The organism is Citrobacter sp. Marseille-Q5395, assembly GCF_947057495.1.
Lineage (GTDB): Bacteria > Pseudomonadota > Gammaproteobacteria > Enterobacterales > Enterobacteriaceae > Citrobacter > Citrobacter murliniae.
In genome coordinates, this window is record NZ_CAMSEL010000002.1 from 115,094 (window position 1) to 229,987 (window position 114,894).

The window sequence follows — 114,894 nt, forward strand, 5'->3', positions numbered from 1 at the left end:
AGCTGCGACTTCGTCATCTGCAAAGCAGATGACAATCCGCCTGCGGCAAAGTTAAGGGATATCTCATGCGTACAGAATATTGCGGACAGCTACGCCTGTCCCACGAGGGGCAGCAGGTGACTCTGTGTGGTTGGGTCAACCGTCGTCGTGATCTTGGTAGCCTGATCTTTATCGATATGCGCGACCGCGAAGGTATCGTGCAGGTGTTTTTCGATCCGGACCGTGCGGACGCGTTAAAGCTGGCCTCCGAACTGCGTAATGAGTTCTGCATTCAGGTTACGGGCACTGTACGTGCGCGTGATGCGAAAAACGTCAACGCCGATATGGCGACCGGCGAAATTGAAGTTCTGGCGTCCGATCTGACCATCATTAACCGTTCAGATTCACTGCCGCTCGACTCTAACCATGTAAATACTGAAGAAGCGCGTCTGAAGTATCGCTATCTGGATCTGCGTCGCCCGGAAATGGCGCAGCGTCTGAAGACCCGCGCTAAAATTACCAGCCTGGTTCGTCGCTTTATGGATGACCATGGCTTCCTCGACATCGAAACCCCGATGTTGACCAAAGCTACACCGGAAGGCGCGCGCGACTATCTGGTGCCTTCACGTGTGCATAAAGGTAAATTCTACGCGCTGCCGCAGTCTCCTCAGTTGTTTAAACAGCTGCTGATGATGTCCGGCTTCGACCGTTACTACCAGATCGTCAAATGCTTCCGTGACGAAGATTTACGTGCTGACCGTCAGCCTGAATTTACCCAGATCGATGTTGAGACTTCCTTCATGACTGCACCACAGGTGCGTGAAGTGATGGAAGCTCTGGTGCGTAATTTGTGGCTGGAAGTAAAAGGTGTGGACCTGGGCGATTTCCCGATCATGACCTTTGCCGAAGCTGAGCGTCGTTACGGTTCCGATAAGCCGGATCTGCGTAACCCGATGGAACTGGTCGACGTTGCTGACCTGCTGAAATCTGTCGAATTTGCTGTGTTCTCTGGCCCGGCTAACGATCCGAAAGGCCGCGTAGCTGCCCTGCGCGTACCTGGCGGTGCCGCTCTGAGTCGTAAGCAGATCGACGACTACGGTAACTTCATTAAGATCTACGGCGCTAAAGGTCTGGCTTACATCAAAGTCACCGAGCGTGCGAAAGGTCTGGAAGGGATCAACAGTCCGGTGGCTAAGTTCCTGAATGCTTCAATCGTAGAAGCGATTCTGGAACGTACCGGCGCACAAGACGGCGATATGATTTTCTTCGGTGCCGACAACAAGAAAGTGGTTGCTGATGCCCTCGGCGCACTGCGTCTGAAACTGGGTAAAGACCTGAACCTGACAGATGAATCCAAATGGGCGCCGCTGTGGGTCATCGATTTCCCAATGTTCGAAGACGACGGCGAAGGCGGTCTGACCGCGATGCACCATCCGTTTACCGCACCGAAAGATATGACTGCCGCAGAGCTGAAAGCTGCGCCGGAAGATGCGGTTGCCAACGCTTACGATATGGTTATCAACGGTTATGAAGTGGGTGGCGGTTCTGTACGTATCCACAACGGTGACATGCAGCAGACTGTATTCGGTATTCTGGGTATTAATGAGCAAGAACAGCGCGAGAAGTTCGGCTTCCTGCTGGATGCGCTGAAATACGGTACTCCGCCGCATGCGGGTCTGGCATTTGGTCTGGATCGTCTGACCATGCTGTTGACCGGTACCGACAACATTCGTGACGTTATTGCCTTCCCGAAAACGACGGCTGCCGCGTGTCTGATGACCGAAGCGCCAAGTTTTGCCAACGAAGCTGCGCTGGCGGAACTGAGCATCCAGGTTGTGAAGAAGGCAGAGAATAACTGATATGAAGTACAAACAGCCTGTCTCGGTGTTAGTCGTGATTTATGCAAAGGACACCGGGAGAGTGCTGATGTTACAGCGACGCGACGATCCTGATTTCTGGCAGTCGGTCACCGGCAGCCTTGAAGAAGGTGAAACCGCGTCGCAAGCCGCCATGCGCGAAGTAAAGGAAGAGGTCACCATTGATGTTGCCTGCGAGCAACTGACCTTAATTGACTGCCAGCGCACGGTGGAGTTCGAGATTTTTAGTCATTTACGTCATCGCTACGCACCGGGAATCGAACGAAATACGGAATCCTGGTTTTGCCTGGCACTTCCCTCTGAACGAGAGATCGTGTTCACCGAACATCTGACCTATCGTTGGGTTGATGCAGCAGAGGCTGCACAGTTAACCAAGTCGTGGAGTAACCGGCAGGCGATTGAAGAATTTGTAATTAACGTCGCCTGAGAAGGCACGCTTTTTGGAGATATTATTTATGGCAGGTCATAGTAAATGGGCCAACACCAGACATCGTAAAGCAGCGCAGGATGCTAAGCGTGGCAAAATCTTCACCAAGATCATTCGTGAGTTGGTGACGGCGGCCAAACTTGGCGGCGGCGATCCGGATGCGAACCCGCGTCTGCGCGCAGCGGTTGATAAAGCACTGGCTAACAACATGACGCGTGACACCCTGAACCGTGCAATCGCGCGTGGCGTCGGCGGTGATGATGATGCGAACATGGAAACCATCATCTATGAAGGTTATGGTCCTGGCGGCACTGCGGTCATGATTGAATGCCTGTCTGATAACCGTAACCGTACCGTTGCGGAAGTGCGCCATGCGTTCACCAAAACCGGTGGCAACCTTGGCACCGACGGTTCCGTTGCTTACCTGTTCAGCAAAAAAGGCGTGATTTCCTTCGAGCAGGGTGACGAAGACACCATCATGGAAGCGGCGTTGGAAGCGGGTGCTGAAGACGTTGTAACCTTCGACGACGGTGCAATTGACGTTTACACCGCGTGGGAAGAGATGGGTAAAGTGCGTGATGCACTGGAAGCTGCAGGTCTGAAAGCAGACAGCGCTGAAGTGACGATGATCCCGTCAACCAAAGCGGATATGGATGCAGAAACTGCGCCGAAACTGATGCGTCTGATCGATATGCTGGAAGACTGCGACGACGTTCAGGAAGTTTATCATAACGGTGAGATCTCTGATGAGGTTGCCGCTACGTTAGAATGATGTGGTTAAGCCATAAACTAACAGGAGATGCGTGATGTCTATTATTCTCGGCATTGACCCGGGATCGCGCATCACCGGTTATGGCGTAATCCGTCAGGTTGGCAGACAGCTAACCTATCTCGGTAGTGGGTGTATTCGCACTAAAGTTGACGATCTGCCGTCGCGCCTGAAGCTGATTTATGCGGGCGTTTCGGAAATCATCACCCAGTTTAAGCCAGATTATTTCGCCATAGAGCAGGTCTTTATGGCGAAAAACGCTGACTCGGCGCTCAAGCTCGGGCAAGCGCGCGGAGTAGCGATTGTTGCTGCTGTAAACCAGGACCTTCCGGTGTTTGAATATGCTGCGCGGCAGGTGAAACAAACCGTCGTAGGGATAGGCAGCGCGGAGAAAAGTCAGGTACAGCACATGGTGCGCACGTTACTTAAACTCCCGGCAAACCCCCAGGCAGATGCTGCGGATGCGCTGGCTATTGCCATCACCCACTGCCACGTCAGCCAGAACGCCATGCAAATGAGCGATACCCGGCTGAATTTAGCGCGTGGTCGATTACGTTAGTGATAAATGAGGCTGGATATCTATCCAGCCTTTTTTTATGATAGCGCATTACCTTTTAGCCCTTAACGCAGGAGCGTCACGTGATTGGCAGACTCAGAGGCATCATTCTCGAAAAACAACCCCCGCTGGTACTGTTAGAAGTAGGCGGTGTAGGCTATGAAGTCCACATGCCGATGACCTGCTTCTATGAGCTGCCGGAGTCAGGAAAAGAAGCCATTGTTTTCACGCATTTTGTCGTACGTGAAGACGCACAGTTGCTGTACGGCTTTAATAACAAACAGGAACGTACACTGTTTAAAGAGTTAATAAAAACCAACGGCGTTGGACCCAAGCTGGCACTGGCTATTCTCTCGGGTATGTCTGCGCAGCAGTTCGTTAATGCCGTTGAACGTGAAGAGCTAGGCGCGCTGGTCAAACTACCGGGTATTGGTAAGAAAACCGCTGAACGCCTGATTGTCGAGATGAAGGACCGCTTTAAGGGGCTGCATGGCGATCTCTTCACGCCGGCAGCCGATCTGGTGCTGACGTCACCTGCCGGTCCGGAAACGGATGACGCTGAGCAGGAAGCGGTTGCTGCGCTCGTGGCGTTAGGCTATAAACCACAGGAAGCCAGTCGCATGGTGAGCAAAATTGCCCGCCCTGATGCCAGCAGTGAAACCCTGATTCGTGAAGCGCTCCGCGCTGCATTGTGAGGTAAAGGATGATTGAAGCAGATCGCCTGATTTCGGCTGCCAGCACCACGCCTGAAGACCTGGTGGATCGCGCGATCCGCCCCAAATTGCTGGAGGAGTATATCGGCCAGCCTCAGGTTCGCTCGCAAATGGAAATCTTTATCCAGGCAGCGAAACTGCGCGGCGATGCCCTCGATCACCTGCTGATCTTTGGGCCTCCCGGTCTCGGAAAAACGACACTTGCCAATATCGTTGCCAATGAAATGGGGGTAAACCTGCGTACCACTTCCGGCCCGGTACTGGAAAAAGCAGGCGATTTGGCAGCAATGCTCACCAACCTTGAACCTCACGATGTCCTGTTTATCGATGAAATTCATCGCTTATCGCCCGTTGTGGAAGAGGTTCTGTATCCGGCGATGGAAGATTATCAGCTGGATATCATGATTGGCGAAGGGCCGGCTGCGCGCTCTATTAAGATTGATTTGCCACCGTTTACGTTGATCGGCGCGACAACCCGTGCCGGGTCGTTAACGTCCCCATTGCGCGATCGTTTTGGTATTGTGCAGCGACTGGAGTTCTATCAGGTTGCGGACCTTCAGCACATTGTCGGACGTAGCGCACGTTACATGGGGCTGGAAATGAGTGACGAAGGGGCGCTGGAAGTGGCTCGTCGTGCACGTGGCACCCCGCGTATAGCCAACCGCTTGCTACGTCGCGTACGAGATTTTGCCGAAGTGAAGCATGACGGAACAATCTCAGCGGATATTGCTGCCCAGGCGCTGGATATGCTCAATGTTGACGCCGAAGGGTTCGACTACATGGACCGCAAACTGTTGCTGGCAGTGATCGATAAATTCTTTGGTGGACCTGTGGGGCTGGATAACCTGGCCGCTGCGATTGGGGAAGAACGCGAAACCATTGAGGACGTGCTGGAACCGTATTTGATTCAACAAGGGTTTCTGCAACGTACGCCGCGGGGACGCATGGCGACGGTTCGCGCGTGGAACCATTTCGGTATTACACCGCCTGCAATGCCCTGAGTCAGCGTAATGCGTTTATCCGACCTACAATTCTGTAGGCCGGATAAGATACATCAGCATCACTATTCGCTAATACAGCGCACTCAGCTAGCCTGCTTCTTCATCATACTGAAGATAAACAGCAGCGCAGCGCACAGCACTACTGAAGGACCTGCTGGCGTATCATAGAAGGCTGAGAACGTTAACCCGCCTGTAACCGCTATTATTCCCACGCCAACAGCAACGCCTGCCATCTGCTCTGGCGTACGAGCGAAACGACGTGCGGTTGCTGCCGGGATTATCAGCAGTGAGGTAATAATCAGAGCCCCAACGAACTTCATCGCGACACCAATAGTTAACGCTGTCACCAGCATCAGCAGCAATTTAACGCGCTGCAGCTTCACGCCATCGACAAATGCGAGGTCCGGGCTGATGGTCATCGACAGTAAGTTGCGCCACTGCCAAAAAAGTATTGCCAGAACAATCACAACGCCAATGGCAATGGAGATCAAATCCTCCGGCGTAACAGCCAGCAAATCACCGAACAGATAAGCCATCAGATCCACGCGAATATTGGACATCAGGCTAACGACAACCAGACCCAGTGACAACGCACTGTGCGCCATAATGCCGAGTAAAGTATCGATCGCGAGGTGAGGGCGTTTCTCCAGCCACACCAGGCCAGCGGCCAGCATTAGCGTGACAGCAATGACGGCATAGAAAGGATTAACATCCAGCAGCAGGCCAAAGGCGACACCCAGCAGTGAGGCATGCGCCAGTGTATCGCCAAAATAGGACATACGACGCCAGACAACAAACGAGCCGAGCGGGCCGGCAGCGCAGGCCAGCATGATCCCGGCTAACCAACCGGGCAATAACAATTCAATCATGAGTGACCATTTCCCCGACGTAATACGATACGACCCTGTAAATCGTGGCGATGATTATGGTTGTGGCGGTATATTCCGAGTTGTTCGGCGCCGCGCTGCCCGAACATAGAGATGAATTCCGGATGCATAGAAACCACTTCCGGCGTGCCGGAGCAGCAAATGTGATGGTTCAGACACAGTACTTCATCTGTTTTTGCCATCACCAGATGCAGGTCATGAGAAACCATCAGTACGGCACAGTCCAGTTCACGTCGCAGTTGATCAATAAGGTCGTACAAAGCGACCTGACCATTCACATCGACTCCTTGAGTCGGCTCATCAAGCACCAGTAACTGGGGTTTGTTTAGCAATGCGCGGGCCAGCAGAACACGCTGTGTTTCTCCGCCAGACAGCTTTTGCATCGGCGCATTCATCAGGTGTCCGGCCTGAACGCGTTTGAGAGCAGGAAGAATATCTGCTTTTTGCGTGTCTGGACGTAAGCGTAGAAAACGGCTTACCGTTAGTGGCAGCGTGGTGTCGAGGTATAGTTTTTGTGGCACATAGCCAATTCGCAACTGTCCGTTGCGCGTGATAACTCCTTCATCAGCCGCTACCAGCCCCAGGACAACGCGCACCAGCGTAGACTTCCCGGCGCCATTCGGGCCGAGGAGCGTTAAAATTTTACCGGGTCGAAGCTCAAGCGATACGTCAGAAAGGACGCGGCGTTGACCATAAGAGACCGAGACATTTTCCAGTGAAACCAAAGTCGTCATATCAATTTTAGTCTTGCAGAAGTTATAGAATGTTATAATATCACATTTCTCACATTCATTACGATGATTGGTCGCATTATGTTACATAAAAATACGCTTCTTTTCGCAGCATTATCCGCTGCTCTTTGGGGTAGTGCAACACAGGCTGCAAATGCCGCTGTGGTGGCCTCTCTCAAGCCACTAGGTTTCATCGCTTCAGCGATTGCTGATGGGGTAACAGACACCCAGGTTCTCCTGCCTGATGGCGCATCCGAACATGATTATTCATTACGTCCATCAGACGTAAAACGCTTACAGGGCGCGGACTTAGTTGTCTGGATTGGCCCAGAAATGGAAGCGTTTATGGAAAAATCCGTCAAGAATATTCCTAATGGAAAACAGGTAACGATTGCGCAGCTCTCCGACGTGAAACCGTTGCTCATGAAAGGGGCTGACGATGACGATGACGATCATGGGCACGGTGATGCACATGGTGAAAAAAGTGACGAACATCACCATCATGGTGATTACAACATGCATCTTTGGCTCTCCCCAGAGATAGCGCGGGCTTCAGCGGTTGCAATCCATGAAAAATTAGTGGAACTTATGCCGCAAAGTCGAGCCAAACTTGACGCCAACCTGAAGGATTTTGAGGCACAATTAGCCGCAACCGATAAGCAGGTAGGTAACGAGCTCGCGCCGCTCAAGGGTAAAGGTTATTTCGTTTTTCATGATGCTTACGGCTACTACGAAAAACACTACGGACTAACACCGCTTGGTCACTTTACCGTGAACCCTGAGATTCAGCCTGGTGCGCAGCGTTTACATGAAATAAGAACACAGTTGGTTGAGCAAAAAGCAACCTGCGTTTTTGCTGAGCCACAGTTCAGGCCAGCGGTCGTTGAAGCCGTTGCGAGAGGGACGTCCGTTCGAATGGGAACGTTGGATCCCCTCGGAACAAATATCAAACTGGGTAAAACAAGCTATTCAGCGTTTCTGAACCAATTAGCCAACCAGTATGCGAGCTGCCTGAAAGGAGATTAATGAGGAAGTGAATACGTGCAACAGATAGCCCGCTCTGTCGCTCTGGCATTTAATAATCTGCCCCGACCCCATCGCGTTATGCTGGGGTCGCTTACCGTTCTTACACTGGCCGTCGCCGTCTGGCGGCCTTATGTTTACCACCCCGAATCTGCACCAATTGTTAAAACCATCGAGCTGGAAAAAAGCGAGATCCGTTCTCTGTTGCCCGAGGCCAGCGAACCTATCGATCAGGCCGCTCAGGAAGATGAAGCAATTCCACAGGATGAGCTGGATGATAAAACCTCTGGCGAGGTTGGCGTTCATGAATATGTTGTTTCTACCGGTGATACGCTGAGCAGCATTCTGAATCAGTATGGCATTGATATGGGTGATATCAGCCAGCTTGCCGCTGCGGATAAAGAGTTGCGAAACCTGAAAATTGGTCAGCAGCTTTCCTGGACACTGAGTTCGGAAGGTGATTTACAGCGCTTGACCTGGGAAGTTTCTCGTCGTGAAACCCGCACTTACGATCGCACCGCGACGGGTTTCAAAATGAGCAGCGAAATGCAGCAGGGCGACTGGGTTAACAGCCGTATCAAAGGAACCGTGGGCGGGAGTTTTGTCGCCAGCGCAAGAGATGCCGGATTGACCAGTTCTGAAATCAGTGCGGTGATCAAGGCCATGCAGTGGCAGATGGACTTCCGTAAACTGAAAAAAGGCGATGAGTTCTCTGTTCTGATGTCTCGCGAAATGCTGGACGGGAAGCGTGAACAAAGTCAGTTGCTGGGCGTACGCTTACGCTCTGAAGGCAAAGATTATTACGCGATCCGCGCTGAAGACGGTAAATTCTATGACCGTAATGGTACGGGGCTTGCGAAAGGTTTTATGCGCTTCCCTACGGCGAAGCAATTCCGTATCTCATCGAACTTTAACCCGCGCCGCCTGAATCCTGTAACCGGACGCGTTGCACCGCATAAAGGTGTCGATTTTGCGATGCCGCAGGGGACGCCGGTACTGTCGGTGGGTGATGGTGAAGTGGTTGTCGCGAAACGCAGTGGTGCTGCTGGTTACTATGTAGCTATCCGTCATGGCCGTACCTATACCACCCGCTATATGCACCTGCGTAAGCTGTTGGTTAAGCCGGGGCAGAAAGTGAAACGTGGCGACCGTATTGCGCTTTCAGGCAACACCGGACGTTCAACCGGTCCACATCTGCACTACGAAGTATGGGTTAACCAGCAGGCCGTGAATCCGCTGACGGCAAAACTGCCGCGTACGGAAGGGTTGACCGGCTCGGATCGTACCGATTACCTGGCACAGGTGAAAGAGGTTCTGCCTCAACTGCGCTTCGATTAATAAACATACTGATGGAGCCGGTACGCAATGCGTGCCGGCTTTTTTTATTTTGTACGGGACACACTGCGCCGCTACACTATCAGCAGATTTACTTTTCGCGGCACCAGATACTGGAAGAGCATGGAAACGAAAAAAAAGAATATTGAGTACATTCCGGAGTTTCATAAATCATTTCGTCATCCGCGCTACTGGGGCGCCTGGCTGGGAGTGGCGGCGATAGCCGGGATTGCATTAACACCTGCGTCGTTTCGCGATCCTCTTTTGGCGAAGCTGGGGCGTCTTGTTGGTCGTCTGGGGAAAAGCTCCCGCCGCAGAGCGTTAATCAATTTATCTCTCTGCTTTCCTGAACGTAGTGAAGCCGAGCGCGAAGCCATTGTCGATGAGATGTTTGCGACCGCACCTCAGGCGATGGTCATGATGGCAGAGCTGGCGCTGCGTGGTCCGGAGAAAATTCAACATCGGGTAGACTGGCAAGGTCTGGATATCATTGATGAGATGCGCCAGAACAACGAGAAGGTGATTTTTCTCGTTCCTCACGGTTGGGGCGTGGACATCCCGGCGATGCTGATGGCGTCTCAGGGGCAGAAAATGGCCGCGATGTTCCACAACCAGGGAAACCCGGTATTTGATTATGTCTGGAACACAGTACGCCGTCGTTTCGGCGGTCGTTTACATGCGCGTAATGATGGTATCAAACCCTTTATTCAGTCGGTTCGTCAGGGATACTGGGGATACTATTTACCGGATCAGGATCATGGTCCCGAGCATAGCGAGTTTGTGGATTTCTTTGCCACCTATAAAGCAACATTGCCGGCGATTGGCCGCCTGATGAAGGTATGTCATGCTCGCGTAGTGCCGCTTTTCCCGGTGTATGACGGCAAAACGCACCGTCTGACGATTCAGGTACGTCCGCCCATGGACGACATTCTGACGGCGGATGACAACACCATTGCCAGACGGATGAATGAAGAGGTGGAGATTTTTGTCGCTCCGCACCTCGAACAGTATACCTGGATTTTAAAGTTGCTTAAGACCCGTAAACCTGGCGAAATTGAGCCGTACAAACGCAAAGATCTCTACCCTAAAAAGTAAAAAAAAGCCTCTCGTTAGAGAGGCTTTTTTACATACAACCGCGTCACTATTCTACAGTCAGAATACGCGTGGTGTTAGTGGAGCCTATGGTGCTCATGACATCGCCCTGCGTCACAATAACCAGGTCACCGGAGACCAGATAGCCTTTGTCGCGCAGCAGGTTAACTGCCTCACTGGCCGCAACTACGCCGTCAGTTTCGCTGTCAAAATGAACCGGCGTGACGCCACGGTACAGAGATGTCAGGTTCAGCGTACGCTCATGACGGGACATGGCGAAAATTGGCAGACCGGAACTGATACGCGAAGTCATCAGCGCAGTACGTCCTGATTCCGTCATGGCGATGATAGCGGTCACCCCTTTCAGGTGGTTAGCGGCATACATTGCGGACATGGCAATCGCTTCTTCAACGTTATCAAACTGTACGTCGAGGCGGTGTTTAGAGACATTAATACTTGGGATTTTTTCAGCACCCAGACATACGCGCGCCATTGCCGCGACGGTTTCAGCCGGGTACTGGCCTGCGGCTGTTTCTGCCGAAAGCATCACGGCGTCGGTGCCATCCAGCACGGCGTTAGCTACGTCCATGACTTCCGCACGGGTTGGCATCGGGTTGGTGATCATCGACTCCATCATCTGCGTAGCGGTAATGACCGCACGGTTCAACTGACGAGCACGACGAATCAACGCTTTCTGAATACCCACCAGTTCCGGGTCGCCAATCTCAACGCCCAGATCACCACGAGCAACCATGACCACGTCAGACGCAAGGATGATGTCATCCATCGCATTCTGGTCACAGACAGCTTCTGCACGTTCTACTTTTGCGACAATCTTCGCATCACAACCTGCATCGCGCGCCAGACGGCGGGCATAGTTAAGATCTTCGCCACAGCGTGGGAAGGAGACCGCCAGATAGTCGACGCTTATCTGTGCGGCAGTAATAATGTCGGCCTTGTCTTTGTCGGTCAGCGCTTCAGCAGAGAGGCCACCACCCAGTTTGTTGATGCCTTTGTTGTTGGAGAGCGGGCCGCCGACGGTGACTTCGGTAAAGACTTTCATGCCCTGAACTTCCAGTACTTTTAGCTGTACGCGACCATCGTCCAGCAGCAGGATATCGCCTGGCACGACGTCGGCTGGCAGTCCTTTATAATCAATACCAACTTTTTCCTTGTCGCCTTCACCTTTACCCAGGTTGGCGTCTAACAGGAACTTGTCGCCAACATTGAGAAATACTTTACCTTCTTTAAAGGTGGATACGCGGATTTTAGGCCCCTGCAGGTCACCCAAAATGGCTACATGGCGTCCCAGTTTTGCGGCTATTTCACGGACCTTATCCGCACGCATTTTGTGATCTTCTGGAGAGCCGTGTGAAAAGTTCATACGTACGACGTTCGCACCCGCAGCGATAATTTTTTCAAGGTTGTTATCGCGGTCAGTTGCCGGGCCTAACGTGGTAACGATTTTGGTTCTGCGAAGCCTTCTGGACATGTAATACTCCGTTGACTGAAACAACTAGGTGTTGCGTGAACATTGATCCGGCCGTTCTCAAAAATTAACGGTAAAAATGAACGACCCGGATGATAAAAGGGTAGAACATTGTTATTGCTTTTAGCGGTCATTACCCTTGATGAGTAATTCTTTATCAAAACGCGATTCCTTGAGCGCTTCCTTGACACGCTTCAAGTTATCTCTAAATTTTGTCCCTCGGCGCAAAGTAAATCCTGTAGCCAGCACATCTATCACGGTCAGTTGAGCAAGTCGAGAGACCATGGGCATATAAATGTCAGTATCTTCCGGTACGTCGAGGGTAATAGCTAACGTAGCTTCTCGCGCCAGAGGCGTTCCGGGAGAAGTCAGTGCGATTACCATAGCATCGTTTTCCCGTGCCAGCTGAGCAAGCTCCACCAGGCTCTTTGTTCTTCCGGTATGGGAAATGAGCACAATGACATCATCATCGCTACAATTCATACAACTCATGCGTTGCAGAACTATGTCGTCTGAATAAATAACTGGAACGTTAAAACGGAAGAATTTATTCATGGCGTCGTGCGCCACGGCTGCAGATGAACCCAGCCCAAAAAAGGCAATTTTTTTCGCCTGGGTTAATAGATCGACTGCACGATTTACCGCCGAGCTATCCAGCGACTGACGAACATGATCCAGACTAGCCATCGCCGATTCGAAGATTTTCCCCGTGTAGGATTCTACGCTGTCATCCTCGTCCACATTGCGATTAACATAAGGGGTACCATTTGCCAGACTTTGCGCCAGATGCAGTTTAAAATCAGGAAAACCACGCGTGTCCATACTGCGACAGAATCGATTGACGGTCGGTTCGCTGACATTGGCTTCCAGGGCCAGCGTGGCAATGCTTGAATGAATTGCCTGGTCGGGTGAAGTAAGAATAACGTCGGCGACTTTACGTTCTGACTTGCTCAGATGTTCCAGTTTTAACTGGATTTTTTCCAGCATATTCATGATGTAGGTGGACTCATGGGTCATGGGCAAAAACGATTTCAACGATACAGGAAATCGAGAGATAATTTTGGTAGATAGTACCCCTGCTAAGGAAGGAACGGGGCAAAATGGACAGAAAAGTTGTTGTTTTTTTTCATTACATGATCGGAGTCGGGTTTTCCTGGTTCTTTATGGCTACGAAAAAAAGCGACTTTTTTATCCATTTTGCTGCGGTAAACGCCAACAAAGCCGTTGTTTACGGTAACAGCACGGCTGGATAAGCGTTTACGGTTCACTGAATCACGTAAAAGCAGTACAGTGCACTGTAATAAAATTACAACCAGTGTCTGGCAAAAGCACCAGGCACTTAACTGAGGAGAATGACATGGCGGTAACGCAAACAGCCCAGGCATGTGACCTGGTCATTTTCGGTGCGAAGGGCGATCTTGCGCGACGGAAATTGCTGCCTTCCCTGTATCAACTGGAAAAGGCCGGTCAGATTAGCCCGGATACCCGCATTATTGGGGTAGGACGTGCCGACTGGGACAAAGCAGCCTATACCAAGGTTGTACGCGAAGCGCTCGAAACCTTCATGAAAGAAAAGATTGATGAAGGTTTGTGGGACACCCTCAGTGGTCGCCTGGAGTTTTGTAATCTGGACGTTAATGATACCGCGGCATTTAACCGTCTGGGCGAGATGCTGGATCAGAAAGCACGTACCACTATTAACTATTTTGCTATGCCGCCAAGCACCTTTGGCGCAATCTGCAAAGGTTTGGGCGAAGCAAAACTGAACGCTAAACCTGCTCGTGTGGTAATGGAAAAACCGTTGGGGACGTCGCTGGCGACCTCCCGCGAAATCAACGACCAGGTGGGCGAGTATTTCGAAGAGTGCCAGGTTTACCGTATCGACCACTATCTCGGCAAAGAGACGGTACTGAACCTGTTGGCCCTGCGTTTTGCCAACTCCCTGTTTGTGAACAACTGGGATAACCGCACTATCGATCACGTAGAAATTACCGTGGCGGAAGAGGTGGGTATTGAAGGTCGTTGGGGTTATTTTGACCAGGCCGGTCAAATGCGCGATATGATCCAGAACCACCTGTTGCAGATCCTGTGCATGATCGCGATGTCGCCGCCGTCCGACCTGAGCGCTGACAGCATCCGTGACGAAAAAGTGAAGGTACTGAAATCACTGCGCCGTATCGATCGCTCGAACGTACGTGAAAAAACGGTTCGTGGCCAGTACACCACCGGATTTGCTCAGGGTAAAAAAGTTCCGGGGTATCTGGAAGAAGAAGGCGCGAACAAGAGCAGCAATACGGAAACCTTTGTTGCTATCCGCGTGGATATCGACAACTGGCGCTGGGCGGGTGTTCCATTCTACCTGCGTACCGGTAAGCGCCTGCCGACGAAATGCTCTGAAGTTGTTGTCTACTTCAAAACGCCTGAGCTGAATCTGTTTAAAGAATCCTGGCAGGATCTGCCGCAGAACAAACTGACAATCCGTTTGCAGCCTGATGAGGGTGTCGATATTCAGGTGCTTAACAAAGTACCGGGCCTGGACCACAAGCATAATCTGCAGATCACCAAGCTGGATCTGAGTTACTCCGAAACCTTCAATCAAACGCATCTGGCCGATGCTTACGAACGTTTGCTGCTGGAAACCATGCGTGGTATTCAGGCGCTGTTTGTACGCCGTGATGAGGTAGAAGAAGCGTGGAAGTGGGTCGACTCCATCACCGAAGCCTGGGCGATGGATAACGACGCGCCGAAGCCATACCAGGCGGGGACCTGGGGACCGGTTGCCTCCGTGGCGATGATCACTCGTGACGGTCGTTCCTGGAATGAATTCGAATAAAATATCACCTAATCATTAGGTGTTATTTTACCGGTAACATGATCTAACACAGATTGTAGAATAATTTTTGCACTTTTAAGCCTCGCGTGGATTCACCCGCGAGGCTTTTTTTATTACACTGCCTGAAACGATTTTGCCCCTGAGCTACGGCTAGTAAGCGATTCAGCATAATTTAACTATCTTGAAACGCATTGTTAATCCGACCGCTCTGACAGATAAATTTTAGGAGCCTCTATGAATCCGAATTTGTTACGCGTAACACAACGTATCATCGAACGTTCTCGTGAGACACGTTCCGCCTACCTCTCGCGCATCGAACAGGCTAAAACGACAACTGTTCACCGTTCACAGTTGGCATGCGGAAATCTGGCGCACGGTTTTGCTGCCTGCCAGCCTGATGACAAAGCATCGCTGAAAAGCATGTTGCATAACAATATCGCGATCATTACCTCCTATAACGACATGCTTTCCGCGCATCAGCCGTATGAACATTATCCGGCTATCATTCGCAAAGCACTGCATGAAGCCAATGCGGTAGGGCAGGTTGCCGGTGGTGTGCCTGCTATGTGTGATGGCGTGACCCAGGGGCAGGATGGGATGGAGCTTTCACTGCTAAGCCGCGAAGTGATTGCGATGTCTGCGGCGGTGGGTTTATCTCATAATATGTTCGACGGCGCATTGTTCCTCGGCGTGTGCGATAAAATTGTCCCGGGCCTGGCGATGGCGGCGTTGTCCTTTGGTCATCTGCCTTCTGTCTTTATCCCATCAGGTCCGATGGCGAGCGGTTTGGCGAACAAAGAAAAAGTGCGTATTCGTCAGCTGTATGCAGAAGGAAAAGTGGACCGTATGGCTCTGCTTGAATCCGAGGCTGCGTCTTATCACGCACCAGGAACCTGTACGTTCTACGGCACCGCTAATACCAACCAGATGGTCGTTGAGTTTATGGGGATGCAACTGCCAGGCTCCTCTTTCGTACATCCGGATGCTCCGTTACGTGAAGCACTGACAGCTGCTGCTGCTCGTCAGGTAACGCGCCTTACCGGAAATGGCAACGAATGGATGCCGATCGGCAAAATGATCGATGAAAAAGTGGTGGTCAACGGGATCGTAGCGCTGCTGGCGACAGGGGGGTCTACCAACCATACGATGCATCTGGTAGCGATGGCGCGCGCGGCCGGAATTTTGATCAACTGGGATGACTTCTCCGATCTGTCCGATATCGTGCCGCTGATGGCACGCTTGTACCCGAATGGTCCGGCGGATATCAACCACTTCCAGGCTGCAGGTGGTGTACCGGTATTAATGCGTGAACTGCTTAATGCAGGTCTGCTGCACGAAGATGTTAACACCGTAGCCGGGTTTGGTTTATCTCGCTACACCCTTGAACCATGGCTTAACAACGGTGAGCTGGACTGGCGTGAAGGTGCCACGAAGTCTCTCGACAGCAATGTGATCGCGACTTTCGATAAGCCGTTCTCGCATCACGGCGGTACTAAAGTGCTGAGTGGTAACCTGGGACGTGCGGTGATGAAGACATCAGCCGTGCCGGTAGAGAACCAGGTCATAGAGGCTCCGGCTATTGTCTTTGAAAGTCAGCATGATGTGTTACCTGCTTTTGATGCTGGTCTGTTGGACCGCGATTGCGTGGTGGTTGTGCGCCATCAGGGACCAAAAGCGAATGGAATGCCAGAATTACATAAACTCATGCCGCCACTTGGTGTATTATTGGACCGTTGTTTCAAAATCGCGTTAGTTACCGATGGACGACTTTCAGGTGCTTCAGGTAAAGTGCCTTCAGCAATCCATGTAACCCCGGAAGCCTATGATGGCGGGCTGCTGGCTAAAGTGCGTGATGGCGACATCATTCGTGTGAATGGACAGACAGGTGAATTGACGCTGCTGGTGGATGAAGAGGAACTTGCCTCTCGTCAGCCTCATATTCCTGACCTCAGCGCTTCGCGTGTGGGAACAGGCCGTGAGATGTTCAGCGCGTTGCGCGAAAAGCTGTCCGGTGCGGAGCAGGGCGCAACCTGTATCACTTTTTAAACGACAAATTTTGTAATCAGGCGAGAGAAAACTCTGATGAAAAACTGGAAGACAAGTGCAGAAGCAATCCTGACCACTGGCCCGGTAGTACCGGTTATCGTGGTAAATAAACTGGAACACGCGGTGCCGATGGCGAAAGCGTTGGTTGCAGGGGGCGTGCGCGTTCTGGAAGTGACCTTACGTACCGCATGTGCGATGGATGCCATTCGCGCGATAGCTAAAGAAGTCCCGGACGCGATTGTCGGCGCAGGTACCGTTCTGAATCCACAGCAACTGGCGGAAGTAACGGAAGCGGGCGCGCAGTTTGCGATTAGCCCTGGTCTGACCGAGCCCCTGTTGAAAGCCGCAACTGAAGGAACTATTCCGTTGATCCCAGGTATCAGCACCGTTTCTGAACTGATGCTGGGTATGGACTATGGTTTGAAAGAGTTTAAATTCTTCCCGGCAGAAGCTAACGGCGGTACTAAAGCGTTGCAGGCGATTGCAGGTCCGTTCTCCCAGGTACGTTTCTGCCCGACCGGTGGTATCTCCCCGGCGAATTACCGTGACTACCTGGCGCTGAAAAGCGTACTGTGCATCGGTGGATCCTGGCTGGTTCCGGCAGACGCGCTGGAAGCGGGTGATTACGATCGCATCACTAAACTGGCTCGCGAAGCCGTAGAAGGCGCGAAGCAGTAAGATCTGTTGTGCCGGGCAGTGCTGCACTGACCCGGCCTGCGAATACTTTAAAATGGGCCATCGGGCCCGTTTTTTTTTATCCTGCTACATTCACCTGCGCGGCGGCGTTTTTCGCGCGTTCAACCGCCTCGTCAACGTTGTCTGCCGTCGCCAGTACGACGCCTAAGCGACGGGTTCCGTCGATTTCAGGTTTACCGAACAGACGGAGTTGCAACCCTGCACCAACGGCACTGTCAACGTTATCAAATGTGACATTCTGACTGGTAAGCTGTGGCAGGATAACGGCTGATGCAGATGGCCCATACTGGCGGATTGCGCCAACCGGAAGCCTGAGGAATGCGCGAACGTGCAGGGCAAACTCGGATAGATCCTGTGAAATCAATGTCACCATACCCGTATCATGTGGGCGAGGGGATACCTCGCTGAAAATCACCTCGTCACCGCACACAAACAGCTCTACGCCAAACAATCCGTAACCGCCCAACGCCAGTACCACTTTGCGAGCGATTTCCTGTGCACGTTCCAGCGCCAGTTCGCTCATTTTCTGGGGCTGCCAGGATTCACGATAGTCGCCATCTTCCTGACGATGGCCTACCGGCGCACAAAAGTGCACACCATCGACGGCGCTTACGGTCAACAGGGTGATTTCAAAGTCGAAATTAACCACACCTTCCACGATAACGCGTCCTGCGCCCGCTCGGCCACCCTGCTGGGCATAATCCCAGGCTCTGGCAAGCTGATCGGCTGAACGGATAAAACTCTGTCCTTTTCCGGAGGAACTCATCACCGGCTTCACGATGCAGGGGAATCCAATTTCGGCCACGGCTTCGCGAAAGCGAGTTTCGCTGTCAGCAAAGCGGAAAGATGAGGTCGGTAAGGACAGTTCTTCCGCGGCGAGGCGACGGATACCTTCACGATTCATGGTCAGTTGGGTCGCGCGCGCGCAAGGCACGACGTTCAGACCTTCCTGCTCCAGCGCTACCAGCGTACTCGTGGCAATGGCTTCAATCTCAGGAACGATATAGTGTGGTTTTTCGTGCGCGACAACCTGACGCAAAGCGTCACCATCCAGCATATTGATTACGTATGAGCGATGGGCAACGTGCATAGCTGGTGCGTCAGGGTAACGATCCACGGCAATGACTTCTACACCCAGGCGTTGGCATTCAATCGCGACTTCTTTACCCAGTTCACCTGATCCTAATAACATCACTCGCGTTGCTGCCGGACGCAGCGCTGTGCCTAATAACGTCATAAATTAATCCCCTGTTTTATCTGGGCGCAGTATATACGAAAACGTTTGCGTCTGTCTTTATTACCAGGTTGATTTCAAGGGTGAAAAAGAATATACTGTACATAAATACAGGTAATTTATGAGGCTGCAAAAATGGCGGTTGAAGTTAAATACGTAGTCATTCGGGAAGGTGAGGAAAAAATGTCGTTTACCAGCAAAAAGGAAGCCGATGCCTATGACAAAATGCTTGATACAGCAGATCTGCTCGATACGTGGCTGGAGCAGTCACCGGTCGCGCTGGAAGATGAGCAGCGTGAAGCGCTTTCCCTGTGGCTGGCTGAGCAAAAAGATGTGCTGAGCGCGATCCTGAAAAACGGCAAACTGCCATCCCCACAGGTGGTCGATAACGATGCTTCTGCTGAGGATGATACACAGGCTGCCTGATCCGACTTGCGCTCCTGAGGTTTTGTACCATGCTTTTCCCTGAATCATTGTGCTGTACCCAACTGATTTCACGTTGCATTAATAGCGACTGAAAGACGAAGGGGATAAAGGAGAAAAGAATGAATAAAACAAGAGCGTTGTTGAGCCTGCTGCTGTTATCTGCCAGCGTGTCAGTTTTTGCGGTTAATACGGAGAGTAAATCAGTCAATTTTCCAAACTGTGAAGGTTTGAAAGCTGACGGTATCGCGGCAAGTGTGAAACGCGACTACCTGCAAAACCGTATTGTACGTTGGGCCGACGATCAAAAAAGACTCGGGCAACTTGATCCTGTTGCCTGGGTGAACCCGCAGGATATTGTTGGTAAAGACGGACAATGGACGGTACCTCTTACCGTTCGTGGGAAAAGCAGCGATATTCAATATCAGGTTAAGCTTGATTGTAAAGCCGGCACGGCGGAGTACCTGCAACGTCAGTAGCTGAATTTGCACATCTTTTGATGACCTGAACACTTCCTGACATCCCCTCGGGTACGCTTTGATGATTATTCGTCTGTACTTGAGGGGCAAAATGGCTAACTGGCTGAATCAACTTCAATCTCTTCTTGGGCAAAAAGGATCATCCGGTTCATCTTCTGGTGAACAAGGACTGAGCAAACTGCTGGTTCCCGGTGCATTAGGCGGTCTGGCAGGATTACTGGTCGCCAACAAATCCTCACGCAAATTACTCACTAAATACGGTACCAGCGCACTGTTGGTTGGTGGCGGTGCGATCGCCGGTAGCGTTTTATGGAATAAATACAAAGATAAAGTCCGCGCAGCGCACCAGGATGAACCTCAGTTTGGCACGCAGAGTACACCGCTGGATGAACGTACTGAACGTCTGATCCTGGCGCTGGTATTTGCGGCTAAAAGCGATGGTCATATTGATGCTAAAGAGCGAGCCGCTATCGAACAACAGCTGCGTGACGCGGGAGTGGAAGAGCAAGGGCGTGTTCTGATTGAGCGGGCCATTGAACAACCGCTTGATCCTCAACGCCTCGCTCAAGGGATCCGCAACGAAGAAGAGGCGCTGGAAATTTACTTCCTGAGCTGTGCAGCTATTGATATCGACCACTTTATGGAGCGCAGTTATCTGAATGCGCTGGGTGATGCACTGAAGATCCCACAGGATGTTCGTGAGGGTATCGAGCAGGATCTCAAACAGCAAAAACAGGCGTTGCCGGGTTAAATAGTTACGCTTGAGGAGCACGTTTCGCTTGCATCATTGCTGACTTTTGCCACCCTTATAGGATGTTTAAGCAGAAGAACAATGACATGCTACCAAAAGCTCCTCGTATTCCACATGCCATGACGCAGCATGGCGATACTCGTGTTGATAATTATTACTGGTTGCGAGATGACACCCGCTCGCAGCCAGAAGTGCTGGACTATCTGCAACAAGAAAATGCATATGGCCGCCAGGTTATGGCTTCCCAGCAGGCATTGCAGGATCGTGTGCTGAAAGAAATTATCGACCGTATTCCCCCTCAGGATGTTTCCGCTCCTTATGTGAAAAATGGTTATCGCTACCGGCATATTTATGAACCGGGATGTGAATATGCCATTTATCAGCGTCAGTCTGCTCTCAATGAAGAGTGGGATGAATGGGATACCTTGCTGGATGGTAACCAGCGTGCAGCCCACAGCGAATTCTATACGCTGGGAGGACTCGCAATATCACCCGATAATACCGTTATGGCTCTGGCGGAGGATTACCTGTCTCGTCGGCAATATGGCATTCGTTTTCGCAATCTACAAACCGGGAACTGGTATCCGGAAGTACTGGATAATGTTGAGCCGGAATTGGTCTGGGCGAACGATTCTCAGACCTTTTATTATGTTCGCAAACATGAAACAACATTATTACCGTATCAGGTATGGCGGCATACCGTTGGATCACCATCCATTCATGATCAACTGGTGTATGAAGAAGCTGACGATATGTTTTATGTCAGTCTGCACAAAACCACCTCGCAGCATTATGTTGTTATCCATGTCGCCAGCGCGACAACCAGCGAAGTGTTGTTGCTTGATGCGGAGCTGGCCGATGCCGAGCCGCTGGTATTTTTGCCACGGCGTAAAGACCATGAGTACAGTCTTGATCACTATCAGCACGCGTTTTATCTGCGATCTAACCGTCAGGGGAAAAACTTTGGTTTGTATCGCACCCGCGTGCGTGATGAACAGGCCTGGGAAGTGCTGATCCCGCCGCGTGATAGCGTCATGCTGGAAGGATTTACGCTGTTTACCGACTGGCTGGTGGTGGAGGAGCGTCAGCGCGGTTTAACCAGTTTACGACAAATCAACCGCAAAACGCGTGAAGTGGTCGGGATTGCTTTCGACGATCCGGCTTACGTAACGTGGCTGGCGTACAATCCCGAGCCGGAGACATCGCGCCTGCGTTATGGCTATTCATCCATGACGACGCCGGACACCCTGTTTGAACTGGATATGGACACCGGAGAGCGACGTGTACTCAAACAGACGGATGTCCCCGGATTCGACGCGGCCGATTACCGCAGTGAGCATGTGTGGATCACCGCGCGCGATGGTACGGAGGTTCCTGTCTCGTTGGTTTACCATCAAAAGCATTTTCGCAAAGGGAAAAATCCCTTACTGGTTTATGGTTATGGCTCTTATGGCGCTAGCATGGATGCAGATTTCAGCAGCAGTCGCCTGAGTCTGCTGGATCGGGGGTTTGTTTATGCCATCGCCCATGTGCGGGGCGGCGGTGAACTGGGACAGCAGTGGTACGAAGATGGTAAGTTTCTGCAAAAGAAAAATACCTTTAATGATTATCTCGATGTTTGCGAGGCACTATTAAAACTGGGTTACGGTGCAGCTTCACTGTGTTACGGCATGGGGGGAAGCGCTGGTGGGATGCTAATGGGGGTTGCAATTAACGAACGCCCGCAGCTGTTTCATGGTGTTATTGCGCAGGTGCCGTTCGTCGATGTCTTGACCACGATGCTGGATGAGTCAATTCCACTGACCACCGGGGAATTTGAAGAGTGGGGTAATCCGCAGGACGCGGAGTACTATGCCTACATGAAAAGCTACAGCCCGTACGATAATGTCACCGCGCAAGCCTATCCGCATCTGTTGGTCACCACCGGGCTACATGATTCTCAGGTGCAATACTGGGAGCCGGCAAAGTGGGTAGCGAAACTGCGGGAGCTGAAAACGGATGACCACCTGCTGCTACTGTGTACGGATATGGACTCCGGGCACGGGGGCAAATCTGGTCGCTTTAAATCGTATGAAGGCGTGGCCCTTGAGTTCGCTTTTTTGATAGGACTGGCGCAAGGGACACTACCCGGGCAGGCAACAACTCAGGCGTTATCGAGATAGTGCTTAAGCGTTAGTCGTAGTTCCGGGCTCATACTGTCAAGGTTATTAAACAGCCAGCGCAAATAGCCCGGATCGCGTTCAGCCACTTCTGATACCGCTTTGCCGCGGTATTTGCCAAAGGTAAATGTGGTCAACAGTGCCGGGCGACCGGTGATGTCGGCCATTTGCTCTGCCGACCAACCCGACGTGTTTATGATGTCGATCAGCAATGCCGCAGTGATGTAGCAATCGTAAAGGGCACGGTGATGATGCAGACCGGAAGGCGTCTGTACATTCAGTTTGCGGGATTTATAGAGTGCCATATTGCTGTATTTAATTCCCGGCCACAGACGGCGGGAAAGCTTCATGGTGCAAATCCACTCTCCGGGCATGTCTGGCAATACACGACGGTCAAAACTCGCATTGTGCGCTACGTACCACTCGCTGCCGTAATAATGCGGGATGACGTCTTCAATCCAGGGTTTATCCGCCACCATGGATTCGGTAATACGGTGAATTGCCATCGCCTGAGGACTAATGGGACGGTCAGGGCGCACCAGGTGGCTCATTGGATTGACAATCTGTCCGTCTACTACATCGACAGAAGCAATCTCAACAATGCCTCCCTGCAGGCCACAGGTTTCTGTATCTATTATGCGCAACATGCCAAGCTCCTGACCAAAACGACTAGCGTAATGGAATGATATCACCTTGCCAACCCTGAGAGGTGCGTTGACCGGTTAAGAGCAGTGAACCGCGGTCGGCGCGCACAATCAAACGACCGCGCTCATCCCATAAAGCGCTGCTGCCGCGCGCATTGGCCATCAGCACTGCAATGGCGAATTTATGCGAAAAACTCTGCAGTCGCGAGGTGGAGGAGAGAAGCTCAGGTTCGCTGATACACTGGCTGGTGGTGAACAGCGAAAACTCAGGGTCAATATCAATGCCTTCCGGCTGAGTATCGACAACGCTTATGGTGTTTCGCTGTCTGGCAATACAGGCTCCATGGCTCTGATGAAATGTTAACGGTGACGCCAGCCCGGGTGAAAAAAGGGCAATACCCTTCACAAACTGGTTGTTATGTTCAACCGGTAACCCCGTAATTATGGTCATGCGATAACTCGCAGCGGCATGGGCCAGGGGTTGCAGGAGAGCCTCATCAGGAGGTGCCGGAAGAAAATCATCCCCATCTACGCATCCCAACAGCGAAAGGGAGGGGAAAACCAGCAATTCACACTGACATTTGGCAGCTGCTCTGATGAATTGCAGGTGATGCGCGACATGTTCTGTTAGCGTTGTCTGTAGAGGTTCGTACTGTGCTGCGGCAATTTTCCAGTGTGACATAATGACTTCCTTTTCATAGTGTCTACAATCATCCTTAAATTATAGATTAAGAATGTGCTTATACTTTAGCAGCCACCATGTAAGGAATTGTAACGTAATATAAGGTTTATTTAACTTTCGGCTCGTAAGGTAAACGTGAGAGGGAAACCGATGCCAAACGGTGTGCGATCAGCCGCTCGCGAAACCAGTCGCGTAGATGTTCAGGTTGCTCGCGCTCGACGACTTCTGCAACGACAGGCATGTTATAGCGCTCTTTAAATGCGACACCTGCCGCGGCCAAATCAACATTGACCTTATCCATCTCATCTTGTTCAAGTTTAGCCAGGTTGATGTTCATGGGCTTCTCCTTATATCTATCCATTGGCGCGCAAAAGTTACTAAGAGAGTGCATTAATGGCAAGCCAGAAATGATGATTCTCGACTCGATCATTGTAGAAGGTTATTCTCTACAAATTAGACATAACAAAAAGGAATAGTTGATATGCTTTCTACTGCATCTTTACTTCGCTATGCCCTCATCGCACTGACTTCCGCTCTGGCAACTCCCGCAGCGCTGGCTCATGCGCATTTGACAACGCAAAGTCCTGAGGCGGATGCGCAGATCATAGCCTCTCCCCAGGCGTTGACTCTTAATTTTTCTGAAGGCGTTGAGCCTGCGTTCAGTGGCGCAACGCTTACAGGCCCAAAACAGACACAGATCAAAACCGGCAAGCCGACGCGCAATGAACAAGATAAGACGCAACTGATCATTCCGCTCGCTCAGTCACTGGATGCCGGGAAATATACGGTTGACTGGCATGTTGTATCAGTGGATGGTCACAAGACGAAAGGGCAATATACCTTTAGCGTGAAATAAACCATGCTGGCACTTACCTGGGTCGCTCTGCGTTTTATCCATTTCACCACTTTAATGCTGGTATTTGGCTGTGCGCTTTACAGTGCATGGCTGGCTCCTGTCTCAGTCCGTCGCTTGATGATGCGCCGCTTTTTGCGTTTGCAACGGCATGCCGCGACATGGAGTTTTATTAGCGCAACACTGATGTTGGCGATCCAGGGTGGATTAATGGGATCGGGCTGGCAGGATGTTATCTCTGTAGAAATATGGGGAGCGGTTCTGCAAACGCAGTTTGGTGGCGTGTGGTTATGGCAGATTATTCTCGCGCTGGTCACGCTGGTGGTAACTATCATTGTGCCGCACAGCATGTCACGGTTGTTGCTGATTATGGCAATTGCCCAGTTTATCCTATTGGCTGGTGTCGGACATGCAACCCTACATGACGGCGTCGTGCGGGCTATACAGCAGCTTAATCATGCGTTACATCTGATATGCGCTGCAGCCTGGTTTGGCGGCCTGCTGCCAGTTATTTACTGTATGAGGATGGCTAAGGGCCGTTGGCGACAGCAGGCTATTAGCACTATGATGCGATTTTCCCGCTACGGGCATCTTTTTGTTATCGGCGTATTGCTTACCGGCATGGCGAATGTGTTGTTTATTGTCGGTTTGTCAGTCCCCTGGCACGCAGCGTATGGGCAATTGCTTTTGTTAAAATGTGCCCTGGTCGCGCTAATGGTGGCGATTGCACTCGTGAATCGGTATGTTCTCGTACCACGCATGCAGCAAGATAACCGCTGTATGACTCTCTACTTTATCTGGATGACGAAGCTTGAATGGGGAATAGGGGCTGTCGTGCTGGCGATTGTCAGCCTGTTTGCAACTCTTGAACCTTTCTGATGGACTGGCAAACGTATGAAAAAAATAGTTATCTCTTTATTACTCCTGACAAGTTCAGGAGCTGCACTGGCTGCACCACAGGTCATTACCGTCAGCCGTTTTGAGGTTGGTAAAGATAAGTGGGCGTTTAATCGTGAAGAGGTGATGTTGACCTGTCGGCCTGGCAACGCACTGTATGTCATTAATCCCAGCACGTTGGTGCAATACCCACTGAATGATATTGCCAGAGAGCAGGTTGAAAACGGTAAAACGACGGCAAAACCGATCGACATTATTCAGATTGATGATCCGGCGAAACCAGGCGAAAAAATGAGCCTTGCGCCGTTTATCGAACGTGCAGAAAAGCTCTGTTAGTTGTCAGATATACCTCTCTGATTTCCAATAAAAAACCGCAAGGATCTCTCAGGAGAACTTGCGGTTTTTGCGTTGTTGCGGGTGACAATCGTCCTTTTTTTCAGGCCACTTTAGTCACGGACTGGAAAACCTGAGTCACGGACTGGAAAACCTGGCGCTGTCATCTATTCTTAAATGGCAGGGTAACTTAGCCTGCATTAATGCCAACTTTTAGCGCACGGCTCTCTCCCAAGAGCCATTTCCCTGGACCGAATACAGGAATCGTATTCGGTCTCTTTTTATGAGCTTATTTTCGTTGGGTTTTCTCGGTGCTTTCACGAAACCCCACGAAAATTACTCGAAATTTCCATATCCTGTCTAAACCATAACATATTCTGCACCGCGTGCGTCCAGGTATTTTTTGGTCATTGTTAAATTTTTATGCCCCAGCAGTCTCTGTGCGAAATCCTCTCCACGCTCCCTTTCACACAGTCTGCTCGCCAAGCTCCTGATCTCATGGAAAGGAGGAGGGTTGGGGCCAAACTTTAACTCTGTAGAATCCCTGATATCGCTGAATCTGAACAACGATACGTCCTCTCTTCTTTGCCCGGTGACAAGTGCCAGACCACATGCATTTGCAGCCCATTCGGAATGGGCGGTTGCGGCATCCCTTATTATCTCGAACTGCTCAAGCAAAAGACGCTCACGCTTCACTTTGGGCGTCGGCGTTCTTGTCGGCTCTGCCGGATTCCTTTCAATGTAGTTATTGACCACGATGGCCTGAGAAATAGCGTCTTTCCTGTCGATCTTTTGGGACGAAGATTCGTTTTGCTCGGATCCACACAGATGGCATCAGGCTGAACCTTATATTCTTTACCGTGAAGTTCCGGAGTGTGATGAATGGCCAGCTTGATGTCGCATGCCTGACGCGCTAACGGGGATTGCTGATTGCCTCGGTTAATCAGTCGCATTACATCTCCTCAAGGGGAGGGCGAACCATTCCAGCTCAGTTAGCCCACATATTACCGGTTTCATATCTGCCAGGAGGATGCTGAACTGATCGTGCAGTTCGTCACCCTGAGACTTTTCGCCGTTACAAGAACTCGCTCAACTTCCCCAAACCGTTCTGCTGCATCCGGTTCGTCCGGAGTAGGCAGGGAGTTGATCTCGGCTTCTACCTTGTTATGTGCATCCACCAGGCAATAGCGCTTAACTGCTTTGTTCTTCAATTCGGTGAACAAGGCTGAACCCAGCGTAACCTTCGCGCTTTCGATATCAGTTCGGAGTGCTTTGGCGCTGCCAACATCCTGCACAGTATCGATACGTACGCGGAAATTATCTGCCAGAGAGTCGATGTTTACTGATTTACAAAGGCGGCATGCCGGAAAAAAGCGCCCGCTCTGATGAATGGAGACGTCGCCGCAAGGACGGTTTTTCGATAGCAATTGTTGAACGAAATCAGATTGCGGCGATCCAGTCAGATAATCAGTATTTCCGCGACAATCCCTATTGATGGCGTTGAATGAATCTTATCAGGGCCTCGTTGAACCTCTCCGGTTCTTCAAGTTGCGGCGTGTGGCCGCTTTTCTCAAAAATTTCGATCTCAATGTCTCTGAAATAGCCTTGATACTCTTTCCACGATTCGATAGGTGGATTGATATAGTCGTGACGACCAAGGGCCAAGAAAACGGGCGCGCTGATCGCTGCTGCAACACATTTCATATCGAAGTCGGGAAATACCTTTCCCCAGAGCAAGTCAAATCCGACATCGTGCGTGATAACATCACGCCAGAGTGGAGCCGCGTCAAAAAATGGGTCTAACCAAGACCGGGGACCGGTTCGGAGGAGAAGATATTTGAATTGCTCCTGCGGGTGCTTTTTTGCATCCGATGAAAGCAGGGATATTTCTTTATCGTATATTTCCTGACGGAGCTTAGACGCTTCTGTCTTGAATCTTTGTTCCGATTTATCATTGAGATCGGCGCTCAAATTGGGTGGAGTGCTAATGAGTATTACATGTGATACCCGGCTAGGATACAGACGTGCGTATTCCAGTGCCATGAATCCGTTTCCAGAGTGCCCGATGATCGTCATTCTATCAACGCCAAGGGCAACACGAGACAATTCAATATCACTAACGACCTTATCTAAGGAGAAATCATCCTCTTGAACGGGTTTGCTTGCCGGAGCATAGGCTCGATGATCGATAAAGTATAGGCAAAAACGCTTTGCCAGGTCAGTCGAGAAAGTGCGGGAATAATACAGGTTGCTACCAACAATGATTGCCGCAGCCCCTGAGCCAATGACCTTATATCCAAGCTGAAATTTATCTGACTGAATTGTTCCGACCGTCACTTCCAACTCCTGGCTTGTTGTTCGTGAAGCTTTATTCGGTCTCTTTTTATCAGACTTTGATTTCAAACACTTAAGGTTCTATGCCCGAAATCTGTCCGAATTCTGATCTTTGCTGTTCATTCGTTATACCACACGTTTTTTAACAATCACAATTCATTTGCGCAGAAAATTAGATCAGCAAATAGTGCTCGGATGAGGAATAAGGGGTACAGGGACAGCTGTGCCATGGCAGGTATGAAGCATAATTTTTAATATCACGCTAACCGTGAAGCTCTCCCCGGTTTTAGCGCACAGGAGCTCGAAAACAGCCGAATTTCCATGTTCTTTCGAAACCGCAACATATGTATACAGAAAGAAGCTGCAGCAAGAAAAGATCATGTAAGGTGAAGATATAGTAGAATCTTTCTTTGTCTTGTTTAAAAAATGAATGGTTATGAATACTTATATCTATCTTGGTGCGGCTATTCTGGCTGAAGTGACCGGGACAACGTTAATGAAGTTTACCGATGGGTTCACTCGGCTATGGCCTTCTGTTGGTACAATTGTGTGTTACTGTGCTTCATTCTGGCTGCTTTCCCAGACGCTGGCGCATATACCTACAGGAATTGCATATGCTATCTGGTCTGGTGTGGGTATTGTGCTGATCAGTCTTCTTGCCTGGGTTATACATGGGCAACGACTAGATTTGCCCGCTATTATCGGAATGGCACTAATTTGTGCAGGTGTTCTCATTATTAATTTGTTATCGCGAAGCGCAGTACATTAAATAAATAGCCCAATGGGATAGGCTCTAAATCACCGTATGAACGGGGGGGGGGGGGGGGAAATTCCACCTCTCACTTGATACGCTTAGCAGGCTGCCGAAGCCTGAACAACTTCGGTGACGTCTGCGTATTGAGAAAACTGACTATCAGTATGTATTTTCACAGTCGCAGGTGCAAAATGCACCTGCGATTTTTTACATTCTGCCGTTTCCATTAAGGGTCCCAGACCAAGGGCCCAAAGCATTATATGAGGGGTTTATTGTTCTCGATATCTTCAATATATAAAAGTGAATTATCAAAAGAATAATAACAACGTTTATTATCATTGACATCGGTTACCCAGCGAAAAACACCAGCACTGGCAAGTGTGATGCAGTACTCCCGAAATGTTGACTTCCCGGAGATATGAATCCGTGCCGCTTCTTTTATAAGTTCGACGTTCTTAATCGTACTGATTTTTAATAAGCTTCTGTATCCTCTTATTAACAAAACGTCGTCATTATGCGTGACGATCCTGATGTTATCTGTAGCCAGATAGTAGATATAATGCGCAATGTTGTGTCGCTTCAATTCAGAATAAAACCAGTAAAAATTTAACTCCTTTCTCACTTGCTCGAACATCTGTTGGAGAATGGCAACCTGATCCATCAGGAAAGTAACCTCTTGTTAGTTGTGAGGGCGCGTAGTGTGCATGATTAGCTTAGTCTATTCAATCTGATCAGACCAGTTCCCGTTTGTAAGCCCATTCAACCTGCAGACTCCTGCTTGATGAATGTTATCATCATGATGATGACATTGCGTATATATCTCGGTCATTGCGAAACGGAGCTGGGGAGTAAAAAAGTATCTTCTCGAACGTATAGTGTAAGTTGATTGTAAATATGTTTTTTAATCTCTCATTAATTAATGATGTGGAGGTTTTTAAACAAAATAATAACCGTCTCGTTAATTTGTTCAGATTTCTTTTACTATACTCTAACTACGTCGATTATTCTGGAGAATAAATACGATTTTCCCTGGCTGGAGAAGATAACCCAAATACCCGGATGGTGGCGGACATTTAGAGCCAGATAATCTGGACATTGTCAGAGATTTTTCTGAACAAATTCGTACAGGTTAACTGCATAAAGGCGTTGAAAGGGAAGGCTCATGTGAGTATCGCGCATGGTTTTCCTACATGTGTAGATAATTTTCTGCGCAGGAGGTCAAATGGGGCTGCCTGGTAATATCTACCAGAGAGTGGAAGGTACACGCTGGCGTCATGTCTGGGTCGTCGGGGATATCCACGGCTGTTTCTCCATGCTGGTGGATAAATTGCGCCAGTGCCGTTTTGACCCGTGGCAGGATCTGTTGGTGTCTGTCGGGGATGTTATTGACCGTGGGCCAGACAGCCTCCGCTGCCTGAAATTACTGCGTAAAACCTGGGTTGTGGCGGTCAGAGGCAATCACGAGCAGATGGCACTGGATGCGCTGGCGACGGGCGAGCAGCTGCTGTGGTTGCTGAATGGGGGATCCTGGTTTACCCGTGCGCCACAACCGAGCGCGCGAATCGCACTTGAATTCTGTCAACAATTACCCTGGATTCTGGAACTTCACTGTCAGACCGGTATACATGTTATTGCCCATGCTGATTACCCTGACGAGAATTATCAGTGGCAGAAAGATGTTGATTTACAAGGTGTTATTTGGGGTCGCGAAAGGTTGATGAGCAAACGCGGGGGGATACGTGGGGCGGATCATTTTTGGTTTGGCCATACGCCGCTACGCCATCGGCTGGATATCGATAACCTGCACTATATTGATACCGGCGCGGTGTTTGGCGGTGAGCTTACGCTGGTGCAGTTACAATAATCAAAAATCGCTGTATTCCTGCGCCGGGCGCCAGAAACTGTCGATATAGCCATCCGCAGGTAGACATCCTCCGTTGCGAATACGCTGATCGTCCATCGAAATAAGGCACTGCTGTTCCGTATTGTAGACATCGACCACGATATCTTCACAACCGCCATCCAGGTAGCAAACAAAAAGAACCAGCGTGAACATTACATCCTCAAATTGTACTGCCGTACCGATAGTGTAGAAGAGGTTGAAGCGAGGGGGTAATTAAGAAAAGAAATAACCCGCCTGGCGACGGGTTCTTTTTGAATCAGGCAAAACGCATGATCCAGGCATCTGACTTACGATCGTAGTGCTGACGGAATAGAACAGAATGTTCCCCATTAAGGAGTGCCGGGATGCTGGTATCGGCGTCCCAGGCATCCAGTTGCATGCATAAATCCGGATCGGATTTGCACGGAATGGTTAACGTTCGGTCTCCCGGCGATTCGCCATGTAACTCGGCGTCGTCGATTTCAAAAGCGCCAATGCGCACACTGGTTTTCATCATCGTGCTCTCCGTTGATTTGCTGGTTGTGGTACGACCAGTTAGGTCGTCCATTTTTCAGCGTAGTCAACGTCAGCAAAAGCGCCAGTAAAAATGTGCGTTATCCTGTAAAGAGTTTGCCATCCCGGACAAGATCGCGCGGATAACTGTTCTTTAATCGCGAACCAATACGCTTCGCCAGACCAATTGGCTGCTGCTGGAATGTGACCAGCACGTCGTCGGTGGCCGGTGAGGTTTGCGGATAGACATCTCTGCCGCGATACCACTCTTCCGCTTCCTCAAGGGTCAGTTCGAACGCATTATTGTGATTCGGATTAGCAAGGGCGATCACTGCCTCATGCTGCCAGCGGTATCCTTTATTATGGGTTTCAGCCAGCTTGATCCCGAGGCGGGAAAAACGGACCCTACCGATCAGCGCTTCAATTTCTACGGGGAATAGCCAGAGCTCTTTATCACGTTGCCAGAGACGCAGATTATTATCCCATTGTATTGCACAGGCATTCGCCGCGGCGGTGATTTGCGCAGTTTCACGTCCTTTCAGCGGACTGAATGGAAAGTTTCCAACCTTGTATTTTGGGGCTGGCAGGGCGTGAATCGCGGCGGTTTTGCGCAAACGCGCGACAAAGAACCCTTCACAGTCGTAAATTTGCGGGAATACATGTAGAAATCCCTCCGGCGTGAGGGCGCGTTCGGCTCCAGGAAATAAGTCACCCAATGGAAGAAACTCGACGGCATCTGGATAAGTTTCTATCAGCCACTGCATGATGGATTCGTTTTCGTCACGGTTTAAAGTGCACGTTGAATAAACCAGCGTGCCACCGGGACGTAAGGCGTGAAATGCGCTGTCGAGCAGTTCGCGCTGCGTGGCGGCAATCTCAAGATTACTTTCAACGGACCAGTTTTTCAGCGCATCGGGATCTTTACGCACCACGCCTTCGCCGGAACACGGAGCATCCAGTAAAATCGCATCAAAAGTTTCCGGAAGAGCAGCGCCAAACACGCGCCCGTCAAAGTGGGTTAAGGCGACGTTACTGATCCCGCAGCGGCTGATATTGGCATGCAGCACTTTAACGCGACTGGCGGAAAACTCATTCGCCAGGATTGCGCCCTTGTTATTCATTTTTGCCGCTATTTGTGTGGTTTTAGAGCCAGGAGCTGCTGCGACATCCATCACACGATCCGGCATATTACCTTCGGCAAACAGCGCGGCAACCGGCAGCATTGAGCTGGCTTCCTGAATATAAAAAAGACCGCTTAAATGCTCAGCGGTGCTGCCCAGCGGCACTGACTCTTCATCACCACGTTCGATCCAGAAACCTTCCTCACACCAGGGAACTGGCGTGAGCGACCAGCCGTAAGGTGCAGTTAGGTCGAGAAAATCGGCAACGGAGATTTTTAGCGTATTCACGCGAATGCTGCGGCGTAACGGACGCTGGCAGGCGGCAAGAAAGTCATCGAAAGAGAGCGTGGAAGGCATTGCTTCACGCATTTGAGTCAGAAAGGCGTCTGGAAAATAAGCCACTTGGTCGCACCGGCAAAAAAACAGGTGCGCAGTTTAGCATATACCCTGAATATTTCGAGTTGCAGGACAACAACGCTTGCGCTGGCCGCTAAGGGTCGAGGCCACAGGCCAGTAACGCGGTAAGCGAGTGAAACCAACTCACCTGCAACTTGAAGTATGAAAGGTATAAACGCTCCGGCGCGCGTACGCCGGAGCAGGGGACATTAGCGCGGCAGGGCGGTACCCCATTCGCGCCATTCTTTCGGTTCGCTCTCCAGCAACAGGAAGTGTTTACCCTCCTGTGCTTTTGGAGCCAGTGGAGTGCCCGGTGGGGTAGCGAAGGCGATACCGCCGCGAATGAATTGGTTGAAGGTACCGGTTTTCACGACGCCGCCAGTCAGGCCGAAGTCGAGGTTGTAACCGGAGGCCAGCCAGAACACGGAATTATTACGCACCAGATGCTGATAGCGCTTGCTGATACGCATGGCGATCATTACGCGGTCAGAAAGTGAACCCAGCGTCAGTCCGGTGACGGTTCCCACTTCAATCCCTCTGAACAGGACTGGTGTACCGATATTCAGCGATCCAGCTTCTGATGCTTCCACCACGATGCTCAGGCCATCAAGGTAACGCGAATCAGTAATAGTGGCTTCTTGTAGTTCGAAATCGCGGCGTGGATTGCCTCGTCCTGGTTCAACATTAATGTAAGGTTGCAGGATTGTATCCAGGTGCTCCACGCCTGCGGCGGAGATTTGTGGAGTAATGACCGAGAAGCGGGTGCCGGCACGTGCAAAAGTCTGGACATACTCCGGGTATAGTACCGCTTTCGCCTGAACTTCGTTACGAGCAGTGATCAGTTCAAGAGTCTGGATCTGACCGATATCGATACCCAGGTAGCGAATCGGCATGCCCGCGGCGAGCTTACCGGCATCAAATGCGTGCAAGGTAATTTGCCCCCCCACAGCACGCGCAGCGGTTTCAGAGGCATACAGGATACGTTTGTCGCCTTTGCGCTGACTGGCGCTGGCTCCGCTCAGGTTATCGAAGCTAATCGCACCCTTGAGCGCGCGCGACAGAGGGGATGCCTGCACGGTCAAACCGCTGCCGTTGAGTTGAACTTTTGCGCCACCTTCAGCCCAGAACACGCTGTTGCTGGTCAACAGATTGCGATATTCAGGTTTGATATGCAGATCGATGTCAAACGCCTCGGCACGAGGACGTACACTAATAACTTCGCCCACCTCAAATTTACGGTATAACACCACTGAGCCAGCTTGCACATCCGGCAGCGTTTCGGCACGCAGGCTGAGCGTGGTGGTCGGTAGATCGCTCAGGCTGTTTTCGATGGCTTTTTCCAGATTGGCATACAGCGGATAGCTGCTTTTCATTTCACCTTTCGTACCCGGTAAAATGCGAATGCCTCCGCTAATCCATTCGCTGGCGCTGGCGCCGAGGAACTCCACGCCATCAATACCTACTTTGACATCCACCCGGCTATTGACCACAAATTTACTGTCACCCAGCACCAGGTCGCGATGTTGCGGTTCGATGGCGACGGTAAAAGAGACGCCTTTGCTGGATAGGGTTCGTTCAATAACTTGTCCGACTTGTACACCGTGCAGGATCAACGGTTGCCCGGCATCAATGCCATAGCTTTCCGGTGCCGTCAGGGTGAACGTCATCACGCCCGGGTCATGAAGCAAGGATTTCTCGCCGGGAACAACCACAAACTGGCTTCGAGGCTCGCCCTCACCGGGCACCAGTTCGAAGGTTTTACCCGTGAGCAGTGAACTGAGATTCACATCGCTCAACGACAATTTGGGGCTGTGTAATTCGATACGCGTGTTCTCCCGCAGCAGCGTGACGACGCTGGGGTCGACCGTCATCTCACCGGTGACTTTACCCCCTGGATTCAAATCCAGTTTAGTGAGTTCGCCTACCTCCAGCCCCTGATACATCAGTGCCGTTGAACCTGCTTTTAGACCATCGCCACTGGGGAGTTCGAGTTTCACTATCACGCCGCGTTGGCTGTGTGCCAGGTCCTGGTACAGACCGAAAGTATCGTCTGCGACGGCGGGTTGCGAATCCTCCGGTGAATCAAAGGCGATCGCGCCATTAACCAGTGCAGCCAGGCTTTCCAGTTTGACCTTCGCGCCGCTGAGGCTGACATCCGCATTTACACCGGAAACATTCCAGAAACGGCTGCCTTTTTTCACCAGATTGGTAAATCGGCGCTCAATCAGTACGTCGATAGTCACGCCCTGATTGTTGGGATTTATGGTGTAGTCATACACCCGGCCTACCGGTATTTTGCGGAAGTAAACTAATGAACCACTGTTGAGGGAGCCGAGGTCGGGCGCATGCAGATGAAGCATCAAATCGCCGTTGTTCAGGCGGTACTTTGGTTGCGTATCAAGCGCGACAAAATGATCCTCTGCTTCACCGGTTCCGGGCATCATTCCGATATAGTTACCGCCAACCAGTGCATCAAGGCCAGAGACGCCTGCCAGCGATGCTTTCGGCGTCACCAGCCAGAATTGTGTGTCTTTGCGCAGAGCATCTTTCATGCTGGATTTGATGCTAACCCGAACCTCAATCTTACGCAGATCTTTGCTGAGACTGATATCCTGCACTGTACCAACTTCGACACCCTGGTAACGAACGGGAGTACGGCCCGGTACAATGCCATCCGCAGACATAAAGTCGATGGTTACGGTGTTGCCGCGATCTTCATAGCTTCCCCAGATAAGCCACCCTGCGATCATCAATGCAATGATGGGCAGCAGCCAGAACGGAGAAATGCGGCGTTTTGTTTTAATCTGTGCTTCAGTCTGCGAAGCGGGCGTTTCCTGACTCATGTGCATCCCAAAGTAAGCGGCTGTCCAGCCATTCCACAGCAAGAATAGTCAATATTACCGCTGCGCCGAAATAAAACGCAGCCGGTCCCATAGTAAAAGCAAGTATCTGATCGCGGTTAATCAGCGACATAGTTAAGGCGATAACAAAGAGATCCAGCATTGACCAGCGGCCGATCCAGGTCACCATGCGCAGTAATAAGATGCGCGTGCGTAATCCTTGTTCACATTTAAAGTGGATGCTGAACAACAAAGTAAACATCACAATCACTTTGGTGAAAGGCACCAGGATACTGGCGATAAAGACGATTGCCGCGACGCCGACATTACTGTTGGCCAGAGACATGATCCCCGAGAGAATAGTGTCTTCCTGCCGGGATCCGTTAACGTATATGACCGATATAGGCAGCAGATTAGCAGGCAGGAGAAAGACAATCGAGGCTAACAGTGCAGCCCAGCACTTTTGGATGCTCTGATTCCTGCGCCAGCGCAGCGGAATATGGCAACGGGGGCAACGCCCGCGAGCATCGGGATAGCCTGTAAAGTGACAGCCAAGGCAGACGCGAAGCTTTTCATCAGGGCGACGGGCTGGTCTTTGCGGATAAAAACGTTCCCACAGTTGCTCAACATTGAGGTGCGATAGCGTCAGAATACTGAGGATCACCAACGCGATAAATGCAAAAAGCCCCACGCCGGGTTGCAGAAAAGCATAATCTTGCACTTTGATTGAAGCGACGCCAATACCTACCAGATAGATATCCAGCATGACCCACTCTTTAAGCCTTTCCAGCATCAGCAATACCGGGCGCAGGTTCATACCGAGAATATTACCAAACCACAGATATGCGATAGAGGAGACGAGTATTATCGGCGCGCCGGCTACGCAAAATAGCACGATGGATGCGGTTAGCGGATCGCCTTGCCGGGTCATTTGCCAGATACCCTGTACCACATTAGCGTCAATACGGATGCCCAATAAATAGATGTGTAACAGTGGTTCTCCCCAGGCAAAGGGCATCAGTAGCAACATTGTGACGGCCATCGCCGCCAGTCGCGTCAATGACCAGTCGCGTCCGTCACGGATTTTTGCCTGACAGCGAGGGCAGTATGCACTTTGGTGCGAACGCATTTTCGGCAAGCTAAATAGCGTGTCACATTCAGGGCACCGCTGATAATGTGCGCGGGGTAGCGCCTCACCGATGGACCTGATCGCTATTTTTTTCGATGGCTTGGTGCGCGGAGTATTTAAGGCCATGTATCGCAGATCAAAGTGTTAGAGTAATGTTATCTTAACTCATGACGGGAATGATCTTGAGCATTAACGCATTTAATGTTTATTTTAGTAGGCTGCAGTTTTGAGTAAGACAACTAAGTGATTACATAATGAACAAAATAGAGCTATACACGGATCTGAACCGTGATTTTCGCGCATTAATGGCAGGTGAAACCAGTTTTCTGGCAACGCTGGCGAATACCAGCGCTTTGTTGTACGAGCGTCTTGCAGAAGTGAACTGGGCTGGTTTTTACCTGCTCGAAAACGACACGCTGGTGCTTGGCCCTTTCCAGGGCAAGATCGCCTGCGTACGTATTCCGGTTGGTCGGGGGGTATGCGGCACCGCAGTGGCGCAGAACCAGGTTCAGCGCATTGAAGACGTTCATGCTTTTGATGGGCATATCGCTTGCGATGCGGCCAGCAACGCTGAAATTGTACTGCCGATAACGGTCGAAAATCAGATAATAGGCGTGCTGGATATTGATAGCACGGCTTTTGGCCGCTTTACTGAAGAAGATGAACAGGGGCTGCGTACGCTCGTGGCACAGCTTGAAACCGTGCTTGCAACGACGGATTACAAAAAATTCTTTGCTCCCGTCGCAGGATAATCAACGGATAACGTAGCAATTACTGATGGCGTCATTATAATGACGCCTGTTCATGCCTGCGCTTGTTGGCTACGTCCGTTGTAATCAGGAAATTTCATGGAAAATCAACCTAAGTTGAATAGTAGTAAAGAAGTCATCGCGTTTCTGGCCGAACGCTTCCCGCAGTGTTTTAGTGCGGAAGGCGAAGCGCGCCCGCTGAAAATTGGCATTTTTCAGGATCTGGTAGAGCGTGTTGAGGGTGAAATGAACCTCAGCAAGACTCAGCTTCGTTCTGCCTTACGTCTATATACTTCAAGCTGGCGCTATCTGTATGGCGTTAAGCTGGGCGCAACGCGTGTTGATCTCGACGGCAACCCATGTGGTGAGCTGGATGAGCAGCACGTTGAGCATGCGCGTAAACAGCTTGAAGAAGCAAAAGCTCGCGTTCAGGCGCAGCGTGCAGAGCAACAGGCGAAAAAACGCGAAGCGGCCGCTGCTGCGGGTGAAAAAGAGGACGCACCGCGTCGTGAGCGTAAGCCGCGTCCTGCTCCGCGTCGTAAAGATGCCGCTCCGCGTAATCCTCGCGCTGAAAAACCGGCTGCTCAGGCACCGCGTGCTCCTCGTGAAGAACAGCATACCCCAGTCTCTGATATTTCAGTGCTGAAGGTAGGGCAGTCTTTGAAGGTGAAAGCAGGAAATAATGCGATGGATGCCACCGTATTAGAAATCACCAAAGATGGCGTCCGTGTACAGCTGAATTCGGGTATGTCTTTGATTGTACGCGCAGAACACCTGGTGTTCTGAAACGGAGGCCTGGCCTGGCATGAACACTTTTTTTAGGCTTACCGCGTTAGCTGGTCTGCTTGCATTAGCAGGCCAGGCATTCGCTGTGGAAGACATCACGCGTGCCGATCAAATCCCCGTTTTAAAGGAAGAAACGCAGCATGCGACAGTGAGTGAACGTGTAACATCGCGCTTTACGCGTTCACATTATCGCCAGTTCGATCTGGATCAGGCGTTTTCGGCAAAAATTTTTGACCGCTATCTGAATTTGCTCGACTACAGCCATAACGTGCTGTTGGCGAGTGATATAGAGCAGTTTGCCAAAAAGAAAGCCGTCCTGGCTGATGAACTGCGTACGGGCAAGCTGGATGTGTTTTACGACCTCTATAATCTGGCGCAAAAACGTCGATTTGAACGCTATCAGTACGCATTAAGCGTGCTGGCGCGTCCAATGGATTTCACCGGTAACGACACCTTTAATCTTGATCGCAGCAAAGCGCCGTGGCCGAAAAGCGAAGCAGAGCTTAATGCTCTGTGGGACGGCAAAGTTAAATTCGACGAACTTAGCCTGAAACTGACCGGCAAGACCGATGCAGAAATTCGTGAAACGCTGACGCGTCGTTACAAATTTGCGATCCGCCGACTGGCGCAGACTAACAGTGAAGACGTGTTCTCACTGGCTATGACCGCTTTTGCGCGCGAAATCGATCCGCATACTAACTACTTGTCCCCGCGTAACACTGAACAGTTCAATACCGAAATGAGTTTGTCTCTGGAAGGTATTGGTGCCGTTCTGCAAATGGATGATGACTATACCGTCATTAATTCTATGGTTGCGGGTGGCCCGGCGGCCAAGAGCAAGGCGATTAGCGTAGGCGATCGCATTGTCGGCGTAGGTCAGTCGGGTAAAGGCATGGTTGATGTCATTGGCTGGCGTCTTGATGACGTTGTAGCGCTGATCAAAGGACCAAAAGGCAGCAAGGTTCGTCTTGAGATCCTGCCTGCCGGTAAAGGCACTAAGACGCGTACTGTAACGCTGACGCGTGAACGCATTCGTCTGGAAGATCGTGCTGTTAAAATGTCCGTGAAAACCGTTGGCAAAGAAAAAGTCGGCGTACTGGATATTCCAGGCTTCTATGTTGGTCTGACGGACGATGTCAAAGTTCAGCTGCAGAAGCTGGAAAAACAGAATGTCAGCAGTGTGATTATCGATCTGCGTACTAATGGTGGTGGGGCGCTTACTGAAGCCGTTTCGCTTTCCGGTCTGTTTATTCCTTCTGGTCCGGTTGTTCAGGTTCGTGATAATAACGGTAAGGTGCGCGAAGACAGCGATACCGACGGCGTTGTTTACTACAAAGGTCCGCTGGTGGTGTTGGTTGACCGCTTCAGTGCCTCGGCATCGGAGATTTTTGCTGCGGCAATGCAGGACTACGGTCGTGCGTTGATTGTCGGTGAACCGACCTTCGGGAAAGGCACGGTACAGCAGTACCGTTCTCTGAACCGTATCTACGATCAGATGTTACGTCCGGAATGGCCTGCGCTGGGTTCAGTTCAGTACACTATTCAGAAGTTCTACCGTGTAAACGGTGGCAGTACGCAGCGTAAGGGCGTTACGCCGGATATCATCATGCCGACAGGTAATGAAGAAACAGAAACCGGTGAGAAGTTTGAAGATAACGCTTTGCCTTGGGATAGCATCGATGCGGCGACCTATACGAAGTCGGATAATTTGACGCCGTTCGGTCCTGAATTGCTGAAAGAGCATAATGCACGTATTGCGAACGATCCTGAGTTCCAGTACATCATGAAAGATATTGCCCGTTTCAATGCAATGAAGGATAAGCGCAACATCGCTTCTCTTAATTACGCCCAGCGTGAGAAAGAGAATAACGAAGATGACGCGATGCGTCTGGCGCGCATAAACGATCGTTTTAAACGTGAAGGCAAGCCGCCGCTGAAGAAACTGGACGATCTGCCGAAGGATTACCAGGAGCCGGATCCGTACCTGGATGAAACGGTTAAAATCGCGCTCGATCTGGCGCATCTGGAAAAAGATAAACCAGCGGAACAGCCCGCAACAAGTCAGTAAAAACAAACAGGCACAAGAAATTGTGCCTGTTTTTTTTAACAAGCGCATGAAGTCGTCAGCCTGATACGATAAAATGTAAAGTTGTGTCTTTCTGGTGACTTAGCACGTATGCATGCTTGAAAATAGCTGTAAGACCCATACGATATGGGTAATCGCATAGTGCGTTTTGTTAAATTGAGGTTAAAAGAAAATTATGATGCGAATCGCGCTCTTCCTGCTGACGAACCTGGCTGTGATGGTCGTTTTCGGGCTGGTATTGAGCCTGACAGGGATCCAGTCAAGCAGCGTTCAAGGCTTGTTGATCATGGCACTGCTGTTTGGTTTTGGTGGTTCCTTCATTTCGCTGCTGATGTCCAAATGGATGGCGTTAAAGTCCGTTGGCGGGGAAGTGATTGAACAGCCCCGTAATGAAAGAGAACGCTGGCTGATGAATACTGTAGCCACACAGGCTCGTCAGGCTGGTATCGCTATGCCGCAGGTTGCTATCTACCATGCGCCAGATATTAACGCGTTTGCAACTGGTGCGCGCCGTGATGCGTCACTGGTGGCGGTCAGTACGGGCTTGCTGCAAAACATGAGCCCGGATGAAGCTGAAGCCGTTATTGCACATGAGATAAGCCACATTGCCAATGGCGATATGGTCACCATGACGCTGATTCAGGGCGTGGTGAACACCTTCGTAATCTTTATCTCGCGTATTCTCGCGCAGATTGCCGCTGGTTTTATGGGCGGAAACCGTGAAGAAGGTGAGGGCAGCAACGGCAACCCGTTAATTTATTTTGCGGTAGCGACGGTGCTGGAACTGGTGTTTGGTATTCTGGCGAGCATTATTACCATGTGGTTCTCGCGTCATCGTGAATTCCATGCGGATGCGGGTTCAGCAAAACTGGTTGGTCGTGAGAAAATGATTGCTGCACTGCAGCGTCTGAAAACCAGCTATGAGCCACAGGAAGCAACCAGCATGATGGCGTTCTGCATCAATGGTAAATCTAAATCGTTGAGTGAGTTGTTTATGACCCACCCTCCGTTGGATAAACGTATTGAAGCGTTGCGCAGTGGGGAATACCTGAAATAACCTGCGGAAGTATGAGAGAAAAGCGCGTCCCTGGACGCGCTTTTTTTTACCCCTGAACCCGAGGTTGCGTAATACGTAAACCACTCACAATCGCGGCTACCGTGGCCAGAATACCTGCCGTCATTAACGACATGTGCGTCCCGCTGTCACCAAACTGATTCAGCATCAACGCGACTAACGCCGCACCGCTGCTTTGTCCCAGCAAACGTGCCGTCCCCAACATACCGCTTGCGCCTCCGCTACGATCCCGGGGGGCCGACATGATGATAGTATGGTTATTTGGTGACTGGAAAAGGCCAAATCCGGCGCCACAAAGTATCATCGGCCAGATGATATTAAAATCAGACGGTGAAGGGGGTAGTAGCATCAGCGAGAAAAGGCCAACAGCCATTGTCGCCAGCCCCATTGCCCCCAATAGTCCGGCATGTACCCGTTCAATTAAATAGCCAGCAAGTGGGGCCATGACCATGGTGGCTAGCGGCCAGGGAGTCAATAGCAAACCTGTTTCCACTTCACTGCGACCCAACACGGTTTGCAGGTAAAAGGGGAGTGACACCATAGCTAACATCTGAGCGCAAAAAGAACAGATAGACGTGCCGATAGACAATGAGAAAAGTGGGATACGCAGCAAGTCGACCGGCAGCAGAGGGACTGGCAGTGATAGTTGACGGCGAATAAAGAAAAAACCGACCACGATCATCATCGCCAGTTCTATACCAATGAGCGTCAAAGACTGTCCCTGCGCAAATCCACTGAGTGCGGTAATCAGCAATCCGAAGGTCAGGGCATTCATCACCGCGCTCGGTAAGTCAAAACGTGGTGTTGACTGCCGGGCAGCATTGGCCGGTAAAAAACGCATTGCCAGTAGTAACGCAATAATCCCCAACGGCACGTTAATCAAAAATAACCATTTCCATGACGCAACGGACAGTATTGCCGCGGCAATTGTAGGACCGGCTGCTGAAGAGACCGCCACAATAAAGGAGTTAATGCCCATCCCCCGGCCAAGCTGGCGTTGGGGATAAATAAGTCTTATCAGCGCCGTATTAACGCTCATTAGCGCTGCCCCGCCAAAACCTTGAGCCACTCGCGCCAGCGTTAGCATTTGTAAGGAATCTGATAAGGCACAAAATAATGAAGCGAACAGAAAAATGACCAACCCACATTTATAAATACGTCGGTAGCCAAACATATCGCCCAAAAAAGAGAGTGACAGGAGTGAGACGACAATCGCAATTTGATAGGCGTTAACGACCCAAATTGAACTGGCTGCGGAGGCCTGAAGATCTGCGGCAATCGTCGGAAGAGCAACGTTAGCAATTGCACCATCCAGCACTGCCATAGAGATACCAATAATAATGGTTAAAATTGCGCCATATCGCTGGGGCAATGGCAGGCCATCGGCCTGGATTCTTTCCATAGGAAGTCAATGTTGTCGGATATGATGATGAGAATAATGATATTAGCATTGATATTCAGGCGTTATGTCGCAGATTTGTAACTAAGTAAGCAAAGATGGATTGCGAGGGCCATTGCGTGAAATTATAATAAAAACCGGTTCTGATTTTTATAAAACACTCGTAATGAGGTGATAAATGGCTATCGCAGATCTGGATAAACAACCCGATTCTGTATCTTCCGTGCTGAAGGTTTTTGGCATCCTGCAGGCGCTGGGTGAAGAGCGCGAAATTGGTATTACCGAACTGTCGCAACGCGTCATGATGTCGAAAAGCACCGTTTATCGCTTTTTGCAGACCATGAAAACGCTGGGGTATGTGGCACAAGAAGGGGAGTCTGAGAAATATTCGCTGACCCTGAAATTGTTTGAGTTGGGCGCTCGCGCGTTGCAAAACGTTGATTTGATTAGAAGCGCTGACATTCAGATGCGCGAACTTTCGCGTCTGACAAAAGAGACTGTGCATCTGGGGGCTCTGGACGAAGACAGCATTGTCTACATTCATAAAATCGACTCGATGTACAATTTACGCATGTATTCTCGCGTAGGTCGTCGTAACCCATTGTACAGTACGGCTATTGGTAAAGTACTGCTGGCCTGGCGTGACCGTGAGGAAGTGAAGCAGATCCTCGATGGTATTGAGTACAAACGCAGCACTGAGCGCACAATAACCAATACTGATGAGCTGCTATTGCTGTTAGATAAAGTGCGTGAGCAGGGCTACGGCGAAGATAACGAAGAGCAGGAAGAAGGTCTGCGTTGCATCGGCGTACCAGTGTTTGACCGTTTCGGTGTCGTGATTGCGGGACTGAGTATTTCATTCCCGACCTTGCGTTTCTCCGAAGAGCGCTTACATGAGTATGTCGCGATGTTGCACACAGCAGCGCGTAAAATTTCAGAACAAATGGGTTATAACGACTACCCATTCTGATCTGGCTAGTTTTCGACATGTTAAAAAGCCCCAGATATTTTTCCGGGGCTTTTTTAATAGTCAATATAAGTTGAAGATGTAATAAATAACTTACCGGCTATATTGCTCTTATATTAACCGTTATCGACAACCATTGTGCTTTTGCGTAACACGGGGCAATCAGACAGGCCGATGATACCGCTGTTGCTGTGAACGTACTGTGCGGTACTGGTGCCACGTGCGGTCAGATACTGGCATTGCAGACCGAGACCTGCCGCGTTCTCCTTGCTTCCTATCAAAACTCCGTAGCCACTGAGTAATAAACCAATCCAAACCAGAGCCAACAATACAATAGCGCGAATAATCAGACGCATTACAACCTCTTATCTTTTCTCGTTATTATAAGATTAGCTTGTACACTGGATGAAACAAGTGAATCATTCCTAAAAATAGTTAATGCCGCTACAGTTAACGCTGGGTTTAGGTAACGCGTGATAATTTAGCAGCATAAAATCTGGATTCGGAGAGTGGAGTTGGAGTGAGAAAAATTCGATGGGTGGTTCTGATTGTTGTCGTGCTGGTGGGCATACTGATGTGGGCGCAGGTGTTCAACATCATGTGCGATCAGGACGTACAATTTTTCAGCGGCATTTGCGCCATCAATAAATTTATTCCCTGGTAAGCGCATTTTTGCAACAGTTGATTACCTTCTTGTGCGGCAGTGGTAAACTACGCTGTCTACATTGAGGTGGTGAAATGAACGAAGTTTTGAACTCTGGCGTGTTGAATTTTGCGTCTTTAGTTGTATCGGTGGTGGTTCTGGTAATCGGGCTTGTGCTGTGGTTTTTCATCAATCGTGCAAGTTCACGTACTAATGAGCAGATTGAGTTGCTCGAAGCATTGTTGGAGCAGCAAAAACGACAGAACGCTTTGCTTCGTCGTCTTTGTGAAGCTAACGAGCCCGAGAAGGCAGCAGAGCCTGCGGTGCAAAAACAGGATGAAGATGACGACATCATCCGCCTGGTAGCAGAACGGTAGTAACCAGAAAGACAGGGTGAGAGTCTGCTGACATTGTTCTCAGATGCTTCATCCTGTCGACAACAATATCAAGATCATTTTCCGCTGTCTCGGTTGTGCAATACACGTGTGATCATGCACACAACGTCACTTCTCCAGACCCCCTGACCAATTAATTCCTTATTCCTGAAATGGCTTAAATATAATTATCCATACGTTAATAATATGATTATTGCATTTTTGTGATAGCGATCGTTTTTATTATCAGCGAAACGTTTCTCTAACTTTTTTGTGCATTGTCATCATTCTTTCATTATTTTTCTGCAAAATCAGAATGCGGATCCCATTTTTACCGTTGTGATAATTTATGCATTACTAAGCATAAAAAATGATATTCAGCACACGACGCATCAGAGAATCTGGAACAACCGAACCTATTGAGCTATGGTAGAAATGTCCCGGCAATGGCGCAAGCCAGTTGGGGCAGGGCGAGGGCGGTATGGATATATCCTTACTCGATTTGGCGCATAACTGTGCAGTCGCTGTTTGATGAACTTCTGGATTTGTGCGACCGATCGAGACACGTTTAAAAATGGCTTGCCATTATTATCGTTGTATGTGATAACACGTTTTGGGTTAAACGAGGTACAGTTCTGTTTATGTGTGGCATTTTCAGTAAAGAAGTCCTGAGTAAACACGTTGACGTTGAATACCGCTTCTCTGCCGAACCTTATATTAGTGCCTCAAGCAGTAATGTCTCAGTTTTATCTATGTTATGCCTGCGGGCGAAGAAAATACTCTAAGGAATTTTGCAAATGGCAAAGATTAAAGGTCAAGTTAAGTGGTTCAACGAGTCTAAAGGTTTTGGTTTCATTACTCCTGCTGACGGCAGCAAAGACGTGTTCGTACACTTCTCTGCAATCCAGGGTAACGGCTTCAAAACTCTGGCTGAAGGCCAGAACGTTGAGTTCGAAATTCAGGACGGCCAGAAAGGTCCGGCTGCTGTTAACGTAACAGCTATCTGATCGATACCACTGATTTGAAGCGCCCAGGCGCATCAACCTCAGATATAAAGCCTCGCATATGCGGGGCTTTTTAATTCAAATTACGTCAAAACATTTCTGAATGCCCTCCCATTAGCGCTTTGTTGCAAAGGCACGATGTTCGTAGCATTGTTTTTCCCGCTTTCTCTCGTCAATTCCCGTTAAATCAGTCACCTGAAAAACTATCTTGCTGGAGGTCGGGTGAAAAAGAGAAACGACGGCGATACACGCAATTTTACTCCCGTACGTTTTGCCCTGCTCTGCGTGGCAATATTGTTGAGTCTGGGGTTGTTACTTGGTCGGGTGGCATGGCTGCAAATTGTTACGCCAACGAGTCTGGTAAAACAGGAAGATATGCGTTCTTTACGTGAGGTGACAACGGCCTCGCCACGCGGAATGATTACTGACAGAGAAGGGCGTCCGCTGGCAGTAAGCGTACCGGTTAATGCTGTCTGGGCCGATCCTAAGATCATTATTAGCAAGGGTGGCGTTGGATATAGCGAACGCTGGCAAGCGCTGGCAAAGACGCTGCATCTGTCGCTTAGTACACTGGCTGCACGGGTTAACAGCAATCCTGCCGGACGTTTTATCTACCTGGCTCGACAGATTTCACCTCAGCAAGCTGAATGGATCGATAAGCTCAATCTTCCGGGTATCAATCTGCGCGAAGAGACCCGTCGCTTCTATCCCGCAGGGCATGTCGCTGCCAACCTGATTGGCTTTACTAACATTGATGGTCAGGGTATCGAAGGGATTGAGAAAAGCTTCAATGCCCAGTTGATGGGTAAACCGGGTTCCCGGCTGGTACGTAAAGACAAATTTGGGCATGTAATAGAAAATATCACCGAAGTAATGCCGGTACCTGCGCATGAATTGCAGCTTAGTATTGATGAACGTTTGCAGACAGTAACCGAGGACGCGCTGGACAATGCCGTTACGTGGAACAGGGCAGAGTCCGGTGCTGCAGTGCTGGTCAGTATTGCCACGGGTGAAATTCTCTCTATGGCAAGTTTCCCTGACTTCAACCCCAACAACCGCGACGGTGCGGTGCTGGATGATTTTCGCAATCGTGCGATTAGCGATACTTTTGAGCCTGGCTCTACCGTCAAGCCGCTGGTAATTATGACGGCTCTTCAACAGGGAATTGTGCAGCCAGACAGCGTGATTGATACTCATCCTTTTTATGTCGATGGGCATCGCATTCGTGACGTAGGATTTTATCCTGAACTATCTTTGACCGGTATTTTGCAAAAGTCGAGCGATACTGGTGTCTCCCATCTCTCGCTTGCAATGCCCGTACAGCGCTTGCTTGATACCTACAAAAGCTTTGGTTTTGGCGATCCTACCGGGTTGGGATTAACCGGTGAAAGCAACGGTCTAATGCCTCAGAGGCGTTACTGGAGCGATCTGGACCGTGCAACTTTCGCGTTTGGTTACGGTTTGATGGTGACGCCGCTACAGCTGGCGCATGTTTATGCCACGATTGGCAGCTTTGGCATTTACCGACCGCTTTCCATCACCCGTATCGACCCGCCGGTCATTGGCAGACGCGTCATGCCGGAAGCGTTAGTTCATCAAGTTGAACATATGATGGAAAGTGTCGCTTTACCCGGTGGCGGGGGAACAAAGGCTGCGGTGAGAGATTATCGGGTTGCGGTTAAAACCGGTACGGCGAAAAAAATTGGCGATGACGGTAAATATGTCGATAAATACGTGGCCTATACCGCAGGTGTCGCTCCGGCAAGCGACCCTAAATTTGCACTGGTGGTCGTTATCAACAACCCACAAAATGGGGCTTACTATGGTGGCGCAGTATCGGCTCCTGTATTTAGCCAGATAATGGGGGACGTTCTGCGTCTGGAGAACGTTAAACCGGATGGAATGCCCGCCGACTCGAGCCATTTGCTGGTTATGCACGACGATAAGCTCTCTGCACCATCGTTGTAAGTTATTTTCCCGGGGCGTAATTCGCGTTACACTTGCGCCCCGAAGTCATCAGCCGGAGTTGTCATGTCGTTTTCCTGTCCCCTTTGCCATCAATCTCTTACTCAAGATAAAAACAGCTTTATATGCCCTCAACGGCATCAGTTTGACGTGGCGAAAGAAGGGTATGTCAACTTACTTCCTGTTCAGCATAAGCGGTCGCGCGATCCCGGTGACAGCGCAGAAATGATGCAAGCACGCCGGGCATTTCTCGATGCCGGACATTATCAGCCGCTGCGCGATGCGATTGTGAATGTACTGAAAGAAAGACTCGTGCCAGAGCAGGCGGCGATTCTTGATATCGGCTGTGGGGAAGGGTATTACACGCATGCTTTTGCCGACGCGATAACGGGCAGCTCAACATTCGGTCTGGATGTTTCAAAAGTGGCGATTAAGGCCGCAGCCAGGCGGTATCCGCAGGTGACATTTTGCGTAGCATCAAGTCATCGTTTGCCATTTGCTGATGCATCAATGGACGCCATTGTCAGGATTTATGCCCCCTGCAAGGCGCAAGAGCTTGCCAGGGTTGTTAAACCTGGCGGATGGGTGATTACGGCCACGCCGGGACCGCGTCATTTAATGGAGCTGAAAGGGCTGATCTATGACGACGTGCGTCTGCATGCGCCCCATACCGAGCAACTGGAAGGCTTTGACCTGCAACAGAGCATTGCGCTGGGATATCAGATGCAACTGAGCGGCAGTGAGGCAGTGGCATTACTGCAAATGACACCGTTCGCCTGGCGGGCAAAACCGGAGGTCTGGGAGACGCTGGCGGGGAAAACGACATTTGACTGCCAGACAGACTTTAGCATTCATATCTGGCAGCGTGAAAATTAACCGTGGAAATGTGCCCAGAGGATCTGGGCACCGATGCCAATCAGTACCAGCCCACCCAGAATTTCAGCCCGTTTGCCCAACATCGGGCCGATAAAGCGACCAATCATCATTCCCAGTGTAGACATTATTAGCGTGGCACAGCCTATGGCCAGGGCAGTTGCGATGATGTTTACCTGCAGGAAAGCCAAACCCACACCGACAGCCATCGCATCCAGACTGGTGGCAATCGCGGTAGTGACCAGCAGCCAGAAACCATGTCGACGCTGCGGCTCTTCATCTTCATCATCGTTGTCGCGGAAGCCTTCAATGATCATTCGTCCGCCCAGAAAAATCAGCAGGATGAACGCAATCCAGTGGTTCCATTCGAGTACAAATTTACTTGCCAACATGCCCATACCCCAGCCGATCAGCGGCGTGAGTGTTTCAACTGCGCCAAAAATAAGGCCAGTACGCAGGGCTTCTGAGAATTTGGGTTTATGTAGGGTGGCACCTTTGCCAATCGATGCTGCGAAGGCATCCATCGACATGCCGAAAGCGAGAAGAACAGTAGCGGTGATATTCATAACAGCGTCCTGACCGGGGTATCCATATAACACATCACTGCCCCCAGTAACCATACATGCCAGAACACGCGGTTCATAAAGCATGCATTGCAGTTGATGTGTCTATGGTCTCGCCTGACTAATTATGATTAGTCCGTACGTGCCACGTCTTGCGACGAGTATGTTGACACGTACATTTCCGGATTCTGGAAATCGGCTACTCCCCAACGACGGTCGCAACCTTAACATATTTGGAGAATATAAAACAAGAAAGGGGGAAATATTATTTGACTTCTAATTGAAAACGATTTTCATTTAGATTTAAGTGTGGATAAAACGTTAAAATAAATAACATTCATAGCGCCAGAATATAGCCTTAGCTATGTTGTGTTTTCGGTGAAATACAAAAAAACATAGTTCAGGCTATCTTTTTAACTTATTGATTTGAAATTAAAAGTTTATATATTTTTTCGAGATCGTCTATATTTCGTACGCGAATGAGCAATCGTCTCTGTTCTAATTGCATTACCAGTACGCCATCTTCAGATAAATTCATTTCTTTTATCCGGTTATATTCAATCCAGACATTGGCGAAGAAGAATCCTTTTTGTTTAAAGATGATTTTTGGGGTGCGGATCCAGAACAGATATATCCCCATGAGTACCAGTGCACATAATAACCATGTGGTGAATTGCGCCCCGTGGCTGGTGATGTTGTTGTAGATAAGAATAACGATCAGCCCAATGAAGATGACGCTATCAACACGGCTACGAGGAAGCAGGGGAACGGCGAGCAGAGTAGGGCCATTACGGCGGGGCATGATGAACTGATCGTAAATAGCAAACGCCAGTAGCGATAAGATAAAAAGAACCAGCACCAGGTCCGTGATAGTCATGAATCCTCAACCCTCTAAATAGAAAAACCGGGGGCATGCCCCCGGTGATGTACAGCACTCTTACAGGCCGAGCAGGCCGACAGAGTAACCCGCGATACCGATGACGAAGAAGCCAACGATGATCCACAGGGCGTTAACTTTCTTACGTAGCAGCCACATACAGGCGAAGGTCAGCAGCAGAGGCACCAGGCCCGGCATCAGCTGGTCAAGGATAGTCTGCACGGTGGTAACGCGAGTCTGACCATCCTGACCGGTGATAGTGGAAACCACCAGCGGAATGTTTACATGCGTCCACTTGTTAACCAATGCTCCCATGACAAACAGGCCGAGGATTGACGCCCCCTCAGTCAGTTTCTGCAGGAAGCCGCCGCCCATATCTTTAACGATATCGACACCTTTGCGGTAACCGTAAGCCACGCCGTAGTAACGCGTAGCCAGACGAACCAGGTTAAACAGGATAAAGAACAGCAACGGACCCAGCAAGCTGCCACTCATTGCGATACCGGCGCCAAGTGCGGCAAATACCGGACGAACGGTTCCCCAGAAAATAGGGTCGCCCACGCCTGCCAGCGGTCCCATCAGACCAACTTTGATACCGTTAATAGCACCATCGTCGATATCTGCGCCGTTAGCACGCTGCTCTTCCATCGCCAGCGTTACGCCGAGTACTGGTGCCGCTACGTACGGGTGGGTGTTGAAGAATTCCAGGTGACGCTTAATAGCCTGTTTACGTGCGTCGTTGTTCTCCGGATACAGACGGCGGATAGCCGGTACCATGGAGAAGCAAAAACCCAGCGCCTGCATACGTTCGAAGTTCCATGACCCCTGAAACAGGTTAGAACGAATGAACACGCCACGAATGTCACTCGGAGTGAGTTTTTTCTCGGTGGTAGTTTTAGTCATATCAACCATTTCGCTCACCTGCTAGTCCAGTTCGTTATCAAGATCGTTATTACCAGCAGCCTGCGCTGGCGCACCGGCTACGCGGTTATATTTCGGGCTCAGCTGAATGTAGAGGATGGCCATAACTGCGCCAATCACACCCAGAGCAACCAGGTTGAAGTTAGTAAACGCCGCAGTGACGAAGCCGAGGTAGAAGAATGGCATCAGATAGCCTGCACGCATCATGTTGATGACCATTGCATAACCGACTACGACGATCATACCACCAGCAATGTTCAGGCCACCGGTAACCACTTCAGGAATGGCATTCAGCATGCTCTGGACTTCACTGGTCCCAACAGAAATCGCCACGATAACCGCCGGGATAGCGATACGCATTGCCTGCAGGAACAGAGAGGACACATGCAGCCAGGATAGCGCCGTCAGGTTGCCACTTTCGGCTGCCTTATCCGCGGCGTGCTGGAATGCAACGGTGATGGTACGAACAATGATGGTCAGAACCTGGCCTGCTGCTGCCAGTGGGATAGCCAGCGCGATACCGGCACCAATGCTTTGATGGCCCGCGATAACCAGAACAGTAGAAATAATTGAGGCCAGTGCGGCATCCGGCGCAACAGCTGCACCGATATTCATCCAGCCGAGGGCGATCATTTCCAGGGTACCACCGATGATAATACCGGTTTTCATATCCCCGAGAACGGCGCCAATCAGCGTACAGGCCACCAGCGGACGGTGGAACTGAAATTCATCGAGCACCGACTCCATACCCGCGATACATGCGACGATGAACACCAGCACAATCTGAAGAGTGGTAATCTCCATTGTACTTCTCCTATTGCTATACAGACTTAAGTGTGAAAACTAAGTAAATGCCAGGTGGTTATTTCGCCGCTTTGGCAATCAAATCCATCATTTTCAATTTCTGATCGGTAGAAACTTTACGGGCTTCGAGCTCAATACCGCGCGCGTTGAGTTTCTTGAAGGCTTCGATGTCTTTTTCATCAACGGAAATTGCGTTATTTACCTGAGTTTTACCCTGACGGAAAGCCATGCCGCCAATGTTCACGGAGGTAATTTTCACGCCACCTTCGACGATACGTTCTACGTCGGTCGGATTAGTGAACAGCAGCATCACACGTTCGCCAGCGTATTTTGGGTTGTTGTAGACGCGAATCATTTTTGCGACATCAACCACGTGCGCCGTAACACCTGGGGGAGCAACCTGAGTTAGCAGCGTTTTACGTACGGTATCTGCTGCGACTTCATCACTGACGACGATAATACGGGTTACGTTAGTTTCTTTGGTCCAGCGAGTTGCCACCTGACCGTGGATTAAACGGTCATCAATACGCGCCAGGCCGATGTGCATATAATCGTTCGGTCCCATTGGTTTTGCGGGCGTTGCAGCTTTTGGTGCTACAACCGGGGCTGGCGTGGCTTTTTCAACCGGTTTTGCTTTCAGCGCTTTCACGCCTTCGCTACCGGTTTCAACCGCCAGAGCGACTAATTCGTCGAAGCTTGGGTTGTCATCGCGCGCCATGAACGTTTCTACCAACATCGGAATGTTCACGCCGGCGATCACTTCGTAATGCTCTTTATCGACGACAATGCGGCTCGCAGCGTTGAACGGACTGCCTCCCCATGTGTCAACGAGAAACAGCACGCCTTTACTGGTGTCGAGTTTTGCCAACTGAGCGTTGTACTTTTCAATCAGCGTTTCGGCATTTTCGCCTGGAACGAAATCGATCCAGCCGACATTTTCCTGCTCGCCTAACAGCATTTCTGCTGTTTTAAGTAACTGCTCTGCAGCCCAACCATGTGTGCCTATTACAATAGCAATGGTCACTTGCTACCTCCTTTATTATCGTTAACACATCAACATGAAGATGTATTTTGAATCGTCGTCCGCAATCGAATCGATTCAGATAAGGGTTACAAAGAAAAACATATGATTTCGTGAATTATTTTAGATATCGAAAAAATTATTTTGTGTGATGAAGATCCGTAAATTAACTTCCGATGAAAAGAAATTTCGAAGAGTAAAATATCTCCGAAACAACTTATTGCAAAGGAAGGTAAATCTTTGCTAAAAAACGGTTGTCTCTGTTATGTTTAGCATATGTTTAATAACTCAGGAGTATAGGGTAGTAGCCCACCGTATGGATCGTCACCGACGTCATTTCACCTTTAGGCCGTATCACGCCTGTCAGTTTGGCACTTTTTGCCACAAAATTTTTCTGCATATTGCTTTAACGCCTGAGATGTTCAGGGCGCAGTTTGGTCATTCTTTAAGCAGGAGCTTGTCATGGAATTCTTAATGGACCCCTCGATTTGGGTGGGTTTGCTCACGCTTGTTGTTCTCGAAATTGTTCTGGGTATTGATAACCTGGTCTTTATTGCGATTCTGGCTGATAAACTGCCGCCTAAACAGCGGGATAAAGCACGTCTGATCGGGTTGTCACTGGCACTGGTTATGCGTTTAGGCTTGCTGTCCGTTATTTCCTGGATGGTGACGCTGACAAAACCGCTTTTCACGGTGATGGAGTACGCGTTCTCCGGGCGAGACCTGATTATGCTGCTGGGGGGTATCTTCCTCTTGTTCAAGGCCACTACCGAGCTACATGAACGGCTGGAAAACCGAGAACACGATACCGGCCAGTCAAAAGGCTATGCGAGCTTCTGGGTCGTAGTGACGCAGATTGTTATCCTGGATGCGGTCTTCTCCCTGGACGCAGTAATTACCGCGGTGGGTATGGTGAACCATCTGCCGGTTATGATGGCTGCTGTCGTGATAGCGATGGCGGTAATGCTGCTGGCATCAAAGCCGCTGACACGATTTGTGAATCAACATCCAACGGTCGTGGTGCTGTGTCTGAGCTTCCTGCTGATGATCGGTTTGAGTCTGGTCGCCGAAGGGTTTGGCTTCCACATTCCGAAAGGTTATCTGTACGCGGCCATTGGCTTCTCGATCATTATCGAACTGTTTAACCAGATTGCCCGCCGTAACTTTATTCGCCACCAGTCGACATTGCCGCTGCGTGCACGTACGGCCGATGCCATTCTGCGTCTGATGGGCGGTAAGCGTCAGACCGGTGCGCAGCTTGAATCTGACAATCCGGTGCCGGTACCTGTACCAGAAGGGGAGTTCGTTGAAGAAGAGCGTTACATGATCAACGGCGTTCTGTCCCTGGCATCGCGTTCATTACGTGGCATTATGACGCCGCGTGGTGAAATCAGTTGGGTTGATGCTGACCTGAGCGTGGCGGAAATCCGAGAACAGCTGCTCTCTTCTCCGCACAGCCTGTTCCCGGTGTGTCGTGGTGAGCTTGACGAAATTATCGGTATCGTTCGGGCAAAAGAGCTGTTGGTGGCGCTTGAGGATGGCGTAGACGTGGCTGCAATTGCTTCAGCCTCTCCGGCTATCGTTGTACCGGAAACGCTGGATCCGATTAATTTGTTAGGTGTATTGCGTCGCGCCCGCGGTAGCTTTGTTATCGTCACTAACGAGTTCGGCGTCGTCCAGGGGCTGGTGACACCGCTGGATGTATTAGAAGCCATCGCCGGTGAGTTCCCGGATGCCGATGAAACGCCCGAGATAGTTGCCGAAGCGGGTAGCTGGCTGGTGAAAGGTGGAACCGATCTGCATGCTCTGCAGCAGGCGCTGGACGTTGATACGCTGGTGGATGAAGACCAGGATATCGCCACGGTGGCTGGATTGGTGATTGCGGTTAACGGCCACATTCCGCGTGTCGGGGATGTTATTGAGGTCGCTCCGCTGAGCATTACGATTGTCGAAGCCAACGATTACCGTGTGGATTTAGTTCGCATTGTTAAAGAACAATCGGCTCACGACGAAGACGTATAATTAGGTTCAGCGAAACGGCATAAGGGGCATGATATGGCCCTTATGCCGGGCGGGTGGTGGCGTACTGCCCGCCAACCATTTAGGAAAATCACGCAGCGGCATCGGCTGGGCATAGAGAAATCCCTGCAATACATGCACGCCATGACGCCGCAAATGTTGTGCCTGCGCCTGCGTTTCTACCCCTTCAGCCACCAGTTCAATATTCAGTTTTTTCCCCAGCGCGATGATGATGTCGGTAACCGTCGAGTTCACGGCGTCAGTGCCAATCGCGGAGGTGAATGATTTATCAATCTTCAGAATATCCGGACATAACTTTTCCAGCCAGGAGAGCGAGCTGTTTCCGGTACCAAAATCGTCAATGGCCAGTTTAATCCCCATACGATGTAATTCGCGCACTACCCGATAATCCACATCAAGCAAGGCATCACGCTCAGTCAACTCAATGACTAACTGCTGAATAGGGTGCTGGCTGAACCAGTATTGGTTGAGATCTTTTAACAGCGTTCCATGGCGAAAATGGCTGGCGGCAACGTTGATACCGATATGAAACTGGCTGCTCATCGGGAAAACGTGTCGTTGCTGAATGGTTTCTGCAATGACATGGCGGGTCAGCGGTACGATCAGGTTGTGCTCTTCAGCAATAGGAATGAAAACTTCAGGCGAAATCCAGCCCTGGCGGGGGTTATTCCAGCGCAAGAGGATTTCAACACCGGTGCACTGTTGGGTGCTGGCATTTAGCAGAGGCTGGCAAAATAACTCAAACTCGCGTGCAGCGAGGGCCAGATTGATTTCCCAGGAAAAACTCATTCTGTTGGCCGTAGCCAGCCATGCAAGGTAGCCCACTAACAGGCTGAGCATCACCGCTAAGGGTAATTGAGTAGGCAGATTTTTTAACGCCAGCTCGCTGGCCCCAGGGCCTGTAACGCTGATTGCGAAAGGAAAATGTTGTGACGACAACTGGTAACTTTTTTCATCATCAAGTGCAGGTAGCGTATCTACAACACCTTGACCGTAAAGCAGGTGACGGTTGCCGACAGTCAGACTTGCTTTGGTTATCTGCGGCGGCTGAGGCTCAAGCAGCATCGTTGATAACAAATCAATATTGACGATCTCCAGAACGCCATCTTCACCATCAACAGACGACGGATACCATTGCGTAAGAATAGGGCTGCCTTTGATAAGCGAATGGTCGGTAGACAACAGAAGCTGCGGCTCCCGGCTGGGCAACTCAGGTTGTAGCTGGCGAATTGGGGTATTGCGATAACCAAAAATGCTTGAGCAATAGAGAATGCCGCGCTGGATCAGGCTTATAGAGCGCACTGTCTGTAGTCTGGCGGCATGTTTGCTCAGGGGTAAACGCGCCACGGAACAGGGCAAACCTATCAACGGCAGTAGCACATCGCGTCCGGCCTGTAGGGGAAGGAGCACGTTATCCAGCGCTTCTACGGCATGATTGGCAAAAGTGACAGTGTAATGGTGATTTAAATTACGCTCCGAAATAAATCGGGCAGACAATGTGAGTATGAGCGTCAGCAGTGCACAAATTGTGCAGACGATTAAGCGGTTACGACGATAAGTTTTGATGATCCGTTGTGCTGTTTGCATGCGGGCCGCCCGATAAGCCGTTGGTCACATTAGCCAACAGCAACAGAGCAAGTGTAGTGGGGAAAATTACGCTAGACGAGGATGAGGAAGTAAATTCGCCCATCCGTCGCAGATGGGCGAAAAATAAGTATTAGTCACACTGGACTTTAATCGCCAGGCCACCGCGTGATGTTTCACGGTATTTGGCGTTCATGTCCTTGCCGGTTTCGTACATTGTTTCAATGACTTTATCCAGCGAGACGCGCGGGGCGCTGGTACGACGCATTGCCATTCGTGCAGCGTTGATAGCCTTAACGGAGGCAATCGCGTTACGTTCAATACAAGGCACCTGAACCTGTCCGGCAACCGGATCACAGGTCAGCCCCAGGTTGTGCTCCATACCGATTTCGGCAGCAACACAAACCTGCTCAGGACTTGCACCCAGCAGTTCCGCCAGACCTGCCGCAGCCATCGAGCATGCCACGCCAACCTCGCCCTGACAGCCCACTTCCGCGCCAGAGATAGAGGCGTTCATTTTGTATAATGCGCCAATTGCACCGGCCGCCAGGAAATAGCGGGTATAAATATCCGGGCTGACGGACTCAATGAAATGGTCATAATAAGCCAGTACCGCAGGCACGATGCCGCAGGCACCGTTGGTTGGTGCAGTCACCACGCGGCCACCGGCGGCGTTCTCTTCGTTAACGGCCAGCGCAAACATGTTCACCCAGTCGATCACATTCATCGGATCGCTGGAGAGTTTATCGCTGGAGACCAGCATACGGCGCAGGGCAGAAGCTCGGCGAGGAACGCGCAACGGACCCGGCAGAATCCCTTCGGTATTCATCCCACGGTCAATACAGGCCTGCATGGTTTGCCAGACGTTGCCAAAGTACTCTTCAATCTCTTTCTTGCTGTGCAGCGCAAGTTCGTTCTGCATCACCATGCCAGAGAGCGACAAGCCAGTGCTGTTACAGTACTCCAGCATTTCGGTTGCGGACTTGAACGGATAAGGCACGCTGACCTCATTCGCTGCATCCTGGCCAAAATGTTCTTCATCAACGATGAATCCACCGCCGATCGAATAGTATGTTTTGCTGTAAACGACGGTTTCGCCGTTGTACGCATGGATCTGCATACCGTTTTCATGCAACGGCAGGTTACCGTTGTGAAAACGCATTCCGTCATTCTGCGGGAAATCAACTTCGTGCTGGCCTTGCGCAAGCAGCAGGCGACCACGCGCTTCTACGTCGCGGATAAATCCGGGAATGCTGTCAATGTCTACGGTCGCAGGTTCATTACCTGCCAGACCCATAATAATGGCGATATCGGTGTGGTGACCTTTACCCGTGAGCGACAGTGAACCATACACGTCGACGGCAACACGAGTAATGCTGTCCAGTAATCCTTTTTCGACCAGGTCATCGACGAACTGTTTACCTGCCTTCATAGGCCCTACGGTATGGGAAGATGAGGGACCAATCCCCACCTTAAACATGTCGAATAGACTAATCACGATAATACTCCTACAGGGCGACTGGGCTTTCCAGTAACGATGTTATAACTGCGCATAGTGTAAGAGGGAACGCGGCGATCGGCTTAACTATTCACATGAATTAAACTAATAGATAACCGCGATTTTACTAATGTTGTGACGGGAGTTTCAGGTTGTGTCTTCTGCGCGTAAAGATAAGTATAGTCAGGGTTTCACGCCAATTTGCAGCGCCAGCTCACGAATTATCCCAGCGGTCATTCCCCAGACGAAATAATGCTCATACCAGGAGAGCCAGACCCGATGAGAATCGCCACGACGATAAACATCCAGTGGATGGTAGCGTCCCAAATGCAGGGCCTGTGCCAACGGCATTTCAAAAACGGCGGAAACTTCATCTTCGCTGGCCCGATAGGGCAAATTAGGTGGAATTATCCCCACTACAGGAGTGACCTGGAAGCCCGTTACGCTGTCGACCGGAGGCAAAACGCCGATCACTTCCACTGATTCGGGCGGAATCGCGACTTCTTCCTGTGCTTCGCGCAACGCGGCGGCAATCAGTGAAGCGTCGCTGCTGTCCACGGCACCGCCGGGAAAAGCGACCTGTCCGGCGTGCTTGCGTAGATGAACGGAACGTTGGGTCAACAGGAGTCCTGGTTGCGCGCGCCGGACTACAGGAATAAGTACAGCTGCCTGGCGCTGGTTTAACGCTTCCCGGTTTATTTGCGGACGCAAAAGCTGGAAGCGCGATAAAAAATCATCAAGCGTCAGGTTGCTGTATTCCACTGTTTAGTTCTCCAGTTGGTGCAAAATACGATTCACTTTATCAAACGTTTCCTGATATTCCGCGTCTTCCTGACTGTCTGCAACAATGCCGCCGCCCGCAGAGCAGTAGATCTGTCCGTCTACAGCTGTCAGAGTACGGATGGTGATACTGGTATCCATATTGCCGCAAAAACTCAGATAACCAATACTGCCGCACCAGGCGTTACGTCTTTGTGGCTCCAGTTCATCAATAATTTCCATTGCCCGAACTTTCGGCGCGCCGGTAATTGACCCTCCTGGGAAGGCTGCGCGTAGCAAATCTGTTGCATGCAACGTCTCTGGCAAATGCGCGGTGATGGTACTGACCAGATGATGCACGGCTGGGAACGGCTCAACCACAAAGAGCTCTGGTACGTTTACCGAGCCTGGCACGGCAACGCGGCCTATATCGTTGCGCATCAAGTCGACGATCATCAGGTTTTCCGCCCGATCCTTTGGAGAGTTCGCCAGTGTTTGAGCCTGCAGACGATCGGCATCAGGGGAGTCCAGTCTGGGTAATGTGCCTTTAATGGGACGCGTCTGGATGTGCTGGTTTTCTAACTGAATAAAACGTTCAGGCGAAAGGCTTAGAATCGCCCCTTCCTCAAAACGTAAAAATGCACTGAACGGGGCGCGGTTCGCATGGTTTAGACGTACAAACGCCAGCCACTCATCGCCCTGATAATGCGCCTGAAAGCGCTGGGCAAGATTGACCTGATAGCAATCGCCGCTGTGCAGATAACGCTGCACCTGACGGAATTTTTCACCGTACTGCGCACGGGTCATGTTGGACCGCCACGAGGATGTTAACGAAAACGGTTCGCGCACGGATATCTGTTGATTTTCCAGCCAACGGCGTCGTGCCTGCACATCGGAGTGGCTAAGTAGTGACACCTTTTGCAACTGATGATCGACAATCAGCGCCCAATCGTAAATGCCAACCGCCATGTCCGGTAGCGTGATATCCTGTTCGGCTTCCGTTGGCAGAGATTCAAAACGGCGGCCTAAATCATAGCCAAACAGACCCAGCGCGCCTCCCTGGAACGGAAGATCGGGATTATAATCGGGCTGAATAGCCAGCGATGTCAGCGCCGAGTGTAAGACCGTCATCGGATCATCAACCGTTTGCATAGTACCGTGCCGGTCATGCACAACGGTCTCTTCAGCACGTGTGACCAGCGTTGTGATGGGGTCGGCGACCAGAATATCAAAGCGACTATGCGGATGGTCGGCATGGCCTGAATGCAAAAGCATTGCCCAGGGCTGGTGGCTTAATGTGGCAAAATAGTGCTCAGCGGCGTCCAGACGCCAGGGTAGTGTGATTACAGCGGGAGATAACGTCTTCATCAGTCCTGACTCGTTGCTACTTCACTGGCTATGTGCCGGGTAGCATGAAATAATTAGCGCTAATAATTTAGCAGGAGTTCACCATGATTGCAGGTTTACCTTCACTCACGCACGATCAGCAGCAACAGGCGGTTGAACGCATTCATGAACTGATATCCCAGGGGATGAGCAGTGGCGAGGCGATTACGAAAGTGGCTGCTGAATTACGCGCCAGCCATACCGGCGAACGGATCGTGGCGCGTTTTGAAGATGAAGACGAAGACGAGTAACGTCGGTTACACCGCAGCGATAATCTTTATCTCAACTTTGTATTTTGGGTTCATTAACCCGGCTTGTACGGTGCAGCGTACCGGGGCGTGACCGGCAACAACCCAGGCATCCCAGGCCTTATTCATAGCGGCAAAATCGTTCTTGTCAGCCAGAAACAGGGTAGCATCAAGAATACGTGACTTGTTGCTGCCCTGTTTTTCCAGCACAGCATCAATTTGCGCCAGCGTGTTTGCCGTTTGTTCGAATGCGTCTGCATCCAGATTTTCCGGCACACCGGTGTAATACAACGTGTTGTTGTGAATCACCACGTCAGACCAACGATCCTCGGCATCAATACGCACGATAGTCATACATTTTTCCTCGTTAAATTTCCATTTTTACGCCGCAAGACTGCCATAATGTCAGTCTGACGTCACCTCTTCAACTGGCGAAAGACCCGATGGCCTGACATAATCCCTGTTCAAATGAACAGGGGGTAGTGTGACGGACGATTTTGCAGCAGACGGTCAGTTGGCTAAAGCGATACCGGGTTTTAAACCACGTGAACCACAACGACAGATGGCCCTGGCCGTCGCGCATGCCATTGAAAAATCACAGCCGCTTGTCGTAGAGGCCGGGACCGGAACAGGGAAAACCTACGCCTATCTTGCCCCCGCGCTGCGCGCTGGAAAGAAAGTCATCATCTCTACCGGATCGAAAGCACTGCAGGATCAGCTTTACAGCCGCGATCTGCCTACTGTGGCAAAAGCGTTGAAATTCACCGGCAAACTGGCGCTATTGAAAGGGCGCTCCAACTACCTTTGCCTGGAGCGACTTGAACAACAGGCACTGGCGGGCGGTGACCTGCCGGTCCAGATATTAAGCGACGTTATTCTGTTGCGATCGTGGTCAAATCAAACCCTCGATGGAGACATCAGCACCTGTGTCAGTGTGGCCGAAGATTCACAGGCCTGGCCGCTGGTGACCAGCACCAACGACAACTGTTTGGGCAGCGACTGCCCGCTGTATAAAGAGTGCTTTGTTGTCAAAGCGCGTAAAAAAGCGATGGACGCAGACGTTATAGTGGTAAACCACCATCTGTTTCTTGCCGATATGGTGGTGAAAGAGAGTGGTTTCGGTGAACTGATCCCTGAGGCCGACGTGATGATCTTTGATGAAGCCCATCAGCTACCGGATATCGCCAGCCAGTATTTTGGTCAGTCACTCTCCAGCCGCCAACTTCTCGACCTTGCAAAGGACATTACCATCGCGTATCGCACCGAGCTGAAAGATACTCAACAGCTACAAAAGTGTGCTGACCGTCTTGCTCAAAGCGCACAGGATTTTCGCCTGCAATTGGGTGAGCCGGGCTATCGCGGCAACCTACGGGAGCTGCTGACGGATCAGCGTGTGCAGAGAGCATTTTTACTGCTCGATGATACCCTGGAGCTGTGTTACGACGTGGCAAAACTCTCTCTGGGACGTTCGGCACTGCTGGATGCGGCGTTTGAGCGAGCCACGTTGTATCGCACCCGTTTGAAACGGCTAAAAGAGATTAACCAGCCAGGGTTCAGCTACTGGTATGAATGCACCTCGCGCCATTTCACCCTGGCGCTGACGCCACTCACGGTGGCGGATAAATTCAAAGAAGTGATGGAACAAAAACCGGGCTGCTGGATTTTCACCTCAGCGACGTTGTCGGTAAACGATGATCTCCACCACTTTACGGCGCGGCTGGGTATTGAACAGGCGGAGTCGATGCTGCTGCCTAGCCCCTTTGATTACACGCGTCAGGCGCTGCTGTGCGTACCACGTAATCTACCGCAAACCAATCAGCCAGGGGCAGCGCGCCAGTTGGCATCTATGTTGCGGCCAATCATCGAGGCGAACAACGGTCGTTGTTTTATGCTGTGTACCTCGCACGCGATGATGCGCGACCTGGCGGAACAGTTTCGCGCCACCATGACGCTTCCCGTGTTGTTGCAGGGAGAGACCAGCAAAGGGCAACTGTTGCAACAGTTTGTTAGCGCGGGGAATGCTTTACTGGTGGCTACCAGTAGCTTCTGGGAAGGGGTGGACGTGCGTGGTGATACGCTTTCGCTGGTTATTATCGACAAGCTGCCGTTTACCTCACCGGACGATCCATTGTTGAAAGCGCGAATGGAAGATTGCCGCCTGCGCGGCGGCGATCCTTTTGACGAAGTCCAGCTCCCGGATGCGGTTATCACCCTGAAACAGGGGGTGGGGCGTTTGATACGTGATGCTGACGATCGCGGTGTGCTGGTGATTTGTGACAACCGGCTGGTGATGCGACCCTATGGCGCCACCTTCCTGGCGAGTCTGCCGCCGGCACCGCGTACGCGTGACATTGCCCGCGCTGTTCGATTTCTTGCTATACCAACGGCTGAGTAATTTGTTACGGAGTATGGTAAGATGCGCGCCAAATTTATTGATCTGATCACGAAGACCCATGCGAATTCTGGCTATCGATACCGCCACAGAAGCGTGCTCTGTTGCCCTGTGGAATGACGGTAATATCAAGGCTCATTTCGAGCTTTGCCCACGAGAACATACCCAACGAATCCTGCCGATGGTTCAGGACATCCTGGCTGATGACGGTACTACCTTAACGGAGATCGACGCGCTAGCGTTTGGTCGCGGTCCCGGAAGTTTTACCGGTGTACGTATTGGTATCGGTATTGCTCAGGGGCTGGCATTAGGTGCGGAATTACCCATGATCGGCGTTTCAACTCTGGCAACAATGGCGCAGGGAGCCTGGCGTAAAACTGGGGCAATGCGCGTGCTGGCGGCGATTGACGCACGTATGGGTGAAGTTTACTGGGCCGAATACCAGCGTGATGAAGACGGCGTCTGGAACGGCGAAGAGACGGAAGCGGTATTAACACCAGAACAAGTTCATGAGCGTTTGCTGCAACTTTCCGGCGATTGGGCGACGGTTGGCACAGGCTGGTCGGCATGGCCTGAACTCGGCAAAGACAGTGGTCTGATGCTGATTGATGGCGGCGTTTTGCTTCCGGCTGCTGAAGACATGTTGCCTGTCGCCACTCAAATGCTGGCAGCAGGAAAGACGGTTGCGGTGGAACATGCTGAACCGGTTTATTTACGTAACACCGTAGCGTGGAAGAAACTTCCCGGGAAAGAATGAATCTTAGTAGTAAATACCCTGATTAATTTGAATTGCAGTTCATACGCGGCAGTTTGACAGAGACAGGGCAGGCGCTGAGAAAAGGGAGTCGCACATGGCGGTTCAAAAACAGGTAATGAAAGGTGTACTGGCTGGTGTATTAGCATTAATGCTAAGCGGTTGCGTCACCATTCCGGATGCGATTAAAGGTTCAAGCCCTACACCGCAGCAGGATCTGGTGCGGGTGATGAATGCACCGCAGTTGTACGTCGGACAGGAAGCGCGTTTCGGCGGTAAAGTGGTGGACATTCAGAATCAGCAGGGGAAATCCCGTCTGGAAATTGCTACCGTTCCGCTCGACAGTGGCGCGCGACCAATACTGGGAGAAGCCTCACGCGGAAGGATTTATGCTGATGTAAACGGCTTCCTCGATCCGGTTGATTTTCGTGGACAACTGGTTACCGTCGTGGGACCGATTAGCGGCACGGTAGACGGTAAAATCGGTAGTACGCCGTATAAGTTTATGCTGATGCAGGTAACAGGTTATAAACGCTGGCATATTACTCAGCAGATCGTGATGCCACCGCAACCGATTGACCCCTGGTTCTATGGTGCGCGTGGCTGGCCATACGGCTATGGCGGTTGGGGATGGTACAATCCCGGTCCCGCACAGGTTCAGACGATAGTAACAGAGTAACTCTTTGTTTTATTGGTAAAAGAAACAGCGGCTCGTCCGCTGTTTCTGCATTAACGTGGATATAAAAAAAATAAATAGTGACGCGCTTCGCAACCTTGTCGTTGTGTAATAAACAAACTGGTACGCTGAGTTAATATTATGTTAACAGTTTGTTTATTGTCTGGGGTTGTGATGACGACGAATACGCATTTTAGAGGTGATGTATTGAAAAAGGTTTGGCTTAACCGTTATCCCGAGGGCGTTCCCGCGGAGATCAATCCTGACCGTTATCAATCCCTGGTGGAGCTCTTTGAACACTCAGTAAGGCGCTATGCTGACCAGCCCGCGTTTGTAAATATGGGGGAGGTGATGACCTTCCGCAAACTGGAGGAGCGTAGTCGGGCATTTGCGGCCTACTTGCAACAGGGGCTTGGGCTGAAAAAGGGCGATCGTGTCGCGCTAATGATGCCTAATCTGCTGCAGTATCCTGTGGCATTGTTCGGCATCCTGCGTGCCGGAATGATCGTCGTGAACGTTAACCCGTTGTATACGCCGCGGGAACTGGAGCATCAGCTTAATGACAGCGGTGCGGCGGCGATCGTGATTGTCTCCAACTTTGCTCATACGCTGGAGAAAGTGGTCGATAAAACGTCGGTTCAACATGTGATCCTGACGCGTATGGGCGATCAGCTTTCTACCGCTAAAGGGACGCTGGTTAACTTTGTCGTCAAGTACATCAAGCGTCTGGTGCCGAAATACCACCTGCCTGATGCCATCTCGTTTCGCAGCGCGTTACAAAACGGCTATCGCATGCAGTATGTGAAGCCTGAAGTGGTCTCTGAAGATCTGGCTTTCCTGCAGTATACCGGTGGCACCACCGGCGTGGCGAAAGGAGCAATGCTAACGCACCGCAATATGCTGGCTAACCTGGAACAGGTCAATGCTACCTACGGTCCATTGCTGCATCCGGGTAAAGAGCTGGTGGTGACTGCGCTGCCGTTGTATCACATCTTCGCGTTGACCATGAACTGCCTGTTGTTTATCGAACTGGGTGGTCAAAATCTGTTGATCACTAACCCGCGAGATATTCCGGGTCTGGTGAAAGAGCTGGCAAAATACCCGTTTACCGCGATGACCGGCGTCAATACGCTGTTTAACGCTTTGTTGAATAACAAAGAATTTCAGCAACTGGACTTTTCATCACTGCATCTCTCCGCGGGTGGTGGTATGCCGGTACAGCAGGCGGTAGCAGAACGCTGGGTGAAGCTGACCGGACAGTATCTTCTGGAAGGTTACGGCCTGACCGAGTGTGCGCCGTTGGTGAGTGTCAACCCTCACGATATCGATTATCACAGTGGCAGTATCGGCCTGCCGGTTCCTTCCACTGACGTTAAACTGGTGGATGACGACGATAACGAAGTGCCACCAGGGGAACCTGGCGAGCTGTGCGTTAAAGGTCCGCAGGTAATGCTGGGGTACTGGCAGCGACCAGATGCAACAGATGAAATTGTCAAAGACGGTTGGTTGCACACCGGTGATATTGCGGTGATGGATGATGAAGGTTTCCTGCGGATTGTCGATCGCAAAAAAGATATGATCCTGGTTTCAGGTTTCAACGTCTATCCGAACGAGATTGAAGATGTGGTGATGCAACACCCAGGTGTCCAGGAAGTGGCCGCAGTTGGTGTGCCGTCGGGCAGCAGCGGTGAGGCTGTGAAAATTTTTGTGGTGAAGAAAGACGCCTCGTTAACCGATGAGGCCTTGATTACCTTTTGTCGACGTCAGCTGACGGGCTATAAAGTGCCGAAGCTGGTGGAATTCCGTGATGAGCTGCCAAAATCAAACGTTGGCAAAATTTTGCGACGAGAATTACGTGACGAAGCACGTGGCAAAGTGGACAATAAAAGCTAAGCGTTAAGACAGCCATCAGAAAGCGCCGGTTAAACCGGCGTTTTTTTTGGTGCAAACCTGAGAGAGCACGATTTGAATTACCAAATGATCACCACGAACGACGCGTTGGCCACGCTGTGCGAAGCCGTTCGTGAGTTTCCGGCTATTGCCCTGGATACTGAATTTGTTCGCACACGTACCTATTACCCGCAACTGGGTCTGATCCAGTTGTTTGATGGCAAACACGTTGCTCTGATTGATCCGCTTGGGATCACCGACTGGTCACCGCTGAAGACCATTTTGCAGGACACTGCCATTACCAAATTCCTGCATGCAGGAAGTGAAGACCTGGAAGTGTTTCTTAACGCCTTTGGCGAACTTCCACAGCCGCTGATTGATACACAAATTCTGGCTGCGTTCTGCGGACGTCCATTATCGTGGGGATTTGCCGCGATGGTGGAAGAGTATACGGGAGTGGCGCTGGATAAAAGCGAATCCCGCACTGACTGGCTGGCGCGTCCGTTAACTGAGCGTCAGTGTGAGTATGCGGCAGCGGATGTCTGGTATTTATTACCGATCACCCAAAAGCTGATGACAGAGACTGATGCCTCTGGCTGGCTGCCCGCCGCGCTGGATGAGTGCCGTTTGATGCAGCAGCGTCGTCAGGAAATTCTGGCGCCTGAAGATGCGTGGCGCGAGATAACCAATGCCTGGCAACTACGAACCCGCCAGCTTGCCTGCCTGCAACTGCTGGCTGACTGGCGATTACGTAAGGCGCGTGAGCGCGATCTGGCGGTGAACTTTGTGGTACGTGAAGAACACCTGTGGTCTGTCGCTCGCTATATGCCAGGTAGTCTGGGTGAACTGGACAGTCTGGGTCTTTCCGGTAGCGAGATTCGTTTTCACGGCAAGACGCTGATTTCGCTGGTGGAGAAGGCTCAGGCTCTGCCGGAAGAATCATTGCCGGAACCGTTGCTGAACCTGATGGATATGCCGGGATATCGCAAGGCATTCAAGGCCATTAAGGCACTGGTTGCAGAGGTGAGTGCGGAACATAATCTCAGCGTTGAGTTACTGGCTTCGCGCCGTCAGATAAATCAGCTTCTCAACTGGCACTGGAAACTAAAGCCGCAGGCTTCCCTGCCGGAACTGATTTCCGGTTGGCGTGGTGAACTGATGGCCGAGCGTCTTAACGCACTGTTGCTGGAATATCCGCAGTAAGTTGACCAGACTATGCCGGGTAGCGCTATCGCTCACCCGGCCTGACGTGATTACAAATCAAGGACCAGACGTTTGCCTTTGGCGCGCGAGCAACAGATGAGCATACTTTGCTGGCTGGCCTTCTCATCGTCGCTGAAATACTGATCGCGATGATCCGCTTCCCCTTCAATAATTGTCGTTTCACAGGTACCGCATACGCCTTCGCGACATAGACATTCCACCCTGGCCGCTTTGTTATTTTCGATAACCTGTAAAATAGTCATCTCTTCTGGCACGACAAATTCACGTCCAGAACGTGCCAGCACAAGGGTGAACGCATCACCGCTCTTATCTTCCACGGCAAATTGTTCGAAATGTAGCGTATCGTTGTCCAGAGCGTGGCGGGCGGCTTCGCGTCTAACGGCATCGTTAAGTACAGCAGGGCCGCAGGTGTAAATATGCGTGCCGGGTTCTACATCGGCCAGCAGACGCGCCAGGTCAAGGCGGGTGCCTTCGGTAGAAAGGTGCAGATGAATGCGCTCGGCGTTGATGTGCTGAGTGAGTTCATGATGAAATGCGCAGCTTTCCGGGCTGTGGGAGCAGTAATGCAGTTGCCACTCAGCGTGTGATTGTTCCAGCTCCGGGATCTGCGATAAAAAGGGCGTTATGCCAATGCCTCCTGCAATCAGTATATGTTTTCGTGCCTGAGGTTCGAGGGCAAAGAGATTATTTGGTGTGGATATCGTCAGCGTGTCGCCAGCGTTCACGTTCTGGTGTAAGAAACGTGAGCCGCCTTTGGACTCCTCCTCCAGTCGTACAGCTATTTGATAAGCGGTGGTATCAAGCGGTGAACTCATCAGCGAATAGGCATTGCTGTAGAGATTTTCGCCATCGCGCATCTGCACGATTATATGGCTGCCTCCACTGAACGCGGGTAACGAGCCGCCTGCAGAGGCAACTAAGGTGAAACATTTTACATGTGGAGTAATGGTCTCAATCCGGCTGACCCGCACTTCATGCATTTGATATTCAGACATCGCGGCACTCCCTTAAAAATCTGTCCGGCGCGGGTTAACCCTGCGCGCCGGAATCTGTGTCACAGCCCCTGGCAGAGATATTTCATCTCCAGGTAATCTTCGATACCGTGTTCAGAGCCTTCACGCCCAAGGCCGGACTGTTTGACGCCGCCAAACGGGGCAACTTCATTAGAGATAAGCCCGGTATTGATCCCCACCATGCCGTATTCAAGCTGCTCAGAAACTCGCCAGATACGCGCAGCGTCATTACTATAGAAGTAAGATGCCAGACCGTAGATCGTATCGTTTGCCTGGTGGATCACGTCCTGTTCATCGTCAAATTTCACCAGCGCGGCGACCGGTCCGAAGATTTCTTCCTGTAACAGTTGCGTGCCTGGCTGCACGTTGCCGATGACGGTAGGGGTAAAATAGTTTCCGCCCAGCGCATGGCGTTGGCCGCCGGTTAACAGCGTGGCACCACGCGTCAGGGCGTCATCAAGAAGTGACTGCACTTTGTCTACGGCGGCGCTGTTGATCAGTGGTCCGGTCTGTACGCCTGGTTGCTCACCATTGCCTACCTTCAGCGCGGCGACACGGGCGACAAACTTCTCGCAAAACGTGTCGTAAATGGCCTGATGAATATAAAAACGATTCACACAGACACAGGTCTGTCCGGCGTTGCGAAACTTGGCAACCAACGCCCCTTCGACGGCTTTATCAATATCTGCGTCATCAAACACAATAAACGGCGCATTACCCCCCAGCTCCAGTGACACCTTTTTGATGGAGTCAGAACACTGGCGCATCAGGACGCGTCCGACTTCTGTTGAACCCGTGAACGAGAGCTTACGTACACGATCATCAGCGGTGAACTGAGCGCCAATTTCGCGTGATTTTCCTGTTACGACGTTGATGACGCCTGAGGGAATGCCGGCCTGACGTGCGAGCTCGGCCAGCGCCAGTGCTGTGAACGGCGTCTCGTTGGCCGGTTTTATCACCATCGTACAGCCTGCAGCCAGTGCCGGACCGGCTTTGCGGGTGATCATGGCGGCGGGGAAGTTCCACGGCGTAATCGCGGCGCAGATGCCGACGCCCTGGCGGATCACCATCAACCGCTTGTCCGTTGTAGGAGAGGGAATGATTTCACCGTTGGTGCGTTTTGCCTGTTCGGCAAACCACTCAATAAACGAAGCGGCATAGACAATTTCGCCTTCCGCTTCTGTCTGCGGTTTTCCCTGTTCGGCAGTCATGATTTGCGCCAGCGCCGTTTTGTTGTCGAGAATTAAGTGATGCCAGGCTTTGAGCAGAGTGGAACGCTGGGCTGCGGTCATTGCACGCCAGTTGGGTAACGCCTGAGAGGCGGCATCAATAGCCCGCTGAGTCTCTGACATTCCCATATTGGGTATTTTCCCCAGAATAGCGCCTGTCGCCGGATTGCTGACCGATAACGTATTGTTGTCATCGGCGTCGCACCAGTTCCCGGCGATAAACGCCTGCTGGCGGAAAAGTGAAGTCTGAAAGACGGTCATGACGAACTCCTTCAAGGATTAATCCTGAAACACCTGGGCTACCAGGTTATGGAAATGGGCAATACCGTGTTCAGAAATCCCGCTGCCGCTGGTATCTGCCATAATGCGTCCCTGACCGCGATAGCCGCGTGATTTCAGCCCTTTTTGTACGCTTTCGACCAGACGTAAATCTTCAGGGCGGAAGACATTGCGATACCATTCAATCAGCTCTTTCTGCTCTTCGGTGAGTTCTTCATTGGTGAAGTAGATGTCGTAGTTTTGCAGTGTGGTTTCTGCATCCACCGGGAACTCATAGATAACGGTCATCATGCCTTTAATTGGCGTGACGTTGAGCATGGTGCATGGCCACAACCAGAAACCGTGGAAGGCGGCATCAACGCCTTCTTCGAACTTAAATGACTGCTCTGATGGTTTGGCAAAACCGTATTGCAGAGTCCAGTTGCCATGCATGGTGTGCCAGTAGCGGTCAACCTGTACCGAGTCGGAAAAACCAGGGTGTGCCGGACCGCAGTGGTAGCACTCCAGATAGTTATCAACGATATTTTTCCAGTTGGCAGGTGTGCGAGTCGTAAAGCGCGCAGCCAGTTTCAGATCGTGTACATCAGGGCAGGCTTCGACAACTTTCGCTGCCAGTCCCGGGAGTTGATCTTCAACGCTGCCGGCATTCGGATCCATATTGATAAATACGAATCCGGCATATTCTTCAAGACGTACCGGTGTGAGATGGGCTTTCTCACTATCGAAATTAGCCACGTTTTCACAGTTACGGGCGTGTGCCAGGTTGCCATCGAGCTTAAAAGCCCAGGCGTGATAGGGACAGGTAATGACATTCTTCGCTTTCCCTTCGCCGCTTAGCAACTGATGACCCCGATGTGGGCAGACGTTGTAGAAAGCGCGCAGCACATTATCGCGACCCCGTACCAGCACGATATTTTCGCCAATCACTTCACGAGTGACATAGTCATTTGGTTTTGCCAGTTCGCTGCTGTGGGCTACGCAAATCCAACTTTTGGCAAACACGTTCTCTTGCTCGTGCTCAAACGCCTGTTGATCGGTATAAAACCGTGCCGGGATGGTCCATGCGTCCTGCGGGTTGGCACAAAAATTTTGCGGCAGAATAAACTCAGGGCTCAGATTGCTCATTGGATTACCTTTAATTTGTGAGTAAGAGGATGTTTTTGTACTGGCGCTCAACTGTCGCCTTTGAGTAATGCCCCGGCGGGTGGCGTAACTGGCTCGCCGCCCTGTGCGTCGGGAAGATGACTTTCAATTTGGTGAGCAGGAATATGGGCATAGTCCTGTTTAACCCAGCGAAGAAAACCACCGACCTTCACCAGCAAAATGGCGAGGAAGGGAAGTGCGGTCAGTACCACGGTAGTCTTCATGGTTTCCAGTGAAGCACCGGTAAACAGAATCGATAATGGAATCAAGGTAATGACCACGCACCAGAACAGGCGTAAGCCGCGCTCGGGATCTTCACCTTCCTGAAGATTGCGCGTGCTGGTGGCCGCCATGGTATAGGCCACAGCATCCATATGTGAGGCGAGGAAAATAATCATGATAGCCAGATAGGCCACCAGGAACAGTTTCCCGGCGGGTAGTGACATCAGTACCTGCTGGACGGCCGTTTCGCCGCCAAGCGTTGCCATTATTTGCGGAACATCAATTACACCGTTAACAAACTGATGGATAGAGTAACTTTCCATCACCCCGAAGAAGAACCAGCAACCGACGGTGCTACCAAGGATCAATGCCCAGATCACTTCCTTAATTTTGCGTCCACGGGAAACGCGGGTAACAAACATCGCCACGCCAGGGGTATAGGAGATCCACCACAGCCAGTAAAATACCGTCCAGTTGCGGGTAAACTCACCATTACCGAGAGGGTCGGTAAACAGGCTCATTTGCAAAAAGTTTTGTGTTGTCAGGCCGATGGCATTGATGATGTTGTTAGTGATGAACTCGGTTGGGCCGACGATCAATACCAGCAGCGGCAGCAAAAATGCGCCCCAGCCAACCATTTTGCTCAGACGTTGTAAGCCGTTATTGATGCCAATCCAGGAGCTGAGACAGAAGATGCCCCCCGAAAACAGGATCACAAATGCCTGCACCGTAAAGTTATCCGGCAGACCAGTGAGAGCCGATAAGCCACGAGTAAAGGTGGCTGCGGTGACGACCAGGGAGATGGTTAACGCGCCGACGGTGGCAATCAGGAACATCAGGTCGACTAAGCGCCCCCAGACGCCTTGCGGATGAACGCCAGTAATTGCAGCAATAATACCGGACAGGCTCAACCCTTTGTTTTTACGCACATGGAAGTGATAAGCCATGGTTAATGAGGCCAGCGTATAGGTTGCCCACGCGCTGATCCCCCAATGGAAAAAAGAGTAGGGCAGGCTGAATTCCAGTGCTTTTTGCGAGTGGGGGGCGATATTCAGGCCCGGAGTCTGGTAATAATAGGCCCATTCTGCAACGCCCCAGTAGAGCGTGGAAGAACCTAACCCGGCGCAGATAAACATAAACAGCCAGGAAAGTGTGCTGTATTCCGCTTTGCCTTCTCCCAGACGAATGTTGCCGTACTTGCTGGTGGCAAGATAGATGACCAGTCCCATAGCCATGAGGACCAGTATCTGGACTGCTGAACCCAGCATGCGGGTGACACCATTAAAAATGGTGTTTGCCGCTTGCGCGGATTGCTGAGGGAAGAAACTCAGTGTGGCTGCGATAAAAAGAATGGCCACCAGGCTGATGGCTATGAGTGGCACATCTTTTTTCTTTACGTTGCTCAACATGGGTGATCTCCTGGGCATAAGTTGCCCGCGTTTGGCATTAGCCTGTCGTTGTTATCATGCTGTAGGGGTACAATGTGTCGCTTCGTTATTTAACATTTTAATTATTTGTTCTTTACATGAATTAAACAATTGCCCGATGCGTGAAGCAATAAAACACGGAACGGAAATAATAAAAGGTGAATTCGCGCAGGTTATTTCAGCAATTGAACGCATAAAAAAGCCGCGTCAGTGACGCGGCTCAAATTAAGTGGTTTGACCTTTAACGAAGGGCCTGACAGATGGCCTGGCCAACCTGTGATGTGGTGGCGGTCCCTTTCATATCCGGTGTTTTAGGACCACTGGCAATGACCTGTTCAATCGCCGCCACGATCCCATCGTGAGCAGCCTGATAATTTGCATCACCGTTGCCGAGGAAATCCAGCATCATGGCTCCCGCCCAGATTGTGGCAATCGGGTTGGCGATATTCTTGCCGTAGATATCTGGTGCCGAACCGTGTACCGGTTCGAACAACGATGGAAAGGTGCGTTCCGGGTTTAAGTTTGCAGAAGGGGCAATACCAATTGTCCCTGTGCAAGCAGGGCCTAAATCGGAAAGGATATCGCCAAACAGGTTCGAGGCGACCACCACGTCAAAGCGTTCAGGCTGCATAACAAAACGGGCGCACAGAATATCGATATGCTGCTTATCCCAGCGAATCTCAGGATATTGAGCTGCCATGGCTTCAACGCGTTCATCCCAGTAGGGCATACTGATGGCAAGACCGTTTGATTTGGTTGCAGAGGTTAACGTTTTGCGTGGACGGCTCTGGGCCAGTTCGAACGCGTAACGCAAAATGCGGTCGACTCCACGACGGGTGAAGACGGATTCCTGAATGACCACTTCATGCTCGGTTCCTGCGTTTACTCGCCCGCCCAGTGAAGAGTATTCCCCCTCGGTATTCTCGCGCACGACATAAAAATCAATGTCGCCTGGTTTTTTTCCTGCCAGTGGACAGGGAACGCCGGGGAACAGGCGAACCGGACGCAGGTTGACGTACTGATCGAATTCGCGCCGAAACTTGAGTAATGATCCCCATAATGAGATGTGATCCGGCACGGTATCTGGCCAACCGACAGCTCCAAAATAGATAGCATCGAATGATTTTAGCTGCTCATGCCAGTCATCCGGCATCATTTTTCCGTGATGCGTATAGTATTCGCAGCTGGCCCATTCCATTTGCTCAAAGCTGAGCGACAAATCCCAACGCTCCGCAGCCGCCTGTAACACATTAATGCCTTCAGGCAGGACTTCTTTACCAATACCATCTCCGGGAATAGCGGCAATACGACAGGTTTTCTTCATAGCAGCTCTCACTTGTACGCCATCAAAATTGACTTTCCCCTTATCCTATAATTGACTGATTAAGAGTTAATCCCCCTAACTGGTGAAACATAAAACACAGATCATGAATAATCTGCCGCTGCTAAATGATTTACGCGTCTTTATGCTGGTTGCCCGTCGTGCAGGATTTGCCGCTGTTGCTGAGGAGTTGGGCGTTTCTCCCGCGTTTATCAGCAAGCGCGTTGCGCTGCTTGAACAGACGCTGAATGTCGTGTTGTTACACCGCACCACGCGGCGAGTGACCATCACGGAAGAGGGAGAGCGGATCTACGAATGGGCGCAGCGGATCCTGCAGGATGTGGATCAGATGATGGATGAGTTGTCTGATGTCCGGCAGATCCCTCAGGGTATGTTGCGCATTATCAGTAGCTTTGGCTTTGGTCGCCAGGTGGTGGCGCCTGCACTGTCTGCACTGGCGAAACAGTATCCGCAGCTTGAGCTAAGATTCGATGTTGAGGATCGGTTGGTGGATCTGGTTAATGAAGGTGTCGATCTTGATATTCGTATTGGTGATGATATTGCTCCTAATTTGATAGCACGAAAGCTGGCGACTAATTATCGCATCCTGTGCGCTTCACCAGAATTTGTGACGCAATACGGTGCGCCTAAGCAACTGAATGAACTGGCAAGCTTTCCCTGCCTGGTAATTAAAGAACGTGATCATCCGTTTGGCATCTGGCAATTGCGTAATAAAGAAGGTGAGCACTCGATTAAAGTGACGGGTCCATTATCATCTAATCACGGTGAGGTTGTTCATCAGTGGTGTCTGGATGGGCAGGGTATTGCGCTGCGTTCGTGGTGGGATGTATGCGACAACATTACTAGCGGACATCTGGTTCAGATATTACCAGAGTATTATCAGCCAGCTAATATCTGGGCTGTATATGTTTCTCGCCTGGCGACATCGGCCAAAATTCGTATTACGGTTGAGTTTTTGCGCCGCTATTTTGAGGAGAATTACCCCAGGTTTTCTCTGGAATAAATGCGAGTTGGCTGGGGGAAAAATAAAAAAGGCAGAATAATCTGCCTTTTTGCTGCTGACCATACTCTTTTACAAAAGACGTTATTTAGACTCTTCTGCTTCAGGTAATGTCACGTTAAGTTCGAGGATAGAAATATCGCCGTCTTTTTGTTCAAGTTGTACGGTGACCATTTCGGGGTCAATTTGTACATACTTACAGATAACGTCGAGAATATCTTTCCTCAACTGCGGTAAATAATGCGGCTCGGCGTCACTGCGACGACGTTCCGCAACAATAATCTGCAGTCGCTCTTTAGCGATGTTTGCTGTGCTCTTTTTCCGCGAGAGAAAAAAATCCAGTAATGCCATAACTTATCCTCCGAACAGGCGTTTGAGGAAACCTTTCTTCTCTTCTTCAATGAAGCGGAAAGGACGTTCTTCTCCCAACAGACGGTCTACGGTATCTGCGTAGGCTTTGCCGGCATCAGCATTGATGTCGAGAATAACCGGCTCACCCTGGTTAGACGCGCGCAGGACTGACTGATCTTCAGGAATCACGCCGACCAGCTTGATTCGCAGAATCTCCAGTACATCTTCCATGCTGAGCATGTCGCCTTTGTTTACGCGGCCCGGATTGTAGCGCGTAAGTAACAGGTGCTCTTTAATCGGATCTTCACCATTTTCAGCGCGACGAGATTTCGACGCCAGAATACCCAGAATACGGTCAGAGTCACGTACGGATGAAACTTCCGGGTTGGTGGTGATGATAGCTTCATCAGCAAAATACAGGGCCATCAACGCGCCGGTTTCAATACCTGCCGGGGAGTCGCAGACGATGAAATCGAAGCCCATCGTTTTCAGATCATCCAGAACTTTTGCGACGCCTTCGCGCGTCAGCGCGTCTTTATCGCGAGTCTGTGAGGCCGGAAGAATAAAGAGATTTTCGGTACGCTTATCTTTGATTAACGCCTGATTTAACGACGCATCGCCCTGGATCACGTTGACGAAGTCGTAAACGACGCGGCGTTCACAACCCATAATCAAATCAAGATTACGCAGGCCGATATCAAAATCAATAACGACAGTTTTCTTTCCCTTCTGGGCCAAACCTGTAGCGATGGCCGCGCTGGAGGTTGTTTTGCCAACGCCCCCTTTACCCGAAGTAACAACAATAATGCGTGCCATAGAAATTCCTTGTTAAAAAGGGATCAATTCAACGGTTGAACTGTCAAAGCGTTCTCTGCTAATTGCAGACGAGCCGCTTTGCCATAAAATTCTGCTGGGATATTATCACTCAGCCAATATACACCTGCGATAGACACCAGTTCTGCCGTCAGATGGGTACAAAAAATTTGTGCTTCCCGGTCACCGCTGGCGCCCGCCAGTGCACGGCCTCTCATCACACCATACACGTGAATGTTACCATCAGCGATAAGCTCAGCGCCTGCGCTGACGTGGCTTGTAACAATCAGATCACATTGTGGTGCATAAATACGCTGACCGGAACGAACCGGTACATTTATTAATCGCGTTTTTGTGATGGGAGTAACGTTTTGTGGTGGCGCGGCAGGGGCCGGGGTATTAACTGGCGCGGAACGGATGGTTTTTTCTTTACCTTCAGTGAGTAAAGGAAGACCCAATTCGTCTATTTCTGCCTTAAGTTTGGCGTCTTTACAGCCGCTGACGCCAATAATACGCAGGCCGGTAGATGCGACCACTTTTTGCAGCGCCGGCCAGTTTACCGGGCTTTCAAGGCCACTGACGTTGATCACCACGGGAGCATGTTTTAAAAAAGCAGGTGCCTGCGCGATTTTGTCTTCCAACGCCTGACGAATAACCTCGGGTTCTGCTTCGTGCAAGTGAACCACTGATAAGGTGAAGCTACTGCCTTTAAGCTCGATTGGCGTGTTTGACATCCTGGCCTTACTCAATTTGCTATTTATCATCCCCAGCGCGGGATGATATTCCGAAGACTATAAGGCATGTTATAGTCAGTATTATATTGAGGCAAGCCACCATTCCCTGAATTCAGAGTAAAAGATATGTTTTGTGTGATCTACCGAAGCAGCAAACGTGACCAGACCTATTTATATGTCGAAAAAAAAGACGATTTCTCACGCGTTCCTGAAGAACTGATGAAAGGATTTGGTCAACCGAAGCTGGCAATGATTTTACCGCTTGATGGCCGTAAAAAACTCGTCAACGCCGATCTTGAAAAAGTAAAACAGGCGTTAACTGAGCAGGGCTATTATTTACAATTACCGCCACCGCCAGAAGATTTACTCAAACAGCATCTGTCAGTGGTTAAACAAAATACACCAGACGTTAAACCTTAAACTGTATCCGGCAGTAGCGTGTCCCATCGATGCAGTTTATGAAATCAATGACTACGTTAGGGGAAAGTAATGTATCAACATCACAACTGGCATGGTGCTCTGCTGGATTACCCGGTAAGTAAAGTGGTTTGTGTAGGCAGCAATTATGCAAAGCATATTAAAGAGATGGGTAGTGCAACGCCCGATGAACCGGTCCTGTTCATAAAACCTGAAACCGCACTGTGCGATCTGCGTCAGCCGCTGGTGATCCCGGCGGATATGGGATCTGTTCACCACGAAGTTGAGCTGGCGGTGCTGATTGGTTCGACTCTGCGCCAGGCGACGGAAGAGCACGTGCGCAAAGCCATCGCTGGCTATGGTGTGGCTCTGGATCTGACCCTGCGTGATATTCAGGGCAAAATGAAGAAGGCGGGTCAGCCGTGGGAGAAAGCGAAGGGATTTGATAACTCCTGTCCGTTGTCTGGCTTTATTCCTGTTTCGGAATTTAACGGCGATCCGCAAAATACGCAGCTCGGTCTGACAGTAAACGGTGAAAAACGTCAGCACGGTTCCACAGCGGATATGATCCATCAAATTGTCCCGTTGATTGCCTATATGAGCCGTTTCTTCACGCTTAAAGCGGGTGATGTTGTGCTGACGGGGACGCCGGAAGGTGTTGGGCCATTGCACAGTGGCGATGAGCTGGCTATTAGTTTCCATGGTCAGACTCTCACGACCCGAGTGCTGTAATCTCTTCTTGCCGCCTTTTCGGGCGGCAAAACTTGCATCAGCGTGCCAGACTGGTTATAAGGTGCAGCTTTATTGCAATAGCGGATACCCTGATGAGCGACAAACCTTTCTGGCAAAGCAAAACCCTGGATGAAATGACCGATGCCGAGTGGGAGTCATTATGTGATGGGTGTGGTCAATGCTGTCTGCATAAGCTGATGGATGAGGACACCGACGAAATTTACTTTACCAACGTCGCCTGTCGTCAGCTCAACATTAAAACCTGCCAGTGCCGTAATTATGAACGCCGATTCGAATATGAGCCTGATTGTATTAAGTTAACGCGTGATAATCTCCCGACTTTTGAATGGCTACCGATGACCTGTGCCTATCGTCTGTTAGCGGAAGGTAAGGGGTTGCCAGACTGGCACCCGTTGCTGACCGGTTCTAAAGCGGCAATGCATGGTGAACGCATTTCGGTACGACATATTGCAGTGAAAGAATCGGAAGTGTATGACTGGCAGGACCATATTTTGAACAAACCTTCATGGGCGGAATGAACCGCCCATTGATCAGCAGGCGTTGAAGATTAGGACTTTTTCGCCTGATACATCTCATCTCCGTGGTTGTCATCTTCAACCCAGAAATTAATATTGAATTGTGCATCGTCACTTAATTCAACACGATGCCAGTACTGCGGTGGGCTGGTTGCGAACTGACCGGCATTGATAACTACCTTCACCTCAGGTTCTGTCGCTTCTTCATTGGCGAAACCGTAATAGGTTACCGTTCCTTCCATCACGCAGAGTTGTCCAAAGACACCTGCTGCCGTGTTGTGGTGAGAAAGCAATGCTGCAGGGACATTGTCTTTAGTAAAGAAGGGTGTAGAGCGTTTAACTTTCCAGTTTGCCGGGATGCGTAAGTGGGACATAAGACATCTCCTTGGTGTGGCATTTATAAGATGCATTTAATATACATCTTATAAATGCCACCAGGCAACGACATTATGGTAAAAAAAACGCTCCCGGAGGAGCGTTCTGTTAGCGGCCGAAGAGGTCGCGTTTTTTCGGTTTAAACGGCTGAGCAATCAACACCAGCACGGCGACAATGAGATAAGCAGCAAAAATCCCCAATAGCCACTGCGGCATTTCCAGGGTTAAAAAGGACCATTGACGTTCAGCACAATCACCGGATGCGAGGAATACCTGCGGCAGCCATTTATCCAGTGGTAACCAGCTCGGGAAACGCGCGGCAAAATCACAGGTCATAAAGGGTGACGGGTGAAGCTGAATCATCGTATGTTCATACGCCAACTGCAGGCCGCGCCATGCACTGTAAATCCAGATAATGATTGCTACGTAGCGCAGCGGTGTTTTCGGCGCGATTGCCCCCACCACTCCAGCACCCATCACGCCGAATAATGCACTACGTTCGTAAATACACAACACGCAAGGTTTAAGCAGCATAACGTGCTGGAACCACAGCGCGACCAGTTCCAGAGCCAAAGCGGTGAGCGCCAACAATAACCATGCCCCACGACCACGGGAACACTGGTTTAAAAATCGCAACATAATAATTTCCCTGCAACATGCGTAGAGACCGCAGTTTAAACCAATTCAATTTAAGCGCCACTAGCGGCAATTGAAATATTGTGTAATTGGATAATTATCATGCAAAAAGTCAAACCGGGCAGTGATTTGCCCGGTGAATTGCTATGAAAGTGTGGCTAACCAGCCTGTTTGTGTCATCCACTCGGTCACCGGGACGAGCGTAAACTCCACGCAGAGAAGCCCAACCAGTGTCAGGACGAGAGTATAAGGCAGAGCCATCCATACCATGCGGCCATAGGAAAGTCGAATCAACGGTGCCAGTGCGGAGGTCAGCAGGAACAGAAAAGCCGCCTGACCATTAGGCGTGGCGACGGAAGGCAGGTTGGTGCCGGTATTGATCGCTACGGCTAACAGCTCAAACTGATTAAGGCTGATTGTTCCGTGTTCCATCGCCGCTTTCGCTTCGTTGATATAAATTGTCCCAACAAAAACGTTATCGGAGATAGAAGAGAGCAGGCCGTTGAAGAGATAGAACAGGGTGAGCTGTGCGTGCTCTGATGACTGTAAAACAAACTGAATAATCGGCGCGAAGAGTTGCTGATCGATAATCACGGCAACAATAGAGAAAAATACGGTGAGCAGTGCGGTGAACGGCAGTGATTCGGTGAATGCTTTCCCAATGGCATGCTCGTCGGTAACACCGGTTAAAGAGGTTGCCAGGATGATAACAGACAGACCAATCAACCCGACTTCTGCCAGATGCAGAGCCAGGGCGACCACCAGCCAGACGCCGATAATCGCCTGAATGATCAGTTTAATTTTATCCTGGCGGGTGCGCTGCAGGCGGCTTTGATCGTCAAACTGCTGCAGGACTTCACGTACCGTCTCTGGCAGCGTTTCACCGTAGCCGAACCAACGTAATTTCTCGACCAGTACGCAGGTTAACAGTCCACAAATCAATACCGGGACGGTTACTGGCGACATGCGCAGGAAGAAGTCACCGAAATGCCAGCCCGCTGCTTTAGCGATAATCAGGTTTTGCGGTTCTCCCACCATGGTCATCACGCCACCCAGCGCTGTACCGACCCCCGCGTGCATCATCAGGCTGCGCAGAAAACCGCGGAACTGCTCAAGCACGGCTTTATTATGCTGATCGATATGGCTGTCATCGAGCATATTATTATCTTCACCACGGGAAGAGGCGATGCGATGGTAGATGCCATAAAAACCTACCGCCACGCTTATTACCACTGCAACAACAGTCAATGCATCAAGGAACGCGGAAAGGAAGGCTGCGGCAACACAAAAAGCCAGCGACAGCATCATTTTGGAACGGATGCTGAGCAGCAGTCGGGTAAAAATAAACAGCAGCAACTGCTTCATAAAGTAGATGCCTGCCACCATAAACATCAGCAGCAATAACACTTCCAGATTGGCGGCAACCTCTTCGCGAACATGTGCGGCGCTGGTCATGCCGATGATCACGGCTTCAATGGCCAACAGCCCACCCGGTAGCAGCGGATAACATTTTAGCGCCATTGCCAGCGTAAAAATGAATTCAGCAACCAGTAACCAGCCAGCGACAAACGGGTTGATGAAAAATATGACCGGATTAACGATTAAGAAGACAAGTAATGCGAGTTTGTACCAGTCTGGCGACTGGCCCAAAAAGTTGCGCCACAACGCGCGACTCCAGGAGAGCTCCATGGCAGTTTCCCTTACCTATAAAAATGAAATCATGTTTTTATGTTTGACCGCAAAGCTTAGCGGGACGAAGGATTGCAGGCAAGCTCTTCACGTGACGCCTCGCGGCAGATGTACTTCAGCGTTATCTGGAAAATGAAGCCTTGATCCACTTTTTCTTCATGGTGTCAGCTATCAGCTATGTAACCCGTCTGGTATGATAACTGTAACTATGTTTTGCTGTGTAATGGAATTATTACTATGGTCATTAAGGCGCAAAGCCCGGCGGGGTTCGCGGAAGAGTACATCATTGAAAGTATCTGGAATAACCGCTTCCCCCCTGGCACTATTTTGCCCGCAGAACGTGAACTCTCTGAACTCATCGGAGTCACACGAACCACGTTGCGTGAAGTATTGCAACGCCTGGCGCGGGACGGCTGGTTGACCATTCAACACGGTAAACCGACAAAAGTGAATAATTTCTGGGAAACGTCCGGGCTGAACATCCTGGAAACGCTGGCGCGCCTCGATCATGAGAGTGTCCCGCAGTTGATTGATAATTTGCTGTCGGTGCGAACCAATATCTCGACGATCTTTATTCGTACTGCGTTCCGCCAGCATCCGGACAAAGCGCAGGACGTTCTGGCGACGGCGAATCAGGTTGCCGATCATGCTGACGCATTCGCCGATCTGGACTACAACATTTTCCGCGGCCTGGCATTTGCGTCCGGTAACCCGATTTATGGTCTGATCCTGAACGGAATGAAAGGGCTGTATACGCGTATTGGCCGTCATTACTTTGCCAACCCGGAAGCCCGTGGTCTGGCGCTGAATTTCTACCGTAAACTGTCAGAGCTGTGTGAGCAGGGTTCTCATGACCAGGTATATGAAACGGTGCGCCGCTATGGTCACGATAGTGGTGAAATTTGGCATCGTATGCAGAAGAATCTGCCGGGTGATTTAGCTATTCAGGGCCGCTAATCGCTAAATGCCGGATGACAGCGTCATCCGGCATTAGATTTTACAGACCGTTCATTCTTGGCGGGCAACGCTCCAGTAGTTCAACGCTCCCATCCTCATTCTGTTGTTCCAGCGTCACATCAAATCCCCACAGACGATGTACATGTTTCAGCACCTCTTTACGTCCTTTATCCAACGGCGCGCGGTTATGCGGGATATAGCGTAAGGTGAGGGAACGATCGCCGCGCAGATCAACATTCCAGATTTGAATATTTGGCTCCAGGTTGCTCAGGTTATATTGCGACGACAATCTGTTGCGGATTTCACGATAACCCTCTTCGTTGTGAATTGCTGAAATCTCCAGATAGTTATGCCTGTCATCATCCAGCACGGTGAACAGACGGAAATCACGCATCACTTTCGGTGACAGGAACTGACTGATAAAGCTCTCGTCTTTAAAATCGCGCATCGCGAAATGCAGAGTTTCCAGCCAGTCGGAACCGGCAATATCCGGGAACCAGTATTTATCCTCCTCGGTAGGCGACTGACATATACGCTTGATATCCTGGAACATCGCAAAACCGAGGGCATAGGGGTTGATTCCGCTATACCATGGGCTGTTGTACGGTGGCTGGAATACCACATTGGTATGGCTGTGAAGAAACTCCAGCATAAACCGCTCGGTGACTTTACCTTCATCATAAAGGTGGTTAAGGATGGTGTAATGCCAGAATGTCGCCCAGCCTTCGTTCATCACTTGGGTCTGTTTCTGCGGATAAAAATACTGACTCACCTTACGCACGATGCGCAGGACTTCTCGCTGCCAGGACTCCAGCAGCGGGGCGTTTTTCTCCATGAAGTACAGCAGGTTCTCCTGTGGCTCAGAGGGATAACGCCGCGCTTCAAACACGGTTTTCTCTTCCTCTTTTTTCGGCAAGGTACGCCACAGCATATTCACCTGACTTTGCAGATATTCTTCACGGCTTTTTTGCCGGGCTTTCTCTTCCTGTAATGAAATTTTTTGTGGGCGTTTATAGCGATCAACGCCGTAATTCATCAGCGCGTGACAGGAGTCGAGCAGTTTTTCAACTTCATCAACCCCGTAGCGCTCTTCGCACTGGGTAATGTAGTTCCGCGCGAAAATCAGATAATCGACAATCGAGCTGGCGTCGGTCCAGCTGCGGAAAAGGTAATTATTTTTGAAAAAGGAGTTGTGCCCGTAGCAGGCATGCGCCATCACCAGCGCCTGCATGGTAATGGTGTTCTCCTCCATCAAATAAGCGATACATGGGTTAGAGTTAATGACAATCTCATAGGCCAGTCCTTGCTGCCCATGCTTATACAAACGTTCGGTTTCAATAAACTTTTTACCAAACGACCAGTGAGGATAGTTGATCGGCATCCCGACGCTGGAGTAGGCGTCCATCATCTGCTCGGAGGTGATCACCTCGATTTGGTGCGGGTAGGTATCCAGCTTATAGAGTTTCGCCACGCGGTCTATTTCCGCCAGATAGACATCCAGCAGATCAAACGTCCAGTCGGGTCCATCGCTCAACCGCGTGGTGTCCTTGTTCATGGAATCAATCGTAGCCATTCGCGCACCCTCATTGTTGGCGGCACTCTCTGTCTGGAGTACCTCATTTCAAGCATAGAACACGGTGTTAAAAAGCGTGCTCAAGCAGAAAATTTTTCTTTGCGATATCTCATCAGCGTGGAGTCGAAAAACGCAATAATCACAAAATTTTATGCTGGATAAAAATAACGCGTAGCAGGAGATCCCAAACCAGAGAGTTCCCTGCAATCACCGCTATGTGTGAGATAGGTCACCATAAAAAAGCCATATGTTGAATAATATTTTCAACTGAGTTATCAAGATGTAATTAGAAGATTGTTCTTTTACTGTTAACGGAGTGGCTATGCGAGTTGTCATACTGGGAAGTGGTGTCGTTGGCGTGACCAGCGCCTGGTATTTAAGTCAGGCTGGACACGATGTCACCGTCATTGATCGTGAGCCCGGCCCGGCACTGGAAACCAGCGCGGCGAATGCGGGGCAAATCTCTCCAGGTTATGCCGCACCCTGGGCGGCGCCGGGTGTACCGCTAAAAGCAATTAAGTGGATGTTTCAGCGCCATGCTCCGTTAGCCGTTCGCCTTGACGGTACGCAGTTCCAGCTGAAATGGATGTGGCAAATGCTGCGTAACTGTGACACCAGCCATTACATGGAAAACAAGGGTCGTATGGTACGCCTCGCGGAGTACAGCCGCGATTGCCTGAAGGCACTGCGCGCGACGACGGGCATTGAGTATGAAGGTCGTCAGGGTGGGACGTTACAACTCTTCCGCACCGCGCAACAGTATGAGAACGCCACGCGTGACATCGCAGTCCTGGAAGATGCTGGAGTACCTTATCAGTTGCTGGAAGCTAACCGCCTGGCGGAAGTCGAACCGGCGCTGGCTGAAGTCGCGCATAAGCTGACCGGCGGATTGCGCTTACCTAATGACGAAACCGGAGACTGCCAGTTGTTTACCCAGCGGCTGGCGCAAATGGCGGAGCTGGCGGGCGTTAAGTTTCGCTACAACACGCCGGTTGATAAGCTGCTGAGCGAAGGCGAGCAGATATACGGCGTGCAGTGCGGAGATGAAATCATCAAAGCCGATGCCTATGTGATGGCGTTTGGCTCTTACTCCACGGCAATGCTGAAAGGGATTGTTGATATCCCTGTGTATCCGCTTAAGGGCTATTCGTTGACTATCCCAATTGCCGAGGAAAATGGTGCACCGGTTTCCACTATTCTTGATGAAACCTACAAAATCGCCATTACCCGTTTTGATAACCGTATTCGCGTTGGCGGTATGGCAGAGATTGTGGGCTTCAATACGGAGTTATTACAGCCGCGTCGTGAAACGCTGGAGATGGTGGTGCGCGATCTCTTCCCGCGCGGTGGTCATGTGGAACAGGCGACCTTCTGGACCGGACTGCGCCCGATGACGCCGGACGGTACGCCAGTCGTGGGGCGTACCCGCTTTAAGAATCTGTTGCTCAATACCGGTCACGGCACACTGGGGTGGACAATGGCCTGTGGCTCAGGCCAGCTCCTGAGCGATATTCTGTCCGGGCGCACTCCCGCGATACCGTACGACGACCTGAGCGTGGCACGTTACAGCCCTGGATTTACTCCGTCACGTCCTCGGCATTTACACGGCGCACATAACTGATAAGGACGCGAGATGACCCGCCCGATACTGGCCAGCATTGACCTGCAGGCGTTGAAACAAAATCTGGCAATTGCGCGCCAGGCTGCGCCGGACGCTCGCGTCTGGTCAGTGGTAAAAGCTAATGCGTACGGACACGGCATAGAACGTGTCTGGAATGCGCTGGGAACGACCGACGGTTTCGCCATGCTCAATCTTGAAGAGGCGATAACCTTGCGCGAGCGTGGATGGAAAGGCCCGATCCTCATGCTGGAGGGCTTTTTCCATGCTGAAGACCTGACGGTGTATGACACGTATCGTCTGACCACCTGTGTACACAGTAACTGGCAGCTTAAAGCGTTGCAGAATGCCCGCCTTATCGCGCCGCTGGATGTTTATCTGAAGGTTAACAGCGGCATGAACCGGCTGGGTTTTTTACCGGAACGGATATCGACCGTCTGGCAACAGCTGCGGGCGATGCCTAACGTCGGTCAAATGACGCTGATGTCACATTTTGCGGATGCTGAACACCCGGATGGCATTCAGGAGGCGATGACGCGGATCGGGCTGGCGACGGAAGGACTGGAGTGCAAACGTTCGCTGTCTAACTCGGCAGCGACGCTGTGGCACCCGGAAGCGCATTTTGACTGGGTTCGTCCTGGTATTATTTTGTACGGCGCATCTCCATCCGGGCAATGGCGTGATATTGCCAACACAGGTCTTAAACCCGTCATGACGTTGAGCAGCGAAATCATTGGTGTGCAGACGCTGAAAGCGGGGGACCGGGTCGGTTACGGCGGGCGTTACACTGCCAGCGGTGAGCAGCGAATAGGAATTGTGGCTACCGGCTACGCCGACGGTTATCCGCGTCATGCAGCAAGCGGTACGCCAGTGTTGGTGGACGGTGTGCGAACCAGTACGGTAGGAACGGTATCCATGGATATGCTGGCCGTTGATCTAACACCGTGTCCACAGGCAGGAATAGGTACGCCTGTAGAGCTGTGGGGGAAAGAGATCAAAATCGATGATGTGGCAGCAGCGGCAGGTACGGTGGGCTATGAGTTAATGTGTTCGCTGGCGCTGCGTGTGCCTGTTGTGACGGTGTAACTTTACACATGGCCGGATGGTATTTATGCTAATCCGGCCCACGAAAGTTACGGTCAGTTCAGTTATTCACTCTCTTCTTCGGCCACCCTCACACCGACCTTCAATACCGCATTATCCTCTTTTTCAGCAACGGTCCAGATCATGCCGGCAAACTCCACCTGGTCGCCCACAACCGGTGCTGCACCTAACAGTTGCTGGACAATTTCACCCAACGTTTGTTGTTTTTCGCGGTACTCGGTTCCATCTTCCAGCCCATAAATCAGCGCGACGTCAGCATATTTGGCACTGGCTTCGAGAATAAAATCACCAAAAAACCGTTGGTCTAATGCCACCGGAGGTGACTGGCTGAACAGCTTCCCTAATGCCGGGAGGTCGCGTTCGCGGCCAATCACGCACAAAACATCGCCCTCACGCAGACGGGTACTGCCTGACGGGTGAAACAGCACGTTGTCGCGAAACAGTGCCGCAATTCGTGTTTCCTCTGGCATATGCAGATCACGCAATGCTGCACCAACGCACCATTTGTCTGCACTAAGCTGATAAACGAACTGCTCCCAGGGGTTATCAGGATGAATATCCAGGCCAATACGGGATACAGGCCAGCCGACCGGGGGGACCACCACTTTGGCTTTTTTCGCGGCCCAGGAAAGTGACGTGCCCTGAAACAGTAGCGAGATCAACACCACGAAGAACGCGACGTTAAAGAACAGCCGCGCATTTTCCAGCCCGGCCATCATGGGGAATACGGCCAGAATAATCGGTACCGCGCCGCGTAAGCCAACCCAACTGATAAAAATTCTCTCGCGCAGATTGAAGCCCCGAAACGGCAACAGCCCGGCGAACACTGACAACGGGCGGGCAAAGAAAATCATCCAGGCAGATAAAATCAGCGCCGGCACTGCAATTGGCAGCAGGTCGGACGGCGTAACCAGCAGTCCCAACACCAGAAACATCGCGATTTGCGCCAGCCAGGCCAGGCCGTCAAAGTTTTGCAGAATACCAAACCGGTTGCGAATAGGGCGATTACCAAGCAAAAATCCGCACAGATAGACCGCCAGAATTCCACTTCCTTCGAGTGCGGTAGTGACGGCAAAAACGAGGATCCCACCGCTCAACGCCAGCAGCGGATAGAGTCCGGCAGGCAGCGAAATTCGGTTAATCATTTGCAACAGCAGATAACCACCGCCGAGACCGAGTGCGATACCCAGACCAAATTGCTGGATAATATGCACCGCGAACATCCAGCTTAAGCCGGTCTCATGGTTTTGGATCATTTCGATAAGTGTGATGGTCAGAAATACCGCCATCGGATCGTTGCTACCTGATTCTATTTCCAGCGTGGAACCGACACGTTCGTTAAGTCCCTTACCACCGAGCAGAGAGAAGACTGCCGCGGCATCAGTTGACCCGACAATCGCACCAATCAACAGCCCTTCGATAAGATCCAAATGAAACAGCCATGCGGCCATCATGCCGGTTAACCCTGAGGTAACCAACACCCCGATGGTTGCCAGCGATAACGCCGGACCTAGCGCAACGCGAAAGGAGCTGGCCTGGGTTCGCATCCCGCCATCGAGCAGGATTATCGCCAGCGCCAGGTTACTCACCATGTAAGCGAAAGGGTAGTTATCGAAAGGAATACCGCCAATACCGTCCACGCCCGCCAACATACCGATAGCGAGAAATATCACCAGAATAGGGATACCAAGGCGTGATGAGAATGAACTGAGTAAAATACTACAAGTGACGAGGACGGAACCTAAAATAAAAAGGCTGATAATTGCTGCGGCATCCAACGTTCGTTTACTCCTGAATTACGCTGTTTCGTATTAATAACACCCTAACATAATAACGACAGAAACAGCGTTTTACTTAGCCCTGGATGAAGCTTTTTTTACGATTTAATCACCGGATGTCCGGTCAGTGTGAGCTGACTGCCGTTTTTATCATTTTTCAGCACTGCATTAGCGCCCAGCGGTAGCGTGACGGTACGTTGCTCATGGCCAAAATCGAGGCCGCTAATCAATGGCACAGACAGTCTGGAACGTAGAAACGTACAGGCTGCATCCAGATCGTAACCGGCGTCGTAATCATTCGGCGTACTGCCGCTAAAACTGCCCAGAATGATGGCGTTCTGGCGAGCTAAAATACCCGCGTTATACAACTGCAGGAGCATACGTTCTACGCGGAATGGGTGCTCGTTAATGTCTTCCAGCACCAAAATACCGTTATCGATAGCTGGCATCCACGGCGTACCTATCAGCGACATGAGCATCGCCAGATTTCCCCCCCACAACGTTCCTTCAGTCGCGCATTCAGGGCCATTACCCTGCCAGTCGACTGTAAATTGCGCATTGCGCAGCGCCAGCCAGAAATGCTGTTCAGTAAACGGATCCATCTCCTCGGCACCGAAGTTTGCTGCCAGCATCGGACCGCTGAAGGTGATGACATTGCCCTGCGCCAGCAGACCACACTGAATTGCCGTAAAGTCGCTGTGCCCGCAGATAAGCAACGGATCGTGTTGCTGTCTGGCGGCCAGCGCCTGCCAGTCAATATCCTCCAGCAAACGACTAGCGCCGTAGCCGCCGCGTACCGGCATCACAATGGTATTGGGCGTTTTCAGGTCAACGAGTGAATTTACATCCGCCAGTCGTTCTGCTTCGGTACCGGCAAAACGCTGGTAGCGACGGGCAATAACTGCAGAGTTTTCGACCTGATGACCAGCTTCAGTAAGACGCTGAAGCCCGCGTAACGCCGCTTGCTGGTTGAGACAGTAGCCCGAAGGGGCAATTAAGTGAAACCGGGACATGGCATTTCCTTGCTACAACTAAAACCAAATGTATATCATGCCGCGTAGGTATGTCGTTGTCACCTCAGCGACAGGTTCCGGCTATAAGGATAGATGACGTGAAATTGAGATGGTTTGCTTTTTTGGTTGTATTACTTGCGGGCTGTAGTTCAAAACAGGATTACAAAAATCCGCCATGGAATGCTGAAGTTCCGGTAAAACGCGCAATGCAATGGATGCCTATTAGTGAAAAAGCCGGCGCGGCCTGGGGGGTTAGCCCACAATTGATTACGGCTATCATCGCGATTGAATCGGGTGGTAACCCAAATGCCGTCAGCAAATCCAATGCAATTGGACTGATGCAATTAAAAGCCTCCACTTCGGGACGGGATGTATATCGTCGCATGGGATGGAGTGGAGAGCCGTCTACCAGTGAGCTGAAAAACCCTGAGCGAAATATCTCTATGGGTGCAGCATACCTGAGTATTCTGGAAAACGGGCCATTAGCTGGGATCGAAGATCCACAGGTAATGCAATATGCCCTGGTGGTGTCATATGCCAACGGTGCCGGCGCGCTTCTGCGGACATTCTCATCCGACAGGAAAAAGGCTATCAGCAAAATCAACGATCTTAGTGCCGATGAGTTTGTCGAACACGTTGCCGATAACCATCCTGCGCCGCAGGCTCCACGCTATATCTGGAAGCTTCAGCAAGCGCTGGATGTCATGTAGTTAGCGTGATGCTATTCGCGAACCTTATTAGATTTTTCCCGGGCTTCGCGCTCAAGTGAAAAAATAATCCGCTGTAATTCCCGCTCCACCGCCGGGCCAACGTTGAGAAAACGGAAGCTCAGGCGGGGAGTGGTGATGGTCTCATTTTTCCCGTCAATTACTTTGCGTTCGCTAATGGAGATGAGCTGGGCGTCAACATGATATACCCCCCATCGTTCCATATTCAGTTCAACTTGCGAGAAGCGCATCCCTTCCGTCAATCCCTCGGGTTTTGCCTCTTCTAACAATGCGCCCATCCCGCCTAGAGACAGATCGAATAAGCGGAAACGCAGAATACTGTTGTCCGGCATTTTCGCCGTGCAGTGATAGGGAGGATGCAGTGGAGCACAGATGCGAAAATACTCCCGACGCTGGATGAACCATAGCGCAGGCGGCAGTGATGAGATAAATGCCGGCAGCCGCTGATACTCGCCTTTTTTGAGCTCTGGCAGGGTGAATTCAACTTTGGCCCCCTGCGTTTCGGCGATTATCGAAATTTGATTCGCGCGTTGTACGGCGTGGTTTTCATATTCCTGACTGCCAAAATCCATGATCAGTTCGTCAGGGTTAACAGCGAGGATCTTGCTGATGAACTGACCTCCTGACCAGGAGATACGCAGTGGAACCTGGTTGATATTTAAGTCCCGGAGCACGCCTAACACCGCTAATGGATTTTGCTTCAGGAACTGCTCATTGTAGTTGCTCACACCTAATGACTCCTGGATGCCTGGTTTGTCGTTGGATTATCGGCATCACGTGACGGAACTTAATACAAATGGATGAAATTTTTTATCAAATCCACGGAATTACGTCTGAATGAAAACGCACTGCCTATACTTAACCTAGTGGCGCAGGAATGTCTTGCGCGTGCATTCACTGGAAAGAGGGCCTGAAAATGGGAATTATTGCCTGGATTATTTTTGGTCTGATTGCGGGGGTGATCGCCAAACTGATCATGCCGGGTCGTGATGGTGGTGGGTATATCCTGACCTGTATTCTCGGTATCGTCGGGGCCGTGGTTGGTGGATGGCTGGCAACAATGTTTGGTCTCGGTGGTGATATCAGTGGATTTAACCTCCACAGTTTCCTGGTGGCTGTCGTTGGTGCGATTGTCGTGCTGGGTGTTTTCCGCCTTGTGCGCAGAAATTAATTGAACGGCCCCTCGGGGCCGTTTTTCTGAAACAATAATAGCTAGAATTTATACTCAACGCCTGCCCAGTAATTGCGACCTTCTTCGATAAACCCTTCGCTATACACATATTGCGTATCAAACAGGTTATTGACCGATGCGTTAACGCTAAAACCGTGACCGATGGCGTAGTCGGCACGTAAATGGGTGATGGTAAAACCTGCTGCTTTTTGTGAGCCATCCGTATTACTGTAGCTCGAGGAACGTGCCTCTTCGGACAGCGTGATGCTGAGCGGATCCCAGGGTTTTAGCGTCATCCAGGCTGTGAGCGTTTGCGTAGGCAGGTCGGTAATCTTGCCGATATCACTGCGTTTGGCGTCTGCATGGATGAGTCCATAGCTTAACCCGACGTCCAGCATATCAAAGACGTTACCTTTGACACCCGCATCCAGACCAGTGTAATCCACGCGACCGCTGTTCTGATTCTGGATAGTGTCTGCATCAATATTGTGCGAAAGAATCGCATCGGTAATGCGGTTGTAATACACGCTGACTTCAAATCCCCAGTCCTGTGTGAGCGAACCATTCCAGGTCAGGTCGACGCTGCGGGCACGTTCAGGTTTTAGCTGTGGATTAACAAGTGCCACCTGGTTATAAGCGGGTTTCGACGTGGTGTAACGTTCTTTGAGCGTCGGAAAGCGCGTTCTGTCAGAGTAAGAAAGCGCCAGGGTGTCAGAATTTTCAAAATGATATTTGGTCATCACCTGCCAGTTAAATGCCGACTGATTGTTGTCATCATAATGGGTGACGCTACCGTTTTTCTCATGCTTCATCCCCTCCAGACTGTCGCGCCAGTCGTAGCTTATACCCGCGACGACATCGACACTGTCCGCTGCTGCCCACTGGTATTCACTGGCGACAGACCAGGTACGGTCTTCGTAACGATCGTAAGCAGCGTTCGGCGCGCCTTTTTCGCGGTGAACATCGTCTTTCCAGTTAACAGCAAAAGAGAGCAGATCGTTTTCACGCATATCGGCGGCGAGCTGCAGGCCAGCCCCGTCGCTATAGTCAGAATAGTGGCTGTAGCTGCCTTTCTTATTTTTTAAATCAGCAACAGAGTTGTACATCATCAGGGTATTTTCAAAGGTGTCGCGATAAAGTCGACTTTTCAGGGTAAAGCGATCGCCCAGATGTGTCGTGCCCTGGTAGTAATAACTCTCTTTATCATATTGTGGCCACTGCCAGTAGCGTGATTTCTGGCTGCTGGTACCGGCGTAGGGAGGGTTATCTTTTTCGCCGTCCTGATTGATGTAGGTGAGGACATATTCATCATTGTCACGCGGGGTGAAACCCAGTTTAACGATCCCGCGTTTATCATCAGCGGATGAGTTAATCATTTTACCATTGCGACCCGCCACCGGGTTATCCGTACCATGCGGCAAGCCGAGAAAATCTTGCTTCAGTTGGCTCCCGCTAAGCTGGATATATCCCAGGTCGTTACTGGCACCAAATGAGGCGTGCATATCGTGGGCATTGTCTTTACTGCGACTCCAGCCCTGACGATATCCGATACTGCCCTCAACGGGTTTCGTCGGTTTTTTAGTGGTGATGTTGATAGCGCCACCCATCTGGTTTGGTCCCTGAAGCAAGGATGAGTAACCTTTAGAGACTTCAACCGTGGCGATATCAGAGGTGAGAAAACGTCCTAAATCCAGGTTGCCATCATAGGGGATATAAACAGGAACACCGTCGAAAAATACCGGCACCTGACGGCTATCAAAGCCGCGTACTTTCACCTGCTGTTCGTTACGGTTGCCTGATTTTTGTAGCACTACACCGGGGATAACACTCAACGCCTGGGCAACGTTTTGCTTGTCCAGATCCTGCATTGTTTCCTGTCCAAGTACCGTCGTGCTGGCCGCAGAGGCTGGACTTGACCAGACAGTCATCGTTTCGCTTTCTGGCCCGGCGAAAGCACTCTGTGCAAAAACAAACGACAGCGCTGTGTAAAGAAAACTCTTGTTGAAATTCATTATTTTTAGTCCATTTATGAATGTTAAATACCGCGAGCTTCCGGACTCAGGGTGACTTTGATATCCGCTGGTGGGGCGTAGTAAGGTGCGGAAGTGATAAAGAGTCTGATGCCGCAATCGAGGTAACTCGCAAGGGTGGCGAGAGTAATGCCGCCAGTCAGCGCCAGCGTGCAATGGGGGGCCAGAGAAGGGGCTATGCGTGCAATCTCAGCGGCCTGTTCAGGGCTAAACTTGTCGAGCTGCAGAACATCGGGCGCGGCGCGTAGCGCGTCCAGCGCCTCTGTGGGATTGTCCGCTTCGACCACAATCTTTTTTTCCGGCGCATGACGTCGCAACTGTGCGATAGCGTCAGCCCAGTTGTTTTCGTTAGCAAGAAAACGGCGATGATTAGCAAAAAGCAGTACGGATTCGGCACATCCGCCTCGGTGGATAATCCCTCCCGCCGCGAGAATCGCTTGTGTGGCCAGCATTCGGGTGCCAGGAATCGCTTTTCGGGTACAGGCTATCTGGGCGTCAGGGTAGCGGCTACGAACAATGGTCAACATATTGTCGAGATAGTCTGAAACGCCGCAACTCCATTCCAGAACATTTTGTACGGCTTTCCAGCCCTGATGTAGCGCGGCCGCATTCCCGTGTGCGCGAATAACTAACTGACCGGCGGTCGCCCGTTCACCCTCCGCCAGTTGTTCAGTGACGGTCAGTCCCAGTGAATGAAGCATTTGTCTGGCGATGGTAATGCCGCTGACGCACCCGCCCTGGCGATGACAGAATTCCATGACTCCCGGTTGTGCACCGATACCCAGTGCCTGGGTAGTCAGGTCGCCCCCCTGAATATCTTCCAGTAACAAGGCGTCGGTCTGCGCCTGAGAAAAGTAAATCATCGCAGCGCCTCCGGGGCGACGCTGTCCCACCAGATCAGCGCCCAGTCGCGACTGGCGGGAGCAATGGCGCGGGGATCCTGTTGCTGATACCAGGTATCCAGACGATCAACCTCATCTTCACTGAGATCGCCCATACTCCAGCGCACATTTTCCAGAAAGCGGGACCAGGTGCTGTTGTCCTGCTGACAGTTTGGCCCCCGGATAAAATCAACGTGGGCGTGGATGCCCATCTGGTATAAAACGTTTAACGCGTAGATATAGTTAGGAAGCTCAATCACCTCGCGGCCCAGCGCGCGCTGAATGGTGGGAGAAACAAACGAAGAACTCACGAGATGGGTGGTGTAAACCCGCAGCCGCGCCTGATTGTTCAGTTTTGTCATCGCCTGGTGCATATCGGCGACCAGCGTGGAGCGGGACGCTACGGCGATATCGCATGGGGGCAAATCGTCCCAGTGTTCCTCCCAGGAACGTTGCACCCAGTGGACATGGCTGCCTCCCATCTGCCCGGCGCGACGGGCGGCCACGCTCAGCATTCCCTGGCTATAATCCACGCCGTATATTGTCGGGATCTTTTTTGCCAATGCCAGTGAGACCGTACCAGGACCGCAGCCCATATCGAACAGTGATTCAACACCTTCAAGATTAATTTTTCCCAGCAGCTGTTGCAGATAGCTGTCGGTTAATGAGGCGCAATTCTCTGCCATTTTTTCCGCGCGTTTATCCCAGTGCTCCGGCTTTTTCTCGGTTCGGTTCGCCAGAAGTAACTGTTTACGGTAAAGGTCAGCAAAATCAATGTCGTCAATGAGCATCGTGATTCCTTATTGTTGGGTGCCAAAGAGGTGGTGGTGGATTTGAGAAGGGGCGACGCGGTACAGCGTTGCCAGCCGATCTGTGGCGAGTTGTTGTTCGGGAAGTCCTTGCGATACCAGCCCGTCTGGTTCGATGCGCACTACGCTGTCGGCTATTGCTCGCGCATGCAATGGGTGGTGAGTGGACATCAACAGGGCCATTCCGCTCTTCTTCAGTGTAACCAGAGTGTCGAGCAGGCGGATCTGATGACCAAAATCGAGGCTGGAGGCCGGTTCATCAAGCAACAGTAAACGTGGGTGCTGCGCCAGCGCGCGGGCAATCAGCACTAACTGGCGTTCACCGCCACTCAGCGTGTTCCAGCGTCTGTCTGACAGATGGGGGATCCCCAACAGCTCCAGTTGCTGATATGCAATTTCGCGCTCTTTTACGCCAGGGACTGCAAAGGCGGCCATCTGCGGGGTCAGTCCCATCATCACCATATCCAGAACGGTGAAGGCAAAAGCGCCGTCGTGGGCTTGCGGGACCCAGGCGATGGCACCCGCGCGCTCACGTTCGCTGAGAAGATTCACCGCTACGCCATCCAGTAAAATATCGCCGTGGAGTGGCCGGATAACGCCAAGGAGCGTGCGCATCAGCGTGGTTTTTCCGCTACCGTTTGCGCCAAGCAGACAGCAAATTGCCCCCTCGCAGACGTTGAACGAGACATTGCGCAACACCGGGTGTTGGGCAGAATATCCCAGCGAAGCGTTGCACACGGTTAGCAGCGTCATGGGCGACCACCCCGCAGGAGCAGTAACAAAAAGAAGGGGGCACCAATAAAGGCCGTCAGGATCCCGAGTGGGATTTCCGTGCTGCTAAGCGTGCGCGCGAGGGTGTCGGTCAACAGCAGTAAAATGGCACCAATTCCCATTGAAACAGGCAGTAACTGCTGGTGATTGTTACCGGTGAGGAGTCTGCCGATATGCGGCACAACCAGCCCAATCCAGCCGATAATGCCAGCAATGGCGACGGTGCTGGCGGTAATGAGCGTGGCGCAGACGATCAACCCCAGCCGCAGCCGAGAAACGTTAATTCCCAGTGAGCGTGCTTCATCATCCGAGAGCGTAAGCAGGTTCATGCGCCATCGCAGCAGCAAAAGCGGAATCGAACCTGCCACGATCAGCGGCGCTGAAAACCAAAGGTCATGTAGCGTAATGGTGGATAAACCGCCGAGTAGCCAGAAGGTAATCGAAGGGAGCTGTGTATATGGGTCAGCCAGCGTCTTGATAAGCGAAATTCCCGCGCCACATACTGTTCCCAGCGCAATCCCAACCAGTACCAGCGTTAATACCGGATCGTGGCGGGAAACACGGCAGGTAATGAGCCAGACGCCCGCGACTACCAGCAAACCTCCGACGAATGCGTAAAGCTGAATAAACAGTATCGGCAAACCCAGCAGGATGGCCGAGCAGGCACCTAAACCGGCACCAGCCGCGACGCCAAGAATATCCGGTGAGACCAGCGGATTACGGAACATTCCCTGATAGGTTGTGCCTGCTCCGGCCAGTGCCGCCCCCAGTAGCAGCGCGGCCACAATACGCGGCAGACGAATTTGCCAGAAGACGATTTTATCCTGCGCCGTCACACCCTCCTGGCTGACAATGAGCGCCATCACATGCTGAATATCCAGCCGATAGGCTCCGGAGAGCACAGCGACAACCACACAAAGCGCAATGGTCACAATCATCAGGAGACTGAGTGTCGTTGTTCTCATCAGACCGCCACCAGTTGTTGATACTGCGAGTCGCTTAAAGAGGTATGCCAGAACAGCTGTGAATAGCGCTGCATGTCATCCTGAAAGCTTGCATTTACCAGTGGGTCAAGCCAGGCGTGCAGGCGGCGTAAACCCAGTAAACGGTTGATGCCGGGAGGCGCATCGAGCCAACCAAACGGCAGACCGCTGAGAAAAAGAATACGTTTATCGGCGACGGCCTTTACCCCTTGCCAGACTGGATCTTCTCGCAGGTACTGTGCTGTAACCGCATCCTGCACCAGGATGATATCGGGCTGCCAGCTCAGCAGGTTTTCCATCGACACCTGCGCCAGTCCGTGCCGTCCTGGGATTTGCGCTACATTGTGTAATCCCAGTAGCTCTGCGGCTTCGGTGTGCAGTGAGCCTTGTAACCCCGTTTCAAGTCCTCTGGCGCCGCGAGCGGCATAAAAACGCAGTTTGGCGGCTGGAGAGCGCGAAAAAATATCGGCTTCATCAATGAATTTCTGGGCAAGTGCTGCCTGGGCTGCTGTTCGCGTTTCCGTGCCCAGTGCTTTACCCGCGGCGTGCAGTTGTTGCGGAGTTTGTCGAAGTTCGCCGTTAATCAGCAGCCACGGTATCTGCGTTTGCGCGTAGACCTGCTTTGCCTGTGAAAGCCAGGTTTCGTCCGCATTACCGCAATCAACGACCAGATCGGGCTTCAGCGCCAGCAATGCTTCAAGAGACAATGTGCTGGCACGACCCGCCAGCCTGCCCAGTTTGGGTAATGCCCGGATGTTATCTGACAAAGGAATGGCAGCCTGGTGGGAGAGATCAAAGGATGAAAATCCCACCAGCTTTTCCGGTGCGACGGCTAACAGCAGTACATCAGCGGGAGCTCCGGCGCTCACCACGCGTTGAATAGCGTTAGTCCCGGGAGAGGAACCGATAGCAACGGTGAGCGGCGTACGGGCGCTGGCCGGAAAGTGGCGTAAAAGCAGCGCAGAGGCCACGAGCTGGGCAAACATCCGTCTTGTCAGTGGCATTATATTCATCCTGAACGGTGATAAATTCGCTATATATTTACATATATAGCGAATAAAAACATGTTCAGAATCAATTTCACACTGATGAAAATCCCGGGTAACCCGTAAGAGTTATGTGCAATGGGGACAGTGAAAAGAGAGGGAGACTGAAATAAAAAATCCGCGACGATGCGCGGATTTTCGGGCAACACATGCACGTTATGGGGTTGTTTGAGTCTGCTTTTGGGTTTCGGTCTGTGTAACGCTGGCAGGCGTCGGGCGCGTTGATGGAACGTTGTCACAGGGTTTTTCTTTGGCACAAATCAGATCGAGCATTTTTAATGTCACGCCGTTGGTCCAGCCAAAGCCGTCCTGCAACGGATACTCGCCACCACCGCCGCCGGTGCCAGTGGTGCTCACGTCATATTTTTCAACCAGCTTTTTCTCACGGTCGTAAGTGTGCTGAACGTTAGTGAGGAACCGCCAGGTCACGTCCATGGCGACGTTATCCTGACCATAGTTTTGTAGCCCGGAGGCGGCAACCCACTGCAGGGGAGCCCAGCCATTAGGGGCATCCCACTGTTGGCCACTTTTCACCGACGTGGTAGCCACACCGCCGGGTTGCAGCAGGTGCTTCTGGGTTGCAGTAGCGACTTTACTGGCTCGATCCTTCGCTGCCGCATTGACATACAGCGGGAACAGCGTGGCGGCAGTCAGCTGATTACGTACTTTCTTACTTTGCAGATCGTAGTCGGCGTACCAGCCTTCTTTATCATTCCATAACCAGGTTTCGATCCCTTTTTGCCGGGCGTTGGCGAAGCCTTCGTATTGCGCAGCCTTCGCGTCGTCGCCTGCGGCTTTACTGGCGAGGGCGATCATTTTTTCCATTTTATAAAGCAACGCATTGAGGTCTACCGGGACGATGCTGGTGGTGCGAATGGAGCTCAACTGGCTGGGATTATCCATCCAGCGTGAACTGAAATCCCAGCCCGAAGCCGCGGCAGATCGCAGGTCGCGATAAATTTCTGTGGCGGGGCGGTTCGGGTTGCTTTTGGCGGTCGCGATGTCCTCAACCCAGGACTCCGGTCTTGGTGTATCGCGGTCATCCCAGTAGCGGTTCAAAATGGTTCCGTCAGCCAGTTTGACGACACGCTTGTTCTGCTGGCCAGGCTGGAGAGTTTCGACGCCTTCCATCCAGTACGTGTACTCTTTGAGCATCTGCGGCAGATATTTTTTCAGAGCATCATCACCGTCATGTTGTGCCAGCAGTTCGACCATAAAGGCGAAGAACGGAGGCTGAGAACGACTTAGATAGTAGGTACGGTTACCGTTAGGTATGTGTCCCCATGTGTCGATTTCGTAAGCAAAGTTCGCCACCATGTCGGAAACCTTGTCCCAGTGATTGCTTTCAGCAAGCCCCAGCATGGTGAAATAGCTGTCCCAGTAATAAATTTCGCGAAAACGACCGCCGGGTACGACATAAGGTTCGGGCAGTGGTAGCAACGAATCCCATTTCTCGGCATCGGTTGTTGAACGCGTTAACACCGGCCACAGCCCATCGATATGCTCACGGAGTGACTGTCCTGCAGGCGGCACGTATTTTTCACCCTCTTTGGGCAGTGTAAAGTTTACATTCACAAAATGGCGTAAATCGAAACCGGATTGATTTTTCTGCATCCGGTAATCAGCGAGGATCATTAACGGATCGCTGTTGGGTACGGCGTCGGCAAAGGTCTTCTGATCGGGGAATAGTTTCGCTGTTTGCACATCATTAAACAGGGGGCCGAGCAGGATATCAGGAGGCTGAGGTGCGTCGGTTGGCTGTTCCGCGGCATTAACGGCAAACGAGCTAAAGGCGAAAAGGGTACTTGCGAGTGTCAGTTTTATCGCGACAGAGAGCATGCCAGGATGGCGAATTGCTGGCGTTATCATCGGTTAATCTCCTTAGCGGCGTGCCGAAGTAGCGGCATTTACCATGAGAAAACCTTAGTTCAGGATTGGCCGTTGCGCGTGATTGAGGCCCTATTTTGCGAACAAACAGACATTTCCTGATGTACTCAGGGGAAGCCGCACACCCAGACGGTAAGGGTGTGCGGTGAGTATCAGTTCACAAAGACCAGTCTATTCGCCACGCAGTCAAGGGTCAGGGTGTTACCCGTTTGAATCGCGTCGAGTGCTTCGCCTTGCTGGCAAATACAGCAGATGCCCATTTCACGTGCAATAATCGCCGAATGAGAAGTCTCGCTCCCGTCTCGCAGGCAGATGCCTTTAACAGTCAGCGGATCGAGCTGCAACACGGTAGAGGGGTAAATGGCATCCGCGACCAGGATTGTTGGGCGAACAAATGTGGGGATTTGCGCATGTTCCCCAGTCAGATGCCTCAGCGAACGGGACAGCAAATCTTCAATATCAATATATCGTGCCTGTAGATACGGATCGTCGAGCTGGAGATACTGCTGGCGCAGATCGTTCAGAACGTTTTGCCAGGCATACCCGGCGCTACACTGTTTTTCACGCATCAGATCGCAGGCCATATCATACAGCTCAGGATCATCCAACAGGGTGTGGTGACCAGAAAAAATTGCGGCGATATCGGCGGAATATTTTTCTTCCGCGAGAGCTGTCAGAAAGCTCAGGTCGTCCAGTGTCTTGCGTATAGCTACCTGTAACTGCTGCTGTTCTTCCTGCATATTTGCTGGTGCATGACAGGGGATTTCCGGCGAGAACGGTGTGTAACAGAAGGCCATACCGGTTACCTGCGAGGGCGTTGAATGTGCCAATTTGTCAGCATGTGGTTTTTCTATGGTCTCGCCAAAATTCTCTGCTGCAAGCTGCTGGAATGCTGCCAGCGCATCGTCCGCCTGTTCACCTTTGGCAATGAGTCGCAGCGTATCGTTACAACGCACCTGAAGCAGGGCGATTTGGTTAAGGCTGTCAGGGACTACGCACTTACCGTTTTTCTCCAGCAACATGTCAGCGTTGAAAACAGACAGGGTGGAGACCAGCTTTGACGCCGGGCGGACGTGTATGCCGTTGGGATTCTTCACTACTACGGCAACCGAACGCGCGTCCGCGTCGGCTGACAGTGCAGCCGGTGCGGTTTTATCCGGAGATGACGAAGGTAAACCCAGTTGCTCATATTTAGCGTCGAGGGCGTTCATTGCATCCTTGATGACCCGCTCGATATCGGCCCCCGCAGCAGCACTGACCGTCGCTGCCAGCGTGCCTTCAACCAGAGGGGCGGCGCATAAACGTACCTTTGCGGCAATCGCCGGATCGAGTAACTCCAGCGCCGTTTCCGCACTCAGTAATGCGCTACCAATATCCATCATTACCAGAACATGATCGGTATCCGCCACTGACTCAATGGCTTCCATTACCTTAATCGGATCGGTGCCGATGGGGTTCTCAGGATCGTCAATGCCCGCGGCAATCGCCAGTTTACAGCCGTCACCCATTAACATCTGCCGGGCTAACGCACCGACGCCTTCGCCCAACTGAGCGCTATGAGACACAATAACCAGGTTTACCATCGCTTTATCCTTACTCTCTGGATGCCTGAGCCAGCATCTGCACCATAAACATAACGGACGTTGCTCCAGGGTCCTGATGCCCAATGCTGCGCTCACCCAGATAGCTGGCGCGGCCTTTGCGTGCCTGCATCGTAATAGTGCTTTGCGCCGCCGCTTCCGCTTGCTGGCTTGCTGCTTCCAGCGCTGCCTGTACCGTTAGCTTCTGTTCACAGGACTGGCGCAACGACTCAACCACCGGCACCCAAACATCGCACATCGTTTTGTCACCAGGCTCTGCTTTACCCCGGCTGATCACACCTTCAGCGCCATCGCGTATCATTTGATAAAGTTCCTCAAGCGTCAGACTCTGGTGTGCCTGAGTCACCTGCGCCGCGCGGATGAAAAAGGTGCCGAACAGCGGGCCACTGGCACCTCCGACGCTTGAAAGCAGCACCATTCCGGTGTTTTTCAAAATAAAGCCGATGTCTTTGTCCGCAATTGACGGTAATTTTTCGACCACTTTACTGAAGCCACGGTGCATATTCAGGCCGTGGTCTGCATCACCAATCTCCCGATCAAGTCCGGTCAGGAAATCACTTTCTGTGGTGAATATTTCACCGCAACGATAGAGCCAGTTAACAATTTGTGTTCTGTTGAGGGACATCATAAATCTCCTTATTTACCCCAGTTAAGAGCAGGGGTGTGAACCGGTGCATCCCATAAGTTCAGCGTGTCGTCATCCACTTTTAACAGGGTGATTGAGAAGCCGGTCATATCCAGAGAGGTGCAGTAAGAGCCGATCAGGTTGCGTTCGATAATGATGCCCGCATCCTGACAGCGGCTTTCAAGACGGTTATACACGCCAAAAAGTTCGGACAACGGCGTTGCACCAAGGTTATTGACCAGCGCAATGACGCGATCGCCATCCTGTAGCGGTTGCTTGGTTTCTTTGCCTTCCTGCCAGGCACCCTGGACGTTATCCCAGTGACGTAATGAGCGGCTGTAGCTACCGTTTTCCAGCAGGGTATCGAACATTTCATCCACGGTCTGGTCAAGGGAAGAGAAGGGGCGGCGGTCAATCCCGGGTTCCCCATGAATACCGACGCCGAACTCCATCTCATTGTCCTGTAGGGTGAAAGAGGGTTGTCCGGCGGCAGGAACGGTACACGCGCTGATAGCGATACCAATGGAATGACCCAGATTATTCAGTTTGCGACCCAGCGCCGCGCAGGCTTCCAGTGAATCTCCACGTTCAGCGGCAGCACCAACCAGTTTTTCGATCAGTACCGTATTGGCGACGCCACGGCGACCCGCGGTATACAGGCTATCTTTTACCGCAACATCATCATCCACCACCATCGTGGTGACTTTTACGCCGCTTTCATGCAACAGCTCGGTAGCGGTTTCGAAGTTAAGAATGTCACCGGTGTAATTTTTGATGATGAGCAGGACGCCTTCGCCACCGTCAATTTGCATTGCGCATTCGAACATTTTGTCAGGCGTTGGTGAGGTGAAGATCTCACCCGGACAGGCACCGGAAAGCATGCCCTGACCAATATAACCACAATGCATCGGCTCGTGTCCGCTGCCGCCACCAGAGAGCAGCGCCACTTTACCCATCACCGGCGCGTCTGCGCGAGTAACGTACACCGGGTCCTGATGCAGTGACAGTGAAGGGTAGGCTTTTGCCAGTCCCGCGAGTTGTTCATTCAGTACGTCTTCAACACGGTTAATCAATTTTTTCATTTTTTATGCTCCGCAGACAGTCCTGAGATGGCTGCATAAATCGGGCAGACATCTGATGTAGGGTATCGGTTGTGTACAACGCACGGCGACCGCTCGCTGCCGATAAGGTTATTGTGCACGAGGGTAGTCAAAAGAAAATTGACGGCATGTATGTTTCAATACGGAACATTCATGGCTTGCAATGTTCCGTATTGGAACGTATTGGTGCATAAATCAGCAGAAATGAGAGGTTAGGCAGCGTTTATCGCAGAAAGTGAACGTGATGGGTATTGTAGAGATAAAACCACCTGCTGAGCAGGTGGTCTTTTAGGATTGGCCTGGCATTAGCCCGGGTAAATACCACGATCTTTACGAGCCAACAGAATTCGCTCACACGCCACAATGTAGGCAGCGGTACGCAGGGAGCAGGATTTCTCAGCCGCTTTCTCCCAGACGTGCACCATCGCATCGGTCATGATTTTATCCATACGCGCGTTGATCTCTTCCTCACTCCAGAAGAAACTTGCCATGTCCTGAACCCATTCGAAATAGCTGACGGTTACGCCGCCCGCGTTACAAACAACGTCAGGTACGACGACAATACCGCGGCTTGCCAGAACGTCATCGGCATCCGGATAAGTTGGGCCGTTTGCGCCTTCGAGCACCAGCTTACAGGTCAGCGTCTCCGCGCGGTGGCGGGTAATCTGACCTTCGAGTGCTGCTGGGATCAGAATATCCATCTCCAGGCTCCAGAAGGTTTCGCTGGCAATCGTTTCTGCACCCGGGAAACCGGCAATCTGTTTGTGCTCCAGTTGCCAGGCGGTGAGGGCGGTCATATCGATCCCGGTGGCGTTAAACAGCGTAGCGGTATGGTCCTGAATCGCCACGACGCGAGCGCCCGCGGCTGCGAACAGACGGGCGGCTTCACTGCCGACGTTACCAAAACCTTGCACTGCCACGCGAGCGCCTTCAACCATGATGTTTGCACGGCGTGCCACTTCCAGACCACTAACAAAAACGCCGCGGCCGGTTGCTTTATCACGACCCAGAGAGCCACCGAGGTGGATAGGTTTACCGGTGACCACGCTGGTCACTGTGGTGCCGTGGTTCATGGAATAGGTATCCATCATCCAGGCCATGACTTTGCCGTTAGTACCAACATCCGGCGCAGGAATATCTTTCTGCGGCCCGATGATAATGCCGATTTCGCTGGTATAGCGACGGGTCAAACGCTCCAGTTCGCCTTCGGACAGGCTAAACGGATCGACGCGAACGCCGCCTTTTGCGCCGCCGTAGGGCAGGTTCAGCGCTGCGCATTTGATGGTCATCCACGCAGAAAGGGCCATCACTTCATTAAGATCAACATCAGGATGATAACGCACACCACCTTTACCAGGACCTCGTGAGAGGTTGTGCTGCACGCGGTATCCTTCGAAATGGCGGATGGTACCGTCATCCATCTGTACCGGGATATCGACAATCAAAGCGCGTTTTGGGTGACGCAGGGTATCCACCCAATGGGAAAGTTCGCCCAGGTAAGGGGCCACACGCTCGATTTGTTGCAGGTAGGTATTCCAGGCAGATGTGCTGCTATCTGAAGCGTAAGATAACTTATCCATGATAAACCTTAGTTATAAAAGTAATATGTTCTTAATTTAGCCGTGGTATACAGTGAATCTCACCATATAAACTTAAATTTAACATTTTTTCAAAGAATCGGCTCATCCAGAAACGAAATCTCCGCCAAAAATTCGGTGCTGACGCAAAGTCTTAATGAATAATTATTTATATTAAAGGCGTAATCTGCGCTTTTATAGATAATTGATGCACATAATCTGCATGATGCCTAAGGCGTGCTATTTGTCAGATTTATGACGCACCTCTAAAAGTAAATAATATGATAATGATTTGTGCTTTCTTTTGTTGTTTTTTGGTGACGGTTCAGCTCGTCAGTAGGTGACAGAGATGGTGACGGTGTCGGCATAGTTGTCGGGGGTATAGTTCGCGCTGGGAACAGTGGCGTAAACCGGATAAGCGGTGGTTGAACCCGTGCCGGTTCCTGCCACGTTATTGAGGGATGTATTGCCCCACACTGTACCGGATGGCCCCGGTGTCGAGCTAAGCAGATAGGGTACCTTATCGTTGTTCGCACCCGTACCGGCCATAATGCCACTGCCTGTTGTATTACCGTTGGAGGGCGTTAACCCAATGGTATAAGGGGTACTCGTGGAGCATGCCACGCCGAGGGAGCCTGTCGCGGTGGCATTACGCTGGCTCGCCTTAACCGGATCAAAGGCAATGTTGTTGGCATAGCTGATATTGCATTGTTTCGTGACTACGGCCGATACGTTGAAAGGCAACCTGGCGGCAACGGTATCGCCGCAGGTGGTAGGCGGGAAAAGTAGTCCTGGATTGAGGGTGACCAGGGCGGTTGCTGACGTATAGCTATCCTGATAGTTGCCGGGGACTGCGGCGGTTTGTGGGGTGGCAATCTTCGCGAATACCGTTAGCGTGCCTGTTACCGGCGTCAGGTTCAGCAGATTAAGCTGCACCATCGGGAAGGTGGTTCCCGACTGATACTGGCTCCCCCAGATTTTGCTGTATCCGGTGTCCTGGTAGAGTTGATAGTTTAGCGTTCTGGCCGGTGTACCGCTTAATGACATAGTGCGCGGGGTAACCTGCCCGCTGACGTTTGACGCGCCAATATTAAAGCAGAGATTGATCCCTGCAAGCACATCGCCAAGTTCCTTTGCGCAGCTATAGGCAAACGTCATTGTTGATGTCGCGCCATTCGTCGACAACGGGTTTACGGAGCCAAAATTGACTGGCTGAACATTGCTTACCGAACAGGTAACTGCATAGCTTATTCCGGGAAATCCGGGTAAAACGACCATGAGTAGCCAATGTCTTAACCTCAAGAAAATTCTCCTGTTCTTTTTACCGGCATACCAGTGGTCCTATCTGCACAATGCCTTTTGCTGAAGGAGGGTAGTCAAACTGCACGTTGCAACTGCCGGTTTCAGTATCGACGCGCAGACGATTATGTTGTTCCAGCGTGTCGAACCAGGTCATACCGTCAAATCCGACGACAGACGACTGACCCGAACCGGTGGTAGCGTTCGCCATGCTGCCCTCAGGAATCGCCTTACCCTGAACATCCACCAGGATGACTTGTGCGGCGCGAACGGGAGTTATGCCAAAACTGACAAGTGTTCCGGAACGATCCGCTGGTGTTGCGTTAGCCTCAACGCGTGAGATCCGCATATTGGCGGGAAGATCCATCGGGTCGATACTGATCTGATTACTTTGGTAGCTGTTCAACGATGTAACTAACAACAAACCCTGATCATCGCTGTGCCCGACAAGATTATTTTGCAGTTTGACAGGGACGTCAGGAACGCCGTCTGTTGATACCACAGCAAAACCATTATTGATTTCACGGGCAGCAAACAGGCCGCCGCCCATCGTGACTAGAGAACCGGTCACCCCCGCATATCCATAGTGGTTGTCCGGTAAACGACTAAAGCCGGTATATGCTTTCCCATAACGTCCCAGGTATCCCACCTCACCCTGGCCGCTTTGGCGGGATGCCTGTTGGTTGGCGGCAATATTCCATCCCCATCCACCGTCGGCAGGCGGTGTCTGACTGGCATTTAGCTGATAGCCGGTTTCATTATTGGTGTGTTGTATGGTGCTACTGGCACTCAGGTTATTGCCGGTGGTGACTGTCACCATCAGATAGATGCTGCGATCGCGGTCATCATCAATGTTCTGATTGAAGCCTGCATTGAGGGAGACATTATCGGTGACAGATTTGTACCAACTGGCGTTGGCGTAACGCACTGCCGTTTCGTGCGGATAGCGAAACTGCAGGTAGCTGAGGCTGACATTCCCGGCAGACGCCATTGAATAACCAATAACCGTGTTGCTGGTCAGCGTCGGCGGCGGCTCGCCATAATGGGTGGCAACGTCCCGATAATCGCCGGAGGTAGCGGTGGTAGTGGTGCTGAAATTAAATTTATCCGCAGACCAGCGATAACCCACGCTGTACAAAAAACCATTTTTCCCTGAGTCGGCGCTGGCTGCCAGTGCGGTGGACAGCGTTCCGCTGCGGCTACCGGGGATCCAGTCATTACTGAAACCCGCATTAATAAGCCCATCACTTGTTTCTGCATGGACGTCAGCGGTGAACGTATTGCTGATCCCCCGACGCCAGGTACCGCTGAGTACAGGGACGCTGGCATAACCAAATGAGGAGTAACCGTAATTCTCCCGGACTGCGCCCAGCTCAGCTGACCAGGATGTTAGCCCTGCCCGCAGGAGTTGTTGATCGTTATAAAAAGAGAAGTTTTGTACCGTTGTTCTGCCCAGCGCGTCTGTCATCATCACTTGACCGGTACCCGCGCCACTGATGTTTGGCATGGTGTTTATCTGAAAACTCCCGGCCGGAACTTCTCCGTTGTAGTACCTGACTCCGTTGACGTACAGCTCAACGTTCGAGGGGACGGTTGCGGAGCCGAGGTAGGCGGGGAGTGGGGTGGTTGGCATATAGGGTTGCAGACCAAAATCGGTCCCAATCTGGATACCGCCGATGTGGGTAGGTCGGGACCAGGCGAGTGAGCTTGTCAGGGTATCGCCAACGGTGAGCGCCAGCATGTCCTGCGGAAACGAGGAACGCCAGCTGGTATCCAGCCGGTTAAAAGTGTTGTTCGCATTTGCAACAGTAGAATATTGCGTAAGCTGGGTTGTACTTAATACCCCTAAGCTGTTGAAAGCACGCAGTTCGCTAAAGGTGTTAAAACTGCTTTCATCCCCCTGTTGCGCATAGACGTCATAATTGAGTAACGCCCCACGCGATGATGATGCCATCGGTGCGTTCTCTGCAGGGGGGTTAAGCTGAGTGGTGGCAAGATCAAGTACGTTCAATGGTGCTGTAAGCGCCAGGGTTTGCTGCTGAACGTTGTAGTCAATATTTAACTGGTCGATGTCGTTCAGGTTAACAGGCCCGGAGGTTTCCTGTGGTATGCGAAAACCTAGCTGGCGCAGGGTCTGTACGCCAGCGTAGAGTTTTCCATTATCATAGCCAAGGTGAACCAGCCCAACGGGGTTACCATTTAACGTTACATCAAGATATAAATCGGCACCCACAAGTGGAGTTGCGTCACTAATAATGCCATTTTTAGTCTGGTTATTATTAAGCGCTTGTGCGGAAACCATGGCAGATATTAATGCTCCGTTGAGTAAGCAAAATTTCAGCAGAAAGCATGACCAGTCAGAGATCTTGTACTGTTTTTTGGCCATTTACTGTTACTTCAACTTTACCGCCATTATGGGTATCACTGGCGGACGGGGATAATATCCACCGCATAGTTGAGCCAGGAAGAACATAACCTAGCAGTCCCGACGTAATGACTTTTTTGGTACCGTTATGATTAATAAAAGTTGCAGCAGATAATTGTGCATGTCCGTTTCCCTGATTACTGACTTCAAGGAATTTTTTGCCATCCAGTAGTTGTAACTTCCATTGAAGTTTTGCTTCGGTTTCAGCCTGTGTGGCTGGCTGAATAAAAACGGGCACGGAATAATGCAGGACAAATTGCAGCTTATTTTTTTGTAATTTTGTGGGCGGTAATTCATCGATGGATAACCGGTAAGCATCTTCTGCCTGGGTTGATGGCGGAGCGGTGCGAATAACGCGAATCAACTGACGTTCACCCGGTGCTAATGCCAGCATCGGTGGACTTATAACAAGTCCCTGGGAGGGGGATAACCTGTCGCCGTAAGCGCTCTGACTCCAGCGAAAAACCCGGACCTGGGCATTGAGCACGCTATCACCCGCGTTGCTTAACCAGATCCCATCGGCGTTTTGCGTTGCCTGCAGCGTTAACGTAACAGGTGCTATCTGAAGTCCGCTTGCCGTGGCGGTGTTTATGCTCATAGCTAACCCTAGCAGGCACGTGCAGGCGCACTGCTGAACAGGCAGTTTAAATATCATTTGTCTTCCTGAGGTTAATAGTTAACGTTAACCGTTACGGTGTCGGCATAGTCGTCAGGAGTGAAGTTGGCGCTTGGTGCTGTGGCATAAACGGTGAAGTTTTGCCCCTGTCCGGTTCCGATTGAGGCAACACCATTTCCCACAGACGTTGTGGTTGCAGTATTCCCCCAGACCGGGCCAGTTGCTGATGTTTGATTCAACTGATAAGGCACTTTATCTGAGTTCGTCGCTGCGTTAGCAACAGAGGACATAGCACCTGCACCTGTTGTATTACCGCCATTGCCTGCTGAAGGTAACAGACCAATAAAATAAGGGGTAGTTTTGGAGCAGTTAATGGAAATTGTGTTACTGGCGCTGGTATTTGTCGCAGTGGTATTAACTGGCCCAAGAGTAATATTTGAAGATGAACCGGTAGTGACGGTACAGGCCTTTTGAATAGTCATAAGCACCTGAAATGTGCCATTCGCGGTCGCGGCATTTGCTGCTGAAGGAATGGAAAAGGCGGTGCAAAAAAGAATTAAGCGTGCGCTTATGACTGGAGCCATATTCTTTACCTTTTTCAAATAACCACATTTTTTGCTTTAAAAAAGCAATAATGTGATACAGGAAGCCATGATTAAACCCTAGGATAAGTATTAGTCTTGTGCCAGTTCAGCTAATGAATTTTACTTAGGAAAAAGGTGATGAGGTCGACAAAAAAATAATACCAATACGTGAGTATATTGAAGCTCTTTATATACTACCGTGAACCTCAGACAAGGCATTGTCTGAGGTGTTTATATTCACGGATTCCCTGGTTTTTATCTATAAATTAAGCCGTTGCAACAAATGATACGAAGCAATTAAGTACGCGGCTGACTTCCCGGTTTTTCAACCAGATCATCACAGTGTTTACATTACCAATCTCTGGCGTAATGCTGTGCCAACGTATTGGGAAATTGCCTTCATACTGCCTGACGATGCTCTCCGGCAAAAGTGCAATTCCCATCCCAGCGCTAACGCAGCCGAGAATAGCCTGAAATGAGCCAAACTCCAGAGGATCAGCATAATCTACATTCTGCAGTCGCAGCCATTGCCCTAATCTGGCGCGATAATTACACCCCTTCACAAAGACCAGTGGTCTTGTCACCTTAAGGTCAGATCCTGTAGTAACGTCCTGGTGCTCTGCTGCGGTCACCAGTACAAGCGTTTCCTGACATAAAACCTGCGATTGCAGCCTCGAATTCTCAGCATGTAAGCCATGGTGGTCAGCAACGAAAGCAATATCCAGCTCGCTATTGAGGATCTGTTGTACCAGCACTTCTGTTGAAGACGTCTTTAAATTCAGCTCAACGGAAGGCATTTCCCGGTGAAAATTTGCCAGTAAGGATGGGAGACGTACGGCTGCTGTGGTTTCCATTGCGCCTATGCGTAAAGGACCTGCCGCTTTTGTCCCCTGCATGGACAGCTCCGCTTCATCTAAAAGTGCCAGAATTTTGTTGGCATATCGCAGAAGAAGCTCACCCTCAGGTGTGATATGGAGACGGTTTTTCTCACGTATAAACAACGAGACATCAAGGCTTGACTCCAGCTGCTTAAGACGGGTTGTAACATTGGAGGAAACGCAGTGGAGATTGCGGGCTGCTGCTGATATCGAGCCTGTTTCAGCGACGGTTTTAAACAAGTTAAGGGAGGTACTGTTCATAGGGACTGTCACTCAAAGTGAACGCATTTGTCATTTATATTAACTTTTTATTATCATTTTATCACGTAAGATAACAATTAAGTTTGGTTAGCATATTGAGTCCAAAAAATGGATCTTGAGCACAGCGTTGCTGGTCATCGTCAAGTGAGTACAGCTGTATTCGGCATGATCGTACTAACATTAGGAATGGGAATAGGGCGTTTTTTATATACACCTATGCTTCCGGTCATGCTGCATGAGGGTATTTTCACATTTTCGCAGTTGTCACTGATTGCCAGCGCAAACTATGCGGGATACCTGGTCGGAAGCCTTCTTTTCTCGTTCGGTATATTTAACGGGGCGAATCATCTCAGGGGAATGTTACTGGCAGCTGCGCTCGCCACCGGAATACTTATTTATTTCATGGCCATTGTGACGTCGCCTGAGATCGTTTTATGCATCAGATTTATGGCTGGAGTGGCGAGTGCGGGCATGATGATATTTGGATCAATGCTTATCCTGCAGCATACCCACAATCCCTTTGTCATCGCCTCCTTGTTTGCCGGTGTCGGAGCAGGCATTTTTATTGGTAACGAATATGTTATTGCCGGTGTTGCTTACGCGGCAAACTCAAAATTTTTATGGTCAGGTGCTGCGTTTATATCTGCAATGTTATTCGTAGTATTGATTATTTTGCTACCAAAAAATAAAAATATTATCGCACCCGAAAAAATGATCGCTACGTCAGTGCCTGATATTCAATGGTGGAATTTGGCACTATTGTATGGACTGGCCGGTTTTGGTTACATTATTGTGGCTACATATTTACCGTTAATGGCGCAAGGGATGGGAAATAACTTTCTGGCAAATCATATATGGTCGATTGTTGGTCTTGCGGTTATCCCCGGGTGTTACGGTTGGTTATGGGCTGCCCGTCAGTGGAATATCTTGCCTTGCCTGACTGTTAACTTAATTATGCAGGCGAGTTGTGTCGTATTGGCATCATTCATAAACTCTCCCTGGCTATTGACCTTAAGCTGTATTGGCTTTGGTGCAACATTTATGGGAACAAGTTCCCTGGTCATGCCACTGGCGAAAAAGATTAAAGCACCAGGTAAGATAAACATGCTGGGGCTGGTTACGCTTACCTACGGCATCGGGCAAGTCGCCGGACCGTTAATGGTGAGTGCGCTTCAGGCCAGCAAAAATGGGATGACGCTATCGATTCTTTTGGGCGCAGGTTCATTATTTGCCGCAGCAGGAATTAGCTATTTCCAGCACGAAAAAGTTAAATACTTAGATAGTTTTAGTAAAAAATGAAACAGAGTGTTTGCTAATAAATAGCATTGCCATGTTGGTGTTCGCTATTAAATAATGTAGCCGAAATTGGTTATAGTTACTTATATAATTAACAGGAGTTAACATGCCTTACGTAAATATAAAGATCACGAAAGAAGGTGCTACAGATAAACAAAAGAAAATGTTGATGGAAGGGGTTACCCAATTGTTGGTCGATGTGCTCAATAAAAATCCAAGTACAACTATTGTCGTTATTGATGAGGTTGACACAGATAACTGGGGTATTGGCGGCGTGCCCGTGACAGAACTCCGAAAAATCAGTAAGTAACATGTTGGCTGGTAGTGAGGAGCGCAAACTCTTCACTTCTGATGTTACACATGACTTAACAATGGATATTTTGCAATTACCAATAAAATAAACCGGAGGTTGCGTATCACTCCCTCCGGTTAAAATCTATTTCTGACGAGATTCAAGCCATACCTGGGCCAGCGTAGACAACGAGCACATCAGCACAATGCTGACGAACCAAAATAAATACCACATGGTACAGACCTCCTAGTAAAGTTCATGATGGTGGCGGCGGAGAGTTTCTGAATTAATTCGCCCCAACATCTTGTAATAACTCCACAAGGTGTAGAGCAGGACGATCGGCAGAAAAATCAACACAATAATCAGCATAATACTGAGCGTCATTTGACTGGAGGTGCTATCCCACACCGTCAGACTGGAAAGTGGGTGCGTGCTTGATGGCATCACAAACGGAAACAGAGTTATTCCGGCAGTGAAGATCACACAGGCCTGGGTCAGTGAAGAAAACAGGAATCCCCAGACAATCCGACGGTGGGTGCAGGCATAGAGTGTGAGCATCGGAAAAAGCATGCCAAGCAGCGGAATAATCAGCAGAAGCGGCGTATGCATGAAGTTATTCATCCAGGCACCAGGTAATATCGTCACGGCCTTTAGCAGCGGGTTGGAAGGGCCATTAGCATTTTGGCTGAGCAGTACAAAGCCATTAATACCCGCCCATAGCCAGTATCCGGCTAACAGGAAACAGAGCACTACCAGCATTGCGCTGCGGCTGGTGGCAGACAGCGCCCGTTGGCGAATAATGCCATCGGTCTTCAGCTGCAACCACACGCTCCCTTGCAGGATCACCAGCATCAGACTTAATGCGCCGCACAGCAGAGCAAAGGGCGAGAGTAACTGCCAGAAGGAGCCAAAGTATTCCACATGAAGCTGCGACGTAAAGGCAAATGGAACCCCGAGGAACAGATTGCCGAACGCAACGCCGAAGATAACAGGGGGCACCAGACTCCCTATAACCAATCCGGTGTCCCACAAGGCGCGCCAGCGACTATTAACAATCTTACCGCGATAGTCAAAGGCCAACGGACGAAAGAAGAGAGCACACAGCACCAGAATCATCGCTACGTAAAACCCCGAAAACGCGGCGGCATAGACACGTGGCCAGGCGGCGAATAATGCACCGCCTGCCAGAATGAGCCACACCTGGTTACCTTCCCAGTGCGCACCGACGCTATTGATCAACACCCGACGTTCGTCATCGTTACGTGCGATCAGTGGTAACAGGCATCCCACTCCCATATCAAATCCGTCAGTGACCATAAATGCTACCAGAATGATGCCTATCAGCAGCCACCAAATGAGCCGTAACGTTTCATAATCCAACATGATTGTCTCCTTTATCCCTGTTGTTGCATCGGTTGTTGATTCTGCATCGCACTCGGCCCAAGACGTGCGTACTTTTGCATCAGATAGACTTCAGCAATTAAAAACAGGGTGTAAAGCGTAAGGATCAGTCCCATAGAGAAGGCCAGTTGACCTGCGGTCAGGGCTGAATGAGCGTACCAGGTCGGTAGAATGTCCTGAATCGCCCACGGTTGTCGGCCAAACTCTGTCATAAACCAGCCTGCTTCAATGGCGATCCACGGTAACGGCAGGCTCCAGAGCGTCATACGCAGCACCCAGCGATGTTGGTCGATGCGCATGCGTAAGGTCTGTATCAGTGCAATCGCCATTACCAGCAGCAGAGCGGAGCCGCATCCCACCATGATGCGAAAACTCCAGAATACAGGTGCTACCTGAGGTATTGCGCCGCGTTGCGCCGCCTGATATTGATCTGGTGTGACATTGTTCATGTCGGGGGCAAAATTCGCCAGCAGGATGCCATAACCCAGATCATTTTCTACGCGGTGGAAAGCGCTGAGCACCTGAGGTGTGCGGTCCCCATTGGCAATTTTCTGCATCAGCAGCCACGCAATCCGGCCACGTTGCAATCGGGGTAACGTCTCCGCCATCAGATTCTTCAACCCTGGAACCGGCGTATCTAACGAGTGGGTAGCCAGAATGCCAAGCAGTGCAGGTATCTTCACGGCAAAGGCATTACGCTCTTGTTCCTGTTGTGGCCAGGCGATCACATGAAATGGGGCCGGCGCAGGTTCGGTTTGCCACTCGCCTTCCATTGCTGCCAGTTTTACCGGCTGGAGTCGGGCAACCTCATAGGCAGAGCTGTCACCCAGTTGCAGAGCGCCGAGGATAGCCAGTGTGCCGAATACTGAGCTAACCGCGAAGGAGCGAAGGGCAAACTCGCGATTGCGACCACGCAACAGATACCAGGCGCTGATAGACATAACAAACATAGCGCCAGTTACATAACCGGACATCACGGTATGCACAAATTTCACCTGGCTGACGGGGTTGAAGACCAGATCGCTAAAGCTGCTCATCTCCATGCGGAGTGTATCTATATTGAAGTGCGCGCCTGTCGGGTATTGCATCCAGCCGTTGGCATTGAGGATCCACAGCGCCGAGATATTGGAGCCAAACGCGACCAGCCAGGTCACCAGCAGGTGCTGATATTTGGTTAAGCGATGCCAGCCGAAAAAGAACAATCCCACGAAAGTGG

At 51.0% G+C, this 114,894-nt stretch carries 113 protein-coding genes, 2 pseudogenes and 1 riboswitch (1 of these 116 running past the window's edge); of the genes and pseudogenes, 51 read left to right on the forward strand and 64 right to left on the reverse strand.

All coding sequences use genetic code 11. The annotated features are described in order from the left end of the window. The first annotated feature begins 65 nt into the window (after nt 1-65). The 6 genes from aspS to ruvB all read left to right on the forward strand — a co-directional run bounded on the left by aspS (nt 66) and on the right by ruvB (nt 5,322). Nucleotides 66-1,838, forward strand: a complete 1,773-nt coding sequence (aspS, locus tag OH663_RS04180) for an aspartate--tRNA ligase (protein ID WP_045444133.1) — start codon at nt 66-68, stop codon at nt 1,836-1,838. 1 nt (nt 1,839) lies between these two features. Continuing rightward, complete coding sequence (nudB, locus tag OH663_RS04185) at nt 1,840-2,283, forward strand: dihydroneopterin triphosphate diphosphatase (protein WP_045444130.1); 444 nt, start codon at nt 1,840-1,842, stop codon at nt 2,281-2,283. A gap of 28 nt (nt 2,284-2,311) precedes the next feature. Continuing rightward, nucleotides 2,312-3,055, forward strand: a complete 744-nt coding sequence (locus OH663_RS04190) for a YebC/PmpR family DNA-binding transcriptional regulator (protein WP_045444127.1) — start codon at nt 2,312-2,314, stop codon at nt 3,053-3,055. Between the two features lie 34 nt (nt 3,056-3,089). Next, nucleotides 3,090-3,611 carry a crossover junction endodeoxyribonuclease RuvC gene (ruvC, locus tag OH663_RS04195; RefSeq protein WP_200012846.1) on the forward strand — a complete coding sequence of 174 codons (522 nt, stop codon included), beginning with the start codon at nt 3,090-3,092 and terminating at the stop codon, nt 3,609-3,611. Nucleotides 3,612-3,691: 80 nt separating this feature from the next. Continuing rightward, on the forward strand, nt 3,692-4,303 hold the full coding sequence (gene ruvA / locus OH663_RS04200) for a Holliday junction branch migration protein RuvA (RefSeq protein ID WP_045444121.1): 612 nt from the start codon (nt 3,692-3,694) through the stop codon (nt 4,301-4,303). Between the two features lie 8 nt (nt 4,304-4,311). Next, nucleotides 4,312-5,322, forward strand: a complete 1,011-nt coding sequence (ruvB, locus tag OH663_RS04205) for a Holliday junction branch migration DNA helicase RuvB (RefSeq protein ID WP_045444118.1) — start codon at nt 4,312-4,314, stop codon at nt 5,320-5,322. Between the two features lie 83 nt (nt 5,323-5,405). On the opposite strand, the gene znuB is transcribed toward ruvB, so the two are convergent. Continuing rightward, nucleotides 5,406-6,191 carry a zinc ABC transporter permease subunit ZnuB gene (gene znuB, locus OH663_RS04210; RefSeq protein ID WP_048221298.1) on the reverse strand — a complete coding sequence of 262 codons (786 nt, stop codon included), beginning with the start codon at nt 6,189-6,191 and terminating at the stop codon, nt 5,406-5,408. Then, nucleotides 6,188-6,943 carry a zinc ABC transporter ATP-binding protein ZnuC gene (znuC, locus tag OH663_RS04215; protein WP_045444112.1) on the reverse strand — a complete coding sequence of 252 codons (756 nt, stop codon included), beginning with the start codon at nt 6,941-6,943 and terminating at the stop codon, nt 6,188-6,190. Before znuC ends, znuB begins: the two co-directional genes overlap by 4 nt. Nucleotides 6,944-7,021: 78 nt before the next feature. Here znuC and znuA point away from each other — a divergent pair, with 78 nt between their 5' ends. From znuA to lpxM, 3 genes are all read left to right on the forward strand, one after another. Continuing rightward, nucleotides 7,022-7,966 (forward strand): zinc ABC transporter substrate-binding protein ZnuA, encoded by a 945-nt coding sequence (gene znuA / locus OH663_RS04220; protein ID WP_045449673.1) that lies wholly within the window; start codon nt 7,022-7,024, stop codon nt 7,964-7,966. Nucleotides 7,967-7,981: 15 nt separating this feature from the next. Then, on the forward strand, nt 7,982-9,301 hold the full coding sequence (mepM, locus tag OH663_RS04225) for a murein DD-endopeptidase MepM (RefSeq protein WP_071828974.1): 1,320 nt from the start codon (nt 7,982-7,984) through the stop codon (nt 9,299-9,301). Between the two features lie 120 nt (nt 9,302-9,421). After that, a complete protein-coding gene (lpxM, locus tag OH663_RS04230) occupies nt 9,422-10,393 on the forward strand; it encodes a lauroyl-Kdo(2)-lipid IV(A) myristoyltransferase (protein ID WP_048222649.1) in 972 nt (323 codons plus the stop codon). A 46-nt stretch (nt 10,394-10,439) separates the two neighbouring features. Here lpxM and pyk read toward each other — a convergent pair whose 3' ends face one another. Both pyk and OH663_RS04240 read right to left on the reverse strand, forming a co-directional pair. Then, nucleotides 10,440-11,882 carry a pyruvate kinase gene (pyk, locus tag OH663_RS04235; RefSeq protein ID WP_045444106.1) on the reverse strand — a complete coding sequence of 481 codons (1,443 nt, stop codon included), beginning with the start codon at nt 11,880-11,882 and terminating at the stop codon, nt 10,440-10,442. A 120-nt stretch (nt 11,883-12,002) separates the two neighbouring features. Continuing rightward, nucleotides 12,003-12,872 (reverse strand): MurR/RpiR family transcriptional regulator, encoded by an 870-nt coding sequence (locus OH663_RS04240; RefSeq protein ID WP_200012848.1) that lies wholly within the window; start codon nt 12,870-12,872, stop codon nt 12,003-12,005. 364 nt (nt 12,873-13,236) lie between these two features. Between OH663_RS04240 and zwf the strand changes: the two genes are divergently transcribed. The 3 genes from zwf (at nt 13,237) to kdgA (ending at nt 17,436) form a co-directional block, all read left to right on the forward strand. Beyond that, a complete protein-coding gene (gene zwf, locus OH663_RS04245; protein ID WP_045444100.1) occupies nt 13,237-14,712 on the forward strand; it encodes a glucose-6-phosphate dehydrogenase in 1,476 nt (491 codons plus the stop codon). A gap of 234 nt (nt 14,713-14,946) precedes the next feature. Beyond that, nucleotides 14,947-16,758, forward strand: coding sequence for a phosphogluconate dehydratase (gene edd / locus OH663_RS04250; protein ID WP_200012849.1), 1,812 nt, complete (start codon nt 14,947-14,949; stop codon nt 16,756-16,758). Nucleotides 16,759-16,794: 36 nt separating this feature from the next. Continuing rightward, nucleotides 16,795-17,436, forward strand: coding sequence for a bifunctional 4-hydroxy-2-oxoglutarate aldolase/2-dehydro-3-deoxy-phosphogluconate aldolase (gene kdgA, locus OH663_RS04255; RefSeq protein ID WP_003034901.1), 642 nt, complete (start codon nt 16,795-16,797; stop codon nt 17,434-17,436). A gap of 76 nt (nt 17,437-17,512) precedes the next feature. Here kdgA and purT read toward each other — a convergent pair whose 3' ends face one another. After that, entirely contained in the window at nt 17,513-18,691 is a 1,179-nt protein-coding gene (purT, locus tag OH663_RS04260; protein ID WP_200012851.1) for a formate-dependent phosphoribosylglycinamide formyltransferase, read from the reverse strand. 132 nt (nt 18,692-18,823) lie between these two features. On the opposite strand from purT, the gene yebG reads away from it, so the two are divergent. The 4 genes from yebG (at nt 18,824) to ptrB (ending at nt 22,503) form a co-directional block, all read left to right on the forward strand. Beyond that, nucleotides 18,824-19,114 (forward strand): DNA damage-inducible protein YebG, encoded by a 291-nt coding sequence (yebG, locus tag OH663_RS04265; RefSeq protein ID WP_045444082.1) that lies wholly within the window; start codon nt 18,824-18,826, stop codon nt 19,112-19,114. A 119-nt stretch (nt 19,115-19,233) separates the two neighbouring features. Continuing rightward, nucleotides 19,234-19,590, forward strand: a complete 357-nt coding sequence (yebF, locus tag OH663_RS04270) for a protein YebF (RefSeq protein ID WP_200012852.1) — start codon at nt 19,234-19,236, stop codon at nt 19,588-19,590. Nucleotides 19,591-19,681: 91 nt separating this feature from the next. Then, nucleotides 19,682-20,341 (forward strand): tellurite resistance TerB family protein, encoded by a 660-nt coding sequence (locus OH663_RS04275; protein ID WP_045444076.1) that lies wholly within the window; start codon nt 19,682-19,684, stop codon nt 20,339-20,341. An 86-nt stretch (nt 20,342-20,427) separates the two neighbouring features. Further along, nucleotides 20,428-22,503 carry an oligopeptidase B gene (gene ptrB, locus OH663_RS04280; protein WP_200012859.1) on the forward strand — a complete coding sequence of 692 codons (2,076 nt, stop codon included), beginning with the start codon at nt 20,428-20,430 and terminating at the stop codon, nt 22,501-22,503. Here ptrB and exoX read toward each other — a convergent pair. From exoX to OH663_RS04295, 3 genes are all read right to left on the reverse strand, one after another. Continuing rightward, on the reverse strand, nt 22,485-23,147 hold the full coding sequence (gene exoX / locus OH663_RS04285) for an exodeoxyribonuclease X (protein WP_045444066.1): 663 nt from the start codon (nt 23,145-23,147) through the stop codon (nt 22,485-22,487). The genes ptrB and exoX overlap by 19 nt on opposite strands. A gap of 22 nt (nt 23,148-23,169) precedes the next feature. Beyond that, nucleotides 23,170-23,826: a carbon-nitrogen hydrolase family protein gene (locus OH663_RS04290; protein ID WP_200012861.1), complete on the reverse strand. Its 657-nt coding sequence runs from the start codon at nt 23,824-23,826 to the stop codon at nt 23,170-23,172. Between the two features lie 106 nt (nt 23,827-23,932). Further along, nucleotides 23,933-24,163, reverse strand: coding sequence for a DNA polymerase III subunit theta (locus tag OH663_RS04295; protein ID WP_045444060.1), 231 nt, complete (start codon nt 24,161-24,163; stop codon nt 23,933-23,935). A 144-nt stretch (nt 24,164-24,307) separates the two neighbouring features. Between OH663_RS04295 and yobA the strand changes: the two genes are divergently transcribed. From yobA to OH663_RS04310, 3 genes are read left to right on the forward strand one after another with little or no spacing between them, the layout of a single operon-like run. After that, a complete protein-coding gene (gene yobA / locus OH663_RS04300) occupies nt 24,308-24,682 on the forward strand; it encodes a CopC domain-containing protein YobA (RefSeq protein ID WP_200012863.1) in 375 nt (124 codons plus the stop codon). Between the two features lie 3 nt (nt 24,683-24,685). Beyond that, the gene (copD, locus tag OH663_RS04305) at nt 24,686-25,558 is read left to right on the forward strand and encodes a copper homeostasis membrane protein CopD (RefSeq protein ID WP_200012865.1); all 873 of its coding nucleotides are present in this window, start codon (nt 24,686-24,688) and stop codon (nt 25,556-25,558) included. A gap of 15 nt (nt 25,559-25,573) precedes the next feature. Next, nucleotides 25,574-25,912, forward strand: coding sequence for a YebY family protein (locus OH663_RS04310; RefSeq protein ID WP_045444052.1), 339 nt, complete (start codon nt 25,574-25,576; stop codon nt 25,910-25,912). 357 nt (nt 25,913-26,269) lie between these two features. Here OH663_RS04310 and OH663_RS04315 read toward each other — a convergent pair. The 4 genes and pseudogenes from OH663_RS04315 to OH663_RS04330 form a co-directional block, all read right to left on the reverse strand. Beyond that, a pseudogene (locus OH663_RS04315) lies at nt 26,270-26,680 on the reverse strand (tyrosine-type recombinase/integrase); the annotation flags it as partial. After that, on the reverse strand, nt 26,602-26,862 hold the full coding sequence (locus tag OH663_RS26055; RefSeq protein ID WP_413814485.1) for a DUF4060 family protein: 261 nt from the start codon (nt 26,860-26,862) through the stop codon (nt 26,602-26,604). The gene OH663_RS26055 and the pseudogene OH663_RS04315, both read right to left, overlap by 79 nt. Next, nucleotides 26,849-27,255, reverse strand: a pseudogene (locus OH663_RS04325) (hypothetical protein); the annotation flags it as partial. The gene OH663_RS26055 and the pseudogene OH663_RS04325, both read right to left, overlap by 14 nt. Before the next feature lie 142 nt (nt 27,256-27,397). After that, a complete protein-coding gene (locus OH663_RS04330; protein ID WP_048221304.1) occupies nt 27,398-28,246 on the reverse strand; it encodes an alpha/beta fold hydrolase in 849 nt (282 codons plus the stop codon). Nucleotides 28,247-28,679: 433 nt separating this feature from the next. Here OH663_RS04330 and OH663_RS04335 point away from each other — a divergent pair, with 433 nt between their 5' ends. Then, entirely contained in the window at nt 28,680-29,012 is a 333-nt protein-coding gene (locus OH663_RS04335; RefSeq protein WP_045444043.1) for an EmrE family multidrug efflux SMR transporter, read from the forward strand. 241 nt (nt 29,013-29,253) lie between these two features. Here the strand turns inward: OH663_RS04335 and OH663_RS04340 are convergent, their stop codons facing one another. Then, the gene (locus tag OH663_RS04340; protein ID WP_263525688.1) at nt 29,254-29,658 is read right to left on the reverse strand and encodes a DUF1398 domain-containing protein; all 405 of its coding nucleotides are present in this window, start codon (nt 29,656-29,658) and stop codon (nt 29,254-29,256) included. Between the two features lie 561 nt (nt 29,659-30,219). On the opposite strand from OH663_RS04340, the gene pphA reads away from it, so the two are divergent. Beyond that, a complete protein-coding gene (gene pphA / locus OH663_RS04345; RefSeq protein WP_200011079.1) occupies nt 30,220-30,861 on the forward strand; it encodes a protein-serine/threonine phosphatase in 642 nt (213 codons plus the stop codon). Here the strand turns inward: pphA and OH663_RS04350 are convergent, their stop codons facing one another. The 5 genes from OH663_RS04350 to yebS all read right to left on the reverse strand — a co-directional run bounded on the left by OH663_RS04350 (nt 30,862) and on the right by yebS (nt 37,004). Continuing rightward, nucleotides 30,862-31,053: a YdfD/YebW family protein gene (locus tag OH663_RS04350; RefSeq protein ID WP_045444034.1), complete on the reverse strand. Its 192-nt coding sequence runs from the start codon at nt 31,051-31,053 to the stop codon at nt 30,862-30,864. It lies immediately after the preceding gene. Between the two features lie 103 nt (nt 31,054-31,156). Then, nucleotides 31,157-31,393 (reverse strand): YebV family protein, encoded by a 237-nt coding sequence (locus tag OH663_RS04355; protein WP_167493956.1) that lies wholly within the window; start codon nt 31,391-31,393, stop codon nt 31,157-31,159. Nucleotides 31,394-31,493: 100 nt separating this feature from the next. Next, nucleotides 31,494-32,915 carry a 16S rRNA (cytosine(1407)-C(5))-methyltransferase RsmF gene (gene rsmF, locus OH663_RS04360; RefSeq protein ID WP_263525689.1) on the reverse strand — a complete coding sequence of 474 codons (1,422 nt, stop codon included), beginning with the start codon at nt 32,913-32,915 and terminating at the stop codon, nt 31,494-31,496. A gap of 203 nt (nt 32,916-33,118) precedes the next feature. Further along, complete coding sequence (locus OH663_RS04365; protein WP_045444028.1) at nt 33,119-35,752, reverse strand: PqiB family protein; 2,634 nt, start codon at nt 35,750-35,752, stop codon at nt 33,119-33,121. Continuing rightward, a complete protein-coding gene (gene yebS / locus OH663_RS04370) occupies nt 35,721-37,004 on the reverse strand; it encodes a membrane integrity lipid transport subunit YebS (protein WP_045444026.1) in 1,284 nt (427 codons plus the stop codon). The genes OH663_RS04365 and yebS overlap by 32 nt, the downstream gene beginning before the upstream one ends. 128 nt (nt 37,005-37,132) lie before the next feature. On the opposite strand from yebS, the gene OH663_RS04375 reads away from it, so the two are divergent. The 4 genes from OH663_RS04375 to htpX all read left to right on the forward strand — a co-directional run bounded on the left by OH663_RS04375 (nt 37,133) and on the right by htpX (nt 41,556). Continuing rightward, entirely contained in the window at nt 37,133-37,630 is a 498-nt protein-coding gene (locus OH663_RS04375) for a GAF domain-containing protein (RefSeq protein ID WP_045444023.1), read from the forward strand. A gap of 96 nt (nt 37,631-37,726) precedes the next feature. Beyond that, a complete protein-coding gene (gene proQ, locus OH663_RS04380; RefSeq protein WP_045444020.1) occupies nt 37,727-38,413 on the forward strand; it encodes an RNA chaperone ProQ in 687 nt (228 codons plus the stop codon). A 19-nt stretch (nt 38,414-38,432) separates the two neighbouring features. Further along, nucleotides 38,433-40,481, forward strand: a complete 2,049-nt coding sequence (prc, locus tag OH663_RS04385; RefSeq protein WP_200011078.1) for a carboxy terminal-processing peptidase — start codon at nt 38,433-38,435, stop codon at nt 40,479-40,481. A 193-nt stretch (nt 40,482-40,674) separates the two neighbouring features. Further along, nucleotides 40,675-41,556, forward strand: coding sequence for a protease HtpX (gene htpX / locus OH663_RS04390; protein WP_045444014.1), 882 nt, complete (start codon nt 40,675-40,677; stop codon nt 41,554-41,556). 46 nt (nt 41,557-41,602) lie between these two features. Here the strand turns inward: htpX and OH663_RS04395 are convergent, their stop codons facing one another. Continuing rightward, nucleotides 41,603-42,976, reverse strand: a complete 1,374-nt coding sequence (locus tag OH663_RS04395) for an MFS transporter (protein ID WP_200011077.1) — start codon at nt 42,974-42,976, stop codon at nt 41,603-41,605. A 175-nt stretch (nt 42,977-43,151) separates the two neighbouring features. Here OH663_RS04395 and kdgR point away from each other — a divergent pair, with 175 nt between their 5' ends. After that, a complete protein-coding gene (gene kdgR, locus OH663_RS04400) occupies nt 43,152-43,943 on the forward strand; it encodes a DNA-binding transcriptional regulator KdgR (protein ID WP_045444008.1) in 792 nt (263 codons plus the stop codon). Nucleotides 43,944-44,056: 113 nt separating this feature from the next. Here kdgR and OH663_RS04405 read toward each other — a convergent pair whose 3' ends face one another. Beyond that, nucleotides 44,057-44,296 carry a YobH family protein gene (locus OH663_RS04405; protein ID WP_200011076.1) on the reverse strand — a complete coding sequence of 80 codons (240 nt, stop codon included), beginning with the start codon at nt 44,294-44,296 and terminating at the stop codon, nt 44,057-44,059. A gap of 164 nt (nt 44,297-44,460) precedes the next feature. Between OH663_RS04405 and mgrB the strand changes: the two genes are divergently transcribed. The 6 genes from mgrB (at nt 44,461) to rlmA (ending at nt 48,802) form a co-directional block, all read left to right on the forward strand. After that, a complete protein-coding gene (mgrB, locus tag OH663_RS04410; protein WP_200011075.1) occupies nt 44,461-44,604 on the forward strand; it encodes a PhoP/PhoQ regulatory lipoprotein MgrB in 144 nt (47 codons plus the stop codon). Between the two features lie 74 nt (nt 44,605-44,678). Next, nucleotides 44,679-44,960 carry a YebO family protein gene (locus OH663_RS04415; protein ID WP_045443989.1) on the forward strand — a complete coding sequence of 94 codons (282 nt, stop codon included), beginning with the start codon at nt 44,679-44,681 and terminating at the stop codon, nt 44,958-44,960. 638 nt (nt 44,961-45,598) lie between these two features. Beyond that, nucleotides 45,599-45,742 carry a DUF2627 domain-containing protein gene (locus OH663_RS04420; RefSeq protein WP_003034983.1) on the forward strand — a complete coding sequence of 48 codons (144 nt, stop codon included), beginning with the start codon at nt 45,599-45,601 and terminating at the stop codon, nt 45,740-45,742. Nucleotides 45,743-45,754: 12 nt separating this feature from the next. Then, entirely contained in the window at nt 45,755-45,964 is a 210-nt protein-coding gene (gene cspE, locus OH663_RS04425) for a transcription antiterminator/RNA stability regulator CspE (RefSeq protein WP_001062678.1), read from the forward strand. A gap of 219 nt (nt 45,965-46,183) precedes the next feature. Next, complete coding sequence (ftsI, locus tag OH663_RS04430; RefSeq protein WP_048221309.1) at nt 46,184-47,929, forward strand: peptidoglycan glycosyltransferase FtsI; 1,746 nt, start codon at nt 46,184-46,186, stop codon at nt 47,927-47,929. A gap of 63 nt (nt 47,930-47,992) precedes the next feature. After that, a complete protein-coding gene (rlmA, locus tag OH663_RS04435; protein WP_200011074.1) occupies nt 47,993-48,802 on the forward strand; it encodes a 23S rRNA (guanine(745)-N(1))-methyltransferase in 810 nt (269 codons plus the stop codon). On the opposite strand, the gene mntP is transcribed toward rlmA, so the two are convergent. The 5 genes from mntP to manX form a co-directional block, all read right to left on the reverse strand. Further along, complete coding sequence (gene mntP / locus OH663_RS04440; protein ID WP_045449666.1) at nt 48,799-49,365, reverse strand: manganese efflux pump MntP; 567 nt, start codon at nt 49,363-49,365, stop codon at nt 48,799-48,801. The two genes, rlmA and mntP, sit on opposite strands and share 4 nt — an antisense overlap. Before the next feature lie 116 nt (nt 49,366-49,481). Next, nucleotides 49,482-49,582, reverse strand: a riboswitch (yybP-ykoY riboswitch). A gap of 198 nt (nt 49,583-49,780) precedes the next feature. After that, nucleotides 49,781-50,239 carry a DUF986 family protein gene (locus OH663_RS04445; RefSeq protein WP_045443977.1) on the reverse strand — a complete coding sequence of 153 codons (459 nt, stop codon included), beginning with the start codon at nt 50,237-50,239 and terminating at the stop codon, nt 49,781-49,783. A 60-nt stretch (nt 50,240-50,299) separates the two neighbouring features. After that, a complete protein-coding gene (locus tag OH663_RS04450) occupies nt 50,300-51,151 on the reverse strand; it encodes a PTS mannose transporter subunit IID (RefSeq protein ID WP_045443974.1) in 852 nt (283 codons plus the stop codon). Between the two features lie 12 nt (nt 51,152-51,163). Next, nucleotides 51,164-51,964: a PTS mannose/fructose/sorbose transporter subunit IIC gene (locus tag OH663_RS04455; protein ID WP_045443971.1), complete on the reverse strand. Its 801-nt coding sequence runs from the start codon at nt 51,962-51,964 to the stop codon at nt 51,164-51,166. Between the two features lie 58 nt (nt 51,965-52,022). Then, a complete protein-coding gene (gene manX, locus OH663_RS04460) occupies nt 52,023-52,988 on the reverse strand; it encodes a PTS mannose transporter subunit IIAB (RefSeq protein WP_045443967.1) in 966 nt (321 codons plus the stop codon). A 313-nt stretch (nt 52,989-53,301) separates the two neighbouring features. On the opposite strand from manX, the gene OH663_RS26060 reads away from it, so the two are divergent. Continuing rightward, nucleotides 53,302-53,460 (forward strand): protein YoaL, encoded by a 159-nt coding sequence (locus OH663_RS26060; RefSeq protein WP_404979409.1) that lies wholly within the window; start codon nt 53,302-53,304, stop codon nt 53,458-53,460. Further along, entirely contained in the window at nt 53,448-55,007 is a 1,560-nt protein-coding gene (gene yoaE, locus OH663_RS04465) for a CNNM family cation transport protein YoaE (protein WP_045443964.1), read from the forward strand. The genes OH663_RS26060 and yoaE overlap by 13 nt, the downstream gene beginning before the upstream one ends. 6 nt (nt 55,008-55,013) lie before the next feature. Here the strand turns inward: yoaE and OH663_RS04470 are convergent, their stop codons facing one another. The 4 genes from OH663_RS04470 to pabB all read right to left on the reverse strand — a co-directional run bounded on the left by OH663_RS04470 (nt 55,014) and on the right by pabB (nt 60,234). Next, nucleotides 55,014-56,612 (reverse strand): EAL domain-containing protein, encoded by a 1,599-nt coding sequence (locus tag OH663_RS04470; protein ID WP_200011073.1) that lies wholly within the window; start codon nt 56,610-56,612, stop codon nt 55,014-55,016. A 130-nt stretch (nt 56,613-56,742) separates the two neighbouring features. Continuing rightward, nucleotides 56,743-58,107, reverse strand: coding sequence for an L-serine ammonia-lyase (gene sdaA, locus OH663_RS04475; RefSeq protein WP_045443949.1), 1,365 nt, complete (start codon nt 58,105-58,107; stop codon nt 56,743-56,745). Nucleotides 58,108-58,290: 183 nt separating this feature from the next. Further along, nucleotides 58,291-58,869, reverse strand: coding sequence for a CoA pyrophosphatase (locus OH663_RS04480; RefSeq protein ID WP_045443946.1), 579 nt, complete (start codon nt 58,867-58,869; stop codon nt 58,291-58,293). A gap of 3 nt (nt 58,870-58,872) precedes the next feature. Then, nucleotides 58,873-60,234 carry an aminodeoxychorismate synthase component 1 gene (gene pabB / locus OH663_RS04485; RefSeq protein ID WP_045443943.1) on the reverse strand — a complete coding sequence of 454 codons (1,362 nt, stop codon included), beginning with the start codon at nt 60,232-60,234 and terminating at the stop codon, nt 58,873-58,875. A gap of 83 nt (nt 60,235-60,317) precedes the next feature. Between pabB and OH663_RS04490 the strand changes: the two genes are divergently transcribed. Continuing rightward, on the forward strand, nt 60,318-60,503 hold the full coding sequence (locus tag OH663_RS04490; protein WP_045443940.1) for a YoaH family protein: 186 nt from the start codon (nt 60,318-60,320) through the stop codon (nt 60,501-60,503). 6 nt (nt 60,504-60,509) lie between these two features. Here OH663_RS04490 and OH663_RS04495 read toward each other — a convergent pair whose 3' ends face one another. Continuing rightward, nucleotides 60,510-60,854 (reverse strand): RidA family protein, encoded by a 345-nt coding sequence (locus tag OH663_RS04495; RefSeq protein WP_045443929.1) that lies wholly within the window; start codon nt 60,852-60,854, stop codon nt 60,510-60,512. A 130-nt stretch (nt 60,855-60,984) separates the two neighbouring features. Here OH663_RS04495 and OH663_RS04500 point away from each other — a divergent pair, with 130 nt between their 5' ends. The 5 genes from OH663_RS04500 (at nt 60,985) to rnd (ending at nt 67,415) form a co-directional block, all read left to right on the forward strand. Continuing rightward, complete coding sequence (locus OH663_RS04500; protein WP_200011071.1) at nt 60,985-62,895, forward strand: DNA repair helicase YoaA; 1,911 nt, start codon at nt 60,985-60,987, stop codon at nt 62,893-62,895. A gap of 58 nt (nt 62,896-62,953) precedes the next feature. Then, complete coding sequence (gene tsaB, locus OH663_RS04505; RefSeq protein ID WP_045443925.1) at nt 62,954-63,649, forward strand: tRNA (adenosine(37)-N6)-threonylcarbamoyltransferase complex dimerization subunit type 1 TsaB; 696 nt, start codon at nt 62,954-62,956, stop codon at nt 63,647-63,649. Between the two features lie 94 nt (nt 63,650-63,743). After that, nucleotides 63,744-64,325 carry a Slp family lipoprotein gene (locus OH663_RS04510; protein WP_045443922.1) on the forward strand — a complete coding sequence of 194 codons (582 nt, stop codon included), beginning with the start codon at nt 63,744-63,746 and terminating at the stop codon, nt 64,323-64,325. A gap of 204 nt (nt 64,326-64,529) precedes the next feature. Continuing rightward, on the forward strand, nt 64,530-66,215 hold the full coding sequence (fadD, locus tag OH663_RS04515; protein WP_136345473.1) for a long-chain-fatty-acid--CoA ligase FadD: 1,686 nt from the start codon (nt 64,530-64,532) through the stop codon (nt 66,213-66,215). An 84-nt stretch (nt 66,216-66,299) separates the two neighbouring features. Continuing rightward, complete coding sequence (rnd, locus tag OH663_RS04520) at nt 66,300-67,415, forward strand: ribonuclease D (RefSeq protein ID WP_045443915.1); 1,116 nt, start codon at nt 66,300-66,302, stop codon at nt 67,413-67,415. A gap of 50 nt (nt 67,416-67,465) precedes the next feature. On the opposite strand, the gene OH663_RS04525 is transcribed toward rnd, so the two are convergent. The 5 genes from OH663_RS04525 to OH663_RS04545 all read right to left on the reverse strand — a co-directional run bounded on the left by OH663_RS04525 (nt 67,466) and on the right by OH663_RS04545 (nt 74,073). Further along, entirely contained in the window at nt 67,466-68,431 is a 966-nt protein-coding gene (locus tag OH663_RS04525) for a PDR/VanB family oxidoreductase (protein ID WP_200011068.1), read from the reverse strand. Nucleotides 68,432-68,490: 59 nt separating this feature from the next. Continuing rightward, the gene (locus OH663_RS04530; protein WP_200011065.1) at nt 68,491-69,939 is read right to left on the reverse strand and encodes an NAD-dependent succinate-semialdehyde dehydrogenase; all 1,449 of its coding nucleotides are present in this window, start codon (nt 69,937-69,939) and stop codon (nt 68,491-68,493) included. An 18-nt stretch (nt 69,940-69,957) separates the two neighbouring features. Continuing rightward, nucleotides 69,958-71,082 carry a carnitine monooxygenase, oxygenase subunit YeaW gene (gene yeaW / locus OH663_RS04535; RefSeq protein ID WP_045443906.1) on the reverse strand — a complete coding sequence of 375 codons (1,125 nt, stop codon included), beginning with the start codon at nt 71,080-71,082 and terminating at the stop codon, nt 69,958-69,960. Nucleotides 71,083-71,129: 47 nt separating this feature from the next. Next, nucleotides 71,130-72,731, reverse strand: coding sequence for a BCCT family transporter (locus OH663_RS04540; RefSeq protein ID WP_045443903.1), 1,602 nt, complete (start codon nt 72,729-72,731; stop codon nt 71,130-71,132). A gap of 259 nt (nt 72,732-72,990) precedes the next feature. Further along, nucleotides 72,991-74,073 (reverse strand): tartrate dehydrogenase, encoded by a 1,083-nt coding sequence (locus tag OH663_RS04545; protein WP_045443899.1) that lies wholly within the window; start codon nt 74,071-74,073, stop codon nt 72,991-72,993. 103 nt (nt 74,074-74,176) lie between these two features. On the opposite strand from OH663_RS04545, the gene OH663_RS04550 reads away from it, so the two are divergent. After that, a complete protein-coding gene (locus OH663_RS04550; RefSeq protein ID WP_045443897.1) occupies nt 74,177-75,094 on the forward strand; it encodes a LysR substrate-binding domain-containing protein in 918 nt (305 codons plus the stop codon). A gap of 81 nt (nt 75,095-75,175) precedes the next feature. On the opposite strand, the gene minE is transcribed toward OH663_RS04550, so the two are convergent. The 3 genes from minE to minC are packed head-to-tail and all read right to left on the reverse strand — an operon-like array spanning nt 75,176 to nt 76,989. Continuing rightward, on the reverse strand, nt 75,176-75,442 hold the full coding sequence (gene minE, locus OH663_RS04555) for a cell division topological specificity factor MinE (protein ID WP_003833739.1): 267 nt from the start codon (nt 75,440-75,442) through the stop codon (nt 75,176-75,178). Between the two features lie 3 nt (nt 75,443-75,445). Continuing rightward, nucleotides 75,446-76,258 carry a septum site-determining protein MinD gene (gene minD, locus OH663_RS04560; RefSeq protein WP_045443887.1) on the reverse strand — a complete coding sequence of 271 codons (813 nt, stop codon included), beginning with the start codon at nt 76,256-76,258 and terminating at the stop codon, nt 75,446-75,448. Nucleotides 76,259-76,281: 23 nt separating this feature from the next. After that, the gene (gene minC / locus OH663_RS04565) at nt 76,282-76,989 is read right to left on the reverse strand and encodes a septum site-determining protein MinC (RefSeq protein WP_200011062.1); all 708 of its coding nucleotides are present in this window, start codon (nt 76,987-76,989) and stop codon (nt 76,282-76,284) included. Between the two features lie 126 nt (nt 76,990-77,115). Here minC and OH663_RS04570 point away from each other — a divergent pair, with 126 nt between their 5' ends. The 3 genes from OH663_RS04570 to OH663_RS04580 all read left to right on the forward strand — a co-directional run bounded on the left by OH663_RS04570 (nt 77,116) and on the right by OH663_RS04580 (nt 78,677). Further along, nucleotides 77,116-77,409 (forward strand): YcgL domain-containing protein, encoded by a 294-nt coding sequence (locus tag OH663_RS04570; RefSeq protein ID WP_045443883.1) that lies wholly within the window; start codon nt 77,116-77,118, stop codon nt 77,407-77,409. 69 nt (nt 77,410-77,478) lie between these two features. Next, nucleotides 77,479-78,138 carry a fumarylacetoacetate hydrolase family protein gene (locus OH663_RS04575; RefSeq protein ID WP_045443881.1) on the forward strand — a complete coding sequence of 220 codons (660 nt, stop codon included), beginning with the start codon at nt 77,479-77,481 and terminating at the stop codon, nt 78,136-78,138. A gap of 92 nt (nt 78,139-78,230) precedes the next feature. Beyond that, nucleotides 78,231-78,677: a YcgN family cysteine cluster protein gene (locus OH663_RS04580; RefSeq protein ID WP_045443879.1), complete on the forward strand. Its 447-nt coding sequence runs from the start codon at nt 78,231-78,233 to the stop codon at nt 78,675-78,677. 29 nt (nt 78,678-78,706) lie between these two features. Here the strand turns inward: OH663_RS04580 and OH663_RS04585 are convergent, their stop codons facing one another. From OH663_RS04585 to nhaB, 3 genes are all read right to left on the reverse strand, one after another. Beyond that, the gene (locus OH663_RS04585) at nt 78,707-79,048 is read right to left on the reverse strand and encodes a TehB family protein (protein ID WP_045443877.1); all 342 of its coding nucleotides are present in this window, start codon (nt 79,046-79,048) and stop codon (nt 78,707-78,709) included. A gap of 109 nt (nt 79,049-79,157) precedes the next feature. Beyond that, nucleotides 79,158-79,688, reverse strand: coding sequence for a disulfide bond formation protein DsbB (gene dsbB, locus OH663_RS04590; protein ID WP_045443875.1), 531 nt, complete (start codon nt 79,686-79,688; stop codon nt 79,158-79,160). 141 nt (nt 79,689-79,829) lie between these two features. Continuing rightward, nucleotides 79,830-81,374 (reverse strand): Na(+)/H(+) antiporter NhaB, encoded by a 1,545-nt coding sequence (gene nhaB / locus OH663_RS04595; RefSeq protein ID WP_045443873.1) that lies wholly within the window; start codon nt 81,372-81,374, stop codon nt 79,830-79,832. Nucleotides 81,375-81,611: 237 nt separating this feature from the next. On the opposite strand from nhaB, the gene fadR reads away from it, so the two are divergent. Continuing rightward, a complete protein-coding gene (gene fadR, locus OH663_RS04600; protein ID WP_045443868.1) occupies nt 81,612-82,331 on the forward strand; it encodes a fatty acid metabolism transcriptional regulator FadR in 720 nt (239 codons plus the stop codon). Nucleotides 82,332-82,371: 40 nt separating this feature from the next. On the opposite strand, the gene OH663_RS04605 is transcribed toward fadR, so the two are convergent. After that, nucleotides 82,372-83,904 (reverse strand): SpoVR family protein, encoded by a 1,533-nt coding sequence (locus tag OH663_RS04605; protein WP_045443867.1) that lies wholly within the window; start codon nt 83,902-83,904, stop codon nt 82,372-82,374. 322 nt (nt 83,905-84,226) lie between these two features. Here OH663_RS04605 and OH663_RS04610 point away from each other — a divergent pair, with 322 nt between their 5' ends. Continuing rightward, entirely contained in the window at nt 84,227-85,525 is a 1,299-nt protein-coding gene (locus OH663_RS04610; RefSeq protein WP_045443866.1) for a D-amino acid dehydrogenase, read from the forward strand. Between the two features lie 12 nt (nt 85,526-85,537). Then, a complete protein-coding gene (gene dadX / locus OH663_RS04615; protein WP_200011059.1) occupies nt 85,538-86,608 on the forward strand; it encodes a catabolic alanine racemase DadX in 1,071 nt (356 codons plus the stop codon). A 62-nt stretch (nt 86,609-86,670) separates the two neighbouring features. Here the strand turns inward: dadX and OH663_RS04620 are convergent, their stop codons facing one another. Together OH663_RS04620 and ldcA are read right to left on the reverse strand one after the other, a co-directional pair. Next, nucleotides 86,671-88,404 (reverse strand): potassium/proton antiporter, encoded by a 1,734-nt coding sequence (locus OH663_RS04620; RefSeq protein ID WP_045443861.1) that lies wholly within the window; start codon nt 88,402-88,404, stop codon nt 86,671-86,673. Between the two features lie 98 nt (nt 88,405-88,502). Continuing rightward, nucleotides 88,503-89,417, reverse strand: a complete 915-nt coding sequence (gene ldcA / locus OH663_RS04625) for a muramoyltetrapeptide carboxypeptidase (protein ID WP_045443859.1) — start codon at nt 89,415-89,417, stop codon at nt 88,503-88,505. Between the two features lie 98 nt (nt 89,418-89,515). Here ldcA and emtA point away from each other — a divergent pair, with 98 nt between their 5' ends. After that, nucleotides 89,516-90,127, forward strand: a complete 612-nt coding sequence (gene emtA / locus OH663_RS04630; protein WP_200011057.1) for a membrane-bound lytic murein transglycosylase EmtA — start codon at nt 89,516-89,518, stop codon at nt 90,125-90,127. A gap of 11 nt (nt 90,128-90,138) precedes the next feature. Here the strand turns inward: emtA and ycgR are convergent, their stop codons facing one another. Next, entirely contained in the window at nt 90,139-90,873 is a 735-nt protein-coding gene (ycgR, locus tag OH663_RS04635; protein ID WP_045443852.1) for a flagellar brake protein YcgR, read from the reverse strand. Between the two features lie 188 nt (nt 90,874-91,061). On the opposite strand from ycgR, the gene OH663_RS04640 reads away from it, so the two are divergent. Further along, entirely contained in the window at nt 91,062-91,316 is a 255-nt protein-coding gene (locus tag OH663_RS04640) for a GlsB/YeaQ/YmgE family stress response membrane protein (protein ID WP_045449665.1), read from the forward strand. 41 nt (nt 91,317-91,357) lie between these two features. On the opposite strand, the gene OH663_RS04645 is transcribed toward OH663_RS04640, so the two are convergent. The 16 genes from OH663_RS04645 to OH663_RS04720 all read right to left on the reverse strand — a co-directional run bounded on the left by OH663_RS04645 (nt 91,358) and on the right by OH663_RS04720 (nt 110,689). Continuing rightward, complete coding sequence (locus OH663_RS04645) at nt 91,358-93,328, reverse strand: TonB-dependent receptor plug domain-containing protein (RefSeq protein WP_200011055.1); 1,971 nt, start codon at nt 93,326-93,328, stop codon at nt 91,358-91,360. Nucleotides 93,329-93,351: 23 nt separating this feature from the next. Next, on the reverse strand, nt 93,352-94,209 hold the full coding sequence (gene modD, locus OH663_RS04650) for a ModD protein (protein WP_200011053.1): 858 nt from the start codon (nt 94,207-94,209) through the stop codon (nt 93,352-93,354). After that, nucleotides 94,206-95,018 carry a class I SAM-dependent methyltransferase gene (locus OH663_RS04655; RefSeq protein WP_048221330.1) on the reverse strand — a complete coding sequence of 271 codons (813 nt, stop codon included), beginning with the start codon at nt 95,016-95,018 and terminating at the stop codon, nt 94,206-94,208. The genes modD and OH663_RS04655 overlap by 4 nt, the downstream gene beginning before the upstream one ends. A 9-nt stretch (nt 95,019-95,027) precedes the next feature. Further along, entirely contained in the window at nt 95,028-95,789 is a 762-nt protein-coding gene (locus tag OH663_RS04660; protein ID WP_048221331.1) for an ABC transporter ATP-binding protein, read from the reverse strand. Further along, nucleotides 95,786-96,745, reverse strand: coding sequence for a FecCD family ABC transporter permease (locus OH663_RS04665; protein WP_404842382.1), 960 nt, complete (start codon nt 96,743-96,745; stop codon nt 95,786-95,788). Before OH663_RS04665 ends, OH663_RS04660 begins: the two co-directional genes overlap by 4 nt. 26 nt (nt 96,746-96,771) lie before the next feature. After that, on the reverse strand, nt 96,772-97,794 hold the full coding sequence (locus OH663_RS04670; protein ID WP_045443833.1) for an iron ABC transporter substrate-binding protein: 1,023 nt from the start codon (nt 97,792-97,794) through the stop codon (nt 96,772-96,774). A gap of 198 nt (nt 97,795-97,992) precedes the next feature. Next, nucleotides 97,993-99,705, reverse strand: coding sequence for an alpha,alpha-trehalase (locus tag OH663_RS04675; RefSeq protein WP_200011050.1), 1,713 nt, complete (start codon nt 99,703-99,705; stop codon nt 97,993-97,995). 170 nt (nt 99,706-99,875) lie between these two features. Then, nucleotides 99,876-101,306, reverse strand: coding sequence for a dihydroxyacetone kinase phosphoryl donor subunit DhaM (gene dhaM / locus OH663_RS04680; RefSeq protein ID WP_200011048.1), 1,431 nt, complete (start codon nt 101,304-101,306; stop codon nt 99,876-99,878). Between the two features lie 10 nt (nt 101,307-101,316). Further along, entirely contained in the window at nt 101,317-101,949 is a 633-nt protein-coding gene (gene dhaL, locus OH663_RS04685; protein WP_048221336.1) for a dihydroxyacetone kinase subunit DhaL, read from the reverse strand. An 11-nt stretch (nt 101,950-101,960) separates the two neighbouring features. Further along, nucleotides 101,961-103,031 carry a dihydroxyacetone kinase subunit DhaK gene (gene dhaK, locus OH663_RS04690; RefSeq protein ID WP_045443820.1) on the reverse strand — a complete coding sequence of 357 codons (1,071 nt, stop codon included), beginning with the start codon at nt 103,029-103,031 and terminating at the stop codon, nt 101,961-101,963. A 323-nt stretch (nt 103,032-103,354) separates the two neighbouring features. Next, a complete protein-coding gene (locus tag OH663_RS04695; protein ID WP_045443817.1) occupies nt 103,355-104,629 on the reverse strand; it encodes a Glu/Leu/Phe/Val family dehydrogenase in 1,275 nt (424 codons plus the stop codon). A gap of 330 nt (nt 104,630-104,959) precedes the next feature. Then, entirely contained in the window at nt 104,960-105,928 is a 969-nt protein-coding gene (locus tag OH663_RS04700; RefSeq protein ID WP_200011046.1) for a Csu type fimbrial protein, read from the reverse strand. A gap of 19 nt (nt 105,929-105,947) precedes the next feature. Next, on the reverse strand, nt 105,948-108,227 hold the full coding sequence (locus tag OH663_RS04705; protein ID WP_200011106.1) for a fimbria/pilus outer membrane usher protein: 2,280 nt from the start codon (nt 108,225-108,227) through the stop codon (nt 105,948-105,950). 55 nt (nt 108,228-108,282) lie between these two features. Then, nucleotides 108,283-109,005, reverse strand: coding sequence for a fimbrial biogenesis chaperone (locus OH663_RS04710; RefSeq protein WP_045443811.1), 723 nt, complete (start codon nt 109,003-109,005; stop codon nt 108,283-108,285). A 14-nt stretch (nt 109,006-109,019) separates the two neighbouring features. Next, a complete protein-coding gene (locus tag OH663_RS04715; protein WP_200011032.1) occupies nt 109,020-109,550 on the reverse strand; it encodes a Csu type fimbrial protein in 531 nt (176 codons plus the stop codon). Nucleotides 109,551-109,816: 266 nt separating this feature from the next. Next, nucleotides 109,817-110,689 (reverse strand): LysR substrate-binding domain-containing protein, encoded by an 873-nt coding sequence (locus tag OH663_RS04720; RefSeq protein WP_045443805.1) that lies wholly within the window; start codon nt 110,687-110,689, stop codon nt 109,817-109,819. A gap of 108 nt (nt 110,690-110,797) precedes the next feature. Between OH663_RS04720 and OH663_RS04725 the strand changes: the two genes are divergently transcribed. Next, entirely contained in the window at nt 110,798-111,988 is a 1,191-nt protein-coding gene (locus OH663_RS04725) for an MFS transporter (RefSeq protein WP_200011030.1), read from the forward strand. Nucleotides 111,989-112,091: 103 nt separating this feature from the next. Beyond that, entirely contained in the window at nt 112,092-112,295 is a 204-nt protein-coding gene (locus OH663_RS04730; RefSeq protein ID WP_045443799.1) for a 2-hydroxymuconate tautomerase family protein, read from the forward strand. Nucleotides 112,296-112,421: 126 nt separating this feature from the next. On the opposite strand, the gene cbdX is transcribed toward OH663_RS04730, so the two are convergent. The 3 genes in view from cbdX to appC are tightly spaced (at most 12 nt apart) and all read right to left on the reverse strand, a layout consistent with a single transcriptional unit that may run on beyond the window. Further along, a complete protein-coding gene (gene cbdX, locus OH663_RS04735; protein ID WP_071828965.1) occupies nt 112,422-112,511 on the reverse strand; it encodes a cytochrome bd-II oxidase subunit CbdX in 90 nt (29 codons plus the stop codon). Nucleotides 112,512-112,523: 12 nt separating this feature from the next. Beyond that, nucleotides 112,524-113,660: a cytochrome d ubiquinol oxidase subunit II gene (appB, locus tag OH663_RS04740; protein WP_045443796.1), complete on the reverse strand. Its 1,137-nt coding sequence runs from the start codon at nt 113,658-113,660 to the stop codon at nt 112,524-112,526. 11 nt (nt 113,661-113,671) lie between these two features. Beyond that, on the reverse strand, nt 113,672-114,894 hold the 3' portion of the coding sequence (appC, locus tag OH663_RS04745; RefSeq protein ID WP_200011029.1) for a cytochrome bd-II oxidase subunit 1. Its footprint extends 322 nt past the window's final position; the window shows 1,223 of its 1,545 coding nt (coding positions 323-1,545); its start codon lies off the right edge, out of view; its stop codon occupies nt 113,672-113,674.

Excerpts from the sequence above, each read along its gene's own strand:
- aspS (WP_045444133.1), top strand. The coding sequence starts at position 66 with ATGCGTACAGAATATTGCGGACAGCTACGCCTGTCCCACGAGGGGCAG.
- nudB (WP_045444130.1), top strand. The coding sequence starts at position 1,840 with ATGAAGTACAAACAGCCTGTCTCGGTGTTAGTCGTGATTTATGCAAAG.
- OH663_RS04190 (WP_045444127.1), top strand. The coding sequence starts at position 2,312 with ATGGCAGGTCATAGTAAATGGGCCAACACCAGACATCGTAAAGCAGCG.
- ruvC (WP_200012846.1), top strand. The coding sequence starts at position 3,090 with ATGTCTATTATTCTCGGCATTGACCCGGGATCGCGCATCACCGGTTAT.
- ruvB (WP_045444118.1), top strand. The coding sequence starts at position 4,312 with ATGATTGAAGCAGATCGCCTGATTTCGGCTGCCAGCACCACGCCTGAA.
- znuB (WP_048221298.1), bottom strand. The coding sequence starts at position 6,191 with ATGATTGAATTGTTATTGCCCGGTTGGTTAGCCGGGATCATGCTGGCC.
- znuC (WP_045444112.1), bottom strand. The coding sequence starts at position 6,943 with ATGACGACTTTGGTTTCACTGGAAAATGTCTCGGTCTCTTATGGTCAA.
- znuA (WP_045449673.1), top strand. The coding sequence starts at position 7,022 with ATGTTACATAAAAATACGCTTCTTTTCGCAGCATTATCCGCTGCTCTT.
- lpxM (WP_048222649.1), top strand. The coding sequence starts at position 9,422 with ATGGAAACGAAAAAAAAGAATATTGAGTACATTCCGGAGTTTCATAAA.
- pyk (WP_045444106.1), bottom strand. The coding sequence starts at position 11,882 with ATGTCCAGAAGGCTTCGCAGAACCAAAATCGTTACCACGTTAGGCCCG.
- OH663_RS04240 (WP_200012848.1), bottom strand. The coding sequence starts at position 12,872 with ATGAATATGCTGGAAAAAATCCAGTTAAAACTGGAACATCTGAGCAAG.
- zwf (WP_045444100.1), top strand. The coding sequence starts at position 13,237 with ATGGCGGTAACGCAAACAGCCCAGGCATGTGACCTGGTCATTTTCGGT.
- edd (WP_200012849.1), top strand. The coding sequence starts at position 14,947 with ATGAATCCGAATTTGTTACGCGTAACACAACGTATCATCGAACGTTCT.
- kdgA (WP_003034901.1), top strand. The coding sequence starts at position 16,795 with ATGAAAAACTGGAAGACAAGTGCAGAAGCAATCCTGACCACTGGCCCG.
- purT (WP_200012851.1), bottom strand. The coding sequence starts at position 18,691 with ATGACGTTATTAGGCACAGCGCTGCGTCCGGCAGCAACGCGAGTGATG.
- yebG (WP_045444082.1), top strand. The coding sequence starts at position 18,824 with ATGGCGGTTGAAGTTAAATACGTAGTCATTCGGGAAGGTGAGGAAAAA.
- yebF (WP_200012852.1), top strand. The coding sequence starts at position 19,234 with ATGAATAAAACAAGAGCGTTGTTGAGCCTGCTGCTGTTATCTGCCAGC.
- OH663_RS04275 (WP_045444076.1), top strand. The coding sequence starts at position 19,682 with ATGGCTAACTGGCTGAATCAACTTCAATCTCTTCTTGGGCAAAAAGGA.
- ptrB (WP_200012859.1), top strand. The coding sequence starts at position 20,428 with ATGCTACCAAAAGCTCCTCGTATTCCACATGCCATGACGCAGCATGGC.
- exoX (WP_045444066.1), bottom strand. The coding sequence starts at position 23,147 with ATGTTGCGCATAATAGATACAGAAACCTGTGGCCTGCAGGGAGGCATT.
- OH663_RS04290 (WP_200012861.1), bottom strand. The coding sequence starts at position 23,826 with ATGTCACACTGGAAAATTGCCGCAGCACAGTACGAACCTCTACAGACA.
- OH663_RS04295 (WP_045444060.1), bottom strand. The coding sequence starts at position 24,163 with ATGAACATCAACCTGGCTAAACTTGAACAAGATGAGATGGATAAGGTC.
- yobA (WP_200012863.1), top strand. The coding sequence starts at position 24,308 with ATGCTTTCTACTGCATCTTTACTTCGCTATGCCCTCATCGCACTGACT.
- copD (WP_200012865.1), top strand. The coding sequence starts at position 24,686 with ATGCTGGCACTTACCTGGGTCGCTCTGCGTTTTATCCATTTCACCACT.
- OH663_RS04310 (WP_045444052.1), top strand. The coding sequence starts at position 25,574 with ATGAAAAAAATAGTTATCTCTTTATTACTCCTGACAAGTTCAGGAGCT.
- OH663_RS26055 (WP_413814485.1), bottom strand. The coding sequence starts at position 26,862 with ATGCGACTGATTAACCGAGGCAATCAGCAATCCCCGTTAGCGCGTCAG.
- OH663_RS04335 (WP_045444043.1), top strand. The coding sequence starts at position 28,680 with ATGAATACTTATATCTATCTTGGTGCGGCTATTCTGGCTGAAGTGACC.
- OH663_RS04340 (WP_263525688.1), bottom strand. The coding sequence starts at position 29,658 with ATGGATCAGGTTGCCATTCTCCAACAGATGTTCGAGCAAGTGAGAAAG.
- pphA (WP_200011079.1), top strand. The coding sequence starts at position 30,220 with ATGGGGCTGCCTGGTAATATCTACCAGAGAGTGGAAGGTACACGCTGG.
- OH663_RS04350 (WP_045444034.1), bottom strand. The coding sequence starts at position 31,053 with ATGTTCACGCTGGTTCTTTTTGTTTGCTACCTGGATGGCGGTTGTGAA.
- OH663_RS04355 (WP_167493956.1), bottom strand. The coding sequence starts at position 31,393 with ATGAAAACCAGTGTGCGCATTGGCGCTTTTGAAATCGACGACGCCGAG.
- OH663_RS04365 (WP_045444028.1), bottom strand. The coding sequence starts at position 35,752 with ATGAGTCAGGAAACGCCCGCTTCGCAGACTGAAGCACAGATTAAAACA.
- yebS (WP_045444026.1), bottom strand. The coding sequence starts at position 37,004 with ATGGCCTTAAATACTCCGCGCACCAAGCCATCGAAAAAAATAGCGATC.
- OH663_RS04375 (WP_045444023.1), top strand. The coding sequence starts at position 37,133 with ATGAACAAAATAGAGCTATACACGGATCTGAACCGTGATTTTCGCGCA.
- proQ (WP_045444020.1), top strand. The coding sequence starts at position 37,727 with ATGGAAAATCAACCTAAGTTGAATAGTAGTAAAGAAGTCATCGCGTTT.
- prc (WP_200011078.1), top strand. The coding sequence starts at position 38,433 with ATGAACACTTTTTTTAGGCTTACCGCGTTAGCTGGTCTGCTTGCATTA.
- htpX (WP_045444014.1), top strand. The coding sequence starts at position 40,675 with ATGATGCGAATCGCGCTCTTCCTGCTGACGAACCTGGCTGTGATGGTC.
- OH663_RS04395 (WP_200011077.1), bottom strand. The coding sequence starts at position 42,976 with ATGGAAAGAATCCAGGCCGATGGCCTGCCATTGCCCCAGCGATATGGC.
- kdgR (WP_045444008.1), top strand. The coding sequence starts at position 43,152 with ATGGCTATCGCAGATCTGGATAAACAACCCGATTCTGTATCTTCCGTG.
- OH663_RS04405 (WP_200011076.1), bottom strand. The coding sequence starts at position 44,296 with ATGCGTCTGATTATTCGCGCTATTGTATTGTTGGCTCTGGTTTGGATT.
- OH663_RS04415 (WP_045443989.1), top strand. The coding sequence starts at position 44,679 with ATGAACGAAGTTTTGAACTCTGGCGTGTTGAATTTTGCGTCTTTAGTT.
- OH663_RS04420 (WP_003034983.1), top strand. The coding sequence starts at position 45,599 with ATGTGTGGCATTTTCAGTAAAGAAGTCCTGAGTAAACACGTTGACGTT.
- cspE (WP_001062678.1), top strand. The coding sequence starts at position 45,755 with ATGGCAAAGATTAAAGGTCAAGTTAAGTGGTTCAACGAGTCTAAAGGT.
- rlmA (WP_200011074.1), top strand. The coding sequence starts at position 47,993 with ATGTCGTTTTCCTGTCCCCTTTGCCATCAATCTCTTACTCAAGATAAA.
- mntP (WP_045449666.1), bottom strand. The coding sequence starts at position 49,365 with ATGAATATCACCGCTACTGTTCTTCTCGCTTTCGGCATGTCGATGGAT.
- OH663_RS04445 (WP_045443977.1), bottom strand. The coding sequence starts at position 50,239 with ATGACTATCACGGACCTGGTGCTGGTTCTTTTTATCTTATCGCTACTG.
- OH663_RS04450 (WP_045443974.1), bottom strand. The coding sequence starts at position 51,151 with ATGGTTGATATGACTAAAACTACCACCGAGAAAAAACTCACTCCGAGT.
- OH663_RS04455 (WP_045443971.1), bottom strand. The coding sequence starts at position 51,964 with ATGGAGATTACCACTCTTCAGATTGTGCTGGTGTTCATCGTCGCATGT.
- OH663_RS26060 (WP_404979409.1), top strand. The coding sequence starts at position 53,302 with ATGGATCGTCACCGACGTCATTTCACCTTTAGGCCGTATCACGCCTGT.
- yoaE (WP_045443964.1), top strand. The coding sequence starts at position 53,448 with ATGGAATTCTTAATGGACCCCTCGATTTGGGTGGGTTTGCTCACGCTT.
- OH663_RS04470 (WP_200011073.1), bottom strand. The coding sequence starts at position 56,612 with ATGCAAACAGCACAACGGATCATCAAAACTTATCGTCGTAACCGCTTA.
- pabB (WP_045443943.1), bottom strand. The coding sequence starts at position 60,234 with ATGAAGACGTTATCTCCCGCTGTAATCACACTACCCTGGCGTCTGGAC.
- OH663_RS04490 (WP_045443940.1), top strand. The coding sequence starts at position 60,318 with ATGATTGCAGGTTTACCTTCACTCACGCACGATCAGCAGCAACAGGCG.
- OH663_RS04495 (WP_045443929.1), bottom strand. The coding sequence starts at position 60,854 with ATGACTATCGTGCGTATTGATGCCGAGGATCGTTGGTCTGACGTGGTG.
- tsaB (WP_045443925.1), top strand. The coding sequence starts at position 62,954 with ATGCGAATTCTGGCTATCGATACCGCCACAGAAGCGTGCTCTGTTGCC.
- OH663_RS04510 (WP_045443922.1), top strand. The coding sequence starts at position 63,744 with ATGGCGGTTCAAAAACAGGTAATGAAAGGTGTACTGGCTGGTGTATTA.
- rnd (WP_045443915.1), top strand. The coding sequence starts at position 66,300 with ATGATCACCACGAACGACGCGTTGGCCACGCTGTGCGAAGCCGTTCGT.
- OH663_RS04525 (WP_200011068.1), bottom strand. The coding sequence starts at position 68,431 with ATGTCTGAATATCAAATGCATGAAGTGCGGGTCAGCCGGATTGAGACC.
- OH663_RS04530 (WP_200011065.1), bottom strand. The coding sequence starts at position 69,939 with ATGACCGTCTTTCAGACTTCACTTTTCCGCCAGCAGGCGTTTATCGCC.
- yeaW (WP_045443906.1), bottom strand. The coding sequence starts at position 71,082 with ATGAGCAATCTGAGCCCTGAGTTTATTCTGCCGCAAAATTTTTGTGCC.
- OH663_RS04540 (WP_045443903.1), bottom strand. The coding sequence starts at position 72,731 with ATGTTGAGCAACGTAAAGAAAAAAGATGTGCCACTCATAGCCATCAGC.
- OH663_RS04545 (WP_045443899.1), bottom strand. The coding sequence starts at position 74,073 with ATGAAGAAAACCTGTCGTATTGCCGCTATTCCCGGAGATGGTATTGGT.
- OH663_RS04550 (WP_045443897.1), top strand. The coding sequence starts at position 74,177 with ATGAATAATCTGCCGCTGCTAAATGATTTACGCGTCTTTATGCTGGTT.
- minE (WP_003833739.1), bottom strand. The coding sequence starts at position 75,442 with ATGGCATTACTGGATTTTTTTCTCTCGCGGAAAAAGAGCACAGCAAAC.
- minD (WP_045443887.1), bottom strand. The coding sequence starts at position 76,258 with ATGGCACGCATTATTGTTGTTACTTCGGGTAAAGGGGGCGTTGGCAAA.
- minC (WP_200011062.1), bottom strand. The coding sequence starts at position 76,989 with ATGTCAAACACGCCAATCGAGCTTAAAGGCAGTAGCTTCACCTTATCA.
- OH663_RS04570 (WP_045443883.1), top strand. The coding sequence starts at position 77,116 with ATGTTTTGTGTGATCTACCGAAGCAGCAAACGTGACCAGACCTATTTA.
- OH663_RS04575 (WP_045443881.1), top strand. The coding sequence starts at position 77,479 with ATGTATCAACATCACAACTGGCATGGTGCTCTGCTGGATTACCCGGTA.
- OH663_RS04580 (WP_045443879.1), top strand. The coding sequence starts at position 78,231 with ATGAGCGACAAACCTTTCTGGCAAAGCAAAACCCTGGATGAAATGACC.
- OH663_RS04585 (WP_045443877.1), bottom strand. The coding sequence starts at position 79,048 with ATGTCCCACTTACGCATCCCGGCAAACTGGAAAGTTAAACGCTCTACA.
- dsbB (WP_045443875.1), bottom strand. The coding sequence starts at position 79,688 with ATGTTGCGATTTTTAAACCAGTGTTCCCGTGGTCGTGGGGCATGGTTA.
- nhaB (WP_045443873.1), bottom strand. The coding sequence starts at position 81,374 with ATGGAGCTCTCCTGGAGTCGCGCGTTGTGGCGCAACTTTTTGGGCCAG.
- fadR (WP_045443868.1), top strand. The coding sequence starts at position 81,612 with ATGGTCATTAAGGCGCAAAGCCCGGCGGGGTTCGCGGAAGAGTACATC.
- OH663_RS04605 (WP_045443867.1), bottom strand. The coding sequence starts at position 83,904 with ATGGCTACGATTGATTCCATGAACAAGGACACCACGCGGTTGAGCGAT.
- OH663_RS04610 (WP_045443866.1), top strand. The coding sequence starts at position 84,227 with ATGCGAGTTGTCATACTGGGAAGTGGTGTCGTTGGCGTGACCAGCGCC.
- dadX (WP_200011059.1), top strand. The coding sequence starts at position 85,538 with ATGACCCGCCCGATACTGGCCAGCATTGACCTGCAGGCGTTGAAACAA.
- ldcA (WP_045443859.1), bottom strand. The coding sequence starts at position 89,417 with ATGTCCCGGTTTCACTTAATTGCCCCTTCGGGCTACTGTCTCAACCAG.
- OH663_RS04640 (WP_045449665.1), top strand. The coding sequence starts at position 91,062 with ATGGGAATTATTGCCTGGATTATTTTTGGTCTGATTGCGGGGGTGATC.
- OH663_RS04645 (WP_200011055.1), bottom strand. The coding sequence starts at position 93,328 with ATGAATTTCAACAAGAGTTTTCTTTACACAGCGCTGTCGTTTGTTTTT.
- modD (WP_200011053.1), bottom strand. The coding sequence starts at position 94,209 with ATGATTTACTTTTCTCAGGCGCAGACCGACGCCTTGTTACTGGAAGAT.
- OH663_RS04655 (WP_048221330.1), bottom strand. The coding sequence starts at position 95,018 with ATGCTCATTGACGACATTGATTTTGCTGACCTTTACCGTAAACAGTTA.
- OH663_RS04660 (WP_048221331.1), bottom strand. The coding sequence starts at position 95,789 with ATGACGCTGCTAACCGTGTGCAACGCTTCGCTGGGATATTCTGCCCAA.
- OH663_RS04665 (WP_404842382.1), bottom strand. The coding sequence starts at position 96,745 with ATGATTGTGACCATTGCGCTTTGTGTGGTTGTCGCTGTGCTCTCCGGA.
- OH663_RS04670 (WP_045443833.1), bottom strand. The coding sequence starts at position 97,794 with ATGCCACTGACAAGACGGATGTTTGCCCAGCTCGTGGCCTCTGCGCTG.
- OH663_RS04675 (WP_200011050.1), bottom strand. The coding sequence starts at position 99,705 with ATGATAACGCCAGCAATTCGCCATCCTGGCATGCTCTCTGTCGCGATA.
- dhaM (WP_200011048.1), bottom strand. The coding sequence starts at position 101,306 with ATGGTAAACCTGGTTATTGTGTCTCATAGCGCTCAGTTGGGCGAAGGC.
- dhaL (WP_048221336.1), bottom strand. The coding sequence starts at position 101,949 with ATGTCCCTCAACAGAACACAAATTGTTAACTGGCTCTATCGTTGCGGT.
- dhaK (WP_045443820.1), bottom strand. The coding sequence starts at position 103,031 with ATGAAAAAATTGATTAACCGTGTTGAAGACGTACTGAATGAACAACTC.
- OH663_RS04695 (WP_045443817.1), bottom strand. The coding sequence starts at position 104,629 with ATGGATAAGTTATCTTACGCTTCAGATAGCAGCACATCTGCCTGGAAT.
- OH663_RS04705 (WP_200011106.1), bottom strand. The coding sequence starts at position 108,227 with ATGGTTTCCGCACAAGCGCTTAATAATAACCAGACTAAAAATGGCATT.
- OH663_RS04710 (WP_045443811.1), bottom strand. The coding sequence starts at position 109,005 with ATGATATTTAAACTGCCTGTTCAGCAGTGCGCCTGCACGTGCCTGCTA.
- OH663_RS04715 (WP_200011032.1), bottom strand. The coding sequence starts at position 109,550 with ATGGCTCCAGTCATAAGCGCACGCTTAATTCTTTTTTGCACCGCCTTT.
- OH663_RS04720 (WP_045443805.1), bottom strand. The coding sequence starts at position 110,689 with ATGAACAGTACCTCCCTTAACTTGTTTAAAACCGTCGCTGAAACAGGC.
- OH663_RS04725 (WP_200011030.1), top strand. The coding sequence starts at position 110,798 with ATGGATCTTGAGCACAGCGTTGCTGGTCATCGTCAAGTGAGTACAGCT.
- OH663_RS04730 (WP_045443799.1), top strand. The coding sequence starts at position 112,092 with ATGCCTTACGTAAATATAAAGATCACGAAAGAAGGTGCTACAGATAAA.
- cbdX (WP_071828965.1), bottom strand. The coding sequence starts at position 112,511 with ATGTGGTATTTATTTTGGTTCGTCAGCATTGTGCTGATGTGCTCGTTG.
- appB (WP_045443796.1), bottom strand. The coding sequence starts at position 113,660 with ATGTTGGATTATGAAACGTTACGGCTCATTTGGTGGCTGCTGATAGGC.